Source organism: Rhodospirillales bacterium, from assembly GCA_016712595.1.
In the GTDB taxonomy this organism is placed as follows: Bacteria; Pseudomonadota; Alphaproteobacteria; order Rhodospirillales; family Defluviicoccaceae; genus Defluviicoccus.
Genome location: JADJQT010000002.1, coordinates 346,030 through 461,372 on the forward strand (window position 1 = coordinate 346,030; position 115,343 = coordinate 461,372).

Consider the following 115,343-nt stretch of genomic DNA (forward strand, 5'->3'; position numbering starts at 1 on the left):
CCCTCCTGTCGAACGCGTCACTGGCGCTCCTGCCCGACTTGTCGATCAACATTCCTGCCGCCTCATTCTTTTGGGTCGCGCCGATTCTGCTGCTTGGCCTTTACGTCTACCTGCACCTGCAGATGTTCGGGATCGGCGAGACCTTGGCGTCGCTGCCCGCCGTGTTCCCCGACGGAACGCCGCTCGACAGGCGCGCCTATCCGTGGATCGGAACAAAACTCCTGCGGATGAAAGGTGGCTGGAAGCGCCTGCAGTTCGAGGAAATCCTCACCATCCTGCTCCTCTGGGGCACCGTGCCGGCGACACTTCTGGCGATCTGGATCCGATATCTGCCGCTGCGCGACTGGTTGGTCAGCGGGGTGCACGTCGTGCTCATTACCGGCTGTGCCTCGGCGGCGATGCGCTTTTTCGAGCAGACCGCTTCGACGATGTCATGCGGACGGATGCAGCTGACCAGGCGCCGTCCGTTGTTGTGCATTCTCGCTGCCATGCTCACCGCTGTTACGCTGGGTGTCGGCCTGTTTCCGATCGTCTTCGATGCCAACCCGCGAAAAATCGGCTTTTTCGTCGTCGATATCCGCGCGTCCGAACTCAAGGGTATGGATCTGCGCAAAAAAGATCTTCGCTATGCGACCGCTTCCAAATCCGACGTCTCCGGGTCTGATCTGCGCGATTCAGACCTGCGCCGCGCCGATTTTCAGCGATCGCGGTTCGAGGGCGCCGACCTCGAAAGCGCCCGGCTCGACCGCACCGACCTCGATGGCTCCGATTTTCAAAACGCCTGTTTGCGCAAGGCGGTGCTGATGGACGCTGATCTCGAAGATGCCGATTTCCGCGGCGCCTATCTCGGCCTCGCCGATCTTCGCACGCCGCTGTTGACCCGCGGTAACTTTGCCGACGCCAACTTGCAGGGCGCCAATCTGCGCGGCGCGGTTCTGGCGCAGGCGGACTTTTCCGGGGCCAGCATCGGCTGCTTTGTCGCTCACCGCAAGGAGCCGGACTCGGTCGTCGAATGTCCCGATTTTGCCGGAGCAATTCTTGACGGGGCACGCCTGTCCGGGGCCGACCTTCGCTACGTGCGCGGGTTGACGCCCGAGCAGCTCGCATCAGCCTGTGGCGACGCGCAAACGCAATTACCGCACGGTCTCTTTGTGCCCATGTGTCCAGAGGGCCGAGCGGTGGAACCGAGCGAACCGCGCTCCTCCGCGCAAAACCCCTGCGAGCACGAGATGCGCGATGACCGCTGGCAGCCGTAAGAAGGGCTTGCCCATCAACCGTCGCCATCCTGGCGGAACGCCCACTTGAGGCGGGCTCCATCGCGGCCGGTCTCGCCGGATACGACAATCTGTTGCGTCCGTCGCGGCTGGTCGGCCACACCGAGATAGGCGCTCTCCTCAAGTGAAAGCAACCCACCAACGGCGAGGAAGCGCCATACCGCCGAACTCGGCAGCTTCAATTCGACAGACACTCCATCTGCGGACAGGCTGGCGCGAACGTCCGGGTGAAGATGGAATCTCGCTTCGAAACGCCGCCCGCGCCGCCCGTCGAGGCTATCCTCGCCACGGATCTCGCTGCCGGCGTCAGTGACATAAAGCCGGCGACGATGAACGATGCCGAAGTGGCGATGGTAGCCGTCATGGCTCATATCGAGCCAGACGGCACCGTCGGCGGACTGCCGTTCGCAGCGCGTGTGGATCGGGCGCGTCGTGATCCAGCCGCCGGCGCGGACGCTGGCATTGCCGATGCCAACGGTTGAATGCGCGGCCGTCGATCGCAACGCGGCATGCCATCTCGGGTCATCTCCGGCGAAGGCGCCGCAGTTGACGACGAGGCGCTCACGCCCGATGCTCAATTCAAAGGCGAGCGGCGAGGCATGGCCGTTGGCCGGGGGAGAGCCGGCGTCGACGAGCAAAAGCATCCGTCCCGCCGACACACGCTCGAAGCCTGTCTGAGGCAGACTTGCGACCGCGCTGGTACTGACGCGGCTTGCCGCCAGCAGCGAATCGATCAACGTCCGGTCGGATTCCTTGGCGCCGTGGAAAAGCGCAAGCCTTCCGTCGCCGTGACGGAGGGTACGCAGTGCCGGCGCCATGATCTGAATGGCTGAATTCACCACATCGAGCGGCTGTTGATGCGCCTCATCGAGGGCCGAACGAATCTCCACCAGGGATCGGAAGATCGAGAGTTGCACGGCCGGATTTCGTCCGACGTGGCCACCATCAGCAAGGATGTGATGGGCAATCGCGCTTTCGAGCCGGCCTAACGCCGGCGCAAGCGGTACGGCGTCGAGGCACAACGCCGCGGCAATCTCGCCTTCCGCGGCGTCGAACACGCCCGGCTCCTTGGCGATGCTGTTGGCGATGCGTGCGAGGTGTCGGGCTTGCCTGCCGGCGGATTCAAGGAATCGGACGCGCTCGTCGCCATCGGCCCCGTCGAGAACGAACTCTGCGGCGGCGAGCCACGCGGCGAGACGTCGGCCAAGCACCGCGGGCGACCAGGCAAGCTCCGTCCAACGGCGATTTGCGCTGATCCAATTGGTGACGAGGGCGCGGGCGCGGACACGGGCCTCGCCGGTTCCGATGGCCGCAAGGTCGCCGAGCCAAGCGAACCCATGCAAGGCAGCGGCAAGCGTGCGTCCGGGGGGCAGGACTGAAAACGGCATGACGCCAAACGGCACGCGCCGGCCATAGAACAAGAACTCCTTGCCGACGATCGCGTCCGCCTGCGTGCGGTCGCCGGGCGCGTGGCAGGGAAAGCCTCTCAACAGCTGATTGGGAACCGGACCATCGAGCACGAGGCGACGGTAAAGCGCGGAACGAAAGACGAGATTTGAGCACAGCGCGCGGAGGGAACCGGGAAAGCCGTCTGCAGACATCGCCGTCGAGCCGATCGGGGGCCGCATATCGTCACGATAGGGGATGATGGCCTTTTCAACTGACGCCGATCCCTCTTTCATCGTTTCGCCCGCCCTCGCTGGTCGCGGCCCGACGCCGGGAAGAGAGGGCGCCATCGGCGGTGTTGCCCTCACTCTTCTTACCGACGCATCAGCCGCGCGGCAAAAAATCCGTCCATGCCGCCGACGTCGGCAAGGTAGAAAGGAAGAGTGCGCATATCTCCTTGCGATGTCAAAAACTGGTCGCATCCACCGATTTCAGCGGCATCGATGGGAGCGCGCGTCCATCCATCGGCCATATCGAGGAACGAATCAACCACCCCTTCGCCTTCTTGGACTTGGAGCGAACATGCGCAATAGACCAGGATGCCGCCTGGGGCTACCAGATTGGCTGCAGCCTTCAGCAATCGCGTCTGTAGCGCGGCGAGCTTCTTTACGTCCTCGGCCGATTTCAATCGGGCGACGTCGGGGTGGCGGCGGATCGTCCCGGTCGCCGAACAGGGAGCGTCGAGCAGCACACAGTCCGCCAGCCCCTCCGGTTGCCAGGTTGCGGCATCGGCGACGACCGTCTCGGCGGGCAGCCCAAGACGCCGCAGGTTCTCCTCAAGGCGCGCAAGCCGCTTGGGTGAGCGATCGAGCGCAATCACATGGGCGCCGGCCGCGGCGAGCTGCGCCGATTTTCCACCCGGCGCGGCGCACAGATCGAATACCCGCCGGCCGGCAACGTCTTTGAACAGTCGCGCGGGCAGCGACGCGGCGACGTCCTGGACCCACCACAGGCCCTCATCGTAGCCAGCGATCTCCGCTACGGCGCCGAAAGCGGGGAGGCGCAACGTGCCTGTCGGCAGGCGCCCGACATCGGTGCGGGCGAGAAGTGACGCGACGTTGGCATCGGGTTTGATCGTCAGATCGAGAGGTGGCTCGCCAAGGTGTGCCGTGGCGATGGAGCGCGCCGCTGCCGGCCCGTAAGCGTGCGTCCAGTCTCGCCATAGCCAATCGGGCGTGTTCAGCCGCGCGGCATCCTGGGCGGAAAGGATCTCGGCGCCTTCGGTGGCGAGGCGACGGAGCAGGGAGTTGATCAGCGGTACGTGCCCGTTTTGGCGCATGCTGCGGGCGAGTGTCACGGTGGTATGAACGGCCGCGTATGCTGGCGTGTTCAGGAACAGAAGCTGAGCGGCGCCGAGCCGCAGGAGGTGCTTGACCAACTGACGCCGTTCGGGAAGGGGGCGGGCGAGGCGCCCGTCAACGGCGTCATCAATTTGTCCCAGGCGGCGGAGGACGGTCGAGGCGAGGTTGAACGCGAACGCCCGGTCGCGCGAAGGCAATGGAATCGATTGTACCTGGGCATCGAACGCCTCGTCCAAGGGACGGCGCTGGTCAAGAACCGCCGCGATCGTCGTCAGGGCGGCGTATCGCGCCTGTTGACCGGATTCAACGCCCTCAGCGTCCCGGCTGAGATGCCCGGCGGCGATGCTCACGCGTGCTGTGGATCCGATTGCCGGCCGCAGCCGTTGCGCCGCAGGTCCATGCGCACGTGTTCCTTACCCGCAGGGTCCGTCTCCACGAGGCCCGTCCTCGGCAATGGCGCCTTCGCGGGGACCATCATCCCCAAGGGCCGGAACTCCCGGTGCGGGCGGCCAGCTCGCGCAGGGCGCGGACGCGGTTCTCGGTCGACGGGTGGGTAGAGAACAGATTGTCCATCGAGCGCCCGTGGAGCGGGTTGACGATGAAGAGATGCGCGGTGGCTGGGTTGTGCTCGGCGGCCGGATTGTCGATGCGCCGGGTGCTTGATTCCAGCTTCTGCAAGGCGGACGCGAGCCACATCGGATGTCCGCAGATTTCGGCCCCCATGCGATCGGCGGCGTACTCGCGTGTGCGCGAAATGGCGAACTGCACCAGCATCGCCGCCAACGGAGCCAGGATGGCGGCAAGGATACCGGTGATTGCTCCTGCCTGGTTTTCGCGATTCCCACCGAAGAACAGGCCAAAATTGGCCAGCATGCCAAGCGCGCCGGCGAGAGTCGCGGTTACAGTCATGATCAACGTATCGCGATTGCGCACATGCGCAAGCTCGTGCGCCATGACGCCCGCCAATTCCTGATGGCTGAGGGAACGGATAAGCCCGGTGGTCGCCGCCACCGCAGCATGCTGCGGATCCCGGCCCGTTGCGAAAGCATTGGGTTGCGGTGAATCGATAACGTACACGCGCGGCATCGGCAACTGCGCGCGACCGGCGAGCTGGGCGACGAGGCCATGGAGCTCCGGGGCCGAACGCGCGTCGACCTCTTGCGCATTGTACATGCGCAAAACGACCTTGTCGGCGTTCCAGTAGGCGAACACGTTGGTGCCGATGGCCACTGCCAGCGCCACCAGCATTCCGGTCTGCCCGCCAATCAGCCAGCCAAGGGCCAGAAACAGCGCGGTTAATCCCGCGAGCAGCAAAGACGTTCGCACCAGACTCATGACCGTAGAAATCCCGCTTGCGAGGAACGCCGGACATCGCACACGTTCGATAGTGTTGTAGTGATCGGTCGACCCTGCCACAAGAGATCAACCACGAAAGGATCGCCGCCGTGAACAATGAAACGCAGACATCTTCGGGTTTGGATTCACCAACGATCGCGGTACCGCCCGACGAGCAAGCGCCGATACCGGCCCGATCCGGCGATGCGCAGCTTGAGGGCGCGATACCGGCCGATGTGGGCCCAGGCGACGTGGTAACTGACGAGCTTGGTGGGCCGAAAGGGCTGGAGCCGACGCGCTTCGGCGATTGGGAGCGCAAGGGGCGCTGCATTGATTTTTAGTCGCGGGTCCTGCCCGCCAACCGCCTTGGCCGCTTGATGGCCGATTAGACCAAGCGTCTTTCCGCGCGTACGCCTGCTTTCGCGCGGCGGGAGTGACCGCCGGCAAATGACCGGTCCCGCGGTTATCCCAACAGGCGCATTCCGTTTCGGTGCTGGGCCTTCGTTCGATACATCTCGGTGTCCGCGTGGCGGCACAGCCCCTCGCGATCATAACCATCGTCCGGGTAGACGGCGATGCCGAGGCTGACGCCGATCTCGGCACGGACGTGATCGAGACAAAAGGGGCGCGAAAGCTCAGCCGTGATCTTGGCGGCGATCCGTTCGGCGTCCTGGCGTTCGTGCACATCGGGCAAAACGATCGCGAATTCATCGCCGCCGAAGCGGGATACCGTATCAGTCTGGCGAACGACGGAGCGCAGGCGTTGACCGACCTGGGTGAGCAACTGGTCGCCGGTCGCATGTCCCCAGGTGTCGTTGATCTCCTTGAAACGGTCGAGGTCGAGCACCAGGATGGCGACTTTCCTGGCGTTGCGTTGGGCGTGCAGGATGTCGTGCTCGATCCGGTCGTAGAGCAGGGCACGGTTGGCGAGCCCCGTGAGAAAGTCGTGCTGCGCGAGGTAGCGGATGCGGTCTTCGTGGCTCTTGCGCTCGGTGATGTCGTTGAGCAGGGCGATATAGCGACAGATCGTTCCACGGTCGTCGCGCACGGCAAAGGTTGGCATTTCGACGACGTAAATCTCACCATTCTTTCGGCGGTTGACAACTTCGCCCTTCCATCGTCCCCGGTCGGCAACGGCGGCGGTGATGGTCATAAACAAATCTACTGCCTGCCGGTCGAGGCTGAGCATACGCGCGTCCGAACCGATAAGTTCATCGGAAGAATATCCACTCATCTCGATTAGGGCGCGGTTGACGCTGAGGATAATGCCTTGATCGTCCGTAATCAAAATTCCCTCGGAACAGTTCTCGAACACCTCCGCCGACAGCAGAAGCATCTTTTCCGCTTCTTTCCGCTCGGTGATGTCGGTAATAATACCGACCAGCATGTCATTCCCGGGTTTGTCAAAGATCACTGATTTTTTCGTCAGGATCACGTGCTCCCGGCCGGCCGCATTGGTGATGACTTCTTCATTCAGATTGACCTGCCTGTGAGTAAAGACAAGATTGTCAATCTTGCGGAACACGGCGCACTGCTCTTCAAGGAAACACTCGGTATCGTCCGTGCCGACCAGCCGCTCGCGTGGGTATCCAAAGAAATCGCAGGCGGCATCGTTGACGAAGACCATCCGATGTTGCCGGTCCTTGACGAAAACAGGTTGAGGGATGGCATCGAGGACCTGACGGAAAAAGGCGTGGCTGCGGGCGAGGACTTCTTCAGCCGCCTTGTGTTCGGTAACATCGATGGTGATCGCGATCAGTCCCCGGGCTGCCCCTTCCGCGTCGTTCAACGGCGACTTTACCACCAGCCAGTGACGCAGATTTCCCTCGGCATCATGCCCTGAGGTTTCGTAAATCCGCCTCTCCGGTTTGGCGAAGAAGTCATCGTTCTTAAGACAAAACGCCGCCTCCTCGCTTGGGGAGAAAGCATCCCTGACGGACTTGCCGACGAGTGAAGCCCTTGCCCGGCCGACCAGATCGGCGAACGCTTGATTGCAATCGAGACAGCGGCCGTCGGTGTCGACGAAAAACACCGGCGTCGGCAGGTTTTCCAGCAGGGTCTGGTTGAATACAACGGAATCGCGAAGTGCCCGCTCGGCTTCGGCGAGTTGACTGGTGGCTTGCGAGCGGCGCGCTCCTTCCCGGCCGAGCAGCAGGCAGAGCACGGCCGCAAGAGACAACATCGCTCCGGCGAGCAGCGCCGGCCTGATGAGATGGTCACGCAGCAAACTGATCGGGGTGTCAGGCCGAAAAACCGCGATCGTCCAACCCTCATCCGGATCAAAGGTGCCGTCTGCGGCCGGCTGCGCGAGATCGATCGAGTTTGCGATCGTCCCGCCGGCGAAAGGAAAGGGCAAGGTCGCATAAAGGAAGGTTCCGTCGGTATCGCGATAAAGGCCGCTACCCGTCTGGCGGATTGTCGCCCATGCGTCGGGACGGAGGGCGGCAAAGCTCGTGCCTCGTGGATCGCCGATAACGGATTTAGCCGCGAGGTGTAATTCCACTGCCGAATTCGGTGATTCAATCCAGTTGCCATGGCTGTCGAGCACCATAACACCGCCCACTTCCGGTGCCGCCCGCCGGAGCGCGTCGAGCAAACCGGCAAGGGCGAGATCGACCGTCAGAACACCCTGATCGTTGCCGTGCTCATCCGCCAGCCGTTGAACGATGCGAATGAACGGAACATCCAGCCGGTTCGTGGGGCCGGACGGCACCGCACCGAATTTGACGACGGGCCGATCGTCCGTTCGCTCGACCCGCAGTTCGCGGCCGTCTCGCGCGTCGACCCATCGGAACATCGTATAGTCGTTCTTCGACGACGCGAACGCGAGGAGCGCGTCCGACAGTCGATGTTTCCCATCGATGTTGGAACTGCCGGCGTTGAGGTCGTCGCCGTCGACCCAGTGAGAAATCGTTGCGAGGTCTGCGGCGACACTGCGCAAACTCGCATCGATCATCGCCGATTGCACGTCAATGGCCTGGACCGTGGCGCGATAATCATGATCCTCGAGCGACTTCCAGCGATCGACGACAACGATCGCGAAGCCGACGAGGATGATGACCGCCGCCGGCAAGAAGCGCTCGAGAAAGCGCCGCCACGGTTGTCCTGCCACGCAAGCCGGAGCAAGAGACGCAGTGGCAATGTGAGCTTGGTTGGCACTGCTCAAGACGCAGAAGTTCCCCGGAGTGGACGCCATCGACCGAGCGAAAGCATAAGCGATAATCGTTAGCGAATTCTCAATGCGATATCACGCTGCCAAAGTAAAGGATGATCCGCTTCAGGTTCGGCGACGATGCGGAAACCAGGAGAAACAACCGTTATCGAGCGAGCTGCGCCCGCTATGAAGTCGAGAGCGTCGAAGTGCTTGGTATCATGGCGCGAGCCGCCGTCGGGGATTGCGAATCTCGTGCGAGCATTAATTTCTTCGGATGGGCTCGAGGCATTCGTCTGCTCCGCGCGACCGGCTCGAAACCTGTCGGGAACCACCGGTTTTGTATCGCCTGAATCCGGCTTCAGCTAAGATTTTGCCGCGCTCGCATCGAGCGCAAGCCATAAACAGAATTCGGCAGAGGACGCAATGGCGACAGTAACAGGGACCTCAGGCGACGACGCAATTTATGTGTTCAGTTCATCGGCGGGTGTGACTGGCGTTGCGACCAACGGCGCGGATACCATCACGGCGCTCGCAGGCAACGACAGCATCGAGTCCGGAAGCGGCAACGATACGGTCAACGCGGGTGGGGGTGACGACTATGTTCAAGGCGGCGCCGATAACGACTTGCTGCTGGGCAGCTCTGGCGTGGACTATATCGACGGAGGCGGTGGCAACGATACGGTCAATGGCGGCACGGGCGCCGATTACCTGATCGGCAACTTTGGCAATGATACCTACATCGTTGATAATGTCGGAGACAGTATAACAGAGTATAGCGAGTCAGATGGAATCGATCTTGTCCGTAGCTCCGTGACGTTCACGCTTGGCAATTATCTCGAAAATCTCGTTCTTACCGGCGGTTCGGCAATCAACGGAACGGGAAACGGGCTCGCGAACAGCATAACCGGCAATGGCGCGGCCAATGTTCTGAAAGGTCTCGGCGGCAATGATACCCTGAACGGCGGGGCGGGAGCCGATCGGCTGGAGGGTGGCGGCGGCGGCGACCGCCTGCTGGGCGGGACCGGGAACGACACGCTGATCGGCATCGTCGGCACCGACACGCTGGACGGTGGACCCGGCAACGACAACCTCAGCGGGGGCCTCCTTGCCGATCGGTTTGTGTTTAATACGCTCGCCAACGGCGTCAAAGAAACGGATGTGATCACGGACTACAGCAAGGCCGACGGCGACGTGGTCGACCTGCCGAATGCCGCTGCCAGCATCGCCTCGTTCGTGGCGATCGCGGGCGGGGTCCAGCTTAATCTCGTCGGCGGCGATGTGATCAAGGTCCTCGGAGCGGTCAGTGACGGTGATGCGCAGATCACCGACGATATTCTGATCGCATAGGGGATCGAACTAGAAAGAAAAAAACCGGCAGATGGGGCTTTTCGCCCCATCTGCTCGGAACAATCCGTCGCTTTAGAGCGTTCAGGCGCTGGCGCGGTGCTCAATCAAGTCGTTGACGACGGTGGGATCGGCCAGCGTCGACGTATCACCCAGGGACCCGAAGTCGTTCTCGGCGATCTTGCGCAAGATGCGGCGCATGATCTTGCCGGAGCGGGTCTTCGGCAGGCCCGGCGCCCACTGGATCACATCCGGCGATGCGATGGGGCCGATCTCCTTGCGGACCCAGGCCACGAGCTCCTTGCGGAGATCCTCCGTCGGGTTCTCCCCGGCATTAAGCGTGACGTACGCGTAGATGCCCTGGCCCTTCAGGTCATGGGGGAAACCGACGACGGCGGCTTCCGCGACCTTCGGATGGGCGACGAGCGCGCTTTCGACCTCTGCGGTGCCCATGCGGTGTCCCGAAACGTTGATCACGTCATCGACGCGACCGGTAATCCAATAATAGCCGTCCGCGTCGCGCCGGCAGCCGTCGCCGGTGAAATAGCGGCCGGGGTAGGTCGAGAAGTACGTCTGCTCGAAGCGGTCATGATCCTGATAGACCGTCCGCATCATGCCCGGCCACGCATCGTTGATGCATAGGTTGCCGGATGTTGCGCCTTCGAGAACCACGCCGTCGGCGTCGACTAGGCTGGGCTGAACGCCGAAGAACGGCCGCGTTGCCGATCCCGGCTTCAGCGGCGTGGCACCCGGCAGCGGCGTGATCAGAATTCCGCCCGTCTCTGTCTGCCACCATGTATCGACGATCGGGCACCGGCTGTCACCGACCACCGAGTAATACCACATCCACGCTTCCGGATTGATCGGCTCGCCGACCGACCCCAGGATGCGCAGTGAGGCCCGCGAGGAGGTTTTCACCAGCGCTTCTCCTTCGCGCATGAGCGCGCGGATCGCGGTTGGGGCAGTGTAAAAGATATTAACCTTGTGCTTGTCGACCACCTGCCAGAAGCGCGAGGCGTCGGGATAGTTGGGCACGCCCTCGAACATGATCGTCGTCGCGCCGTTGGCGAGCGGTCCGTAGACGATATAGCTGTGCCCGGTGACCCAGCCGATGTCGGCCGTGCACCAGTAGATGTCGCCGTCGTGATAGTCGAAGACGTATTGATGGGTCATCGACGCATAGACAAGATAGCCACCGGTCGTATGAAGAACGCCCTTGGGCTTGCCCGTCGAGCCGGACGTATAGAGGATAAACAACGGATCCTCGGCGTTCATCTCTTCCGGTGGGCAGTCTGCCGACGCGCCGTCCATCAAGTCGTGCCACCAGACGTCGCGGCCGTCCGTCCAGTCGCAGGCTCCGCCCGTGTGCTTGACGACGACGACCTTGTTGACCGACGGGCAGGTCGCCAGTGCCTGGTCCGCGTTGGACTTCAGCGCCACTTTGCGCCCGCCGCGCAGACCCTCGTCCGAGGTGACGACAACCGTGGAATCGCAATCCTGGACACGGTTAGCCAGGGAGTCCGGCGAGAAGCCGCCAAAGACGATGGAATGGATGGCACCCACGCGGGTACATGCCAGCATCGCCACGGCGAGTTCGGGGATCATCGGCAGGTAAAGGGTGACGCGGTCGCCCTTCTTAACGCCGATCCCTTTCAATACGTTGGCGAACTTACATACCTGCTCGTGCAGCTGCCGATAGGTGATCGCCTTAGAGACCGACGGATCGTCGCCTTCGAACAGAATGGCCGTCTGATCGCCGCGCGTGGCAAGGTGCCTGTCGAGGCAGTTAGCGGACACATTCAGCGTGCCGTCATAGAACCAACGGATATGCACGTTTGGGGCATTAAAGCTCACGTCCTTCACCTTGGTGAAGGGCTTGATCCAATCGATCCGCTTGCCGTGCTCGGCCCAGAACCCTTCGGGGTCCTCGACCGACCGTTTGTACCAGGCAAGATAGGTGTCGTTGTCGATATACGCAGTTTTAGCTATGGATTCAGTAACTGGAAACACGTGCTCTTCGGTCATGCGGGACCACTCCTCCCTCGAGTTTTGATGGCGATTGCGCTTCTTATCATTGGGCGCTCTGAACGCACGCGCCGGTTGTGAACGAGCCACAACGACTAGGACGGATTATCGCCGTTTGGGCTTGGGGTACAAGTCACCGTACGGGTTAACCGCAAATCGAATGATCGTCAATCGACGATCATCACCGAACCATCTTCCACTATTGCCTGAAGCGGAATCAGGGCCGCGCCGCGGCATGGACCGCTGACGCACACGCCATCCTCGACGCGAAATCGCGCTCCATGCGTCGAACATAGCGCGTATTCCCCCCGACGGTCGAGGAAGCGTCCCGGCACAAGATCGAGCGGCGAGCCCCAGTGCGGGCAGGAATTCACGTAGACGTAGACACGCTCGCCGCGTCGAAGCGCCATCACCGGGATCGCCTCGGCCGCGCCCGCGACGACAAAACCTTCCGATCCACGATCGGGAATATCCTGAAACCGGCACAGCGCGTGCCGCATCAGGCCGCAAGTCCGCCCATGGCGCAAAGGATCTGCCATGAGTCATCGTCGACCGGCATCACCGAGAGCCGCGACTGACGCACCAGCGCGAGGTGGGCGAGGCGGGGGTCGGCCTTGATCGCCGCCAGGGCGATCGGCGTCGGCACTTCACCGACGCTGCGGACATCGACCATGCCGAAACGGCCGGACGGGTCTTTAGGATCAAGATGAAATTCGCCGGTTACCTCGACGACGCCGACAATCTCACGCGCAGCGCCGGAGTGGTAGAAGAACGCGCGATCTCCAAGCCGCATCGCTTTCATGTTGTTCGTCGCCTGATGGCTGCGCACGCCATCCCACGATGTCGTACCCGTGGCCACCTGCTGTTGCCACGACCAGGCGCCTGGTTCCGATTTCACCAGCCAGTAAGCCAAGGGCATCTCCTCGTCGCCTTCGCCGCCGGGGGCCTCCTCGCGGCGATGCATCGGCAGGGGGAACGGCGGCATCGCGGGTGCCGCCGTCGTGGCTCAAGACCTCATCGCTCAAGACTTGGGGAACACCTTGCGCCACGGATGAATGCTGACGCTCTCGAACAGGCCGGCGCGGGCATAGGGGTCACCGGCGGCGAACGTCTCAGCCGCGGCCTGGTCCGCGAGTTCGAGGATTAGAAGGCTGCCGATCATCCGTATGCTGTCGCTCCCGTCGGCGAGCAGTGGACCGGCGCATAACAACCGGTCGCGATGCGCCTCGAGATAGTCGAGATGGGCCGACCGGTTGGCGATGCGGATCTGTTCGCTGCCCGGCTTATCCTTGCAATAGAAGACGAAATGCATCTTGACGTTGCTCCTGTCCCTTTGTTGCCGCTGTTTTTGCACGCGCATTCACGCCTGGCGGCTCAGGCGGCGAATACTTCGGCACGCAGTGGGCGGGCGAGTAAATCGGCGATCGTCCGTTCGAGATCGGCGCCGCGATTGAGCACGGCATCGACGGCGGCGCAAATCGGCATGTCGACTCCATCACGGCGAGCAATCTCGGTCACGGAAGCTGCCGTGTAAACACCCTCGACGACGGTGTTCCGCGATTCCAGTATTTCGTTGAGTGGCTTGCCTCTTCCCAGGGCAACGCCGAGCGAGAAATTGCGTGACTGGAACGCCGAGCAGGTCAGGACGAGGTCACCCAGGCCGCTCAGACCGAAGACGGTTTCCGGCCGGGCGCCCATCGACGCGGCGAAGCGGGCCAGTTCCGCGACACCGCGGGTAATCAGGGCCGCCCGCGCGTTATCGCCCAAAGATTTGCCGGCAACGATGCCGCAGGCAATGGCCAGAACGTTCTTGACGGCGCCGCCAAGTTCGGCGCCGACGACATCATCCGAGGAATAAATCCGAAAGGACCGTGAGCCGAGCGCCACCGGCAGCGTCTGGCGCAACCCCGGATCGGCGCAGGCGAAGGTAACCGCCGTGGGCTGCTCGCGCGCCGCCTCGGCGGCAAAGCTGGGGCCGGACAAGACGCAGACGGGCGCGGCAGGAATGACGTCGGCGATCACCTCGCTCATCAGGGCGCACGTCTGCTCCTCGATACCCTTGGCGCAGATCACCGCCGGGAGACCCGGTGGCCAGTCGCACGCGCATCGTTGCAGCACGGCACGCAGCGCCTGCGCCGGCACCGCCAGCAGCACGGCGTCGGCACCGGCGATGGCGTCGCGCGGCGCGCTGACGAGGCGAATGCCATCATCAAGTCTGACGCCGGGCAGGTAGCGGGCGTTCTCTTTTTGTCTTGCGATCGCCGCCGCAGTGGACGGATCGCGCGCCTGCAGGATGACGGCGCGTCCGCTGCGTCGCGCCGCGATGGCGAGCGCCGTGCCCCATGCGCCCGCGCCGAGTATGCCGATGCGTTCGATCATTGCATTGTTATGGCGCGCGTCCGGCTGCGGGACAACTGCGCGTCTATGGTTCGTGGGGCGGGCACGCGCCGCGAATCCCTCGCATCTCGACCTTTTTCGGGGTCGCGTTTCCTTGACGCCCCATTTCCGCTGCCGTACTTTGCCCACGTGGAAAAATGAAATGAGACGCGTTGTCGAGGGGAGGCGCCGAGGCATTGGAGCTTGGCGACACGACTCGAAGACAATCGAGCTAATCGCAAGCAGCGCGGGAATCCCGATGACCAACCAAGAGATCAAGTTCGCCGACGGCTTTTCCATGCCGACCCACGAACAATGGGTTGCCGAGGTGGAAAAGGCACTGAAGGGTGCGCCCTTCGATAAGCGCATGTACACCAAAACCTATGAAGGGGTGACCCTGAAGCCGATCTACACGCGGCAGGACTGGCCCTCGGCGGGCGATCCCTCGGGGTTCCCGGGCGCGGCGCCGTTTACCCGCGGTGCGAAGGCGGCCGGTACCCGGGTCGATAACTGGGATATGCGGCAGACGTATGCCTATCCCGATCCGTCGAAATGTAACGACATCATCTTGAACGAATTATCCCGCGGCGTGACCTCGGTGACGGTGCGCTTCGACGCGGCGGCCTCGGCGGGTCTCGACGTGGACGCCGCCGGCGCGGCAGGGCTCGCCGGCGACGACGGCGTGATGGTCTATACCCTCGACGATCTCGACCGGCTGCTGACCGGGGTTTACCTCGACCTGATCGCGGTCTCACTCGAAGCGGGGGCACAATTCCTTCCCGCCGCGGCAATGCTGCAGGCGCTTTGGACCCGTCGTCGCGTGGCGCCCGAGGCGGCGAAAGGCGCGTTCAACGCCGATCCGCTGGCGACGCTGGCGAAAACCGGCAGCCTGCCGACGGGGCTCGATGCGGCGCTGGCGCAGATGGCCGACCTCGCCCGGCAGACGGCGGCGACGTTGCCCCAGGTCACCGCGGTTGGGGTCGATACGTCGGCGTATCACAGCGCTGGGGCCACGGAGAGCCAGGATCTCGCCGCGTCGATGGCGACCGCCATCGTCTATCTGAAGGCGATGATGGCCGCGGGGCTTGATGTCGACACCGCCTGTCGGCAAATCCTGTTCACCTATTCCGTTCCGTGCGATCAGTTCCTTGCGATCAGCAAGTTGAGGGCGGCGCGCAAGATCTGGGCGCGAATTGCCGAAGCGTGCGGCGCGTCCGAGACGGCCCGCGGCATGAAGCTGAACGCCGTCACCGCCTCCCGGATGATGAGCAAGCGCGATCCATGGGTGAACATGCTGCGGACAACCGTCGCCTGCTTCGCCGCCGCGGTCGCCGGCGCGGACTCGATTACCGTGCAGCCGTTCGGCGCCGCGCTGGGGCTGGCTGATGAGCTTGGCCGCCGCATCGCCCGCAATACCCAGGTGATCCTCGCCGAAGAGTCCAACCTTGCCAAGGTGATCGATCCGGCAGGGGGGTCGTGGTACGTCGAAAGCCGCACCGACGATCTCGCTCAAGCCGCCTGGGCGGAATTTCAGGCGATTGAGAAAGCCGGCGGCATGGCGAGCGTGATCGCGGACGGCAGCTTCGCCGGCAAGATCGCGGCGGCGTTCGCCGAGCGCGAGGTGGCGCTTTCCAAGCGGCGTGATCCACTGACCGGCGTGAGCGAATTTCCCAATATTCTTGAAGCGCCGCTCGACCTCGCGGTTGCCGACGCGGCGACGGCATTGAAGTCCGCCTGCGAGCGGCTGCCGAAGGCGCGCGCTGATGGCGAGGGTGCCGCCAAGGCGCTGGCCGGCGCCAAGCCCGGGGCGATCACGACAGCCGCGGTGCTGGCTGCATCGGCCGGTGCCACGATCGGGCAGATGGCCGAGGCGATGAAGGGTGAGACGACCTCCGTCGATCCCCTGCCGCACCATCGGCTGGCGGAGCGTTTCGAAGCGTTGCGCGATGCCGCCGATGCCTTCAAGCAGAAGACCGGTTCGCTGCCGAAGATTTTCCTCGCCAATCTCGGCAGCGTCGCCCAGCACACCGGTCGGGCGACCTTTGCCAAGAACTTCTTCGAGGTCGCCGGCATCGAGGCGATCGGCAATGCCGGCTTTGGCGACGTCGAAAGCTGCGTTGCCGCGTTCAAGGACAGCGGTGCTACGATCGCCATCCTGTGTTCCGCCGATCCGGTCTACGAAACCATGGCCGTGCCGACCGCCGAAGCGCTTAAGGCGTCCGGCTGCGCGTTTTTGTTCCTCGCCGGGAACCCCGGCGACAAGCGGCAGACCTACGCTGCCGCGGGCGTCGACGATTTCATTTTCATGGGCGGTGATCTTCTAAAAACGACACAATCCGCCCTCGCGTTCTTGGGAGTGATTTGACCATGGCCGGGATCCCCGATTTCACCAACATTCCTCTGCAGCCCGGCAATTTGCCGCCACAGGACGGGGGGCTCGCCGCGTGGTCGAAGCGCTTCGAGGCCGAGACCGGCCGTGCGCCGTCGGCATTCGTCTGGGATACGCCGGAGCACATTCCGGTCAAGCCGCTCTATTCCGCGGCCGACCTCGATGGGGTCGATCACCTTGATACGATGGCGGGAATCCCGCCGTATCTGCGTGGTCCCTACCCGGCGATGTACGTGACCCAGCCGTGGACGATCCGCCAGTATGCCGGCTTTTCGACCGCTAAGGATTCAAACGCGTTCTATCGCCGCAACCTCGCGGCGGGACAAAAGGGCCTTTCCGTCGCTTTCGACCTCGCGACCCACCGCGGCTACGATTCCGATAATCCGCGCGTCGCTGGCGACGTCGGCATGGCCGGCGTGGCGATCGATTCGATCATGGACATGCGCGTGCTGTTCGACAGCATCCCGCTCGACCAGATGACGGTATCGATGACGATGAACGGCGCGGTGCTGCCGATCCTCGCGCTCTACATCGTTGCAGCCGAAGAGCAAGGGGTGAAGCACGAGCAACTCGCCGGGACCATCCAGAACGACATTCTCAAGGAATTCATGGTCCGCAATACCTACATCTATCCGCCAACGCCTTCGATCCGCATCATTTCCGATATCTTCGGCTTCACCTCGCAGAACATGCCGAAGTTCAACTCGATCTCGATTTCCGGCTATCACATGCAGGAAGCGGGCGCGACGGCCGACCTCGAGATGGCGTATACGCTCGCCGACGGTGTCGAGTATGCCCGTTGCGGTCTCAAGGCCGGGCTGACCATCGATAAGTTCGCGCCGCGGCTGTCGTTCTTCTGGGCGATCGGCATGAACTTCTACATGGAAGTGGCCAAGATGCGGGCGGCGCGCCTGTTGTGGGCGAAACTGATCAAGCAGTTCGATCCGAAGAACAACAAGTCGCTGGCACTTCGCACCCATTCGCAGACGTCGGGTTGGAGCCTGACGGCGCAGGACGTCTACAACAACGTCGTGCGCACGTGCATCGAGGCAATGGGGGCGACGCAGGGCCATACCCAGTCGCTGCATACCAATTCGTTCGACGAGGCGCTGGCGCTGCCGACCGATTTTTCCGCCCGCATCGCCCGCAACACCCAGCTCTTCTTGCAGCAGGAAAGCGGCACGACGCAGGTCATCGATCCCTGGGGCGGCTCCTACTACGTCGAGCGCCTCACCCGCGAACTCGCGGAAAAGGCGTGGGGCCACATCCAGGAGGTCGAGCAGTCCGGCGGCATGGCCAAGGCGATCGAGGCCGGCATTCCCAAGCTGCGCATCGAGGAAGCCGCGGCACGGACCCAGGCGCGCATCGATTCCGGCCGGCAGACGGTGGTCGGCGTCAACAAGTATTTGCTCGCCGAGAAAGAGGACGTACCGGTCCTCAAGGTCGACAACGCGCAGGTGCGCGCCCAGCAGATCGCCCAACTCGAGCAGCTTCGCAAGGAGCGCGATCCCAGCGTCGTTGAACAGAAGCTGGCAGCCTTGACCAAGGCGGCGGATACGGGCGAGGGCAACCTTTTGGGTCTGGCCGTCGAGGCGGCGCGCGCGAAGTGCACCGTGGGCGAAATCTCGTCCGCGCTCGAGAAGGTCTATGGCCGCCACAAGGCCGAGATCAAGGCGATCTCCGGCGTCTACAGCGGCGAGGTCGGGGAGAAATCGGACGTGGTCAAGACGGTTCATAAGATGGTCGAGACGTTCGAGGTGAATGACGGTCGCCGCCCGCGTATCCTCATCGCCAAGATGGGCCAGGATGGCCACGACCGTGGCCAGAAGGTGATCGCCTCGGCGTTCGCCGATCTCGGCTTCGATGTCGACATCGGCCCGCTGTTCCAGACACCGGCGGAAGTCGCGCGGCAGGCGGTCGAGAACGACGTGCACGTCGTCGGCGCGAGTTCGCTGGCCGCCGGGCACCTGACCTTGGTCCCTGAGCTGAAAAAGGAGCTGAAGGCGCTGGGTCGCGAGGACATCCTCATCGTCGTCGGCGGGGTCATCCCGCCGCAGGATTACGAGGCCCTGTACGCAGCAGGAGCCGAGGCGATCTACCCGCCGGGCACCGTGATCAGCCAGGCGGCGATCAGTTTGCTCGGTGCTCTGAACACCCGCCTTGGCTACACCAGCGAAGCCGCCTAAGGCCTACACCGATCGGTGGCGGCGGCGGAAGTTCTTCCGCCGCCGCCTTCGTTCTGAGCGGTCCGCGTGTGCTCCCGCGATGCGGGCTGGAGGCGGACGCTTTTAAGTCCCCGGCGATCACGTCCGGGGTTCGCAGCCGACAAGGACCGTGCCAGGTGCAGCCGTTTTTCGCCGTTACCGAGGAGCCGGGAGCGGTATCCGTTCCGAAGCCTCCCGCTGCCGTTCCCTCCCGCGCCCGTCCAAGCGTCGATGACATGGTCGCGGGGGTGCTGGCGGGCGACCGGGCGATGCTCGGCCGCGCGATCACCTTCATCGAAAGCCGGAACCCCAACCATCAACGTCTGGCGGCCGAGATCAGCCTGAGGTTGCTGCCTCATTCGGGCAACGCCTTTCGGATTGGTATCACCGGCGTTCCGGGCGTCGGCAAGAGTACCTTCGTCGAGGCGTTCGGCTGTAACCTGTGTCGCGAGGGGCGCAAGGTCGCCGTTCTTGCCGTCGATCCGACGAGCCCGCTGAGCGGTGGCAGCATACTCGGCGACAAAACGCGCATGGCCAATCTCAGCGTCGAGGACAACGCGTTCATTCGGCCCTCGCCATCGGGCGGCACCCTGGGCGGGGTTACCCGCACGACCCGGCAGACGATGGTGGTCTGCGAGGCCGCCGGCTTCGACGTCATCCTGATCGAGACGGTCGGCGCCGGTCAGTCCGAGGTCGCCGTCGCCGATATGACCGATTTCTTTCTGGTCCTGATGCTGCCGGGCGCCGGCGACGAATTGCAGGGGATCAAGAAGGGCGTGCTTGAGATCGCCGATATGATCGTCGTCAACAAGGCGGACGCCGACAATGAAATCAAGGCGAAACAGGCGGTCATCCACTACCGGAACGCGCTGCACATCATGCAGCAGCGCAGTCCCAACTGGCTGCCGCCGGTGACGATGTGCAGCGCGCTGAAAAATATCGGGCTGGACGACGTCTGGGCCAAGCTACAGCTTTACCGGGAAAAGCTCACCATCAGCGGGGAGTTTCGTGAAAAGCGGCAGAGCCAGCGGTGGAAGGCGATGTGGAGCATGCTCCAGGACCGGCTGATGAACGACGTCAAGACGCACCCGAAGGTCATCGAGGCGCTTCCCCGTATCCACGCGGAACTTCACAACGAAAAACTGACCGTCACCCTCGCAATGGAGCAGATCCTGCGTCTGGCGCGCGACGCCTGATCCAATCGGACCCGGCCCTGTCGCCGGGCGCCGGCAGGGGGGTCACAAGTCTCTTTCGCCGGAAAAACCGCGGTGCGCTTGGAATGCGGCGGCACACTTACGGCGCGCGAGGAGGAGTTCCGACGCGCCTGCCATCCACCGGTCCCTATGGCTGGCGGTCACCGTTGATTTGCTGGTGTTCGGAATGCCAGCGCAAGATGCTCTTGCGAAGGCTCTCGAAGCGCTGTCCGACATGCTCGCCGAACAAGGGGTCGTCGGGCGTCGTCATCTGCGCTTCCAGGTCTTCCCAATCAGCGGCGGAGAGCTTTTCCAGCGCTGTCGGAAAGAACTCCGTCTCCTCCATTTGCATGTGGGCTTCCTGCAGGTCGATGAAGCTTCGCGCCCAACGGACGAACGCCTCGCGCGGGACGTGCGCTTCTTCGAGGACGGCGCTCAGTCCAGCCGACAACTCACGCGTTCGCGCGCCGAGGCTCTCGTGCTCGCTCCGCAGGTCGCCGATGCGCTTGGTGTCGTCCGGCGCCCGCTCCGCCAGCTTGCCGAACACGATATCTTCCTTGGGATGATGGTAGAGATCGGGGAAACTCAGAAAGTAGTCGACAACGCTACGAATGACGTCGTAATCGGGCGTACGCCCAGCCTCAAACTCGCTTATCTGCCACTCGAGAGTCTTGATCAGTGCCGCCATGTTGGCATGTTCCCGTCGCAACACCCGCATCACTTCCGTCATGAAACCTGCCCTCATTGAAGCATCGCCACCGTTCCCGCGGATGGCAACGGATGCGCTAACGTCTCTTCCGCCTAGCATACGTCGGGCGAGGACGCCACGCCTTTTGCCGCGTGCCTGCTTTGCACGAACGCCGTATTGCACGCCGTCTGTGGGCTTCATCTGCGGTCCGCGGCGGTGATTGTGCGATCACGCCGGAGCGAAAAGCCGTGGTCGCGCGCCAATGTCTTGTTTGTGCGATGGCTCGTCGCCTGGGTTCGTTTTTGCTGCCAGAACCGGGTCGCGGTTGTCGCCTTTGCGATCGTCACGGCCGTGTTCTCCGCCTACTGGGCAGCAACAAACGTCAGCATCAACACCTCGACGACCGACATGCTGGCGGACGATCTGCCCTTTCAGCAGCAGTTCGTCGCGCTGGATAAGGCTTTCCCGCAGGACTACCGGACGATTGTCGTCGTTGTCGACGGGACGACGCCAGAGCAGACGAACGATGCGGCAGCCCGCCTCGCCGACCGGCTTCGCCAACATCCCGATCTCATTCGCAGCGTCTTCTATCCACAAGGTGATCCGTTCTTCCAACGCAATGGCCTGTTGTTTCTCAACGTCGATGAACTCCAGAACCTTGGAAGTGCGCTCGCGGGCGCTCAGCCGCTCCTCTCCGCCCTGGCGGCCGATCCGAGCCTGCGCGGGTTGTCTTCGGTCCTTACCCTGGCACTCGACAACATCGAGCAGGCGGGAGGGGGCGGCGGTCTTCCGCAGGAATTCGAAACGGCATTGAACGCGATCGCCGGAGCGATCGACGGCACAGGCACCGGCACAGTGGAGCCATTCTCCTGGCAAGGAGCCGTCGGTGGCGGTGGTGATGCGCCACTCGCCACGCGGCGCCAACTCCTCCTGCTCGAGCCTGTGTTCGATTTTTCCTCTCTGCAGCCGGCCGCGCGCGCGGTCGATCTGATCCGCACGACGGTCCGCGACTTGGGCCTTGGCCCGGAGACCGGCGTGAACGTTCGCCTGACCGGTGAGCCGGTGCTCGTCGAAGAAGAACTCGGAACGGTCGAGGCAAGTGTCGGCATCGCCAATGTCCTATCGCTGATTGTCGTCGTCAGCGTGCTCGTCGTTGGCATGCGATCCCGGCGACTGGTCGAGGCGACGACGTTCTCACTGCTGGTCGGGCTCGCCTGGACGGCGTGTTTCGCGGTTGTCGCGGTCGGCGAGCTCAACTTGATCTCGGTGGCGTTCGCCGTCCTGTTTATCGGCTTTGGCGTCGATTTCGGCATCCACTTCTGCTTGCGCGCCAAGGAGTATCTCGATGTCGGGATCGCGCGCGGCCTTGCGCTCGAGGAAGCAGCCGTCGGTGTCGCCCCGGGCCTGACCTTGACGACGATCTCCGCATCCATCGGCTTCCTGTCGTTTTTACCGACGGCCTATCAGGGGCTGGTGGAACTCGGCATCATCTCGTCGGCGGGAATGGTCGTCGCCCTTCTCACCACCCTCAGCGTCCTTCCCGCATACTTGGCCCTGCGCGCTCCCCAAGGAGCACCTGGTCCGGCGGCCCGCCGCAACGGCGAGGCGATCGAGCGAACCCTTCAGCGTCGTGCCCGTCCCGTCCTTTATATCGCCCTGGGACTCGCGATCGTCTCAGCCATCGCCGTGCCATTCGCGCGGTTCGATGACTCCCCGCTGAATTTGCGCGATCCCCACGGCGCGGCGATGCGCACGCTGAACGATCTGCTGAAGGACAAGCAGTTCGATCCGTTCCGCGCGGCGGTGATGGCCAAGGACGCAAACGAGGCGGAGGAGATCGCAGCACGGCTGCGGCGTCTGCCCGAGGTGCGGCGCGTCGAGACGGCGAACGATCTCGTTCCGGCTCAGCAGGACGAGAAGCTGGCGATGCTGGGCGATCTCGCCTTGATGCTGGCGCCGGTTCTGGAGCCTTCCGGGCAGCCTGAGCCCGTGGGGGCGCAGGAGACGCGCGCGGCGCTGGCGCGATTGCAGGCGGCCGCCTCGGCGCGCGCGGAGCAAAGCGCCGGCGCGCGGCGGCTTGCCGACGCCCTTGCCCACTTCGATCCCAGCGAGGCCAATCTCGCTGCGCTGCAGACGGCGCTCCTCGCCAATTTTCCACAATTGATTTCCGAACTTCGCGAGAGCCTTGAAGCCCAACCCGTCAAGCTTGCCGATATTCCGAAGCCCCTGTTGGCGCGTCGACAGACAGACGACGGGCGAATTCTCGTCGAGGCATTTCCAGCTGAGGATCTGCGCGACGAGACCAATCGACGGCGCTTCGCTACCGCGGTCCAATCTGCGGTTCCGCAGGCGAGCGGCGAGGCCATTGCCGTGACCGAGGCCGGACGAGCGGTCGTCCGCTCCTTCTTCGAGTCCGGTGCAGTGACCTTTGCCTTGATCGGCCTGCTGTTGCTCGTCGTGCTGCGCAGCCTCAGGGACTCCCTGATCGTGATGGCGCCACTGGTCCTTGCCGGCCTGCTCACCGTCGCTACGACAGTGGCGATCGACGTGCCGTTCAATTTCGCCAACGTCATCGTGCTGCCGTTGCTGTTCGGCCTCGGAGTCTCCAGCGGCATCAATATGGTGGTTCGCGGGCGTCAGCAGGCTGGGCGTTCGTTGCTGGCGACGTCGACGCCACGCGCCGTGCTGTTCAGCGCGCTGACGACAATCAGCGCCTTCGGCGCGCTGGCGATCTCGCCGCACCCTGGCATGGCGAGCATGGGGCTCTTGCTGGGCGTCGCCTTGACTTATTCGACGGTTTGCACGCTGACGGTTCTTCCGGCGCTCCGCGTCGTCTTCTCCTCGGCGGAGGCGCCCGGCGCGCGGCGATCACCCCGGCGGCCGGTAGGCGGGCGGTGAACGCAAGCGGCGGTTATCCCGGCAGCGAAGAGATCAACGCCGGCGCGCGGCCGATTGCCGTCACCATCTTCGTCCTCGGGTTCGTCACCGCCGCCGTTTTGCTTCTGTTGCCCGGGAACGACCTGCCGACCACGAACGTCTGGGACAAGCTTGAACATGGGCTTGTCTTCGCCTTTTTGATGACCATCGGTTGCGTCGCGTTCCCCAGCATCCGCGGCGTTCGCCGCGTCGCGATCACGCTGATCGCGCTCGGCACGATCTGTGAGGTGCTGCAGTTGGTTATTCCGGGCCGGAGTGCAACGGCGGCGGACGCTGTCGCCAACGTCATCGGCATCGCCGCTGCGATCATCGGTGCTTGGGCTCTGCGTTGCCGATCCAGACGGCGTGTCCACGCTCGAGGCTGAGAGAGCGACAATCAGCGGCAGTCAAGCGTGAAATCGGCCCCGCCGCTGCGAGCGGGGCCGGACGGGTCTGTGTGCTCGCGCCCGCGCCGCGTGTACGGCGGCGCGAGCGCATCCGAACGCCGTTAGGCAGCGTCCCGGGCGATTCCCCCGCGGATGAGCTTTTCGACGCTCTTCCAGTATGCGAAACCGCCGACGTCAAGATTGGTGAAGTGTTCGTCGGCGTGATCCGCAGCGAGCCCGGCCGAATACGGACCATGGTCCTGGACGAGTTCGTGCGCGGTCCTAAGCGTACCACCATGCGCTCTATGGGTCATCTTAACCTCCGTGTCGATAGCATGCCCGATCAGGGTTCGAGTGCAGTGCTTGCCGCGCTCGGCTTCACGACGCGGGCGTCCTGGGCATTCGGCCATGAGGCGTTCAGCGTTCAGGCATCCAGTCGTGGCTGCGCGTTTATTGACCACTCGGCCGCGTGCCCGCGACCAGCGGCTCATCGGGTTCGGCGTCAGAAGCTCCAGCGGTCGTGCGGCGAAAGGATCGGCTGGTCGAACATGTCGTCCGACCCATTGCCCTTGACGTTGTTTGACCTGAGCGTCGGACGCTGACCCAATTCGCGAGTCATGAACGAATCAGGGACCACCGCGAAAAATACGGGATCGACAGTTTCTCGCTCGATGCTGTAGATAAGGTTTGCCAAGTTAAAAAACTCCACAGGTTTCACGTTGGGATACGGAGCGGGACGGGGTGCTGCCACACCCCGCCCTACGCCAGCCCATCTGGCCATAGCGGCCTTCGAAGTCAACTGGGGTTCTTTGCGCAAGCAAATTCGCTCGCCAGCGCAAGCCATCTCGTATGGATATTGCGAAAAGCAACAAATCGTATTTGCTTCAGAGGCTTGCCGCCAATTTCGTGGAGATGCGGCGCGCGGCGCCACGGCAATGCACAATGGCGTTTCGATGCGGGGGGCTGTTTCAAACGTGCAACATATTCGACGACCGCCGAGACCTCTCGGCGCGTGAGTCCACAGGGCGATCCGCGTTCACTCCGCCGCGATCGATTGCTATTGCGTTGATTTTCGCGCCAACGTCGACCCATGTTACCATCTGAAGTAGTATTATTAGCTTTCAATCGCGATGGCGCAGTTCGGGTCGGCGATACCGAGGTGACACGTCATCCACGAGGCGGGAACGGCGGGATTGGAGGGTGCCATGACAATCGGCGTGCGACTTGAGGACCGGACCCTGCTGCATGACCAGGCCTATGTCGACGGCGGCTGGCTGGCGGCGAAGGACGGCGGGTGCTTCACTGTGACCGATCCCGCGAGCGGCGCTGAGATCGCCCGAGTGGCGGATCTCGGCGCGGCAGAAACACAAGGCGCGATCGAAGCGGCGGGGCGAGCCTTCCCCCTCTGGCAAAGCAAGACGGCGAAGGAGCGGGCGGCGATCTTGCGCCGGTGGTACGAGCTGATCCTGCATCACCAAGAGGATCTCGCGGTGCTGATGACGACGGAGCAGGGGAAGCCGTTGTCCGAAAGCCGGGGTGAGGTCGTCTATGGCGCCGGGTTCGTCGAATGGTTCGCCGAAGAGGGTAAGCGCGTTTACGGCGACATTATTCCGACGCACGCCGCCGGCAAGCGCATCGTCGTGTTGAAGCAGCCGATCGGTGTGACGGCGGCGATCACGCCTTGGAACTTTCCGATCGCCATGATCACGCGCAAGGTGGCCCCGGCCATTGCCGCCGGCTGCACCGCGGTGATCAAGCCGGCGAAGCTGACACCCCTCTCCGCCCTGGCGCTGGCCGAGCTGGGCGAGCGCGCCGGACTGCCGAAAGGCGTTCTCAACGTGGTGACGTCGGCGCGCGCCGCCGAGGTCGGGCGGGAACTATGCACCCACCCGCTGGTCCGCAAGGTTTCGGTGACCGGATCGACCGAGATCGGCAAACTGGTCATGCAGATGAGCGCGGCGACGGTGAAGAAGGTTTCCCTCGAGCTTGGCGGCAACGCGCCGTTCATCGTCTTTGACGACGCCGATCTCGACGCCGCCGTGCTGGGCGCTATGGCATCGAAGTATCGTAATGCCGGTCAGACCTGTGTCTGCGCCAACCGCATCCTCGTCCATGCGCCGGTTTATGATGCGTTCGCCGATAAGCTGGCGAGCGCGGTCTCGAAGCTGACGGTTGGATCGGGGCTCGATGCCGGGGTGCAGCAGGGGCCGCTGATCGACGCAGCGGCTGTTGCCAAGGTCGAGGAGCACATCGCCGACGCTGTGGCCAAGGGCGCGCGGATCGTCGTCGGCGGCAAGCGCCACGCGCTCGGCGGCACCTTTTTCGAGCCGACCTTGCTAGCCGACGTCAATACGCAGATGAAAATCACCCGTGAAGAGACATTCGGGCCGGTGGCGCCCCTGTTTCGCTTCACCGACGAGGCGGAGGCCATCGCCATGGCCAACGATACCGAGTTCGGCCTCGCGTCATACTTTTACGCGCGTGACATCGGGCGCGTCTGGCGGGTTGCCGAGGCGTTGGAATACGGTATCGTCGGCGTCAACGAAGGGATCATATCCACGGAGGTCGCTCCCTTCGGCGGGGTCAAGGAATCCGGTATTGGCCGGGAAGGCTCAAAGTACGGTATCGAAGAATACTGCGAGATCAAGTATTTGTGCGTCGGCGGACTCTGAAAACGGCAAGGCCCCTGCATCTTCGCCGCGCCCTGGCGCGATCGCTGCACCAGGCGGGGGTCATGTCTTTAGCAGACGTGCGCACGGTACAGGCCCTGGCGTCGACCCCTCAGCCGGCCGGCTGGCACCGCTGGCATCACTGTTGCTGATTTTGCGACCGACGGACGCGCCGCGAGCCCACAGATCGCGCTTTCACTGTGCATGATTTCGATGCGAGATTGCCCCAGGCGGCCCCAGTTGGGCGCTCATCGATCACAGCTCCGGCTGGCCAGGACGCGGGCAGGGTGGGGCCTTGGATCGCCAGTCCGAAGATGCGGACGAGGGAGAGGTCGACAATGCGGGGCGATTGCACGTCGTGCGGCCTGAGCGGCCGCCTGATCAATGGCATACTTCTCGCGGCGCTCGCCGTCGCAATCGGATTGGGCGTTATCGGATTGGGCTCGCCAGCTGCCTGGGCGACCTCAAGCGAGCCTTTGGCGGCGTTCGATGCGCGTCCGGCCAATCCGACTTGCGTTGCCGGCGCGGCGCCATCGCTCGAGGGCACCGTCGCGTTCGAGCCGGCATTTAGCGAAATCGCCGCGCGCCGGCCCTTTGATGTCCGCGTCTCGCCAACCGATACGCAAAGTTACTATTTCATCAGTCGCGACGGGCGAATGTTCGCCTATACGCCGGGCAAGACGCCGGTATTGGCCCTGAACATAACCGACCGCATCGGCATCAATAGTGCCGCCAACGCCTATAGCGAGGGTGGGTCCGAGCAGTGGGGCCTCGTCAGTCTCGCCTTTCACCCCAAGTTCGCGTCCGATCCGGCGCGCCGATGGGTCTTCGTGATTTATAATGGCCGCCAGCAGGCAGAGAGCACGACAACCTCCTATCTCTCTCGATTTACCTTGAATGCGGATGGCGTGACGTTCGACCCCGATTCCGAACTCGTGGTGCTCAAGCTCACCCAGAAGACCGACTGGCTTCATCATTTCGGCAACGTCGCCTTCGGGCCGGATGGCTATCTCTACCTCGGCAGCGGCGACGGCACGCTGAACGGATATCCCTGGTTCCGTGATGTGCCCTCCCAGTTCCGCGATGACCTGCGCGGCAAGCTCCTTCGCCTTGACGTCGACGCCGGCACACCGGCTCAGCCCTACCGCATTCCGCCGGACAATCCGTGGGTTGGGGATGCCGGCTCGCGGCCGGAAATCTATGCCGACGGCCTGCGCAACCCCTGGCGGTTTTCCTTCGACACTCTGACCGGCGAGCTTTGGCTTGGGGATGTCGGCGACGCCCGTTTCGAGGAGATAGACCGTATAGAGGCTGGCGCGAATTATGGATGGCCGGTTTATGATGGAACGCTTTGCCGTCAGTCGAAGTACTGCACGAAACCAGGGCTGACCGCGCCCCTATGGACCATGGATCATAACGGACAATCGATTGCGATCATCGGCGGTATCGTCTATCGAGGAACCGCAATCCCGGCGCTTGCCGGGCGGTTTGTCTTCCAGATTTATGGCAAACGCGAACTCTACGCCCTCAAACGCGACAACGGAAGCTACGTCGCCGAGCGTCTGCTCGGCACGTCGCCCAACATCAGCGCGTTTTTCGCCGACGCCGAAGGTGAACTCTACGGCGTCGAGCGCACGGGGCAGATCTATAAGCTGGTCCCGTCGACGACGAGGGCCGGGACGGCAATCCCGCGCCTGTTGTCGCACACTGGCTGCGTGCGCAGGACCAATCCGCACATCGCCGCGCAAGGACTAATCCCCTACACGGTGAATACGGAACTGTGGTCGGACGGCGCGGCGAAGCGCCGATGGGTGGCGCTGCCCGACGGTGCGAGCATCGGCATAAAGGCTGACGGCGACTTTGACTTTCCCGTCGGCACGGTCCTGATGAAGATGTTCTCGTTAGGCGGTAACGCCGTCGAGACCCGGCTGCTCAAACATCACGACGACGGGTCGTGGGCCGGGTACACGTATCAGTGGCTAAGCGACGGCAGCGACGCGGTTCTCGTGCCGAGCGCCGGGCGCACCATCTATGTCGAAACCAGCCCCGGCAAGTTCTTGCGCTGGCGCCTGCCCAGTCGCGGTGAATGCCTGATCTGCCATACCTCGGCAGCGAACTATGCGCTGGGGCCGGAAGTGGCGCAGCTCAACGGCTTTTACCGTTATCCGAATGTTGGGCGAACGGGCCATCAACTGGTGACCTGGGACCACATCGGGCTGTTCTCCGCCGGATTACCCGGGCCAGTCGCCGATTTGCCGGCGCTGGCTGCGCCATTTCAGATCGGGGCATCGCCGGTTCAGCGCGCACGCAGCTACCTGCACGCCAATTGTTCCATTTGCCATCGCCCCGGAGTCGACACCCGGGCGGCGATGGACCTGCGGTTCGCCACTGGCACGATCGCGATGAAGGTCTGCAATGTCGCGCCGCGGATCGACGATCTCGATATCGCGGGGGCGAAGCTGCTCGCGCCGACGGACCCGGCGGCGTCGATCCTCGCCGTCCGCATGTCGCGCCGCGGCGCGGGCCAGATGCCGCCGCTGGCAACGAATCTCGTCGACAACGCCCACCTGATGATCGAGAACTGGATCGCCCTTCACGACGTTTGCAATCCTGACGTCGACAACGACGCGGACGGGGTGCCGAATCGCGCCGACAACTGCACGAACGTGGCCAACGCCGGGCAATGGGATGGCGATCACGATGGTTTCGGCGATCGCTGCGACGGCGATTTCAACAATGACGGTATCGCCGATGACACCGACAGAGCCATGCTTCTCGCTGCGCGTGGCGCTGTCTTCGGCAATCCGGATTACAGGTCGATGCTGGACTTCAATCTCGATGGCCGCATCGACGCCGAGGATGTCGACTACTTCGACGCCAACCTCATGGGCAAGCCGCCCGGGTTGTCGTTCCTGCGTGTAAAGCACTGACGCAAATCCCCGCCGGCCGATTACAGCGGGTTTCGCTTGACGGATCGACGCTGAACCCTCACATAGAGGAGAGCCTTCGAGGTCGAATTCGGCCTCGGCGCATCGCGATCAAGGCTCGTACAAACGAGCCGCCGATGTTTTCGTGCGACACTCCGATCCTGACGGCAACGCGCACAAGCGCGGATGCTGTGCTGGCATGGTAAGCGTGGCTATCGCGCTTCGCCGAGTGATTCGCCAATTCGTTCCTCAATTGAAAGTCATGGTTCCTTGACGACCTTCGCCGACCTCGGCCTTGGCGCGCCCCTCCTTGAGATGCTGGCCGCCGAAAACTATACCCAGCCCACGCCCATCCAGGCGCAGGCGATCCCCCATGTCCTTGCTTCCCGTGACCTGATCGGCATTGCCCAGACGGGCACCGGTAAAACCGCGGCGTTCGCCCTTCCGATGCTGCAGCGCCTGTCGGCGCAGAATCGCCGGCCACCACGGCGCGGGTGCCGCGCCCTCGTGCTCGCGCCGACACGCGAACTGGCCAGTCAGATCAACAATAGCTTTCGCGTCTACGGCCGCCATCTGAGGCTGACGTCTACCGTCGTCTTCGGCGGCGTGAGTGCCGTGCCGCAGATCCGTGCGCTTGCCGCTGGCGTTGACATTGTTGTCGCCACGCCGGGTCGCCTGCTCGACCATCTCGACCAGCGCAATATCCTGCTCGATCAGATCGAGGTTCTCGTTCTCGACGAGGTCGATCGGATGCTGGATATGGGCTTCATTCAACCAGTCCGCCGGATTGGCCGCGCCTCTGCGCCCGACCGGCAAACGCTGTTATTCTCCGCGACCATGCCGGACGAGATCCGCAAGCTGGCGGCGGAGTTCCTCAACGATCCCGTCGAGATCGCGGTGGCCCCGGTGGCGAGTACCGCCGAGCGCGTCGAGCAGCGGGTCATCCACGTCGACGCGCGCAGCAAGCCGGCGCTGCTTGCGAACCTGCTGACCTGCGATCGCTCGATCGAGCGTGCCCTCGTTTTCACCCGCACCAAGCGCGGGGCCGATCGCGTCAGCCGGCATCTTGCCGCCTCTGGCGTCGTTGCCGCGGCGATCCACGGAAACAAGTCGCAAGGACAGCGGGAGCAGGCGCTGTCTGCCTTCCGCTCCGGCCGCGCCCGCGTGCTTGTCGCCACCGACATCGCCGCCCGCGGCATTGATGTCGATGGCGTAACTCACGTGATCAACTTCGAGCTTCCCAACATTCCGGAAAGCTACGTGCATCGAATTGGCCGGACAGCACGGGCCGGGGCCGCCGGCATGGCGATTTCGTTTTGCGACGCCGAAGAGCGGGCGCACTTGCGCGGCATCGAAACCCTGATCCGCCAGCGTCTCGCGCCGCATGATCATAGCGGCGCACCGGTCGCGTTCACACCATCGATCGAGACACAGGAATCGCGGCGGCCTGCCAGTCCTGTTCGCACCCCCCGACAATCCATCGGCAAGGGAGCGGGCGAGCGTAACGCATCCGTGGGGCGCAGCGGCACGCAGGGGAAGGTTGCTAAACCGGCCGGTCCCCGCTCGACGGGCCGGCCAGCCGCGGGCGCGCCGGCAAAGACGCGAGCAGACGCGGCACCGACGGATCTGTCCAACGTTCGTTTCCTCGCTGCACCAAAATCGCCGCGTGTTTCAAACGGCCCCCGCCCGGCGGAGGGCGGCCAGACCGGCCGGTCGGGTGAGGTGGGTCGTTCTCATCCTAAGCGGCGGCAACGTGCCGGCGGTCGCTGACGCCGCGTTCCCACGACCCTGACAAAAGAGCGACGGCGCGTCCATGCGACGACGCGTCGTTTCTCGTGGGCGACCGGATGAAGCGCTGGCCGGGCGCGAGCGGCACGCGCATGCCGCCTCTGCGGTAAAGCGGTGCTTGCCTGACGCCCCTGCGGTTCCGATCTCCTTGAGTCGGAGCAGAAGGGGAACTGGTGTGCACGTACCGCAGCGCGCCGTCCGGCGAGCGTCGCTCTTGCTCGCGGCCATCATCCTTACAATGCTCTGCGCATCCTGGGCGCGCGCGGCGTCGTTCGACGGCCTCGTTGTTTTCGGTGACAGCCTTTCGGATACGGGCAACGTCGGGCGATTTTCCGACGGCCCTTTATGGGTCGAATTTATCGCCGATCGTCTCGGGGTGGACCTGCGGCCGTCTCGCCTTGGCGGTACGAATTACGCGACGGCCGGAGCGCACACCCACGGCGGTCCGGCGGACGTTCGCGCGCAGGTTCATGCTTTCCTTGCGGCCCAAGGCGAGGGTGGGGGCGTGCCTGCAAGTGCGCTTTACATCGTCTACGCCGGCGCCAACAACCTGCTCGCCGGAGGTTGCGGCGCCGGGCGCGATGCAGCGGCACGGACGGCCGCCGCAGCCTTGCACGCCAGCATCGAAGACTTGGCCACTGCCGGCGCCCGCTACGTCGTTGTTCCCAATTTGCCCGACCTCGGACTTACGCCGGTCGCCCGCGAGCGGGGAGCGGCGTGCGCCAGAGAGTTCCACCGGCTGACCATGCTCTTCAACGCCGCGCTCGAGGAAGGACTCGAGTCACTCGAAGCCGGCCACCCGCTGACGGTCATGAGGCTCAACGTCTTCGCCTTGTCGCGATCCCTGGTGGCAGGCGATCGGTCGGGCCAGCCCACAGCGTTCGATAACGTCACCCGCCCGTGTCTGGACGATCAACTGGCCGATGGTCGCAACGAAGAGAGGGAGCGGGCCTGCGCCGGTTCTCTGTTCTGGGATCATCTGCATCCGAGTTCCGCGGCGCATCGCCTTTTGGCAGAGGCGACGCTCGCCATCCTGGGGTTGCCCGATGCGCCGTTGGGCTTTTCCCCGCAATAATGTTTCTATTATGTTCTTTTTTGGCTTATCGGGTGTGACGGCCATCACAGGCAGGCGGTGAGAAGAGACGTTTGGGGACCATCTTGGGGCGTCCCGGCTCGCGGGACGAGCAAGGAACCTCTCGTTGAAAGCAACGTTTGTCTCACACCGCTTCAACTGAAAGGCAGATTTGAGATGTCGATGAATCAGACGGAAGGCTATGGTCAACAGGAAAGCTTCGACGTGATCGCGGCGGACAAAGTCGAAGGAACCAGCGTCTATAATATGTCCGGCGATAAGGTTGGATCGATCAAGAACGTGATGATCGACAAGACTTCAGGACGGGTCGTATACGCAACGATGTCCTATGGCGGTGTCCTTGGCGTCGGTGCCAAGTACCATGCGCTTCCTTGGGGTATCTTGAATTACAACGCTGACCTTGGCGGCTACCAGATCGACATCGATCGTGACAAGCTTGAGCACGGTCCGGTGACGACGGAAGAAGAGCTCGCCTCGAACGCGCAAAACCGTGACTGGGGCCGTAGGGTCTACGATTACTACGGTTCCTCCTGGACGGCTTAGGCCGTCTCGCGCGCGGGGAGTGGTGACTCACGCACCTCCCCGTGCGCTCGATTCTCCCGCTCCGAAGCATTGCGGCGACGAACGCGCTTCCCCCCGATAAAACGGCTCACGCCTCCGACGGCATGGCACCTGGCGTGCCGGACAATCGCCCGACGATCTCCGCGGCTAGGCGGCATTTTCACAAAATCATGATAAGGTGGCGTCACACCACCTGCTTGCACTGAACTGACAAAGCAGGTCTAGACGATAATACGAGGGTCCGCGGCGAAACGCGGAGCGCACACTCGTTGCTTGGGGAGTGGGGAAGATGCTCCTGGGATACTGCATCGACAATCAGTTTGCGGACGGTCTCGTCTGCACAAGGCAAGATCTCTGTGCTCGACGTGGGCTCACGACTGCGAACGGCGAGGGGGGGAGTTCATGCGCCTAGCTATCGCGCGTCCGAAACTCTCGCTCGGACAGTTCAACAGCTATCGGTTTTTTAGTCTGCTGATGGCATTACTGCTGCTGCTGATCAGCTCGACGTTCGTTGGAAGCGAGATAGGCGATCGGTTCGTTCTCGGGGTGCTGTTCGCGATCGTGTTGTTCGCGGCGTGCGGCGCGGCCAGCACGCGGCGACGTGAACGATGGCTGGCGGGGGCCCTGGCGCTGGCAAGCAGCATTGTCATCTTGTCCGGCCTTCTGCTCCAAATGCGCGTGATCTATGTTCCGGCCTTGGCGCTGTTCACCGTGTATCTGGCCTACACGATCCACGTGGTTCTTCGGCGCATGATCACCACCACCCAGATCGACGCGGATATTCTTTGCGGCGCCGCAGCGATTTACCTTCTTCTGGGGGTCGCGTGGGCAGTAACATACTGGATAATTTATGAAATAGATAAGGGCAGTTTTACGGCGATTTCGGCGCTCGGCCGGCCGCCGTTTACATTTAATGATTTTAATTATTACAGCTTAAGCTGCCTAACCAGTCTCGGTATGGGTGATATTTCGCCAATCAACCGTTTTGCCAGAATATGGACGACGCTTGAGACGATTACCGGTAACCTTTACATCGCTGTTCTTGTCGCGAGACTGGTCAGTCTTTACCGTTAAGCGCCCGGATCTCGTCCGCGTCTAACCCGCGAGGCCCGGCAGCATGCCCTTCAAGCCGCTGGCCAGCATCCCCATGGCAATCGCGGCCAGAACCATGCCCATCACCCGCGTGACAACCCCCATTCCTGATTCTCCCAATTTCTTCGACAGCGGGCCACCGAAGTGGAACATCAGGCCGCTTAACGCTGCCAGCGCCAGAATGACGACGGAAATCTCCACTTTGCTGAGCGCCGCCGGGTGCTGCTGGGTGGCGACGAGCACCGCCGCCATCGCCCCTGGCCCGGCGACGATCGGGATCGCCATCGGCACAACCGCGATGGAGGCCTTCTGTTTCGCATCCTCCAGTTCGGTTTCGGAATGCTTGTGCTCAGAACTGTTTGAAAGCATGTGAAGGCCAATCAGGAGCACGATGATTCCGCCGGCGGCGAGCAGAGAATCAACGGTGATGCCGAAGAATTCGAGAAACAGTGAGCCGCCCCAGGTGACGATAAGTAGGGTGATCGCGACCGCGATGGCGCACGTCCAGGCGATCCGCTTCGCCTCGGCGGGCGGCCGGTCCGATGTCATTCCCGCAAAGACTCCGACATTGCCAATGGGGTTCATCATCGAGAAAAGAGCTGCGATGAAGCTGGTCAGTTCGGCTTCTGGCAACATGGACATGCCTCCGTTGGAACTGATTGCGAGTGTTTCGGTTGTATAAGTGGACAGCGTAACTTAGCCCAAAGCGATCATCCGGTTGGCGATCGTGATTCTATTGGAGTGCCTTATGGAAACCCGACGAGCCACGACGAGCAGTTCACGTGCGCAGGCCAATCGGGTCCCCGGTTCATTCAGCGCAAGTGAGCCGGATCATTGGTTCCTTCGCGCGCTGTTCATCCCGGCTGTGGCGCGGGCGTTCCAGCGACTGCAAGCCGCGATCGAATCTCTCGGACGTAACCCCTTTCCCCCTGCGTCTTCGGCCGCTCCGCCGGCCCGCCCGCCCGAGGACGGTCGTCATTTGGAGCCGATGCCCTCCGACACGCTCCCTCAACCCGTCGGCAAGTCGCCGGCAGGACCGATCGAGGCCGCGTCACGGGCAAAGAGCGGTGGGCGCTGCATATAGAGCGCGAGCAGTTGGGCCAGCGCCTCGATCGAATCAACGTGCGTGCGCTCATAGCCGTGAGAGGAATCGAGCGCGAAACACAAGAGCGCCGTGCGGATATCGTTGCCGGCTTCGACCGCCGCCGCGGCATCGCTCCGGTACCAACGGAACACGTCACGGCTGAAGGGGACATCGTGCGTCTGACAGAGCTCGATCAGGCTGCGGGTAAGGTGCCAGTCGAACGGGCCGCTCGAATCCTGCATGGCGATGGTCACGCCGTACTCGCACGTGTTCTGACCGGGGGCGATGGTCCCGTTGTCAATGGAGACGAGCTCGGCGACGTCGCCGTGAAGGACGTGGGAGGCCCCCACACCCACCTCCTCGGAGATGGTGAACAGGAGATGGCAGTCCATCAGCAAGCTAATTCCGCCATCGCGGATCGATTTTGCCGCGGCGAGCACTGCCGCCACGCCGGCCTTGTCATCAAGATGGCGCGAATTGATGAAGCCGTTGTCATTGAACTCCGGCTGCGGGTCGACGGCGATGGTATCGCCGATCTCGATGCCAGCGGCGGCGACGCCGGCGGGATCGCTCACGCGCTCATCCAAGCGGAATTCGAGGTTGGTCCACGAGATCGGCTGCGTATCGACGTCATCGTGGAAGACGTGGCCCGAGGCTTTCAGCGGCAGGAACGTGCCGCGAATGCGCCGATTATCGGACGCGAAGACGGTCGCGCGCGCGCCTTCGGCAAATCGCGCCGACCAGGTGCCAATTGGCACCACTTCGAGACGGCCGTTTGGCAGAACACCCTTGACCATCGCACCCAGGGTATCGAGGTGAGAGACGATCGCCCGGTCCGGACTGTATTGGACACCACGCATGTCGGCGCGAATAGCGCCACGACGCGTCAGCTTATAAGGAATGTCGAGGGCGTCCAGTTGCGAGCAGACGAACCTCACCGCGGCATCGGTCATGCCCGTCGGGCTCGGAATCTGCAAAAGGGACGACAAGGTTTCGAGCAGGTAGGCGCGTTCGATTTGGGGGGTGAGCAGCTCTGTCATGGTGCCGTTTCGTGTCAATGGCGCCGTGCGCCGCGCGTTTGCGGAAAGAGAAGGTCAATGAACCGCTCGGCGGTCGGCTGGGGCTCGTGGTTGGCGAGGCCCGGCCTCTCGTTGGCCTCAATGATGACGTAGTCCGCGCCACCGACATCGGGAACGAGAAAATCGAAGCCGACGACGGGAATGTCAAGCACGGCCGCCGCCTTTTCCGCGGCCTGGCGCAATTCCGGATGGAGGTTGGCGGTCTCGTCGTGAATGGTCCCGCCAGTGTGGAGGTTCGCCGTCTTGCGAACTGCGAGGCCCTCGCCCGCCGGCAGGATATCTCCCATCTCGTACCCGCGGGCGCGCACGCAGCGTTCGGTCTCGGCGTCGAGCGGAATGCGGCTTTCGCCTCGGGTTGCGGCGGCGCGGCGGCGGCTCTGGCTGCCGATCAGATCGGCGATCGTCCTTATGCCGTCGCCTACGATCATCGCCGGCTTGCGAACCGCGCCGGCGACGACCGCGCCATCGATGACGATGATCCTAAGATCCTCGCCGGCGACGAATTGCTCGATCAGGACCTTGTCGCACAGCTTGCGGGCGGCCTTGATTGACTCGCGAACTTCGGTGAGCGAGCGCAGGTCGACCTGTACGCCGCGGCCCTGCTCCCCCTGCGCCGGTTTGACGACGACGCGCCCGTATTTGCCAAAGAAATTGCGGACGTCCTCATCGCTGGTGACCACAAGTTGGTCCGCAACCCTCAGTCCTGCGGCGGATAGGAGGCGGCGGGTCAATGCCTTGTCGTCGCAGCGCGACAAGGCGACGGCGCTGGTCAGATCGCTCAATGATTCCCGGCAGGCGATCGAGCGTCCGCCGAGCACAAGCCTGAAGATCCCGGCGGCGGCGTCCTCGATTTCGACGGCGATTCCCCGCCGGCGCGCTTCATCGACGATGATTTGCGCATAGATATTCAACTGATCTTCCGGCGTTTCGCCGACGAATAGCTTCTCATTGATCGGGTTTTTCTTTTTCATGCAGAACACGGGCACCTGAACGAAGCCCAGCTTGCGGTAAAGCGTGATCGCCTCTTCATTGTCGCAGAGCACCGAGAGGTCCATGAAGGAGCGGCCGCGCGCCTGAAATTCGGCGGCCAGCGCCACGGTAAGCTGTTGGCCGAGGCACGGCGCTTGGGCTTGCGGATCGACGGCGAGTGCCCACAGGCTCGAGCCGTTCTTCGGATCACCGAAGGCGGCGACGTGATCGATCCCCATGACCACGCCGCAGATGTGCTCGTTCACCGCATCGATCGCGACGAGGAGCGTGACCGCCGTGCCAGAAAGACCGGCCAAAAAGCCGTCGTGGAGCGGGACCATGCCGCGGGCGGCGTAAATGCGGTTGATCTCCGCCTCGTCGTTGCTGTCGGCGCACGCTGGGCGGATCTGGTCGAAGGCCGCTGGTGAGGCGAAGGCATCGAGCGTAAGGCGCAGCGTGTGTGACGGGTCGAGAAACAGCGTCAACGGAGCCCGCGCGAGGACCACGTGCGGTTCGGTCACGTAGAAGGCCACGTCGCGCCGGCCCTCTTCTTCGTGCTCCAGCGTGCGCGCAAGGTCGCGGGCATTGGCGAACGTCGATGCGAAAATAAGCCGGCCCCAGCCACAGTCGAGCGCGACGTTGTGCCGCGATCCGCTTGCGGCGGACGGGGGGGCCGGCGGTCGGTCGGTGCGATTACGCTCGGTGTTGGCGTCGTGTTTCAAGGTCACGCTCGGAACTCCTCGCTCATGGGTGGCGATCGATCAGACGTGATGGGATTGCAGCCACATCTCCAAAAGCGCGATCTGCCAGAGCTTGGAGCCGCGCAGCCGCGTGATATGGGCTTTCGGATCGGCGAGCAGTGTGGCGACGTATCCAGGCTTGAAGAGGCCGCGCTCGCGTGCTGGGCGGCTGGCGAAGACGTCAGCGATCATCTCGAGGGTCGGGCCCTCAATGTACTTCAGCGCCGGCACTGGAAAATACCCCTTCGGCCGGTCGATCACCTCTGCGGGAATGATCCGGCGGCCAACGTCCTTGAGAATTCCCTTGCCGTCCTGGGCAAGCTTGAGTTCGGCGGGAACGCGAGCCGCCAATTCCACCAGTTCATGGTCGAGAAACGGCACGCGTGCCTCGAGGCCCCAGGCCATCGTCATATTGTCGACGCGCTTGACCGGATCGTCGATCAGCATCACCGTCGCGTCCAGGCGCAGCGCCTTGTCGATCGGCCGGTCGGCGCCGGGTCTCGCGAACGCGTCGGCGACGAAATTCCGGCTCCAGTCCGCTCCGACGTGTCCGGGCTCGATGACCTCGGCGAATTCGTCGTGATCGCGATCGAAAAAGGCGAGGGCGTAGTCCTCGACGGCGTTGTTGCTTCGCATCATCGGCGGGTACCAGTGATAGCCCGCAAATGTTTCATCAGCGCCCTGTCCGCTTTGCACCACCTTGACGTGTTTCGCCACCGCCTGGGACAGCAGGAAAAAGCCGACGTTATCGTAGCTGACCATCGGCTCGGACATGGCGGAGATGACCGCCGGCAGCGCGCCGAGAAGCTCCTGCGAGGCGATCATGTTCTTTTCGTGAATGGTGCCGAACCGTTCCGCGATCAAATCGGAATACTGGAACTCGTCGCCCTTCTCGCCGCCGGCTTCCTCGAAACCGATGGAAAACGTCCTCAGGCCGGTCTGCCCTTCCTCGGCGAGGAGGCCGACGATCAGGCTCGAATCGAGGCCGCCGGACAACAGGACCCCGACGGGAACGTCGGCGATCATGCGCCGCCGGACCGCCAGGCGGAGCGTTTCCAGGACCCGCTCCTGCCAGTCCTCGGCCGAGAGCGCAGCTTCTTCGGCGCGCGGCGTGAAGTTCAGGTCCCAATACGTCGTATCGGTCCGGCGCCCGTCAGCCTCGAACGTCGCCACCGTCGCCGGTGGTAGCTTGCGCACGCCCTGAAGGATGGTGAGCGGCGAGGGCACCACCGCGTGGAACGTCATGTACGCATGAAGGGCTGCGTCATCGATCGACGTATCGACATCGCCCGCGGCGAGCAGCGCCGGTAATGACGATGCGAAGCGCAGGCGTTGTCCATCGCGGCTCTGCGCCAGATAGAGTGGCTTGATGCCGAGGCGGTCGCGGGCCAGTACGAGCCGGCCGGTGTCCCGTTCGGCGATGGCGAAGGCGAACATGCCCTGCAGGCGCTTGACGGCCTTCGTGCCCCACGCGTGGTAGGCTTTGAGCAGAACCTCCGTATCCCCATCGGAGAAGAAACGGTAGCCCTTGCCTTCAAGCTCGGCACGAAGGTCCTTGTAGTTGTAAATGCAGCCGTTGAAGGCAATCGACAGGCCGAGTTCCGGATCGGTCATCGGCTGCTGCGCTTTTTCGCTGAGATCGATGATCTTCAGCCGGCGATGGCCGAATGCAACGCGACCTTGGGCGAGAACGCCGCTGCCGTCGGGTCCGCGCGGCTGCATCTGCGCGGCCATGCGAATGACCGCTTCGACCGAGGCGGGAGCCCCGTGAAATGTTACTTCGCCGCAGAGGCCACACATGCGGGCGGGTCCTTTCGGATCAATTCAAGGAAAGCGACTCAAGCAAATCTCGCGAGCCGCGCTGGCCGTGCCAGGGTAAGGCGCAAATAGGATCTGTCAAACCCTAATGATCCCGAGCAACGTCTCGATTTGATTGCCCGTCAAATCCACCCGATTTCAGCGACATACGGACATTTATCGGCGACGAGGCGGGTTATCCGGGCGCACTGCCACGCCTGATCTTCGGCACGATGAGTGGATACGGGCGTTTAAACCACGGTCGCGTGGATCGCTGGTGTCCATACCGCCTCAGTCCAGCCCCAAGGGGGCGCCGATGACTGAACGTCGCGGCGGAGGATTGGTGCCGGAACACCGCGGCATCGGTGCGGATAAGGCGAGGAAGGGATGAAAGGTGGTGCCGCAGGAGGGATTTGAACCCCCGACCCGCGCATTACGAATGCGCTGCTCTACCCCTGAGCTACTGCGGCACGAAATGCGACGCCGATCGCGGCGTCGACGGTTGGCTGCTTCATTTACCGTCGCACGACGAGGGCGTCAACCGTCCCCGGGTCCGGCGCCTCGTTCCATTGCGCGCGCAAGGCATTCCCGGTTCCAAGATCCAGCACGCGCGACCGCGCCGTCGTCAGTTCTGCGTGGGCAGGGGCTCGCTGATAGGATCGACGGTTGCCGTCAACTGCTGCACCCGCGCCATGGACGATGAGGGTGGATTTGCGATGTCCGCGCCGTTCGCGGTCGCGCGCATCAACCAATGGCGCGCCTGCGCCAGATCACCGTGCTCGGCTTCCTCGAGTTCGGCCATGAGACGGCAAATCCGTGGCGATGCGGTCTCGCCGGCGATCGTTTCCAGGTTAGAGCGCGCTTCGCCCCACAGTCGGGCCTCAAGCGCGGCGACAGCTATGGCGATACGGCTTTCCGGATGATCCGGATTAAACGTCGACAACCGCTGCGCCGCCTTCACCTTGGCGATTGCATCGTGGCTTTGCCGTGCCTCCCAGTAAAGCTGGGCGAGATCCGCGTCGGGGCTGAGGCGCCACGTCTGCTCGATCACTTCCGCGGCACGTCCATACCGTCCCGACGCGATCAGCAGCCGAGCGTAGCGCACGGCGCCGGGCGCATAGCTGGAATCGGCCTGAAAGGCTTTCTTGGCAAAGGAGAGAGACGACTCTCCTGCTCCCTCCTCGCTCTGTTTGAGCAGGATTTCGGCGCGTTCACGCGGCGCGTCGCCGGGCGGCAGCAGGTTGAGCGCCAGACGGCGCTTCAGCGTTTCTTCGGCGTCGGCCCAGCGACCGGAGCGCTTTTGCAGGTCGAACAGCATCGCCGTGACCCAGTCATTCTTCGGATTGAGCTGATAGGCCCGCTCCGCCAGACGCAATGCGCCCTCCCAGTCCTCGCGCCGGACTGCCTGCGCCAACAAGCCGCGAACGCCGAGGAACTCGGTGGACGGCTGATTGCGCATGGTGGTGAAGAACCGCTCGGCCGCCTGATCGTCGCCTTGCAATTGAGCGGCCTGCGCCGACAGCAACATGGTCAGCGGTTCGTCATCGAGCAAGGTGACGGCTCGCCGGGCTTGCGTTCCGGCCGCCTCCGCGTCGCCCGCGGCGACGGCGACGAGGCCGCGACTGAGTGCTTCGAAGCCGCGCCGCTGCCGGCGGTTCTTCCGGCCGCGGTCGAGGATGGCGGGTGTGCGTCGCACCGACCACCACAGCCGGTAGAGAAGCGCCACGATGCCGGCAAAGACTAGCAGGGCACCGGCGAAGACCCCGAGGGAGGTCTCGATGCGCCAGCCTTGCCACGTTACCGCCACGTCGCCCGGAACTTCCGCGAACATCGCCGCGATGTACGCGATGATGCCAAGACCGACGACAAGAAATATCCAGCGCAGCATCGTCTTAGCCTTTCGCCGAGGTCAGGCGTGCGATCGCCCGCTGCTGGATGACCGATAGCGCCTCGTTCGCCTGTAAGCGGGTATTCGCTGCCTGCAGCCAGTCTTCGAACGCCGCTGCCGGTGCTCCCTCGAGTTGGTCCAAGGCGTTCACCGCCGTCAGCAGATCGCCATCGCTCAGCGCCGTCTGTGCCTGCGCCAGAATTCCGTCGACACCGCCGGAAGCAACCGCGTTGTCTCCGATGCGACGGACGGTCACGAGCGAGGCCAGCCGACTGACCACCTGTTCGCTCCAGCCATCGCCCTCGACCACCGGTGCGGCCCGTGCCGCGTCGTCCGCCACCGCGGCGAAGCGGTTGCGCAACGCCGCCATCGTCGGAACGCCGTGAGCGGCAATGGGTTCGAGACTCGCTGCCGCCGTGGCGATCGTCGTGTCGTCGCCGCCAAAGGCACGCACCGCCGCGAGTTCGCGTACGAACGGCGTCCCGCTGGCCATGGTGTCGGCCAATTGCCCGACGGCAAGGACGGTGGTTGCCAGCTTCGAGGCGGTTTCGCGCGCGGCGGTCGTGCTCGCCTCCAACGCGCGCAATTGCTGGCCGACGTTGACGGCCATCGCCGCCTGACTTTCGAGCCGGGCGACGCGTTCGCCGATATCCTGGATCATCTCGGGGCTGGTGATCTGGTCGCGCGCCGCGAGCCGGTCGACGGCCTTTTTCACCGCCGATACGCCCTGCTCAAGCGAATCGATGCGCGAGGCCAATGCCTCCAGCGTCTGGCTCAGCTGCTCCTGGCGGGTTGCGACGTCTTCGATCGTCGGACCCATGACCTCGGGCGCTTCATCGTCGTCGTGCTGTAGCCCGGCGATGTATGGCTGCAATAATCCGCGATCATAGGCGTAGTAACCGCCGCCCGCGACCATGGCGAGGATGACGACGAGGATCAGCCAGCCGATGCCGCCTTTCTTGCCGCTCTTGCCGCGCGCCGGTGCTGCCTCGGCCGCGGGTGAAGCTCCGGCCGTGGGGCCGGCGCTGACCGGCCTCGCCGGGGTTCCGCCCTGCGCAGGGGCCGGTGTGCCGGCCGTCTCGGATGGCTGATCGGTATTCATATCGCTGCTTGGCCCCCGTTCCCGGCTCGTCCGTCGTTTTCCGACTTGACCTTAACACTAGCGGTGGAATACCCGGTTTTGGAGAACGAATCCATCAACGAGACGCGTCCTTGCGGTTTTTAGCCGCGCCCGGCAGTCTGGATCGCGGCGATGAGTGCTGCTTGCGTCGGCCGATCAGCGGTTACGACGGCGCGCCAGGGGAGCTCCGCGACCGCGCCTTCGACCGCCGCGCTGAGGCAGAAACAGACGAGATGCCGGGCGTTCGCAGCCGCGTCGTGCGCCTTGAACAAGGTGACGAGGGTCCTTGCCGTGCGGGGGGAGAACACGGCGACACCATCTAGCGTTCGCCGCGCGAGCGCGTCTTGAACGCTCGTCGGCAGGATCGTGGCCACGCGCGCCGTGTAGAGGACATCCCGGCGGTAGCGATAGCCGTGTTTCACCAGTTCGGACTCAAGATCTCCTGCCACGTCCGTCGCGGCTACGTGCAGAAGTCCACCGGCCGTAGGCATGAGCCGGCGCAGAACCAGGTCGGCCAGTGCTGAAACATCGCCGGACGCGCTCTCGACATGGGCGAAACCGGCTTGTCGCGCCGTGCGCGCGGTCGCATCACCGACGGCAAGCAGCGCTACGTTTCGCTCGGTGGTCCGGTGGGCGAGGGCGCGTACACCGTTGGCACTGGTCGCCAGCACCGCCTGAATTCCGCCAAGATCGACGGGTGGGCCATCGATGAAATCGATGCACAGCAGCGGCTCGATCAAGGCATCGATGCCCGCGGCGTGCAAGGCGGCCGCCAGCACCTCGGCGTCCTGCCTGGGACGGGTCACCCAAAGCCTCGGTGCACGGATCATGCGGTGAAAAATCCGGGACCGGCGCGTCCGCGCAATTCTTGTCCGAGATCATCGCCCATCGCTACCGCATCCCGCGCCACGCCACGCCGTTCGCCACGCATCAGCTCTGAGCCGTCCGGCCGCACGACCAGTCCACGCAGATCGAAACCTCCGCTTGAACCGCAGCGGCCGAGGCCGCCGATCGGCGTGCGGCACGAGCCGTCGAGGGCGGCGAGCATGGCGCGTTCCGCCGTCACCTCGATCCGGGCGTGATCGTCGCCGATAGCGGCGAGCCAGTCGACGACCATGGGATCGTCGTCGCGGCAGGTCACGCCGATTGCCCCCTGGCCGACCGCCGGCAGCAATTCGCTTTCGTCGATCGGTGTGCCCGTTCCGCCGAGGCCCAGACGATTGAGGCCGGCGCGGGCGAGCAAGGTTGCCGCGACGGTGCCGTCGGCCACCTTGCGAAGCCGGGTATGCACGTTCCCCCGCAGCGGCGCGATGCGCAGATCGGGACGGCGGGCGAGGAGCTGCGCCTGGCGGCGCGGAGAAGACGTGCCGATTAGCGCGCCGGTGGGCAGGAGGGCTATTCGCCCGACCGATGCGATCAAGACATCTCGCGGGTCCTCGCGGGGCAGCACCGCCGCCAGCACGATGCCGTCGGGAAGAAAGGTCGGCAGATCCTTGACCGAATGCACCGCGAGATCGATGCGCCCGTCCAGCATCGCTTCATCGATTTCCTTGCTGAACAGACCCTTGCCGCCGATTTCGGCGAGAGGTCGGTCGAGCACCTTGTCACCGGTGGTGCGGATGATCATCGTCTCGAACGCATCCGGTGCGCCAAGCGCCGGCACGTGCGCGGCGAGCAGCGCACGGACGGTCTCGGTTTGCGCCAGCGCCAGCGGGCTGCCGCGCGTGCCGATCCGCAGGCGAGCGCCGGTCATCGAATGCGCCGCGCCGGGTCGGCGTCGCGCGCGCCAGACCGGGCCGAGAAGGGTAGGGCGGCGCGTGTGAAGGTGGGCATGGGGAGCGGTGGCTTCGTGTCGCAGTGGTGGTTGGGTCGTGCCGACGGTACTGTGCCGCGAGCGGTGAGGAAAAGGACTTTGCGGTGATCGTCCTCGGCATTGAGACCAGTTGCGATGAAACGGCGGCGGCAGTGGTCCGCGACGACCGTTGCATTCTCAGCGAACTCGTTTACTCGCAGTTGAGCGAGCATCGGCCGTGGGGCGGTGTCGTTCCGGAAGTGGCGGCGCGCGCCCATCTGCAGCGCCTGGATGGGCTGATCGCCCGGGCCGTCGGCGAGGCCGGAATCGGGTTCGCCGATCTCGACGGCGTGGCGGTCACCGGCGGGCCGGGATTGATCGGCGGCGTCATCGTCGGCGTCATGACCGCCAAGGCGATTGCCGCGGTTCATCGGCTGCCCTTCCTCGCCGTCAACCATCTGGAGGGTCACGCGCTGTCGGCGCGGCTGTGCGAGCCGCTGGCGTTTCCCTACCTGCTGCTGCTCGTCTCTGGCGGGCATTGCCAGCTGCTTATCGTCGAGGACGTGGCGCGCTACCGGCGTCTCGGTACCACGGTCGACGACGCGCTGGGCGAGGCGTTCGACAAGGTGGCGAAGATGCTTGGCCTTGGGTATCCGGGTGGTCCGTTGGTCGAGCAGGCGGCGCGCACGGGCGATCCGGCACGCTTTTCCCTGCCGCGACCGATGTACGGCCGGCCCGGCTGCCACTTCTCGTTTTCCGGCCTGAAGACCGCGGTCCGTCACGCGATCGACGGTTTGCCCAGCGGGCCGCGCCGGCCCCAGGACGTGGCCGACCTTTGCGCGGCATTCCAGGTCGTGGCCGCGGATTGCCTCGCCGATCGCGCGCGCAATGCGCTCACCCAGTTCCGCGGCGCGCACGCCGGCGCGCCGGTGCTCGTCGTCGCTGGGGGGGTCGCCGCCAACACCTACCTGCGGACCCGGCTTGCGGACCTGGCCGCCGAACAGGGCGCTCGCCTTATCGCGCCACCGCAGCGGCTGTGCACCGACAATGCCGCGATGATCGCCTGGGCTGGCCTCGAGCGTCTGCAGCGCGGTCTGTGTGACGGCCTCGATTTCGCGCCACGGCCGCGCTGGCCCCTCGATCCTTCGGCGCCGCCCGTCGGGTATGCTGGCGTCAAGGCGTAAACGGCGGACCAATGCGAGCGTCTTAAGCGGTCGCGAGGAAGTCGTCGCGGGTAAAAAGGGCGGAAAAAGCCAGCTTCCGAGCGGCGAAGGCCGCCGCCGCGCCCTCGAGCCGGTCGACGATGGTGATCACCCTCACCACGGCTGCCCCGGCTGCGCTAACCGCATCCGCCGCCATCAGCGCCGAGCCGCCGGTGGTGGTGACGTCCTCGAGAATGACCACGCGCGCGCCAGGCGACAGGTTGCCGTCGATCTGCCGCGCGGTGCCGTGATCCTTCGCCTCCTTGCGCACGAAAAAGCCTTGCAGCGGACGGCGGTCATAGCTTTTGGCACAGACCACGGCGACGATGGGCACCGCGCCCATGACCAGGCCGCCGACGGCCTCGATTGGGTCGTCTCCAATCGATGCCAGCACTGCCTCGGCGATGAGATGGGCGCCCTCGGGATCGAACATCGTGCGCTTCATATCGAAGAACACGCTGCTCTCCCGCCCCGAGGCGAGCGTGAAGGCGCCGCCGGTGAGCAAGGAGCGCTGGCGAATGATCGCCTGCAGGCGCGAACGGACATCGGTCGAAGCGGTCATGAGCGAACCCTGATGGAATTGAACCCGGATGGAACCGATGCGGACCAAGAAGGCAATGCCAGATGGCCTGCACTCGCAAGCCTATCCTGCGCTTTTTTCGCACGCTACTAAAAGCAACCGGCCTCGCTACCCCGGCACGGGGTTGACTCCTCGAGGCAGGTCAACGATGTAGAAACGGGCAAGACATCGGTCCGGGCAGAAGCGCGACGGGATTGGAGGGCGGGCTGAACTTCGATCCGGTAGCCGCTAAGGGAGTCCGTCGGACTATGCGTGTAACAAATCCTTTAACTTCCGTGGACATGGGCGCGACCCCGGCGGGGAATACGGTGCGGATCGGGCTCGACTGGTTCCTCAATCCTGATCATCTGGCGTTCATCGCTGCTCGCGATTGGCCCGATCTTGCCGCTGAACCGCTGACGATTGTGCTCGACGAGCCGAACCAGCACGGCGACGGCTTCGCTGCCCTGGCGGGGGGCGTGTTCGATCTTATCGTGACCGAGCCCTTGACGCTTCTGGAGCCGATGGCAAGCGCGTGCGAGCCGCTTGGCTGCGTCTTTGAGACGTCTGGCGGAATTCTCATCCGCGAAGACCGGTTGAAGAAACTGCGCGCGGGCGAAATCATGCGCATTGCCTCGCCGATGTCCGGTCGCCTGACCGACGGGTTGTGCCGGCGTATCCTTCAGCGGTGGGCCGGGAATCAGGGCGTGGCGATCGCCGAGACGCAGATCGCCGTCGAACAAGCCGACTTTCGCCATGTCGAGAACCTCGAGGCAGGTTTCGATGCGTGCTGGCTTGCGTTTGCCAATATCGAGGCGGTTCAGGCGCGCCAGCGTGGCCTTTCCGTCCGGCTGTTGACTGCGGAGGACGTCGGGCTCCCCGGATTCTCCGCACTCGAACTCGTCGCTCGCAAGGGCCGCTCCGCCGAGGAGATCGCGTTGCATGAGCGGTTTATCGCCGCTCTCGAAGCGGCGGCGCTGAGGTTGCGCGCGGACGAGCAGGCCGCGGTTTCGCTGTGGCAGTCGGCAAGCGGTGAGGGCGGCAGCGATGCGCGCGAGATCGTGATCGCGACGCTCGCATGCCTGAAGGCTCCCGTCGATCGGACGCCCACGCGCTGGCATAGTCTGGAAAGCCTGCTGCTTGAAGCATAAGCGACGATTCGAATTTCACTCTCCTGCGTTGACGAAATGGTATGGCGGGTGCTAGCTGCGCTCGGAAATTCGAATCGGGAACCAATGTGCCGTCATCGTTCACAGTTGCGCGCCGGAGGACTGGCGATCCTGGTGTCCGCGGGGTTGCTTGGCGCCGTTGTCGTCACCGCGTCTGAACCAATTGTCCCGGCCCCGCCCGCCGGTAAACGGCCGGCGGCTGAGCCGGCTGTTCCGGCGTCCGCCGTGGTCGAAGCGATTGCCCGATCGTGCAATGAGAAGCGCTACTCCGACGTGGGCGATGATCTGCACTCGTCATTGCGGCACATCTGGATCGATATCGGCTACCGCGTTGCGGACTTTTGTGAGGCTCTGACCAAGGCATACACGCTGAAAAGCGTGCATATCGATAGGCAGGAACGCACCGGCAATTACGCGATCGTATTCGCGACATATCTTTATTCTGATGGCAGCGAAACCATCGACCGGGCGGCGTTGCTTGCGGAAAAGGGCGCCTGGAAGCTCGCCAACTGACCCCGTGTTCGTGCGAAATCCACAACCGCGATGCGTGCGTGGGTCGGCGCTCGAGGAGGCCCAATGCCAAGCATGAAGACGCTGCGCGATCGTCTGGATCAGTTCGGGGCCGCCGCCGTCGTCCGGCCGGACGTCGACGAGCTCTTGCAGGTCGCCTGCCAGGAGATCGCCGATGCGCTTAATGTGAGCCATGTCAAGGCGTTGGAGTATCTCCCTGGGGAGAAATCGCTGCTCATCCGCGCCGGCGTTGGCTGGTCCGATCACGTTGTCGGAGAGGTGCGACTGGCGGCGGGATTTGAGTGTGCCGCCGGCTTCACCTTGCAGACGGGCAAGCCGACGATTTCGGAAGACCTGCTGAGCGAACAGCGGTTTCACGTCCCGCAACTGCTGTTCGATCACGGCGTGCGGTCGGTGGTCAACGTCCTGATAAAATTCGACGACCTCGTCTTCGGCGTGCTCGAGGCGGACAGCGACCAGGCGCGCCATTTCGGCGACGAAGACATCCAGACACTCCAAGGGTTCGCCAACGTCCTTGCCCTCGTCATCGCCCAGGCGCGAACGGCGAAGGCCAACTATGAGCTGTCGGTCAAGCTGGAGACGCTCCTGCGCGAACTCGCCCATCGCACGCGCAATAACAACCAGCTGCTCATGTCGATGGTCTCGCTGCAAAAGGCCAAGGCGACGATCATGGAGGTCGTGCATGCGCTCGACGACGTTCTTGCCCGGATCACCGTCCTGAATGCGATCGACGAGCTGCTGTCATTCGTCGACGATACCGAGTTCGTCGACGTTCCGTCCTACATCAATTCGCTGTCCGGCAAAATTTTCTCGTCTCTCTCCGATTCGTCGCAAGGTATCCGTCTGGTCACCGACCTCGAAGATGGGGTGCTGACCCGGTCGGTGGCGCAAAGTGTCGCGGTTATCGTCAACGAATTCATTACCAACAGCTTCAAGTATGCGTTCAAGGACGGTGGTGTGCTCTCGATCCGCATGCAGATCGATAAGGAGATGGCGGTGTTCGAGTTAGCCGACGACGGGCCCGGAATCCCGGCGTCAGCGCAGCCCGGCCTGGGTTCTCAAATCATGGATGCGATGGCGGCGCAGATCGACGCCAAGCTCGACTGGCTGCCGGGACCGGGCGCCAAGCTGCGCCTGTTGATTCCTCGGGCGACACCTCCGTCCTGTGACGAGACCGCCTGACCGAGGTCCGCGCGACGCTGGTGGTTTGGATTAGCGCTGCCCATTGTGAATTGGCCGATTGTTTCCAAGTCCGTCGTGTCCGGGTGATGTCGGGCCCGCGCCCCAGACGTCGCGCGCCTCCTGGCGCGCATCGAACAGGTAGCTGATCGGCGGCATCGGCCGGATCGCCGCAGCGACGAGCAGTGCGCACAGGAGTACAACGATGACTGGCTCGATCCGGAATGTGGAGCGCTGTGCAGGCGTGCTTGCCATTTGGGACGCGGCGGCTTGGATCGTTGCCCGGCGCGCGGCGATCCGTTGTTGCAGGTAGTGGGCAAGAGGCTTGCGATTCAACCAGATGTGCGCGACCGCCGCGCACAGGAAAAACAGGCCGAAGGCCGTGTGCAGGTTCTGCCATTCCCACTTGTCGAGGAACATCACGTGCCAATCGAGCGCGCGGGCGGTTCGCCCGCTCGGCGTGAAATAAAGCACGATTCCACTGGTGACGAGGACGGCAAAGGTCGCCAGCATGAAAAGCGCGGTCAATGGCCGGGATCGCGTGGGTGCGTTGTGCATCGGTTCCTCCCTTCGCGCATCCGCCGGCTGGCTCGCCGCGGGAGTGACGATGCGCGAGCTTTCTCACGTCGCGGACGGCCGCTCCGCTCTCGCCGCGCCGGCTCAGGCGCCGACCGACCGCGTCCGTTCCGCCGCCGTCTCGCCGCTTTGATGCGCCGGGCTGGTGGGCTGCGGTAAAGCCTCGCCGGCCGGCATGCCCAGAAGCGGCGCGAGCCGTTCGGGTGATTGCACCAGATCGGCCAGCGTGTAGCCGTCCAGCACCGCGAAGAAGGCAGCGAGTGCCTCGCCAAGGGCATGGCGTAGCTTGCACTCGGGTCGCAGCGGGCAGGTGCTGGTCAGCGGATCGAAACATTCGACCAGTGTCATTTCGCCTTCGGTATGCCGGATGACGTCACCGATTCGGATTGCCTCGGGCGGCATGGCCAGCCGCACGCCCCCATTCCGTCCGCGCACAGTCTCAAGATAACCGCGGCGCGACAACTCGCCGGCGGCCTTCTTCAAATGATCGTACGAGATGCCGTAGGCGCGCGCGATTTCCGGAACACCGCTGGGTGGATCGCCGCGCAGCGCCGCGTACATCAAGATGCGGATCGCAAAGTTGGAAAACTGGGTCAATCTCACCGGCGTGCGCCTCACCTCAATAAACAGGTATATACTATACCATAATTTGCAGTGGGTGTATAATAGGGAGTTTTCCGATGGAAGGTGCGGGATGCCTGGGCCTGCGAGGCAAGGTGGCACACCGCGCCGAGAGGAGGGCGCGATGAATATCATGACTTGGAAACGGAACCTGATCGAGGAGATCGAAGCGGCGGCGGAGCGGCGGACCCAGGAGATTTTCGCCGATGCCGGGGAGGAGCGGCGAGCGATTCAGAGCCAGGAGACGCTGCTCGGCCTTGCCGCGGCACTCCGGGCCATGCCGGACGATGAAGCGCACTTGGCGGCGCTGTTCACCGAGGAGGCGGAGATGGCGGCTGTCGACGGCGGTGCTCCGGGTGAAGCCGAACACCGGTTCCATGAGGCCAAGGAGGATCTGCTGCGTCTGATCGGCTTCGAGCAGGAACCGTTCGCGACGGCGGACGCTTTCCTTGACGCCGTGCGTGGCCGTGCCGACGAAATCATCGCCGAATATCGGCTCGTGGCGGCCGTTCCGGCCTGACCGTCCTTTAACGGCGACGCGTGGGATCGGTTCACCCGGCTACACGCGTCGTCGATTCGTCGCACCTGTCGGGATCACAACGGCATGGCGAACCGCTACGGCCCGAGCGGCGGTCTCGCACAAAATACCGTCCGCGTGCCCCATGAACGGCGCGAAGGCGGCCCACGGAAGCACGCGGCAACGGTATAAGGTTTCTCGTACCTTCCCTCTCGGGGAGAGTATGGCAAATTATCCACAAAAGCTATCGGGAATTATCTGACCCGGCAGTAAGCCAATGCGGCTGGACAGCGACTGCGCGAGCAAGGCGCAATCAACTGCGGGTCGGCACCATGATCAAGGCTTCACCGTCGATCACTTTCTTGTCGCCGACGGTGCAAATCGTCTCGCACTCGACGAATTTCTTCTCTGGAACCAGTTTTTTGATCGTAACCCGTGCCATGAGCGTATCGCCGATTTTCACCGGGGCTTTGAACTTCAAGGTTTGACTGACGTAGATGCAGCCCGGTCCGGGAAGTTTCGTGCCGAGGACGGCGGAAATGAACGATGCGCCGATCATGCCGTGAGCGATGCGCGATTTGAACATCGTCGTCTTGGCGAATTCCTCGTTGATGTGCACGGGGTTGTTGTCGCCGGAAACGCCCGCAAATGTATAGATGTCGGCCTCGGTGATCGTCTTGCCGAACACCGCGGTCATACCTTCCTTTAGGTCTTCGAAATAGTAGCCGTGCAAATCGTCCATCGTTCCCTCCCTCATTGCCGGCTCTGTGCCCGTTGGCGCGCCGCCGGTTCAACCGTCCGGCGATCCTAGTCGCCGTCCGCGTCGCCGGCAAGGCGCTCCCGTCCGCGGCGTCGGCGAACGCCATCGCCCACGGCGGACGTCGCGCAATGCGGCGGGGCTGTCGCGGATGCAGTCTGTGGGCAGGAAGCGCGGCAAATCGAACAAAAGAGACTTATTTATCGAACAATAGGCGACCACCGCTCGCTCCACGACTTCGACTATACCCCAAAATAGGCATTAATTATGGCAATGATTCGCACGTCGCCAATGACGGCGCGCCAGTCGCTCAGGCAACAGTGGCGCTGATGAACGTGGCGGCGAGGTAAAGAATCCCGGCAAGCCAGACGAGGAGCGGAGCGTCGCTTGCTCGGAGAGGTCTGCGGCTATGCCCGGCGGCGTCGGCGATCCTTGACGATGCCACTTGGCCCGCCGGATGCCGTCAGGCGCCATTCGCGCCATCATTGCCGGTGATGGAGCTATTGAAACTAGCGAATGTAATTAACCAAGCTGAGTTGATTGATTTGGGCTGTCATCGAATAGGTCGCTTCAAGCTGGGTCCGCAAAAGCGACAACTGGCTCGCCGCCTGCGCAACGTCTGTCTGTTCGATGTCGTTGATCTGCGACTGAAGCATCGCCAGCGTCGTCTCGTGATGCGTGGTCGTGCTGTCGACCAGCGCCTGGTTCGTTCCGTTCGCTGAAATCAGTGCATTCGCCTGGCCGACACCACTGGTCAATAACGCCGCGGCATTGCGGATGACCGTGGTGTACTGGGCATCGGTCGTATCGACGCCGTTGGGCTCAGGCGTGAGCGCCATCGTCGCCAAGCCCTGTAAAATGTTTTGGAAACTTTGGTCAGAAGCTAGAATGCCATAGTCTATTTTCTGGTATTGGTCAATAGGTGTCGGAGGAATGGCGTTTCCGCCTTGGTAAAAATTACTCGATGTCGCGTAAAATGTCTGTATTTCTGTCTCTACAGCGGAGGCATCAAGCGGATTTGCAAGACCAGATATGTTGGCCTGTACATCAGTATACTGTGTTGAAACCATAGGAGATGTGCTTGTGGCGTCTCCTGAAAATAACGCGCGCCCACCGACCGCTGTCTGCAACGCATTCAACACAGAATTAAATGCGCTCTTGGCGGTATTTATGAGAGCATTACGCTCCGTATCCGTCGATGTCATCGCGTAGGCTTGATTTTTGACAGCCTCGGCGGCATCGCGAATCGTCGTCATGGCTTGATCCATTGCCGATAGGCGCACGGCATGAATCTTATTATTTTCCATGTAGGTATTGATCGTATTCGCCTCATTGTGAAGGGCGATGTTGATGCCGGCCTGCGTTCCAAGATCAGAAAACGAGTTGGCCTTCTGGCCCGTTGCCACCTGTTGCTCGAGCCGTTGAATATCCGCATTCATCGTGGTCATGCGGGAGGACAAAAACGTGTTCATCGCGAGCGTCGAGAGAACCTGCATGACCGTTCCTTCTTGTGGCAGCCGAAAAGAAAATGGATGCCTTCCTCGAAATTACCCATTTTCCGATTAACGGATCGTTAATCGTCCATTGACGGTGCGGCGATCGGTTCGTGGCCGGCGCCTCGATGGCGGCGCAACGCTCGCGCCCTGCCTGGCGACTTGAATCCATCGAGCACGCGTGCGAGGTGATGGCCACAATAGAGGCCACTTAACGCCGCACCGATTCCTTCCCACCGCAAACTGATCGGCGCCCAATTATGGATCTGCAGAGCATTGCCCTTCTCGTCGGCGCCGGCATTCTCGGAGGCGGCATTAACGCCATCGCCGGCGGCGCGACCTTTTTTACCTTCCCGGCGATGATGGCCGCCGGGCTGGGCGCGGTAGCGGCGAACGCTTCGAACACCGTGGCCTTGGCGCCGTCCAGCTTTGCCGCTTTCATCGCCATGCGCCGGCACCTGCCGGCCGCCCGCCACCTGATGGTGTCCTTTCTCATTCTTGGCGTCGTCGGCGGCGCTCTTGGCGCCTGGCTGGTGCTGTGGCTCGGCGACGCGCGCTTTCGCGCCTGCGTGCCATGGCTGCTGCTCATGGCGACGGTGCTGTTCGCCGCGGGGCCGTGGCTGGTGCGGACGATGAAGCGGGCGGACCTGCATCACGAGCGCCCGTCCGTGCGTGTCGCCGGTCTCGTGCTGCAGGCCGGCATCGGCATTTATGGCGGATTCTTCGGCGCCGGAATGGGCATGGTCACCCTGGCAGGGCTCAATCTGCTCGGCCTCGACGATATCCGGGTGATGAACGCGTTAAAGAACCTATTCACGTCGATGTGCAACGGTATTGCCATCGTCGTCTTCGTCCTTGCCGGGGTGGTGAGCTGGCCGCACGCCTTCGTGATGATGGCGGGCGGCCTCGTCGGCGGCTATCTCGGCGGTCATCTCGGCAACCGCCTGCCGGCGGCATACGCGCGGATCGTCGTCACCCTCGTCGGCACTGTCCTGACCATTGCCTACTTCATCGAAAGTTAGCCCCACTTCGCCCTGTCGCATCTGACCGCATGCCCTGTGCGGGGGAGGGGGCGATTTGATCGGGCCGGCGCGACGCGCGATAAGCCCGGCAGATAAGAAGGCGTTGCGGTCGCAAAGGCATATTGGTTGCAAGATGGAAGACCGTCTGATCGAAACAGACTCTGTGCCAAGCGCATCGAGAAGACGCATTCGTGGGGTCAGCGTGGTCGCAAGCTTGTTTTGAGAGCGATCGGAACCGGATAGCCGGTATCGGGTGGAAAAGCGCGTCGCCCTTAGCGTGGGACAAACAGGGAAAGCGGGCGCCTCCAGCAGGGTCCGTGGCGCCCAAATGGGCAGCAGGAGGCTCGCGTATGCGCATCGACACGGGTATACAGCGAGCGTGAACCGCGTTCGATCGGCTGGTGTCATCAACGGGTGGCCGCAACGGTAAAAGCGAGAGGCAAGCCGCATGTGGGAGAATAATAGTCGTGTCTGGTGAAACCGTATCGATCGCGATCACCGGTGCCGGTGGCGCCGGAGTGATGACGGCATCGCAGATGCTCCTCGACGCTGTCGCAAAGGAGGGCCTTTATGGTCTGATGGGTCGTTCGTCGGGTCCGCAGATCCGCGGCGGCGAGGTGGCGGCATTTTTGCGCCTCGGCACGCGTACCGTCGAGTGCCTCGATGACCGTTTCGACATCATGGTCGCGCTCGACTGGCTGAACGTCGAGCGGTTTTCGGCGGAGATCCCGCTCGATGCCAAGAGTCTGGTGCTCTGCGACGCCGATGCCGGCGAGCCACCGGCGCGGATTGTCGCCAGTGGAGCGCGCCTCGTGGCACTGCCGCTGCAGGAAACGGTCAATTCGTTGCCTGGCGGGCGAATGAACATGGTCGGCCTCGGGCTGGTCTCGGCGCTTCTCGGCGTCGGCGCAGATACGATCGTCGCCGTCGTTACCAAGTCCCTCGGCAAACGCGGCCAGGCGGTGCTCGATGCCGGCATCGCCGGCGTCAATGCCGGCGCCGCCCTGATCGACGGCATCGATACGTCGGTCTACCGGCTGGAAGCGCGGGCGATCGCAACCGAGCGCTGGAACATCAGCGGCAACGAGGCGGCCGGCCTTGGCGCGGTGCGCGGTGGCGTGCGCTTCGTCGCCGCCTACCCGATCACACCGGCCACGGAAATCCTCGAGTGGCTGGCGCCCAACCTCGAGAAGGTCGGCGGTGTTCTGGTGCAGGCCGAGGACGAACTCGCCTCGATCAACATGATCATCGGCGGCTCGTTCGGCGGCACGCCGTCGCTGACCGCGACCTCCGGGCCGGGTCTCGCGCTGATGACCGAAGCGATCGGGCTTGCGGTCGCCTCCGAAACGCCGATCGTCGTCATCGACGTGATGCGCGGCGGTCCCTCGACCGGCATTCCGACCAAGTCCGAGCAGAGCGATCTGAATATCGCCCTTTACGGTCTCCACGGCGACGCGCCGCACATCGTTACCGCGGCGAACTCGATCTCCGACTGCCTGTTTACGGCACAGTGGTCGGTGCACCTCGCCGAGCAGCTTCAGGTCCCGGCGATCGTGCTCACGGACCAGTTGCTCGGTCAGTCGCGGGCGATCGTCGACCGTCCCGCGGACATCGCCTTCCTTGGCAAGCGCGAGATGGCCTCCGGCGCGCTCGACACCTATCAGCGCTACGCGGTGACCACCTCGGGTGTCTCGCCGATGGCGATTCCCGGCACGCCCGGTGGCGAGTACGTCGCCGACGGCCTCGAGCATGCCGTCTCCGGGCGGCCCTCTTCCGGCGCTGAGGATCACACGACGCAGCTCGACAAACGGGCGCGCAAGATCGAAGAGTTCGATTACGGCCAGCACTGGGCGGAAATCGCCGGCGACGGTCCGCTCGCCGTTCTGACCTGGGGCTCGTGCGCCGGTCCGGTACGCGAGGCCTGCGCGCGGGCCGAAGCAATGGGACTCCGTATCCGGCTCATCTGCTTGCGGCTGCTGGCCCCGGCGCAGGTCGACGCCCTGGAGGCGGCGCTGGAAGGAGTCGAACGCGTGCTGGTGGTCGAGCAGAGCCACTCCAAGCAGTTTTACCGCTATCTGCGTGCCCACTACGATTTGCCGCGCGACGTGCGCGTGCTCAGCCGGCCCGGACCGCTGCCCATCCGTGCCGGCGAAGTCCTCGAACACCTGCAGTCCTGGAGCTGATTGATGACGGCACACTCCGAACAGTCCGCACCGCCTTCCCCCGGAGACTACAAGTCCGACTATCGGCCGGTCTGGTGTCCCGGTTGCGGCCATTACTCCGTGCTGTCCTCGGTCACCAAGGCCCTCGCGGAGCTCGCGCCCAAGCGCGAGGACGTCGCCGTCATCTCCGGTATCGGCTGCTCGTCGCGCATTCCCGCCTATACGAGCGTCTATGGCTTCCATTCGATCCACGGCCGCTCGCTGCCGGTGGCGACGGGGCTGAAGGTGGCGCGGCCCGACCTGATGGTGATCGTCTGCGGCGGCGATGGCGACGGCTACTCGATCGGCGGCAACCACTTCATCCATGCCTGCCGGCGCAATGTCGATCTCACCTACGTGGTGATGGACAACCAGGTCTATGGCATGACCAAGGGCCAGGCCTCGCCGACGACGCCGGCGGACTGGAAAAAAAGCAAGCTGACCCCGCACGGCACCGGCGTCAGCCCGTTCCATCCCCTGGCGGTTGCGCTCGCCGCCGGCGCCAACTTCATCGCCCGCTGCTATGCCGGCGATCCCAACGGCACGGCGCGCGTGATCACCGAGGCGGTGCGTCATCCGGGCTTCTCGATGGTTCAGGTGTTGAGCCAGTGCGTGACCTACCAGCCCGGACAGAAAGAGTGGAAGACGACGGTGCGCAAGTCCGACCTGACCGCGACCTCCTCGGTCGCCGAGGCGGCGAAATGGATGATGACCGACGACGGGCTCAGCACCGGCGTCCTTTACATCGGCAACCGGCCTGTCTACCGCCCGGCGCTGCAGGAAAGCGCCACCATTGACGACATCGAAACGTCGTTTGCCGTTTGAGGCGGCCGAACGCCGCGGCGCCCCCACCCGGGCACCGGGGCAGGGGATGCGCGGTGGGGGATCGCGAGATAAGACTGCAGAAGGAAGAAGGCCGTGTCGGAAGATATGAAGCTCTCGGGAGAAATCCATACCGTCGAGGAGTTCCTCGCGCACGCGCTGACCCTGGAAAACGAGGCCGCCGCCGGTTACCAGGAGATCGGCGACAGCATGGCGGTGCACAATAATCCCAAGGTCGCCGAACTGTTCTACAAGTTCGCCAAGTATGGGCGAATGCATGCCGATGAGGTCAGATCGCTCGCCGAGGGGCTGTCGCTGCCGCATATCGCGCCATGGGATTTCATCTGGGAGGACGGGGAGAGCCCGGAGGCGCCGGCGGCGGAAGATGTTCACTATATGATGACGCCGACGCAGGCACTGCAGCTCGCCCTGCAGGCCGAACGGCACGCCCACAACTTCTATGCCGCCGTCGCAAAGGCCTCGCAGGACGAGAAGATCCGCGGCCTGGCCTCGGAATTCGCCGCCGAGGAGGCCGAGCACGTCCGCCTGCTCACCGAATGGATCAAGCATTACCCGACGACGGTCGACGCCAACTGGGACTTCGACCCCGACCCGCCGTCGATGCCGGAATAAGCATCGGCGGCGAAGATCAAGCGCGGGCGCTGTCATTAAAATCGATCGCGCGCGATCGGATGACCCCTGTCCATCGCACGGTGCCTTCGGTTAGGCTGTCGTGCGTCGGCCCGGACGGCCACGGAAGAGACGGGAGGGGGTTTTTGATGACGCAATGGAACGTCTGGCGCGCCGCGTGCGGCGCTCTGATCGCGATCACCGGGCTTGGCTGCGGCGCAGCGGTTGCCGCCGGGGCCGATCCGCAATGGATCGCGCAACTGGGATCACCCGGATACGACTCCGCAAGCGGCATCGCCACTGACGCGGACGGCAACGTTTTTGTCGTCGGTTATACGAATGGCTATTTGGGCGGTTCCAAGAAGGGAAGCAACGATGCCTGGGTGACCAAGCTCGATGCGAGCGGCGAGGTGGTTTGGAAGCGCCAGCCGGGGACCACTTTTTCGGACCGGGCATGGAGCGTCGCCGTCGACGGCGACGGCAACGCCGTGGTCAGGGGAAATACCACTGATACCACCGGTGGCAGGACCAACTATGGTTGGGTCACCAAGTTCTCTGCGGATGGACCGGTGCTGTGGAGGCGGCGGGCGGAGCAGGCCGAGGGCATCGCCGTTGATGGCATCGGCAATGTCTATGTTCCAGGATCATCGATCACCAAATTCGATCCTGACGGAACCGTTGTGTGGAGGCGCCGGCTGCAAACCAACGACGGCAGCTCCCCCTATTCAAAAGCTGCGGCGACGGACGCGGAGGGCAACGTCTACGCGGTTGGCTGGATCGTCGGCTCGCTCTACGGTGCTCATAAGGGTGATTTCGACGGCTGGGTGGTCAAGTATGATGCCGACGGGCACCTTTTGTGGAAGCGTCAACCGGGAACGGCGGAGGAAGACCTTGCCACCGGTGTCGCCACGGATGTCAATGGCAACGTCTTCGTTGCCGGCCGCACGACGGGCGCGCTGGGTGGATCGCATAAGAGCGGCCCGGACGCCTGGGTGATCAAATACGACCCGGACGGGCGGCTGCTATGGAAGCGCCAGCCCGGCGCTACCGAGGATGCGACCGGTATCGCCACCGATGCGGCCGGCAACGCCTATGTCGTCGGCTACGATTACTCGAGTACCAACCGCGGAGAGATCTGGGTTCTGGCGCTCGATGCGGACGGGCGCTGGCTATGGCAGAGCCACTTCGGAACCGCCAACGAAGACCTCGCGTGGGGCGTCGCCACCGACCCCGCGGGCAACGTCTTCGTTGGCGGCGATACGTTCGGCTCGCTCGGCGGTACTAATTTGGGAACCTCCGATGCCTTTGTCGCGAAGTTCGCGGCGGCCGGCACGCCGTAATCACCACGGGCGAGCAATCGTTGCGCGGAGCGGAGAGCATGAAGAGTTGCGCACTCTCCTTCGCCGACCTCCGCTCCATGCCGATGGGCAGGCTCTCGACGCCCACGCCGGACTGACCCTGCGGGCCGGCAGGATCATGTTGGGTACGGCGCGGGTGGGGCGAGACTCGGCCGGACCGGCGGGGACTTGCGAAGGGCCGTCCCGGACGTCGGCGGTGGCCAATCCTCCATTATTTACCCTATGCCAACATGCGTGCGCGATGCCCGATCGGGTTGATCGATCGCGATGGAGATCCGGTGCGTTGCCGGTGCGGTCCGTGGCATCGTCCGCCGCGTTTACAAACAAAACGCAGCAAAATCGTTGAACAAAGCTGCTTTCTGGCTGATTCTAGTGACGTTCGGGATAGTCGGGTGGTGGCGATGTCAGATTTGGTTCGATCGACGCTGGCTGGGATCAGGACGGTCGATGACATGGTGCGAGCGTTCAGCGACGAGGAGCGCCGCCGCCGCCTGATGGAAAGCATGATCTGGCCGACCGGGCGGGTCTGTCCGGCGTGGATACCGACGTTCGATCGCGCTCGCCGGGCGGGATATGGGGAATTGGCGGGCGAGACCCGGTCTCTACCAGTGCTCGAACGGCAGTTGCCGGTTCCAGTTCACGGTGACGACACGAACGCCGCTGCACTCTACCAAGCTGCCGCTCGCCACTTGGTTGAAGGCGCTGTGGCTGACCCTGCAATCCGATAAGGGCTGTCGTCGGTGCGCCTGGCCGAGGCCCTCGGCGTGAGCCAACCCACGGCTTGGCGCATGGGGCACGCCCTCGGCTGATGATGGCGCGCGAGACCCAGCTGGAGGGAACGGTCGAGATCGACGAATTTTATCTTGGCGGCCGTCCGCGCAAACAGCGGGACACACCGCCGGTCGGCCGTGGCCGGAAAGGCCAGAAGCGGACGACCAAGGCGTGCGTCCTCGCGGTGGTCGAACGACCGCGTGACGCGGAGATCGGACGGTCCGGGTGGCGCACGGGCCTCGGTGGTGGTCGACCTCTCTGCCGTCGAGACCGAACGAGTCCTCGAGAAGGAGGTCGACGTGGCCGCGACCCATCTGATGAGCGATGCGTGGAGCACCTTTGCCGCCGTCGGCCAGAGCTTCGCAGCGCACGATACGGTTCAGCATGCCAAGCGCGAATATGCGCGCGGCACGGTCCACGCCAATTCCGTCGAGGGGTTCAATTCCCGCGTCCGCCGTACCGTCGCCGGCGTGTTCCATCATATCAGTCCGGAGCACGCCGACCTCTACTCCACGAGATGGGCTTCCGGTGGTCACAGGCGTCGTCGCGGGCCAGACCACCCGCCGGTCACCCCGTGGCCGGGAGCACGTTCGAACCCTCTGGGACCGCATCCCGCCTGCTATGCAACTCGTTGCGGTCCTCAGAACCGCCGTCGGCCGCCAACTCCGCCGAACCCGCAACGGCAGCATCTCGATCAAATCGCCAATCGCTGCGTTTTGCTTATAAACGCGTCGTCCGCTTCAGAGGTGTAGGTTCCCGTAAAGGTTCTGGTTCTGTCTGTGGGTGCTGGGGGCTCGGCGGCGACAAATTGCGCCGCCCGCGCAGGCGAAAAGTCGGCGAGCGGCTCTGGATCGTCTGTCTTCTTGCTGTAACTCTTGCCATTGCGCGTAACACTTTGGTGCCCTGCCGCGAAGGATTATGTGACGCGTGAGTGTTCCGGCGCGGGAAAAGGAATGGGCTCTATGGATGCGTTCGGCAATTTCCGGCGATGCGCTTGCGTATCGCCGCTTTCTCGTCGCCGTGACGCCGTTCCTGCGGGCGATGGCCTATCGGAACTTCCAGCGCGCCGGCGTCGGCAACGCCGATGCCGAGGACGTTGTTCAGGACGTGCTGCTCGCCATTCATCTCAAGCGACATACCTGGGATCAGGCGCGACCGATCGGGCCATGGGTTTCAGCGATCGCACGCAACAAGCTCATCGATGCCTTGCGCCGCCGTGGACGGCGGATTGAGGTGCCGATCGAAACGGTGATCGAAAACCTGAAGGCGGAGGAGGCGGATGACCATCTCAGCCGGCATGACATCGAACGCATGCTCGCCTCGCTCAAGGATCGGCAGCGTGACATCGTGCGTGCCCTTTCAGTCGACGGGTCGTCAGTGCGCCAGACGGCCGAGCGCTTAAACATGAGCGAAGGAGCGGTTCGCGTCGCGTTGCACCGGGCGCTGAAATCCCTCGCCGCGCTCTATCGGGACGATGCGTCGTGAGGACGGACGACCTGATCACTGCGGTTGTCCATGACGAGATCGTCGAACCTTGGACCATGAAACGGTCCTTCGCGCTGGCAATCGCGCTGGGGGTAGCGGTCGCCGGCACCACCTTTTTCCTCGCGATCGGCTTTCGTTCGGATATCGCTCAGGCCAGCGAGACGATCCGGTTTCTGTTCAAGTTCGTCATCACGCTGGGCCTGACGGCCACCGCGTCGGGCCTCGTGGTCCGTCTCGCCCGGCCGGGAGTACCGACTGCCGCCTGGGGGTGGGCGATCGCCTGCGTGCCGCTGGTGCTGGTGGGTGGCGTTATCGTCGAACTCGCGTTGATGCCCGTCTCCTCGTGGGGACCGCGGCTCGTCGGCACCAACGCGCGGTTTTGCCTGTCGCTGATCCCGCTTCTGGCGATCGGCCCCCTCGGCTGCTTTCTGCTCGCGTTGCGTCATGGCGCGCCGACGCGGCCACGGCTCGCTGGCGCGGTCGCGGGCCTTGCGGCGAGCGGCATCGCCGCGACGTTCTACGCGGCGAACTGCACCGACGACAGCCCCCTGTTCGTCGCCACCTGGTATCCGCTCGCAACCGGGATCGTCGTGCTGATCGGCTGCGGATTGGCAGGAAGGATGTTGCGCTGGTGATCGGCGCGGCGGCAAAGCGCGTTGCGCGCTTGATGGCAAAAAAGCGCGTTGCGCGCTTGATGGCAAAAAAGCGCGTTGCGCGCTTGACAGCAAAAAAGCCCGTTGCGCGCTGGCGCTGCGGTGCGTTCGCCTACGATCCGTCGACAGGCTAGGTTGCCTCGGCCGGGCGACGGCGTCGGGCGAAACGCCGGGCGAGGGCGCTCAATCGGCGCTGGGCAAAGCTTATTCCGTCCTGCATGGCGGCCGGCGACGATTTCACTGCGGCGCGAATGACACCGCGGGCCCCGTGTCGCGCCGACCACATGTCCGGGTGAACGTGGTTCGCCAATTCCGGTATGGTAATCAGGTCGGGAAAATTTACGGACCAGGAATAGAAAAGAGTGTTTTACCGATAGTACGTCGGGATATATTTCGTGGTTCAGATCAGGGGGCGTACGAAATAAAAACAGTAAAAACCCTCATGTTGAAACTTTGAAATCCAGTATGAATGGAACTGTTCATTGATATGTCCTTCGCCTCCCCGGTATGGGAGCGCGGCACTAAACAGGATATTGTCCGACATACCTGCGAGATCTTCAACGAATGTATCCGCGCGTCCCTCGTCGAGGTGCTCGCCGACCTCAAGGCTGACGACAAGATCCGTCTTGTCGGGAAGGGACAGGCGCGACGCCTGAAGATCCATCGCTTGAAACTCTTCGCGTTCGATGAGCAGCTTGGCGGGATCGACGTAGCTGCCGTCAAACCCGATAACCGTCTCGACGCCCAGTTGCTTGCTTGCGTGCAGCCACGTGCCGATTCCACGTCCGACGTCGCACACGCTTTTCGGTTGAATGAACTTGAACACGTGCTTCAGGACGGCCTCGGCCGCCCGCAGCGATCCAACGGATTGGCGATCGTAGGACGTATGATCGTAGTTGATGGTGCGCATTGGCCCCCCCTCTGCCCACAGACTCCTTCCCCACCACAAACTATGTGCGGACGAGGCTGCCATCGTCAATCGACGGCTGAGAGTCCCGCGGCTCGGCTGCCAAATGCGGGCCGCCCGGACCCCACGTCCCGCGGCACGAGGTCAGTGGTGTGACCCGCGGGCGTGACGTGGCCGGGCGTGCGCCGTTAAATCAGGCGTTTTCGCGGACGGCGTCCTTGGCTCCGCCCACCGTGCTTTCGACCTTGCCCTTCAGCTTGTCGGTCTCGCCTTCGGCCTTCAGCTTCTCGTCGCCGGTCAATTCGCCCACGCCTTTTTTGATATTCCCTTTGGCTTTATCCATCGCGCCGTCGATGCGGTCCTTATCCATGATCGAATTCCATTCCAGTTGCAGGAAACCGGCGCCTTGCCGGTGCACCCACGAATAACGGCGCAGGAAAGGAAAAGTTGCCCGCGGACATGCACAAACCGGCTACCGGGAACGGTGCCGCTTCGGCGCTCAATCGTGGGGGATGGGGCAGATGACGAGATTGGGTCCGCTGGGACCAGGGCGACCATTCATCGGCGATGATTGCGATCGCCTATGGCGATGATTGCGATCGCCTGTGGCGAGGATCGTGAAATTGCGCCGATCAGGCGAGATGCGGCTGCAGGTCGCGGTCGAACTGGTGTTGGGTCATGTGCTTGTGATCGGAGCGTTCGACCGCCAGGCGATGGTCGGTGTCGGCGTCGAGCAGGCAATCAAGTTGCCGCACCACGCCGAGTTCTTCCTTCTCCAGGTGCGCCATCATCTCGGCGATCAATTCGCCGCTGACGGCGCAGCATTCGGACCACAACCCGTTGCCCGGTCCGCGCGCGAGGATGGCACGAACGACGCTTTGGAGGCGGGCGACGATCGGCTCGATCGCGATATGCTCGTCGGTGAGCAGCATCGTCAGTTCGCTGCCGCCGCGGTCGCGGACAAGGGGAAACAGGACCGTTTCCTCAAAGGCGTGATGGACGAGGACCTGATCGAGGCCCAGGATCAAGGTTTCGAGCTGCCGCTTGTCGTCCGGGCAATTGGGATCGAGAGGCTGGAGGGCGGCTGTTCCCGTCGTCCGATTCTGCAGATCGCAGATCCAGACAACGATATGGAAATGCTCCTCGTGCAGGATCGCGCCCAACTCGGTGAGACTCGCCATCGCCTCCCAACCTCTTTCCGATCGATCCCTTGGGGATCTTGATCATTCGCTATTGCAGCACGTCAATCGCTGCAGTGCAATATCTTATGCGGTGATTCGCTGGCGGCGCTATGAAAGATCCGCGCTGCAGCAATGTTGTGGACGAGCTCTCGATCGGTTCAAGCCGCTGTCGGCGGGACAGCCAGGGGCGCGGGCGGGTGTTCACCGGCGCGCGTTGAGGCTGACGGCGCCAGCGCCTACACTCGCCGCAGTCGCCATCGCCAGGAAGGAGTGGTCATGCTGCTGGCGCTGCAAGGACTGTTGGCGTCGGGTGAAGTCGCGGAACTCGACCGCATCGCCGGTGAGGGGACGTTCGTCGACGGCGCCGTCAGCTCCCCCGGACTCGCCGCCCAGGGAATCAAGCGCAACGAGCAGCTCGCGCTGTCCTCGACGCATCAGGCGCGCGTCGATCAGATCGTGCTGGGAGCGCTCGATCGAAACGAGACGTTCCGCATTGCTGCCGTTCCCAAGCTGATCCGCCCGCCGGTGCTGTCGCGCTATCGCCCCGGAATGGCCTACGGCACGCATATTGACAATCCGGTGATGCGCAAGCCGACGCCGATGCGTCTCGATCTGTCGATCACCATCTTTCTGCGCGATCCGCGGAGTTACGACGGCGGCGAGCTCGTCGTCGAGACGCCCTACGGCGAGAAGCAGGTGAAGCTGCCCGCGGGCGATGCCGTCGTCTACCCGACAACGATGCTGCATCGCGTGGCTGAGATTACCCGCGGCGAACGGCTGGCGGCGGTAACCTGGATTCAGAGCATGGTCGCTGACCAGGCCAAGCGTTCCCTCCTCTACGAGCTGGCGCTGGTTAATCACTGGGTTCAGACGGCAGCGCCGCAGAGTCCACAACACCACCGGCTGAGCAACGTGCGCGCCAACCTCGTTCGCATGTGGGCGACGGACTGAGGCGTCGCCGCGCCGCTTCGCTCCAGAGCTTGTCGATGAACGCGGCGCTGGGCGAGGCGGCCTAAGCGCGGAACGGGCCGAGCCGGTGCCTCAGTCCATCGCGTCCACATCGGGCAGTGGCGGATCAACGACATAGACCGTAACCGGGCGAGTGCGGCCCCGCACCGTCAGCGTATCGATCCGCCGGCAGTGAAAGCCGGGGCCGGCAAGGGTGACGGTCTGCTCACTGGCAAGCACGTAGGTGCCGAACGTCTTGTTCAACTGCTCGAGCCGCGCCGCGATGTTCACTTCGTCACCATAGACGGTGAATAGGAGACGGTCATGGGTGCCGACGGCGCCGGCGATCAACCGTCCGGAATTGATGCCGCAGCGGGTGCGCAGCACCAGGTCATCATCGCCGAAGCGGCGTGAGGTGACTTCCCGCTGAATTCCAAGTGCCGTCGCGAGCGCGTGGCGCGCGTGGCGGGGATCTTCGTGGGCGGTATTGAAACCGATCAGCATCGCATCGCCCTGGTAGGCGATGATCGCTCCGCAATAACGGGCGGCGACGGCGGCGACGGCGGCGAAATAGGCGTTGAGCGCCTGCATTAATTGCGCGGGCGACAGCCGTTCCGAGATGCTCGAAAAACCTTCGATATCACAGAACAGTACCGTGGCGTCGAGCACGCGCCCGTCGCCTGGCTCGACCGGTCGCTCGGATGCCGCGATGTGGCTGACCACCTCGGGGGAGACGAAGCGGATAAGTTCGTCGCGTTCGGTCTCGTCGGCGAGGGCGCGCATCAAAAGGCGCCGGGCGCGCACCAAAGCCACGGTGATCACGGCGGTGACCAGCAGGATGCAAAGGATCTTTTCGACCTCGGCGCCAATCAGGATGTGGTTGGAGGTCAGGTAGACGACGTAATCGCGGGTGATCAGTGGCACGTTCGACGGCTCGGTGATCGCGTACCAGACGAGCAGGACCCAGCCGCCGGCGGCGGTCAGGCCGGCGGCGACGACATAGGTCGGCTCGAAGCGGAGCGCGCGCAAGGCGATGAGCAAAAAGACAAAGATCAGTGTCGACGACTTGAGGTAGAACGCCGCCGGTTGCGCGTACTGGATATGAAAACTCCAGATCAACAAAAGCAGCAGACTGACGTCGATGATCACCGAGCCGAGAAGAAACCATGGGGCGATAATCTGCCGGAGGGCGAGGAAAAGGCGGGCGATGGTGAACACCAGGTAGGTGCCGAGCACCCATGGCAACGGGCGGAACGATGTCTCGGCGGTCGTCTGGGGAGCAATCGTATAAAGGGCCCAGAAAAACACCACCAGGGCGAGCTGAACCCAGCCTGTGAGGATCTCCGCCTGGACCTGCTGGCGGGCAATCGCCTCACGGATGCGCTCCGGTATCTTTCCGATGACCGGACGCCCGAACACGAAGGCGAGGAAATCCGTCCACATTGTGTGGCATCCAAATCGTGGGGGGAGCGTGGCGCGGACGGGACCGGCCAGCCCGTGTATCCGCGCGCAGGACTGGCACGCGCGTATCTACGCGCAAGACTGGCAGAAGTCGCACGCTGGCGCAAAACGCCTCGATGTGATGAGGAGAAGGACGGCTAAGGGCGGCGCATCGGAGAAGTACGCGGGGCGGGCGTGACGAATCGCCGCCGCTTCACCTGCTCAGACGTCGAGGTCGAGCAGGCTGCGGGCGAAGGCACGGGCCTCGAAGGCGCGCATGTCGTCCAGTCCTTCGCCGACGCCGATGGCGTAGACCGGCAGGGCGAAGCGTTCGGCCAAGGCGACGACGACACCGCCTTTCGCCGAGCCGTCGAGCTTGGTGACGGCAAGACCGGAGACGTTCACCATCTCGCGGAACGCTTGGACCTGATTGTGGGCGTTCTGGCCGACCGTGGCGTCGAGGACGAGCAGGCAGTCGTGCGGCGCCCGCTCGTCGAGCTTCTTCAGCACCCGGCAGATCTTCTGCAACTCCTCCATCAGGCCGACCTTGTTGTGAAGCCGCCCGGCGGTATCGATGAGCAGGACGTGAGCCCCTTGCGCTTTCGCTTCCTCGTAGGCGGAGAAGGCGAGACTTGCGGCGTCGGCGCCGGTCGATCGGGCGATGACCCGGCAGCCGGTCCGCGCGCCCCAAATCTGCAATTGCTCGACCGCGGCGGCGCGGAAGGTATCGGCGGCGGCGAGCATGACGTCGAAGCCGACGGATTTGAACAGGTGGGCGAGCTTGGCGATCGTCGTCGTCTTGCCGCTGCCGTTGACGCCGCAGACGAGGATGACGTGCGGGCGAAAGGCGTCGTGGATGGCGATGGTCCGCGCGACAGGCTCGAGTATCTGGGCGATCTCGTCGGCCAGGGCGGCGCGGATTTCCGCGCCGTCGAGTTGTTGGTTGAACCGCGTCTTGGCGAGCGAGCGGGTGATCTTGCGTGCGGTCTCGACGCCGAGGTCGGCGGTGATCAGCAGGTCCTCGAGTTCCTCCAGCGCCTCGTCGTCGAGGCGTCGGCGATGGAACAGATCGCCGATCCCGCCGGCGAGCTTCGATGACGAGCGGCCGAGCCCACGCCGCAGGCGGCCCAGCCAGCGGTCGGGATCGTCTCGACGCTGAGCCGCGTCCGGCGCCGGGCTGTGCATCATTTGCAAAATTTCGGGTTGCGGTGGCGTGGGCGCCGGCATTTCGGGACCAGGCGCGCCGGGAACGGGAAGCTCGGGAATCGCGGGGCCGGGAGCCGGCATCTCCGGGCCGGGTGTTGCCGGCGGCGGGATAATATCAGGCCCGGGCGTGGGGATGATATCCGGGCCCGGTGGGGGGACTTGCGGGCCGGGCGACGGGGGGAGATCCGATCCCGGCTCAGGCAGGATCGGAGGCGGTTCGGGCGGCTGCGCCGATCCGGCGGCGGGCGTCCGGGTGAACAGGCGCCTGGTCCAGGTGCGCTTTTCCGCCGTGGCGGGCAGCTCGAGGTCATCGGTCACGATGCAATCTCCGCGTAGAGCCGCTCCTCATCGGCGGCACTGACGTGAACCGGCACGATCGTGCCCGGTTCCGCGGCGAAGCCGAGGCCGACGGGGGCGTACCACGGGCAACGCCCGCTTCCCGGCTTTTCCACCAGAACCTCGGTGCTGGTGCCGACGCGCCCGGCAAGATAGCGGTGGCGTGCCGCGAGGCCGGTTGCCCGCAGACGGGCGGCGCGCTCCTGGCGAAGCGGCGATGCCACCTGCGGCATCCGTGCGGCGGGCGTGCCCGGCCGCGGCGAATAGGGGAACACATGCAACCACGTCAGGTCCGCGTCCGCGATCGCCGCCAGGGTGTTGGCGAACATCGCATCGCTTTCCGTCGGAAACCCTGCGATCAGGTCAGCGCCGAATACGACGTCAGGCCGGACGCGGCGAACCCGGCGGACGAGCGCCAGGACATCGTCCCGGCTGTGCCGGCGCTTCATCCGCTTCAGCACCAGATCGTCCATCGCCTGCAGGCTGAGGTGGAGATGCGGCATCAGCCGGGCCTCGGTGGCGAAAAGATCGATCAGCGCCGCGTCGATTGCCGCTGGATCGAGCGTGGAAAGACGCAGGCGGCGCAATTCCGGAACGCTGGCGAGGACGGTTGCCACGAGCGCGCCGAGGCGGGGCTTGCCTGGCAGGTCGGCGCCCCAGGAGCAAATGTCGACCCCGGTCAGGACGACCTCGCCGTAGCCGTTGCCGGCGAGATGGCGGACATGCTCGCAGACGACCTCGGCGGCGATGCTGCGGCTCGGCCCGCGGGCGAAGGGGACAATGCAGAAGGTGCAGCGGTGATCACAGCCCTGCTGGATCTGGACAAACGCCCGCGCCCGGCCCTCGATGCCGTCGACGAGGTGGGGCGCCGTCTGCCGCGCCGCCATGATATCGGAGACGTCGATCGCCGCGCCGCCCTCGGCGAGCCGCGCCGCCTCGAGCTTCTCGACATTGCCGAGAACGCGGTCGACCTCGGGCATGCGGGCGAAGGCTTCAGGATCGAGCTGCGCGGCGCAGCCGGTCACGATGATCGACTGGTCCGGATGACTGCGACGGAGCCGACGGATGGTTTGGCGCGACTGACGAACGGCCTCGCTGGTGACGGCGCAGGTATTGACAATCACCGCGTCAACGCCGGCGGCATCGGCCTCGCGGCGGATGATCTCGGATTCGACGCTGTTGAGCCGGCAGCCGAGCGTGACGACATGCGCACCGCTCATCGCTGTCTCAAACCCACGCGGAGAGATCGATGTGGCCGGTGAACACCGTGGCGACGGGACCGGTCATCAGGACGTGGTCGTCGCGCAGCCATTCGATGTGCAGGCTGCCGCCATCGAGAACCACGGTGGCGGCGCGTCCGGTCAGGCCACGCCGGCTTGCGGCGACAACCGTGGCGCAGGCCCCGGTGCCGCACGCCCGGGTCAGGCCGGCGCCGCGTTCCCAGACGCGCAGGCGGATACGATCGGCTGCAAGCACCTGAGCCGCCTCGACGTTGGTCCGCTCGGGGAATAGAGGATGGGTTTCGATCATCGGCCCGAACACGTCGAGCGCGACGCCCTCGGCGTCGTCGACGAAGAACACCGCATGCGGATTGCCGATGCTGACCGCGGCAGGATCGCGCAGCGGTCCGGCGGAGATGCCGAGATGCAGCGTGTTCGCCGCCTCGGCAAGTGGGATATCGCGCCAGTCGAGGCCGATCCGGCCCATATCGATACTGATCATGCCGTTCGCCGCCGCTTCGGCGTCGAGCAGGCCGGCGGCGGTCTCGATGATCGCGTGCGGAGCCGCCTTCTCGCGCATCAGCAGGCTGGCAACGCAGCGGGTTGCGTTGCCGCAGGCGGCCACCTCGCTGCCATCGGCGTTGCGGATGCGCATGAAGGCATCGGCGAGCGCGTTCGATGCCGGCTCGATGACGATAAGCTGATCGCAACCGACACCGGTCCGGCGGTCGGCGAGGGCGCGCACCTGCGCTCCCGCCGGCGAAAATGCCTGCGAACGCGCGTCGACGACGACGAAGTCGTTGCCGAGGCCGTGCATCTTGACGAACGGAATCGGACTCATCACGCCGTTAATATGGTCGTCGGCGTCCGCTGTCCACAACAGACGCTCGCAGGCTGATTACATGCGAGGTCGGGTTGCCGGCGGTGCCATGAAGTCCGGCGATATCGGCTCGGTGATGCAGCGCTTGAGGATCGCGTCGATCTCCGCCTTGCCCGCCGCGTCGATGTGCCAGCCCTCGACCTCGCCGATCGGATCGAGATGCTCGGGTCGGCGGGCGCCCCACAGAGCGATGGTCGGACCCTGATCGAGCACCCAGCGAAGGGCAAGCGCCAGAACGGATTTCCCGTAGCGCTCCCGTGCCAGTCGCGCAAGTTCCGCAACCGCGGCAAGATAATCGTGAAAGCGCGCGCCACGGAATTTCGGATCGACTTGGCGCAGATCGTCGCCGTCGAATGTCGTCTCAGCGGTCATTCTCCCGCTGAGAAGGCCGCGGCACAGAGCGCCGTAGCTGAGCACGGTAAGGCCGGTGCGCGCCGCGTAGGGGAGCACGTCCGCCTCGATCTCGCGCTCGAACAGGTTATAAGGTGGCTGTACCGCGTCGAGCATCGCCACCGCGCGAAAGGCTTCCATCTGCGCCGGTGAATAATTGCTGACGCCGATCGCGCGAATTTTGCCCTGGCGACGCAGGTCCTCGAGCGTGCGGGCGGTCTCCTCGATCGGGGTCTCGACGTCCGGCCAATGCACCTGATAGAGGTCGATGACGTCCGTCTGAAGCCGCCTTAAGGAGTCCTCGATCTCCTGGTGGATGCGTGGCGGTCGCGAATCGCGGAATACCTTGCCATCGCGCCAGGTGAGGCCGACCTTGGTGGCGATCTGCACCTTATCGCGCAGACCGCCCACGGCGAGGGCCTTGCCGACAATCTCTTCGGAGCGCCCGAAGCCGTAGACCGGGGCGGTGTCGATCAGTGTCACGCCGCGTTCGACGGCGGAGCGGATCGTTGCGATCGACTGGGCCTCGTCCGTGCCACCCCACATCCAGCCGCCGATCGCCCAGGTGCCGAGGCCGATGCGCGACGTGCTCTGCGCGGTGCGGCCGATTTCGATCTGTTCCATGCGTCACCGTTGCCGAGAAGATGAAAACAACGCAGCGGCCGTGTGCGAGCCGTCGCGCTCAGTCATCGGCTACGCCAGCATCCCGGGATGCCAGTTGGCCGATCGCCGACCAGTCGAGCGTTTCGCCGCCGTGGGCGAGCAAGGTCAAGTAGCGGTCACGCAGCAGACTGGCCAAAGGCATCGGCACAAGCAGATCATCGGCGGCGGCGAGCGCCAGGCGGATGTCCTTGTAGCCGAGAGGAGCGGCGAAGCCGGCCGGCTCGAAGGTGCGATCGGCGACCAGGCCGCCATACGTGGCGTAAACCGGCGCGCCGAACAGGGTTGAGGTCAGAATGTCGAGGTAGGCTCGCCGGTCGATGCCGGCTTTTCCCACCAGCGCCATGGCTTCGCCCAGGGATTCCATGACCGAGGCGATCAGGAAATTGCCGCTGAGCTTGATGAGATTGGCGATGTGCGGCGTCGCGGAGACGACGAAGGTCTTCTGCCCGATGGCCGCGAGCAGTGGCGCGGCGATGTCGAGCGCCGCCGTCTCGCCGGCGGCGATGACGAAGAGCTGGCCCGCGGCCGCCAGGTTCGGCCGGCCGAACACCGGTGCGGCGACGAAGCGCTGGCCGGCCTCGGCGTGCGCCGACGCCAGGCGCTTGACGATGGCGACGCTGATCGTGCTCGATGACACATGCAGTGCGCCCGCCGGAAGACTAGCGAGAATGCCATCGTCGGCAAAGACCACCCGCTCCACCGCCTCATCGTTGGCCAGCATGGTGACGACGGCCTCGCCCCGGCAGGCATCGGCGATGCCAGCGGCGACGTTCGCACCCTCGGCGACGAGTGCCTCCGCCTTGGCGGGCGAGCGATTGTAAACCGTCACCTCATGGCCGGCCTTCAGCAGGTTCGTCGCCATTCCGGCGCCCATGCGCCCCAGCCCGATCATCCCAACCTTCATCGAAGTTCTCCTTATCTGATCCGCGTTCAAGAGGCCGATCGCCCGACGCCCGGTCAAAGCGGCGTCAACGCCGCGCCGCCAACGCGGCATCGAGGGAACGCGGGGCGTTGCGAGCCAATTTTTTCGCCGGCGCCAAAGATCTTAGGCGGACCATGCGAGGCTCATCATATAGTGTAGTTGCGACTGATTTCAGCGCGCAGCGTCGCATCCGCGAGCCGCGCGGGCCCCGCCGGGAGAGCGACGACGAACGTGCCGAGGAAGCCCACGCTGACGGAGCGCGCGGCCGGGTTGATCGCCCCGGGCGATCCCTTGCCGTTCGAACTGATCAATCCGCAGGCGGTCAGGCCCATCTTGCTCGTCTGTGATCACGCCAGCCGCGCCATTCCGCGCCGGCTCGACCACCTCGGCCTCGATGACAAGGCCCTCGCCCGGCACATCGCCTGGGACCTCGGCGCCGCGGCGCTGACCCGCCGGCTCGCCGATCGCCTCGGCGCACCGGCCGTGCTCGCCGGCTACTCGCGCCTCGTCATCGATCTCAACCGACAGCCGGGAGATCCGCAGTCAATCGTCGCCAGCAGCGATGGCGTCTTCGTGCCGGGCAACGCCGGCCTTTCGCCCGAGGATCAAGAAGCACGGGCGGAGGCGTTTCACTGGCCCTACCACCACGCGGTCGATCAGGCGTTCGCGCGGTTACGCCGCGCCGGCCCGGAGCCGGTGTTGTTCTCGGTGCACACCTTCACACCGACGCTGGGCGGCGAAGACCGGCATTGGGATGTCGGCATCTTATGGAACCGCGATCCGCGCCTCGCGGTTCCGCTGATCGAAATCCTGCGCGGCACGCCCGGACTTCGCATCGGCGACAACGAGCCTTATTCGGGACGGGATATCGCCTATACGCTCAACCTGCATGCCGGGGCCGCCGGGCTCGCCCACTGCGCCGTCGAGGTCCGCCAGGATCACTGCGAGACGCCAGAAGGCATTGATCATTATGCCGATCTGCTTGCCGAAGCCCTCGCGCGCGCGTTAACGTCGCCGAACGTGCATCGCATCGAAATCGGCTAAATGGCCGCTCGCGGATGATCGAGTCCACGCCATCACTGACCATCGGCATTGAAGAGGAATACCTGCTTGTCGATCGCCAGACGCGCAGGGTCATCACCGACCCGCCGGCAAGCCTGTTTGGCCGCTTCCGCGACAAGATCGCCCACCTCGTCCGCCCCGAATTCCTAACATCGCAAGTTGAAATCGGCACGCCGGTGTGCCGTGGCGTCCGCGAGGCTCGCGGCGAACTCGCCCGGCTCCGCACCGGTGTCGCCGAGGTTGCCGGCGAATACGGACTCGCGCCGATCGCGTCTTCGACTCATCCGTTCTCCGACTGGACGCAACAAAAGCACACTGACATGGATCGCTATCACGGGCTCGCCCGCGACATGCAGGCGGTTGCGCGCCGTCTGGTGATCTGCGGCATGCACGTGCACGTCGGTGTCGAGGACGACGGGCTGCGCCTCGATCTGATGAACCAGGTCAGCTACTTTCTGCCTCACCTGCTGGCGCTCTCGACGTCCTCGCCGTTCTGGCGGGGAGCCGATACGGGTCTTAAGTCCTATCGGGTGAGTGTGTTCGACGAACTTCCACGCACCGGCCTGCCGTCACGTTTCCAGTCGTGGGGCGAATATCGGCGCCATGTCGACATCCTCGTCAACGCCGGGCTGATCAGGGACGCTTCGATGATCTGGTGGGATATCCGCCCGTCGTCGCGCTTCCCGACGCTGGAGATGCGCATTACCGACGTTTGCACGTCGATCGACGACGCGGTGGCCATTGCTGCCCTCTATCAATGCATTTTGCGCATGCTGTGCCGGCTCCGCCGGACCAATCAGCGCTGGCGGATCTATGATCGGATGCTGATCGAAGAGAACCGCTGGCGAGCCAAGCGCTACGGCGTCGACGAAGGGCTCGTCGATTTTGGCAAAGGCGAGGTCGTCTCGTGCGCGGACCTGCTCGACGAACTGATCGAACTCACGCGCGAAGACGCATCGGCTCTTGATTGTGCTGCGGAAATCCTGCATTGCCGAACGATTATAGAGAGAGGAACGAGCGCCCATCGGCAGCTTGCGATCTATGCCGCCTCGCTCGACGCCGGACTGTCTGGCGAAGGAGCCTTGTGTCGCGTGGTCGACGGGCTGATCGACGAGACGGTGCGCAACCTATAATAATCGCGTGATCCGCGGAGAGTCTTCGCGACCGGTCATGGTGACCCATCGTCGCGTCTGGGAGGTCTGAATGTTTGTTGGCAATATTCTGAAGGGCAAGGGTGGTTCGATCATTTCCGTCTCCGCCGGGCAACCGATTGGCGACGCGTTGGCGCTCATGGCTCAGCACCGCATCGGCGCTGTCCTCGTCTGCGACGAGGCAGGAGGAATCGGCGGGATTCTTTCCGAACGCGACCTCGTCCGGGCGATGAACAAGTTCGGCAAGGGTGTGTTCGACAAGACCGTGAGCGATCTTATGACGACGCCGGTCGTCACCTGTTCGCCAAAGGATCCGGTTGCGGCGATCGAAGGGATGATGACGTCGCAGCGCTTTCGCCACGTCCCGGTGGTGGAGGACGGAGCACTCGTCGGCATGATCTCGATCGGCGACGTCGTCAAGTGTCGCATCGAGGAGGCCGAGGCCGAGGTCGACGCGCTGCGCCGTTATATCGCGCTTTGAGCTGTTCTCGTGCCGGGCAGTGCGCCCCGCCGCGCGCGGCGGGGCCCCGGGAAAGTTGGCCCCGGAAAGTTGGCCTTGGGAAGTCCGCCCCGGTTGCGTGAGGGATTATCGCGGCAGGCAGAGCCAGCCCGGCTCGGCGAGAACGATCACAAGTCCATAGCGCCACCACAAGGCGAGGGCCGCCGCGATCATCAGCAACGCGGCAAGTATCGCCAGCTTGCCGGAGCGGTCGATCATGCCGGCACCTCGGCGACGCGGACGACCGGTCGATCCTTGATCGGCAGGTGAACGACGGCGGCGAACAGCGCGAGCGCGATCGAGGCGAGCCAGATGGCGTCGTAGGAGCCGAGCGCATCGTAGGCCCAGCCCCCGCCCCAGGCGCCGAGGAACGCGCCAAGCTGGTGCGACGCGAAGACGACCCCGTAGAGCATCGAGAGGTAGCGCACGCCGAACACGCGGGCGACGAGACCACTGGTCAGCGGCACCGTGCCGAGCCAGAGAAATCCGATGGCCGCGCCGAAGGCAACCGCGCTTGGCCCGGATAGGGGCAGTGCGAGGAACAGGGCGATCACGGCGGCGCGCGCGAGATAAATCGCTGAAAGGACCCACTTCTGGCGAAAGCGGCCACCGAGCGCGCCAAACACATAGCTGCCGAAGATGTTGAACAGGCCGATCATGGCCAAAGACCAGGCACTTACCGACGGCGCCAGGCCATTGTCGGCGAGGTACGCCGGCAGGTGCGTGGCGACAAAGGCGACGTGAAAGCCGCAAACGAAGAAGCCGGCGTTCAGCAACCAGTAGCCTGAATGGCGGCGGGCCTCCCGGATCGCCGCGGCCATCGATTGCCCGGCTGTCTGTCGCCCGATCGTCCGGTCGCTGGCGGTAAACCCGAACGCGCACGGGATCAACACGCTGACGATAATGGCAAGAATTGTGAAGGCGTCACGCCAGCCGAACGCATCGATCAGCGCCTGTGCGCCGGGCACGACCGCGAACATGCCGAACGAGCCGGCCGCGGTACAGATACCGAAGGCCAGGCTGCGGCGCTCCGCGGGGACCATGCGGCCGACGGCACCCAGCACCGTTCCGTAGGTGGTTCCAGCGAGGGCAAACCCGACCAGGACGCCCAGAGTGAGGTTCAAGTGCAGCGGATCGCTCGCCGTCGCCGCCAGCGCGAGGCCGATGACGTAAAGAACGCCGCCGCCAACTCCGACCCGCATCGCGCCGAAGCGGTCGGCTAGCGCGCCAGTGAACGGTTGCGCCAGCCCCCACAACAGGTTCTGCACCGCGATCGCGAGACTGAACGCCTGCCGCCCGACCCCGAGATCGATGGCGATCGGTGAAAGAAAGATGCCGAAGGACTGCCGAATGCCCATCGCCAGGATCAGGGAGACGATGCCTGCAACGAGGACGAGCTTGGCGGTGCGAGACATGGCTTCCCAGTGTTTGACCAAACGGCATTGCCGATGCCGCGCGAGGTCGCATTGCCTATGCGACGCGTTATGGATATGCCCGATTACATCATGATACAAATCAATAAATATCAACTTTAATATGCGTATCTGTTATGAATATGCGCGATCTGGAAACGTTCCTAGCCGTTGCCGCGGCGGGCTCGGTCGGCGGGGCCGCCCGGGTGCTTCATCTGACCCAACCCGCGGTGACGCGGCGGGTGCAGAACCTCGAGCGCGAGCTCGGAACGCTGCTGCTATGCCGTGAAACCAAGCCGCTCCGGCCGACTGCCGATGGCGAGACGGTTATCGCCGCGGGGCGTCGCATCGTCGAGGCGGTCGAGGACATGCGGGCGAGCGTCGCGGCCAATGGCGAGCCGACCGGTCAGCTTCGTCTCGGCATGGCGCAGGCGGTCGGTGATCTCGGGCTTGGCAAACCGCTCGGACGGCTGCGCCAGAGCTATCCCCGGCTGGCGCTGCGCCTGGAGAGCGGCTGGACCGGTGAATTGCTGGGCAAGGTTGCGAACGGCACGCTCGACGCGGCGGCGGTTCTGCTGCGGGCGGGAGATGAGCTGCCGTTCGGGGTCGCGGGCGAGGGGCTTGCAACCGAGGAGGTGGTGGTTGTTGCGGCGGCAGCGGCGCCGACGCCGATGTCGCCGGCAACCCTTGATGATCTCGCCCCCTTCGCCTGGGTGCTTAACCCGGAAGGCTGCGGATACCGCAGAACCATTCGCCGGGCATTGGAGCGCCGGCACAAGTCGCTGACCGTCGCGGTTGATATCATCGGTCCGGATACGCAACTCTCCGCCGTCGCCGAGGGGGTCGGGCTCGGATTGGTCCCGCGCCGGGTTCTCGAGGCGAGTCGGTTCCGCCCACGGCTGCGGGCCGTCGCGCTGACCGACTTCACCTTCTCGGTGACGATCTGGGTCGTTGCCGCGCGCGCGCTGGGCCGTCTCACCGCCCCGGTTTCAATCTTCCGCAAGGCGTTGGCCGATGTCCTCGCCACAGATCACTGCGCCCCGCTTTCATCGGCGCCCGGGGATTGAGCGTTTGTCGGTCGGGGGGGGGCGGTGCCGCCGTTGCCGGGATCCCCGTGGCCCGGGTCGGCGTTTGCAATCGAAACCGCCCGGGCACACCGGGTCACGACAGTCGAGGCGCCCGTGGTTGCCTCATCGGCCCTTGATCGGTGCCGCCTTATGACAGAAGCTATCTAATCAACCAGAATACTGCAGAACCAATCAACCAATCTAGCACCGGGTGAGCTGAACATGCCGCGCGTCGAGGAGATTCATCGCAAAGATCTTATCGACCACGTTTGCAGATGCGCTAACTGGCGTCTGGGCGACGAGTTTGCCAGCGTGATCGGAGATTTTATCCGCCGCTACTACGCGCGGTTGCCGAGCGGCGACATTGAGCATCGGACGCCCGATACGCTGTTTGGCGCGGCGTTCAATCATTGGCGGTTGGCGGAGCGGCGCGCTTCGGGAGAACCGCTGGTCCGAGTTTACAATCCGACCCTCGACGTGGATGGCTGGAATTCGGAGCACACTGCCGTCGACGTTGTCACCGACGACATGCCGTTCTTGCTGGATTCGATCACGGCGGAACTCTCACGCCGCGATCTGGCCGTGCGGCTGGTCGTCCATCCGATCCTCGACGTCGAGCGCGACGCTCACGGTCAGTTGGTGGCCGTGCCGCCATCGAATTCCTCGCCATCGAATTCCCCGGGCACGAACGTTGGCGCGGAATCGTTCATCCATGTGGAAGTCTCGCGACAGCTCGAACCTGCGCTGCCCGAAATTGCCCAGGGCGTGCGGTCGGTTCTGGACGACGTGCGCGCGGCGGTCGAGGACTGGCAGGCAATCCGCAGCGCGCTGGGCGCGGTCATCGATGGGCTGCCGGCGCTCGCTCAGTTTGTCTCCGCCGATGAAATTGAGGAGACGCGGGCTTCTCTGGAGTGGATCCGCGAGAACAATTTTACCTTCCTCGGCTACCGGGCCTACGCGTTCGACGCTGTCGGCGGCAGCCGGTCGACGCGTATCGAGCCGGGAGGACTGGGGCTTCTGCGCGAGGCCAGCGTCGTTGTTCTCGACGACTTACAAGCCGGGGCGGAGGTGCCGCCGGCTGTCGCCGGGTTCCTCGATCGCAGCGAACTGCTGGCCGTAACCAAGGCCCACCGGAGATCGACGGTCCACCGGACGGTTTTCATGGACACTGTTATCGTCAAGCGGCTGTCCCCCGAAGGGCAGACAGTGGGCGAGCATGTGTTTGTCGGGCTCTTCTCTGCTTCCGTGTACAATCGAAGCGCGCGCAACATTCCCTTGCTACGGCGTAAGCTCGATCGTGTTCTCGAACACGCCGGGTTCGATCCGCGCAGCCACGACGGCCGGGCGCTCGCCAACATCGTCGAGACGTTTCCGCGTGATGAGCTGTTCCTGGTGACCGATGAGCAACTGCTGGAGACCGCCCTCGGCATTCTCGATCTGCAGCTCCGCCCGAAGGTGGCCCTGTTCGTTCGCCGCGACGATTTTGATCGCTACGTGAGCTGCCTCGTCTTCGTGCCGCGCGAACGCTATCAGACGGACCTGCGCATCGCCATCCACGGCATCCTCGAGCGCACCTTCGCCGGCAAGGTCGGCGCTCAGTACATGCAGATCGGTGATGCGCCGCTCGCGCGGTTGCACATCATCGTCAAGACCACGCCGGGCCAGCTTCCCCGGTTCGACGTCGACGAAGTCAACGCAGAGATCACCGCCGCCGCGTGTTCTTGGTCGGACCGGCTGCTGACCGCGTTGGAGATCGCGCGTGGCGAGGAAGAAGCGCCGCGCCTGCACCGGCGCTACGGCCGCGCGTTTCCACCCGGATACCGCGAGCGGTTCAGTGCCGAACAGGCGATCGTCGACATTGTCGCCATCGAGCAGGCGCTTGCCGATAGCAGTATTGGCATGGCTCTCTATCGGCCGTTCGCGTCCCCGGAGTGCCAATTCCGCTTCAAGGTCTATCAACCGGGACAACCGCTGGTGCTATCGCAGGTGCTGCCGATCCTCGAGCACCTGGGCCTTCGCGTGATCGACGAGGTTCCGCACGCCGTCCGCGTCCACGTCGAGCGGCCGCATACCGTGATGATCCACGACTTCGGGCTCGAATCGCAAAATGGCGATGCGATCGCGTTGGCCGAGGTCAACCAGCGATTTCGCGATGCCTTTCTCGCCACATGGCAAGGCCGCGTCGAGAGCGACCGCCTCAACGCGCTGGTGATCTCCGCCGGGCTTGCCGTTAACGAGGTGCGAATCCTGCGCGCGTACGTCCGCTATCTGCGCCAGGTCGGAATCCCCTTTACCCAGGCCTACATCGAGGGTGTGTTGACGGCGCATCCGGACATATCGCGCGCCACCGTCCGGCTGTTTCTGACCCTGTTCGATCCGGACCTGCCGGGCGATCCGGAAGACCGTGCCGCCCCTCTGCGCGCGGGAATCGCGCTCGCGCTCGATGCTGTCACCAGCGCCGAGGATGATCGCATTCTCCGCCGGTTTCTCAATCTCATCGAAGCGACGGTGCGAACGAATTTTTTCCAGCAAGGCAAGGACGGCGAGCAAAAATCGTACCTGTCCTTGAAGCTGGACAGCCGGCGCGTCGACGATCTGCCGTTGCCGCGCCCGATGGTCGAGGTTTTCGTCTACAGCCCACAAATGGAGGGAATTCACCTCCGCGGCGGCAAGGTCGCCCGCGGCGGCATTCGTTGGTCGGACCGCCGCGAGGACTTCCGCACCGAAGTCCTGGGGCTGATGAAGGCGCAAACGGTGAAGAACGCCGTGATCGTTCCGGTCGGCGCCAAAGGCGGATTCGTTGTCAAGCGACCGGTCGATCCGGCGGACCGCGAGGCATGGCAGGCGGAGGGGATCGCCTGTTATCGCTTGCTGATTCGCGGCCTCCTCGACGTTACCGACAACCTCGACGCGGGGCGCGTGGTTCCGCCGCCTCAGGTGGTGCGGCGCGACGGCGATGACTCATACCTCGTGGTCGCCGCCGACAAGGGAACGGCGACGTTCTCCGATATCGCCAACGGCATCGCCGCCGACTATGCGTTCTGGCTGGGGGATGCCTTCGCGTCCGGCGGCAGCCGCGGATACGACCACAAGGTGATGGGTATCACCGCCCGCGGCGCGTGGGAGAGTGTCAAGCGACACTTCCGCGAGATGGGGCACGATATTCAGCGGCAGGATTTCACCGTCATCGGTGTCGGCGACATGTCAGGCGACGTGTTCGGAAACGGCATGTTGCTCTCGCGGCACATCAAGCTGCTCGCCGCCTTCGATCATCGCCACATCTTCGTCGACCCCGATCCCGATCCCGCGAGCAGCTTTGACGAGCGCCAGCGGATGTTCGCCCTGCCGCGTTCTTCCTGGCAGGACTACGATGTGGCGAAGCTTTCCCAGGGGGGGGCGATCTACGAGCGGCGGGCGAAACGTCTGGCGCTGAGCCCGGAAATTCGCGCCCGCTTCAAGATCGCCGAGGAGCGCCCGACACCGGCGGAGTTCATCCGCGATCTGTTGCGCAGCGAGACGGATTTGCTGTGGTTCGGCGGTATCGGCACCTTCATCAAGGCGGAGGACGAAACCCATTCAGAAGTTGGCGATCGCGCCAATGATGGGCTGCGCGTCGACGGTCGCGAGCTGCGCTGCAAGGTCGTCGGCGAGGGAGCCAATCTCGGCCTTACCCAGCTCGGACGAAACGAGTACGCGCGGGCGGGCGGGCGCATCAATACCGATTTCATCGACAACTCGGCGGGAGTCGACTGCTCCGACCACGAGGTTAACATCAAGATCCTGCTGGATGCCATTGTCGCCGAGGGCGACCTGACGACCAAACACCGCAATCAGCTCCTTGCCGACATGGCCGAAGACGTTTCCAGCCTCGTCTTGCGCGACAACTATCTGCAGACGCAGGCGATTTCGCTGATTGAGGCCGACGGATACGATGGTCTCGATGCGTTTGCCCGCCTCGCCCGGATGTTGGAACGCCAGGGGCAACTCAATCGCGTTGTCGAATTCCTGCCGGACGACGAGGCGCTCGCGGAGCGCGCGGCGCAGCGTCAGGGCCTCAGCCGTCCGGAAATCGCCGTGCTGTTTTCGTATTGCAAGATCTGGCTGGGGGACGAAATCGCCCAATCCGACCTGCCGGACGATCCCTATCTGTCGGGGGAACTCGTCCGCTATTTCCCCGCCCCGATTGGCGAGCGTTTCGCGGCCAAGGCTGCGGATCACCGCCTTAAGCGCGAATTGATCACGACCTCGACGACCAACAGCCTGATCAACCGCATGGGTGGAACCTTCGTCTCTGATATCAGCGAGAAGACCGGCAGAATGGCTGCCGAGATTGCGCGCGCCTACATTATTGCGCGCGACGTGTTCGGCGTGCGCAGCCTCTGGGATGCCATCGAGGCCCTCGATATTGTCGTCTCGACGTCAACGCAGGTTCAAATGCAGCGAGATGTCCGGCAGTTGATCGAACGTTGCACGCTTTGGTTCCTGCGCAACGGCGGCAGTCCTCTGGACATTTCGGCGAATGTCCGCGCCTTCGAAGACCCCATCCGGACGTTGGCCGCCGAATTGTTCGATGTTCTTCCCGAGAGCCTGCAACTCGGGTGCACCAGCCGAGCGCAGGTTTGGCGAAACGCCGGCGTACCGGACCCGTTGGCGCGCGTTCTTGCCGAGACGGTTGTCCTTTCCTCCGGTTGCGATATCGTCCGCATCGCCTCTGTGTCCGGCGCGGAGGCGTCGTCCGTGGCGAAGCTCTATTTCGTCGTCGGCGAGGAATTCGGCCTGGAATGGCTGCGCGAGCGCGCCCAACGGCTACCGGTCTCGAGTTACTGGCAGCGCCTGGCGGTGTCCGCCGTGATCGAGGAACTCTATAACCATCAGCGCGACATCACCCGCAAAGTGCAGGCGGCGTCGGGCGAAGCGGACGAGGCGGGGTTGGCGACCTGGCTATCCGGGCGGTCCGCCGTGGTCGAGCGCACCCGCGCGCTGGTCAACGAACTCTCGGCGGCAGCGGAGGTCGACGTTGCGATGCTCGCCGTTGCCAGCCGGCAATTGCGCGCGGTTGCGGAGAGCTGAGTGAGCGCGCAGGCGCAACCGCCCCACTGTCCGCTCCCGGTCGGGCACCCGTTTTTGCAAAAGAACTCAAGATAGCCGACGCTTGCGGGCGTCGCGCGGGCATTCAGGGGAGCGGGCATGGGCGCAGACGTCAAGCAACGCGGTCCGGTCTTGGCGACGAGGCGGCTCGGCCAGTTCGCCTGGTGCTCCTACGACTGGGCGAACTCGGCCTTTCCCACGGTGATCGTCACCTTTGTTTTCGCCGCCTATTTCACTAAGGGCGTTGCCGCGGACGAGGTCGTGGGAACCAGTCAATGGTCGTACGCCGTCAGCCTTTCGATGCTGGCCACCGCTGTGCTCGGCCCGTTCCTCGGCGCGATTGCCGATCATGGCGGACGCCGAAAGCCCTGGGTGTTGGCGTTTACCCTGGTTATGGCGGGCTCGACTGCGGCGTTGTGGTTTGCCACACCGAAGATCGGTGACGTCTGGTGGGTTTTGCTGTGCTTCGCGCTCGCCAACTTCGCGTTCGAGACCGGCACGATCTTCTACAACGCCATGCTGCCGTCGATCTCGCCGCCGGCGATGATCGGCCGGCTGTCCGGTTGGGGGTGGGGCCTCGGCTATGGAGGGGGGCTCGTCTGTCTGGTCGTCACGCTTTTCGTGCTTATCCGGCCCGATCCGCCGCTGTTTGGGCTTGAAGCTGCTCTGGCCCAACCGGTGCGGGCGAGCGCCCTGCTCGTCGCCGGATGGCTCCTGGCGTTTTCACTGCCGTTTTTTTTGCTGACGCCGGATGCGGTGAGTAACAACCTGAGGCCCGGGGAAGCCATGCGTCGAGGGGCCTCGAGCCTTGTCTCAACATTTCGCCATCTGCGCCGCTACAGGAACGTTGGCCTGTTCTTAATTTCTCACATGGTATACACGGATGGACTGAACACGTTATTTTCCGTCGGCGGTATCTATGCTGCAGTAACGTTCGGGATGGACTTGCAGGAATTGCTGCTGTTCGGTATCGCGCTCAACGTAACGGCGGGGCTCGGCGCCTTTGCCTTCGGCTGGGTGGATGACCGCATCGGCCCAAAACCGACAATTCTCATTGCCCTTGGCGCGATAATCGTCCTCGGTGCGGGAATTCTTCTGGTTGAAACGAAGCCGCTGTTTTGGGCGTTTGCCCTGCCGATCGGCATCTTTCTCGGGCCGGCCCAGTCAGCCAGCCGATCGATGATGGCGCGGATCTCACCGCCGGACGTTGCCACAGAAATGTTCGGCTTGTTCGCGTTTTCCGGTAAGGCGACCGCATTCATGGGGCCGGCAATCTTCGGCTGGATGACGTGGCTTTCCGGTAGCCAGCGCATTGGATTATCATCGATTCTGCTGTTCTTACTGGCGGGGGCGGCGCTGCTGGGTCCCGTCCGGCAGGTTCAAGCGCCGGAGGGGGGTGAGTGCCAGCCGTGATCTGACGGGGCGAAACGCGCAAGCGGGCCGGGCCTTTCTGCGATGGCGAGCCACGGGGGCAGGACGCCGCCGGTCGCATCACCCGCGATCAGTCGCGTATCCGTTCGATGTCGGCACCACAGCCGGCCAGCTTCGCCTCCAGTCGCTCGTAGCCGCGGTCGAGGTGGTAGACGCGGCTGATCACGGTTTCGCCCGCCGCCGCGAGTCCAGCGAGCACGAGACTGACTGAAGCCCGCAGATCGGTTGCCATGACCGGCGCTCCGCAGAGTTGCGATACGCCGCGAACGATCGCCGACGAGCCATGGACGTTGATGTTGGCGCCCATCCGACAAAGTTCGGGGACGTGCATGAAACGATTCTCGAACACCGTCTCGGTAATCATCGATGCGCCACCGGCAACTGTCATCAGCGCCATGACCTGCGCCTGCATATCGGTCGGAAACCCCGGAAAGGGCTCGGTCATGATGTCGATGCCGACGACGGGGCCGTTGCGCCGGGCGACGCTGAGCGCGCCGTCGTGCTCGTTCAACTCGACGCCGGCGGACGACAGGACATCCGCCACCGATTGAATCAGCGCCAGGGACGTTCCTTGCAAATCAATTTTGCCGCCGGTGATCGCGGCGGCCACCGCATACGTGCCCGTCTCGATCCGATCGGGCAAAACCCGATGGTGAGCGCCGTGCAGCGCATCGACCCCGTCGATGCGCAGCGTATCGCTGCCGATACCCTCGATGCGCGCGCCCATGGCGACGAGGCATTCGGCGAGGTCGGCGACCTCGGGTTCACGCGCGGCGTTGCGCAAGATGGTCTCGCCACGGGCGAGGACGGCGGCCATCAGGACGTTTTCAGTACCAGTCACGGTGACGAGGGGAAAGGTGATCTCCGCTCCGGTCAGGCCCCGGGTGGCACGGGCATCGACGTAGCCCTGCGCCAGTTCGATATCGGCTCCGAGTTGCGCCAGCGCTTTCAAGTGCAGGTCGATCGGCCGGGTGCCGATGGCGCAGCCTCCCGGCAGTGAGACCCGCGCGTGGCCGGTGCGGGTCAGCAAGGGGCCGAGAACGAGCACGGACGCACGCATCTTGCGGACGAGCTCATAAGGCGCGGTGATGTCCTTCAGGCCCGCCGCCGAGAGTTGTAGGGTCTTGCCGTAACTGCTGGCGGACGCGCATTCGACGATATCGGCGCCAAGCTCGGCGAGAAGATTGCCCATGCTGGCGATGTCCACCACCCGGGGGACGTTCTCCAGTACGAGCGTCTCGTCGCTCAGAAGGCTCGCGGCCATGAGCGGCAGCGCGGCATTCTTGGCGCCGGAAACCGGCAGCGTTCCGTTGAGTGGCCGGCCGCCGCGGATGACGATCTTGTCCATGTTGAGTGGGTCCTGATCCTCGTTGACCGATGCGACGGATCACTCCGGTTCCTGCATCGCAAGCAACGAAGGTCTGTCGGCGTGACATGGACGACGGCGTACCCTTCGGCGGTTGTTCATCGGAACCGCGCGCGCCGAACTCCCTCAATCGCTTCTTAAGACAAGAACCGGGCGACGACAAGATAAGGGCTATCGCTTTCGCCGGCGCGGCGCTTGGCGGTGGGCAGCGACCCGGCCCGGACCATTATCCGCGCCAGTATCCGCTCGCGGCGCAAGGCAGGAAGACGACCTTGCGAGCACGCAGATGATCTCCGCCCGATCTTGCTGCCGCATTGCAAACGGGGGTCGCGAGTGAGAAAGTAGAACTTAATAAAAACGGTCAGTCTGTTAGCGCCGACGCGGGGAGGGGTGCGCCGATGGCGATCATCGAGCAGAAGGTGGCGGATTTCTATCGCGTGCCCAAGGCGGCTGGCGCGTCGGATTTCGGGCGCGATTTCACCGGCTTGGCGATCCCCAACGTCAAGGCGATCGGCCATACCTTCCGGAAGATTTCCGGGGACCCCGCGGCGATGCGGCTGGCCGGTGACCTGATCCCCGAGCGCATTGTCAGCCAGCCGAATTTCGTGCCCGCGGCGTTTCTGGTCATTGGCGCGCGTTGCGCGCGAAGTGTGTGCAAGATCGAAACCCACGGCCGGGACTTTCAGAATATTGAGGGCCGGTGGTTCGGCACGGGGTTTCTCGTCGCCGCCGATGTGCTGTTGACCAACCACCACGTGCTGCACTCGATCGAGGCGGCGCGCGAGGCCTGGTGCATTTTCAATTACGAGGTCGACGGCGAGGGCAAGCCGCTCGAGACGGTGGCGGTGAGGCTTGAGCCCGAACGGCTGTTCGTTACCAGTCCGGTCGTGGACGGCCTCGATTATACCTTCGTGGCCATCGACAAGGCAGTGGGGGCGCAGTTCGGCTCAATCCCGCTGGTTCGCAGCGCATTCACCGTGCATCCCGGCGACGCCGCCAACATCATCCAGCATCCCGAGGGACGCCACAAGGAAGTCACCTTGCAGCAAAATCAGGTGCTTCAGGATACCGGCGTCGTGCTGCATTACGCGTCCGACACGCTCGGCGGGAGCTCGGGCAGCCCGGTGTTCAATAACCGCTGGGAATTGATCGCGCTTCATCACGCCAGCAAGAAGATCGAACCGGGCACAAGCTTCGGCGACGGCGTGCCCGTTCCGGAATATGTCAACGAGGGCATCAAGATTTCGGCGATCGCGGCTGACCTCGAGGCACGGGCGGAATCCGGTGGTGGCGCCGCTTCGCGTCAAGCCCTGACCGCCTTCGCCGGCGTCGATACGCTGATGGGGTTTTTCGGCGGCCTCGGCCGTCACGCGGTGGCGGCGTCGCCCGCGGGTGGGGTCGAGCGCATTATTGATACGTACGGACATGAAGGTCAGGACGTCGATGTCGCCTTCTGGAACGTCGATTGGTTTTCGCCCTGCTGGCAGGCGAAGCTGGATTCGCTGGCGGAGGTGATCGCCGACCTCAACTTCGATGTCTGGTCGCTGATCGATTGCACGGCGGAATCCGTCCACGACCTTATCGAGCGCATCCACCGCGATTACGACATCGACTTCGGTTGCGCGTTCTCCGAGCCGGATGCCGCCGCCGACACGCCGCAGACGGTCGTCCTGTGGAACATGACCTCGACCGTCGTCGAGCCCGTGGCGTGGCCGGACGAGGTGCAGGAATGGTTGCGCGTCGACAGCCAGCAGTTCGATGATCTTCGCGCCCAGGCTGTTTTCGGGCGGGTATTCGAGCGATTCCCCGGCCTTTTTCATGTCCGAGCAGCTAACCGACAGCCCGAGGTCGACATCTTCTCGTTCCACATGGTGCCGCTCCAATTGCGGCCGACGCGAGAGCATTCGACGCGAACCCGCATGGCGGCGAAAATTCTCGCCGCGGCCATTCCGCGCGCCTCGGCACAGCTGGGCTGCCGCGATTGGATGTTCGGGGGCGATTTCGCCGCGGATGTTGCCACCCAGGAGTTCCGCTCGCTCATCCAGACGGGGATCGCACCGCTCTCGGCAGCGGAAGACGGTTACGGCGCGATCAGTTACATCAAGTCCCCGTCGTCGCTGATCGATACGATTTTCTTGTCCTCCAATCTGAAGCGCTCGTTCGGCGCTGATGACTTCTTCATTACCGTGGAACGAAGCATTCCGACGTACATCACCCGCCTGTCGGTCCGCCCGCCTCTTTTGGTGCGCCTGAGCCTTGCCGACAGACTGCCCAAGGCGTCCAAGCTTCCGCCGTCGCTGGCATCGGCGCTGGGTCTGGGCTGACGATCGGCCGAATGCGTCGCGATGCCGGCTACCGGCTCTGCCGGAGCGCTTTCCGCGACTTGCGCGTCTTCCGCGGCGCGCCATATTTACAGTCAGGTAACCGTACAATCGACGCGACGGCCGTCATGCCTCTTTGAGGGTGGGCTATCGCGGTCTGGCTTAAGGAATGCGGGCTGATGAATTTCGAGAAATATACCGAGCGCTCCCAGGGGTTTGTTCAGGCGGCTCAGGCACTGGCGCTGCGCCGCAATCACCAGCAGCTCACCCCGCTGCACGTCTTGCAGGTCTTGCTCGACGACAAGGAGGGCCTTGCTGCCAATCTCATCCAGGCGGCTGGTGGTGACGCGGCCAGGGCGAAGTTGAGTTGCGAATCCGAGCTCGCCAAACTGCCGAAGGTCGAGGGCGGCAGCGGGCAGGTGTTCCTGGCGCCGGAAACGGCGCGGCTGTTCGAGCAGGCGGAGCAGATTGCCGAGAAGGCCGGCGATCAGTTCGTGACCGTCGAGCGTATCCTGCTGGCATTGGCCCTCGCTTCCGGAACCCCGCCGGCACGGGTGCTGGCGGACGCGGGCGTTTCGGCTCAGGGACTGAACCGGGCGATCGAGGACGTGCGCAAGGGGCGTACCGCGACCTCGGCCAGTGCGGAGGACAGCTACGATGCCCTGAAGAAGTACGCCCGCGATCTGACGGCCGCCGCCGCCGAGGGCAAGCTCGATCCGGTCATCGGCCGCGACGAGGAAATTCGTCGTACCGTGCAGGTGCTTTCCCGGCGAACAAAGAACAACCCGGTGTTGATCGGCGAAGCCGGTGTCGGCAAGACGGCCATCGTCGAAGGACTGGCGCAGCGCATCGTCAAGGGCGACGTGCCGGAGACGCTGAAGGACAAGCGGTTGATGGTGCTTGACCTTGGCGCGCTCGTCGCCGGCGCCAAATATCGCGGCGAATTCGAAGAGCGCCTCAAGGCGGTTCTCGCCGAAGTCACCGCCGCCGCGGGGGAAATGATCCTTTTCATCGACGAGTTGCATACGCTGGTCGGCGCCGGGCGGGCGGAAGGCTCGATGGATGCGTCAAACCTATTGAAGCCGGCGCTGGCGCGCGGGGAGATGCATTGTATCGGCGCGACGACGCTCGACGAGTACCGCAAGCACATCGAGAAGGACGCGGCTCTGGCGCGACGTTTTCAGCCGGTGTTCGTCTCCCAGCCAAGCGTCGAGGACACGATTTCGATTCTGCGCGGTCTGAAAGAGAAATACGAGCTGCATCATGGCGTGCGGATTACCGACGGCGCCATCGTCTCGGCGGCGACGCTTTCGGATCGCTATATCACCGACCGCTTTCTCCCCGACAAGGCGATCGATCTGATCGACGAGGCGGCGAGCCGGCTGCGCATGCAGATCGATTCCAAGCCGGAGGCGATCGATGAGATCGACCGCCGCATCGTCCAGTTCAAGATCGAGCGTGAAGCCTTGAAGAAGGAACACGACAAGGCTTCGAGCGACCGGCTCGGCAAGCTCGAAAAGGAACTGGCCGACCTTGAGCAGCGCTCCGGCGAGTTGACCGCGCAGTGGCGATCCGAAAAGGATCTGCTGGCGTCGGCGACGAAGCTGAAGGAGGAACTAGACCAGGCCCGCCTTTCCGTCGAGCGTGCCTTGCGTGAAGGCAAGTACGAGGAAGCCGGCCGCCTGCAGTATTCGGCGATCCCCGAACTCGAGCGAAAGTTGAAAGCGGCGGAAGAGGCGGGTCAGCACCGCATACTGGAAGAGGCGGTGACCTCCGAGCACGTCGCCGGCGTTGTCTCGCGGTGGACCGGCGTGCCGGTCGACAAGATGCTCGAAGGCGAGCGGGAGAAGCTGCTGGCGATGGAAGACGTGCTCCGGTCCCGCGTCGTCGGTCAGGAGGAGGCGCTCGTCGCCGTGGCCAACGCCGTGCGCCGGGCGCGGGCCGGCTTGCAGGATCCCAACCGGCCGACCGGCTCGTTTCTCTTCCTTGGTCCCACGGGCGTCGGCAAGACCGAGCTGTGCAAGGCGCTGGCGTCGTTTCTGTTCGATGACGAGCAGGCGATGGTGCGCATCGATATGTCTGAATACATGGAAAAGCACGCGGTCGCCCGGCTGATCGGTGCGCCTCCCGGCTACGTCGGCTACGAGGAGGGGGGCGCTTTGACCGAGGCCGTCCGCCGCCGCCCCTATCAGCTCATTCTCTTCGACGAGGTGGAAAAGGCCCATCCTGACGTCTTCAATGTCCTGCTTCAGGTGCTCGACGACGGCAGGCTCACCGATGGGCAGGGCCGCACCGTCGACTTTCGTAATACCCTGATCGTTCTGACCTCCAACCTCGGCGGCGAGATATTGGCGGGACAGGCCGAGGGGCACGATTCGAGCGAGGTGCGCGAGCAGGTGATGGCGATCGTCCGGGCGGCGTTCCGGCCGGAGTTCCTCAACCGTCTGGACGAGATCATCTTGTTCCACCGGTTGTTCCCGGAACAGATGGGGGCGATCGTCGAAATCCAGCTCGACCGGCTGCGCCGACTTCTCGAAGGACGCAAGATCACCCTCGATCTCGACAAGGCGGCGATCGCATGGCTGGGCAAGTCGGGGTACGATCCGGTCTATGGCGCCCGGCCACTGAAGCGGATGATCCAGCGCGAGCTGCAGAACCCGTTGGCCAGCCTGATTCTCGAAGGACAGATCAAGGAGGGCGATCGCGTCCACATCACCGCCGGCGATAATCGACTGGTCATCGAGGCGGTAACGGCGGAGGCGGCCTGAGGGGCGGTCCGGACGGAGAGGGCTAACGGAGAGCGGTTCGGGAGTCGTCCTGTGCCCTCCAAGCCTTCCCTAACCGGCGCGAGGCGGCCTCAGTCGCGCCTGGTTCGGCTCTCACCTGGAAACGACGAACCAGGCTCCCCGGCGAGGCCGCTGCGGCCTGCGGGGCCCGCAGGAAGCGGGCACCCGCAGACGACGGCGCGGCGCGACCGCGACGGAAGGAAGCGGCGCTCTGAGGCTATGACGCTACGAGGCTATGAAGTCGCAAGATAACGATAGCTTTGGTACCGGTACGCCCGCAGGAACAATCTCGAGAACTTCGACGTAATCGCGAATGTTCAAGTCAATCGAAGTTGGATTTGATCGGGTTTTAACCGGGGTATCGCGCGACCAGAGGTAGTTCGACGTCGGATCGGCAGGTAGATAGTGCCTGACAAGCTGGATGTTCGTATTGAACTTCAATGTCGCCGCCTGCGGGGCGTTGACGATCTGGCCGGATTTTTCGAAACCTTGCCGTTCCTGCCAGAGGACAAGGTAAAAAGCGCCATTTGATTTTTGTAACAACACCGTCCGTACGTCCGCCAGATCTCCAGTCAGGGTATAATTGAGCGACTTTGTCGAGAAGGTCCACGTACTATCACATAGCACGTGCATAAGATTACGAACGGCGTAAAAGCGTCCCTTGCGCTCGAGGCCGTAACTCATCAGCCCGAAATGCGCCCCTGTAATTGTTTTCGCCGGATTATCGGATGGGTCGAGAAGCTGATAGATAAACATCCGTGCGATTTGCGGGTTTGTGAAGGATGACAACATCGTTCGCGGCAGGTACTTGATCGCTGTTGCCTCGTCGACGTACTGAGCACCGGAGTTGCTCGCCGTGTGATACCCCGTCTCGGTGACGACGAACCGGGTTCCGGGAATAGACGGTGCTGCCGCCGGCAAAGCCCAATCCGCTTTTTCTTCGAATCCCAAGTAGTTTGGATAGATGTGTATTCCGCCGATGTCGGCGATCGAGGAATAATTTCCGATCATTGAATAATAGTAGTCGATATTGGGCCCTGCCATTGTTGGCCCAATAACGGGAATATTATTCAGTTTTGGATCGGATCTCACCCTGGAGTAGAGGTTTCCCTGAAATGAACGCAGGGCCGTAGGCCAGTCCTTTATGCCATAATCTCGTTCGAGAATATTGTATTCGTTCGGTCCCTCAAGCGCGACAACCGCCTGCGTGCCAAGCATCGACTTGATCCGGTCAAGTTCAGGCTGGATTCCGCTGGGGTCGAGCCGGCTGTTTCGCCCGCTGCCCGTGCGGGTATCGACGACTCCGGTCAACTTGACTCCCAAGGTCTGATACAGGTCTTTGAACGTCTGCATCGCGGCGGTGTTGCCAACGTCGTCGCGGATGTGGTGAATGCCGAGTTCGTCGAGGGCTGCCTTCACCTTGCCATATTGCGTCCGGTAGACCGAGTTGCCCCAGGCGAAATGCGAGGCGACGCCGATCGAATTGACAAATTGCTTGGCTGGCTTCGCGGCCACGGCCGCAGCGTACGCGTCGGTCGGTGACGATGCGTAGAACGACGCAAGCGCGAACATAACGATAGGTAAAGCCCACCCCCGGGGCCTCAAGGTCCAGTCGTTCATAGAGATCTCCAAGTCTTTGAGCACTTTGGTTAGTTTTCTAAGTTTCGCCACGCGTTTGATGATAAAAATGTGGCCAGTTTATGGTTGCTGTCCCTCGAACGCTGCAAAGCAACCGACCTTGTGTCAACACAGAGATCATGACAATTTTGTTTATCGTGGTTTTATTACTTTCTTTCTACCAATAATCGAAAATCATCATTGATTACATCAATAAGCTGCGACCACGTCGCAAAAAATGGATCTCGCGATCGCAAAAGCATGAATTTGTTTTTGTGAAAATTGCGTGGCGACTCGGCGCCGCAGGAATTTTACGTGATGATGACATCCATTCCTTGAACAGGCATGAGTGAAAGACTCGAAATATGGGGCAATCGCACTTTTTCGCCATAATTTTGCCTGAAAGCTTCTGCAGCGCGGACGAAAGCGGTGGCAGCTCTCATTCGCCGACCTCGCCCGCGTGCCGCCGCACAGACGCGCGAAACCGCCACGCGGGAGCCGACAGGCAACGCTTGTGCCGCGCTCATCAACCGTGCATAAACGGCCCACAAAATGACCAACGACAAATGCGGGGGAATCCCACATGAAAATTGCCGTTCCTAGGGAGCGCTTTCCCGGCGAGACGCGGGTTGCGACATCGCCTGACGTGGTCAAGAAGTTCGCGGGATTGGGACTGGACGTCATCATCGAAACCGGCGCGGGAGAAGACTCCGCGATCACGGACGACGAGTTCCGGGGAGCTGGCGCGACGATCGCCAGCGACGAGGCCGCGGCGTTGCAGGACGCCGATGTCGTCCTCAAGGTCCAGCGGCCCTTGATCGAAGGTGCCCTTAATGAGGTCTCGCTCATCAAGCCGGGTGCCGTTCTCATCGCGTATCTCGCGGCGCTCACCCATCCCGATGAAGTCGCGGCTTACGCAAAGGCAGGGCTGACCACTTTTGCCTTGGAATTGATGCCCCGCATCTCGCGCGCCCAGTCGATGGACGTGCTGTCGTCGCAGAACAACCTCGCCGGGTACAAGGCGGTGATCGACGGCGCCACGGAGTTCGGAAGCGCCTTTCCGATGATGATGACCGCGGCCGGTACGGTGCCACCAGCCAAGGTGTTCATCATGGGCGTGGGCGTTGCCGGGTTGCAGGCGATCGCTACGGCCAAGCGCCTCGGCGCCGTGGTCACGGCGACCGACGTGCGCTCCGCGACCAAGGAGCAGGTGGAGAGCCTCGGCGGCAAGTTCATCATGGTCGATGAAGCGTCGATGAAGGACGCGGAGACGTCCGGCGGGTATGCCAAAGAGATGTCCGAAGACTTCAAGAAGCGGCAGGCTCAGGTTGTCGCCGATCACATCAAGAAGCAGGACGTGGTCATCACCACGGCGTTGATCCCCGGCAAGCGTGCGCCGATCCTCGTGACCGAGGAGATGCTTAACAGCATGAAGCCGGGTTCGGTGATCGTCGATCTGGCCGCGGACGCCGGCGGGAATTGCGCGCTCACTGAACCGGGGACGGTCGTGGTGAAGAACGGCGTCAAGATCGTCGGTCACACGAACGTGCCGGCGCGCCTGCCGAAGGACGCAACGGCACTCTTCGCTCGCAACATCTTCAATTTCCTCGCGCCCCACGTCGACAAGGACTCAAAGTCGCTGAACTTCAAGTGGGATGACGAAACCGTGCAAGGGACACTCGTGACCCGTGATGGGCAGGTGGTGAACCCGATGCTGGCAGGGGAGGCCAAGTGAACATGGAGCATTCAACCATTGTCGATCAGGCCGTGAACCTCGCCAACGAGGCGGCCCGGTTGGCGGAGCAGGCGGGGCAACTCGCCGTTGCCGCCACGCAGATGGCGGCCCCGGAAGCGGCGGCCAGTGGCGGCGGCCATTTTCTCGCCCTGTTCACCGTGTTCGTGCTGGCGGTGTTCGTCGGCTTCTATGTCGTCTGGAGCGTCACACCGGCGCTGCACTCGCCGCTGATGAGCGTCACCAACGCCATTTCCTCGGTCATCATCGTCGGCGGTCTGCTCGCCGCCGGGCCGGCAACCTTCGATTTCTCGAAGGTGATGGGATTCTTCGCCGTGATCCTCGCCTCGGTCAACATCTTCGGCGGCTTCATCGTCACCCAGCGAATGCTGGCGATGTTCAAGAAAAAAGTCCGGAAATAGGGGGTCGGGACAATGACAGAAAATCTGACCGGCTTTCTCTATCTCATTGCGGCGGTTCTGTTCATCCTCGCTTTGCGTGGTCTGAGCAATCCCGAGACGTCGCGTCAAGGCAACATCTTCGGTATTGCCGGCATGGTCATCGCCGTCGGCACGACGCTGTTCAGCGCCGGTGTCGTCAGCTACTGGATGATCCTGCTCGGCCTGCTCATCGGCGGTGGCATCGGTGCCGTTGTCGCGTTGCGCATCCAGATGACGGCGCTGCCGCAGCTGGTCGCGGCGTTCCACAGCCTCGTTGGTCTGGCGGCGGTGTGCGTCGCAACCGCGGCGCTCTACCATCCCGAAGCCTACGGCATCGGCTCCGCCGGCAACATCCATGCCGGCAGCCTCGTCGAGATGTCGCTCGGCGTGGCGGTGGGTGCGATCACCTTTTCGGGCTCGATCATTGCCTTCCTCAAGCTGCAGGGCTTGATGAGCGGCAACCCGATCACCTTTAAGTTCCAGCACCCGCTGAACGCGGTTATCGGCGCGGTCATCGTGCTGTCGATCATCTGGTTCTGCGTCAGTGAGGCGTACGCGGCTTACTGGCTGCTGGTGTTCCTCGCCTTCGCCATCGGCTTTTTGATCATCATCCCCATCGGTGGCGCCGACATGCCGGTGGTGGTCTCGATGCTCAACTCGTACTCGGGCTGGGCGGCGGCCGGTATCGGCTTCACCCTCGGCAACCCGGCTCTGGTGATCACCGGTGCTCTCGTCGGTTCGTCGGGCGCCATCCTCAGCTACATCATGTGCAAGGGGATGAACCGCTCGATCTTCAACGTGCTTCTCGGCGGCTTCGGCGGCGAGGGTGCGGTACCGGGGGCGGCGGCTGGCGGTGGTCGCGATCGCTCGGTGAAGTCGGGCTCGGCCGACGATGCGGCGTTCATCATGAAGAACGCCTCGAAGGTGATCGTCGTCCCCGGCTATGGCATGGCGGTGGCCCAGGCCCAGCATGCCCTGCGCGAGATGGCCGACAAGCTCAAGGCCGAGGGCGTCGAGGTCAAGTACGCCATTCACCCGGTGGCGGGACGTATGCCGGGCCACATGAACGTGCTCCTTGCCGAGGCCAACGTGCCGTACGAGGACGTCTTCGAGCTCGAGGAAATCAACCACGAGTTCTCAACCTGCGACGTCGCCTACGTCATCGGCGCCAACGACACCACCAACCCCTCGGCGCGCACTGACAAGTCGTCGCCGATCTATGGGATGCCCATCCTCGACGTCGACAAGGCCGGCACGACCCTGTTCGTCAAGCGCTCGATGGCCTCGGGTTACGCCGGCGTCGATAACCCGCTGTTCTTCGCCGACAAGACGATGATGCTGTTCGGCGATGCCAAGAAGATGACCGAAGAGATCGTCCAGGCACTCGGCTGATCGCGGCAGGTTCTGCTGCATCATCTCCAAGGGGGGCCTTATGGCCCCCCTTTCTTATGCGCCGAGCCGCAGGCGATGGTGAACGCTGTCCACCTCGTCTGAGGGTCCGCCGGCCGCGACCAGCCGCGCGGCGGTGCGGATCAGGCCGCCTGAACGCTGGCGACGAAACTGTCGACGGCATCGTGCAGACGGTCCGCCTGCTCGCCGAGGCTGCGGGCGACGCGAAGCGTCTGGCTTGCCGCCACGCCCGAGGTCTCGGCACTAGCGCTGACCCCGGCGATGCTGCGGGAGACCTCCTGGGTGCCGCCGGCCGCTTCGCGCACGCTGCGGGCGATTTCCGAGGTCGTCGTCCGCTGCTGCTCAGTGGCGCTGGCGATCGTTCCCGAGATGGTGTCGAGTTCCTCGATGATCCGCCCAATCGAGCGAATGGCGTCGACCGCGTGGCGGGTTGCCTCTTGCATCGCCGCGATCTGGGTCTCGATGTCCTTGGTGGCGCTGGCCGTCTGGTTGGCGAGGGTCTTGACCTCGCTTGCCACCACCGCAAAGCCCTTGCCGGCCTCGCCGGCGCGCGCAGCCTCGATGGTGGCGTTGAGCGCCAGGAGGTTGGTCTGGGCGGCGATGTCGTTGATGAGGTTGACGACGGCGCCGATCTTCTCGCCGGCCGCCGCCAGCGCCTGGACGGTCTCGTCGGTTCGCCGTACCGCCCCGGCCGCGTCGCGGGCGATCGCCGCCGATTTGGTCATCTGCTCGACGACGTTGCTGATCGAGGCGGAAAGCTCCTCGGCGGCCCCGGCCACCGTCTGCACGTTGGCGGTTGCCTGCTCCGAGGCCAAGGAGACACTCACTGCCTGCTGGCCGGTCTCTTCGACCGCACCGGCGACGGTGTTGGCCTCCGCCTCGACCGCGGAAGCTCCCTCGGAGACGGTGCGCATCACCTCGGCAATCTGGCGCTCGAAGCCGGCGATCAGATTGTCGAGACGGTGGGCGCGCGCCGCCTTGGCCTCCTCGGCATTGCGCAGCGCTGCGGCCGCAGCCGCGGCTTCGCCCATCCGGCTCTTCAGCAAGGCGACGGCTCGCGCCATGTCGCCGACCTCGTCATGCCGGTCGGTGTGAAGAACCGGCGCATCGAGGTTGTTGTCCGCGAGCGCCAGCAGCGAGGTGCGCAGGCAGCTCATCGGCCGGGTGATGCCGCGGGTCAGCGGCACAGCCAACAGAGCGAGCAGCGCCGCTAGCCCCGCAGCCCAGATGCCGGCGGAGATCAGGCGATCGACGAAGATCTCATCGACGTCGTCAATGTAGACGCCCGAGCCGATCATCCATTGCCAGGGCTCGAATCCGGCCGCGTAGGCAAGCTTCGGGGACGGCGTATCCTTGCCGATGCGCGGGTTCAGAAAGTTCACGAAACCGCCGCCGCCCTTCGCCGCCGCGATCAGCGCGACGTTGAACTCGACGCCGTTGGGGTCTTTGAGATGGAGGAGATTCTTGCCCTCGTTATCCGGCTTGCGGCCGTGGACCTGGTTGACGCCGTCGTAGCGGTAGACGAAGAAGTAGTCCTCGTTGCCGTAGCGCATCGTCCGTAGCAGCGCTTTCGCCTGGTCCTGCGCCTGAGCCTCGGTTATCCGCCCCGCCGCCGCCTCGTCGGCCAGCGCCTTGACGGCGGAAAGCGCGGTTTCGACCTCGCCTCGCAGCGCCGTCTGCCGCTCGGCCATGAGCGTGCCGCGCAACGCCCAGAGCTGCACGCCGAAGACGCAGATACAACAAACGGCCGACAGCCCGAGCAGGGCGAACAGCCGCCGGGAGATGGTCAATTTGATGGCCATGGGCCACTCCTAAAGGAATTGGGGACGGGCGGGCCTGAAGCCGGCCCCGTGCGGGCGAGTATCGCGGCAAATCGTTAAGGCCCGATCAACGCGCTCTGCCCTCCGCGCATGGCAGACTTGCGCCGGCGGCGCTGCCGACTAGCCCGTGGCCGTGTTGACAAAGGCCATAAAATATTTATGGTCAATTGCGCGAATAATAATGACTCGTAATTGGAGAACTAGACATGAACACACTCGACGACGTGCGCGCCGCAGCGATCCGCGCGTACAGCAGCCTGCGGTTCCGTGGCCATTCGGATTGCCGCGCGTTCGAAGCGGCGGTCGGGTTGTTTCGCGTGCGCTGCCCGCGTGTCGACCGGCGCGAGGCACACTTCGTCGTCGCCACGTGGATCTGTGATGCGCTGGAACCCGAAGTCGGCGACTGACGGGACCGCACCCGCCGACGTTTTGGCATCTCCGCGCGAGGATCTTGGCGGCATAACGCGCCGCCGTACTTGCCAAGGACAGGGCACGCCACGATCGCGACGCTGCGCCGCGGCGAGCGCCACCGACACTCGCCGCGGCGCGGGCGTCAGGACATGGACAGGCGTAGCGGGCGAAGCGGAAAGGTCGGCTTAGAAGCCTTCGCGCTCGAGGCGCTTGCGCTCCAGCTTGCGGGCGCGGCGGACGGCTTCCGCCTTTTCACGGGCGCGGCGCTCGGATGGTTTCTCGTAGGCCCGCCTCAGTTTCATTTCCCGGAAGATACCCTCGCGCTGCATCTTTTTCTTCAGCGCTTTCAGGGCTTGGTCGACATTGTTGTCGCGGACGATCACTTGCACGGTGGCGTTGCTCTCTTTCCAGTTTTCGGCCGGGTTTCACTTCGAGCCAGAGCGACTCGCAAGGACGGTGTGTGTAACATATTGGTTGCGCGCTGTGAAGGCTTGTCGCGGCGTTCCCGGCGCGCGACATTGGTGCAGGAGGTTTCGAGGATTGGTGAGGCAATGGCTTTATTGAAGATTGCGCGCATGGGACATCCGGTTCTGCGCCGTCCGGCGGAGCCGGTCGCTGATGTTACCGCGCCGGCGCTGCGACGGCTGTTTTCGGACATGGTGGAGACGATGGCCGACGCCGGCGGTGTCGGCCTCGCCGCGCCACAAGTCCACGTGCCACTGCGGATCGTGGTGTTTTGTGTCCCCCCGTCCCGTGCCGATGATCCGCAGGCGGCGGAGAACAGCCCCACGGGACCCGTGGGGTTGACGATGATCATCAATCCGGTGATCGAGCCGCTGTCCGATGAGAGGGAGGAGGCATGGGAAGCCTGCCTGTCCCTGCCCGGTCTGAGCGGGAAGGTTCCGCGCTACCGGCGCATCCGCTATCATGGCCTGAACGCCGACGGCGCGCCGATCGATCGCCTCGCCGAGGGATTCCACGCCCGAGTGCTGCAGCACGAATGCGATCACCTCGACGGCGTGCTCTATCCGCAACGCATGGACGACCTTGGCACCTTCGGCTTTGCCGAGGAGATCCGACGGGCGGCGACTGCACCAGACGCCGCGGTGGACTGAAAGGACGATGACGCCGATGAACTCCGACGAGGCAATCCGCGATCAGATCGTGTTGGCGACCTTGCCGCACGTCGCCTTCGAAGGGTGGAGCGAGCGCGCTTTGCGGGCGGGCGCGGCCGACGCCGGCTGGCCCTTCGACGAGTTGCCGATCGTCTTCCCCGGCGGCGCCCGGGAGATGATCACCCATTGGTACCGCTACGCCGACCGCCGGATGCTCGACGCCCTGGAACAGGCGGACACGGCGGGAATGAGCACGCACGAACGGGTCGCGGCGGCGATCCGGTTTCGCATCGAGGTCAACATTCCCTACCGGGAGGCGGTCCGGCGCACGCTTTCGTTTCTGGCCTTGCCGCATAACGTCAAGCTTGGCCTGTCATCGACCTACGCCGCTGTCGACGCCATCTGGTATGCGTGTGGAGATACGACGACGGATTTTCGCTTTTACACCAAGCGGGCGACGCTCGCCGGCGTCTATGTGGCAACCATCCTCTACTGGATTGACGATTCATCGGAGGATTTCGTCGAAACCTGGGCCTTTCTCGATCGCCGGCTTGCGGGCGCGTCGTTTTTTCCGCGTATGGGAGGGCGGTTGCGGGGCATGGTCGATGGGCTGCCGCGCCCGTTCCGTGTGTTCGGCGCCCGCGGTGCGTGATCGCGGTATCCCATAGTCTGTGCCGAGCGTGCCCCGCTGGCGGCACGGCTCGGAAAAACAGGCTGGTGCGATGAGGCGGGAATGTGGCGTGACCTCCTGCGGGGACGAAAGAGGGTGGCGACGCGCTCGACTCGGCTGATCAGCGTTCTGCTGTCGGGCCTCGTCGCCGGCGTGCTGACGCCGCTGTTGCTGCTGGCGCTCGCCTACGGGATCTGGAGCCTGCATATCCAGCAGCGGGACGTCGACGAAGACCTGATCGACGCAGCGCACTCTCTTTCGCTCGCCGTCGATCGCGACGCGCAGACGATCGAGGCCATTTTGCACGTTCTCGCTACTTCCCCCTATATCGAGGCCGGCGCGTTCGATGCGTTTCACGCGCAGGCGCAAGACATTGCCCGTCCATATGGCGGCTGGTTCGTACTCACCGATCCGACGACTCAAATGCGGATGAATACCTTGCAGGCAGCGCGCGATCCGCTGCCGAAGTCGGGCGATCCGGACGGAATCCGGCGGGTGCTGGCGACCGGCGCGCCTTTTGCCAGTGATATTTTCATGGGCGCGGTGGCCAAGCGGCCGGTGATCGCCATCTTCGTTCCGGTCGTGCGCGATGGCGAGGTGGTCTTCGTCCTCGACATGGCGTTTGATCCGGAGCGGCTGAGCCGTCTGTTGGAGGCGGAACGGCGGTTGCCGCGAGGCTGGACGGTGTTTCTCGCCGACCGCAACGGCGCGCAGATCGCCACCTCTCCCGCCGACGCCGGTCCAGAATCGCCGCCACAGGTCGGACGCTCGCTGCGCGAACTGCTCGATGCGCAGGCGGAGGACGACGCGACCCCGCGTCTGCGCCATACCACGTGGAACGACGCGCAGGTCCGCATCGCCGTCGCCCGGTCGGAGGTGACCGATTGGAACGTGATCGTCGTCGCTCCCACCGAGGCCCTGCAGCGGCCGACGCGGCAGGCGGCATGGGGATTCGCGCTCGCCGCCCTGCTGTCCCTGGCGACGGCACTGAGCGCCGCGGTCATCATCGGGCGGCGGATCGCCATGCCGTTGCAGGCGATGGCGCGCGACGCCGACGCCGTCATCCGCGGTACCCCGATGGCGGTGCCCGAAACCCGCATCGCCGAGATCGACGACGTTCGCAAGGCACTCGGCCGGGCGGCGGTGGCCGTGCGCCAGCAGATCGAGGCGGAGTACCGCCTGTCGGGGGAACGGCGCGCACGCGCTGCGGCCGAACTCGCCCACGAGGAGATCCGCAAGCGGGAAGCGGCGTTGCGCGAGAGCGAGGAGCGCTACCGGGGACTGACCGAGGCGACGGCGGCAGTGGTGTGGCGGACGGACGCCGTGGGTCTGGTCGGGGACATCCCGCAATGGCGCGCCCTCACCGGCCAGACGGTCGCGGAGTGTACCGGCTGGGGGTGGCTCGCCGCCCTGCATCCGGACGATCGCGCCGAAACGTATGAAGCGTGGAAGCGCGCGCAGGATTCCGGTGTGCCCTATGACGTCGAGTACCGCGTCCGCCACGCCGATGGACAGTATCGCTGGTATAATGCCCGCGGTGTGGCGATCGCCAACGCCGATGGCTCGATCCGGGAATGGATCGGCGTGTGTATCGACATCGAGGATCGCAAGCAGGCGCACCACCGGCAATCGCTGCTCACCGCGGAACTCGATCATCGCGTGCGCAACATCCTGGCATCGGTTCAGGCGATGATCTCGCTCACCGCCCAGAACGCGTCGAGCGTCGACGACTTCGGCCGGCGTCTCCAGGGGCGGGTCGCGGCGATGGCGCGGGCGCATGGCCTTTTGACCCGGCAAAAGTGGAAAGGGGCGAGTCTGGCGCAGATTATTCGTGACGAAATCCTGCCGTTTGCCTCATCCGAGGAGGCGGTACACCTTAATGGCTGGCCGGATTGCATCCTCGTGCCGCGCGACGCGCTCGATTTCGCCCTCGTCATTCACGAACTGGCGACCAACGCGGCAAAATACGGCGCCTTGTCGGTGCCGGCCGGTCGCGTCGACATCGACTGGCGCCTGGAGGGCGGCGCGGACGACCGGCGCCTGAAATTCGAATGGCGAGAGAGCGGCGGGCCGGTGGTGAAACGGCCGACACGTCGCGGTTTCGGCTCGCGGCTGCTGACATCCGCGCTCGGTAGTGGGCCGGATGCGACTGTCGTGCTCGATTTTCCGCCCGAGGGCGCGCGCTGCCACATCGATTGGCGATTGAGCCGGGGTCGTGATGTGCGGGCGCTCGCATCGCCGCCCGAGCCGCAATTTTCAGCCGTATCTACGCCAGATGCGCTTCCTCCGGCTACGACGCTAGCTTCATTACCGCCAACTTTGGCGGTGGCGCCCGCCGCCGGCGCTTCAGGCAGCACGCCGTCGGACATGGCTTGCAGCGCGCCCGAACCGCTCGTTCTCGTCGCCGAGGACGAGCCGCTCGCCGCGCTCGAGCTGGCGGCGATTCTCACCGATGCGGGCATGCGGGTGGTTGGCCCCGCCCCGAGCCTTGCCGACGCCATCGCGCTCGCCGAGCATCCCGGCCTCGCCGTCGCCGTGCTCGACGTTAATCTGCGCGGGGAACGGGTCTTCCCGCTCGTCGACCTCCTCACCGGGCGCGGCATCGCCGTCGTTCTGGTCACCGGCTATGAGGTCGATGCGGCATTACCGGAAGCGTATCGCTCCATCGCATCGCTACAAAAGCCGGTCGACCGCCACCAGTTGATCGAGATTGTCCGTCAGATCCTTGCCGCTTTGGCGGCGACGGACTCACCACCATCCGTTTCGCCGGCCGGGCGGCGGCGTGGCGATCACGACGACTGATTGCCCAACGGGGTTGCACGAGGCGAGGGGTTAGCCCTTTTGGTCCGGCGGCGTTTTTCGCGCGCCAGGAGGGGCGCGGCGGTCAGCGACGAAGCGGCGCGCCGCTGCCGTCATCGTTCGCGTCTTCGCCGACGAGCCGATCGCGGAAGGCGCACAGCCAGTCGAGCCGGCTGGTAAGCACGCCGATGTGATGGCCGAGCCATTCCGGCATGAAGCCGGCGGCGCCCGAGGGATGATCACGCAGGTCCTGCAGCCGGGCGAGTTCGCGCTCGACGGCGGCGATGAGCAGCTCGGCCTGGGCGCACTGGTCGTCCGCCGGCAGCAGGTGCAGGAAGCGGAACTTGAGCGCGGTGATCAGCGAGTTCAGCTCGGTGTTCGACGGCCGGACGTTGGCGGTCAGCAGCGCGCGCATCTCGTGCCGCCCGTCGTCGGTCACGCGCAAGATCGCGCTGTCGCCGCTGCCGGAGAGGGTCTCGACCAGCCCCTCATACTTCAGCAGTTCGATCGAGTGGCCCACGATCTCCGGCGTCGGGCCGATCACGCGGCTGATGAAATGGCGGATCGAATTGGCGAGATCGCCGTAGCGCATCGGCTCGACGGCAAGCGAGCCAAGGGCGCACAGCCGGATGGCCTCTTTCGGAGTCAGCGTGTTGTCCGTGTACATCTCGACACTCCTTGTCACGCTTCCCTTAAGATAGTGCCGAATTCCCCCGGACAAGTCCACCATCGCCCGATTCTGCCGTCCCGCTGCTCGGCCACCCTGGCAGCGTCGAGCCGGTGCGCTTCATCCCGCGCTGTGTAATAGCTCGCAAAAACGCCGATACTAACGAACGTTGCGGGTGAGATCTCGTCTTGATGCCGCCCGACGCCGTCCGCTTGCATCGGACAGCGGAGCCGCGAGGAAAGCTCTGCTTTCGTCGCTCCGGGGAAAACAGGATCGGTGACCGTGGCGGCGTATCGCTTGGCGGATTCGCCAGCTTGACGGTTTGGGCGGATACCGGGAGCATGACGCCTAGCCCGGCGACGGGCCGGTAACTCCAGCGGGACCTAATGAACATGCTCATGGCGAGGAGAACGAAACCGATGCGGATCGCAAGCAGCGTGGTAGTGGCGGCGGCGCTTGCCCTGGTCTCGGCGACGACGGGGGCGATGGCGAAACCGCACGTCGCCGTCGTCGCCACCGGCGGCACCATTGCCGGCGCCCAGACCGCACCGCAAGGCGGCGGCTACACCTCAGGCGTGTTCAGCGTCGAGACGCTGATCGCGGGAGTGCCGCAGCTCAAGGAGATCGCCGAGATCTCCGGCGAGCAACTGGTCAAGATCGGCAGCCAGGATATGAGCGACGCCGTCTGGCTGAAGCTTGCCAAGCGAGTCAACGAGCTGCTGGCATCAAACGACGTGGATGCGGTGGTTATCACCCACGGCACCGATACGATGGAGGAGACCGCCTACTTTCTCGACCTGGTGGTCAAGAGCGACAAGCCAGTGGTGCTCGTCGGCTCGATGCGCCCGGCGACGGCGGTCAGCGCCGATGGCCCGGGCAACCTCTACGATGCGGTCACCGTCGCCGCCGATCCGCAGGCGAAGGGTCGTGGCGTGATGGTCGTGCTCAATGATCAGGTGTTTGCCGCCCGCGACGTCTACAAGACCAACACCACACAGGTCGACACCTTCAAGTCGCCCGACCGTGGGCCGATCGGCAGCGTCGAAGCGGGGACCGTCGTCCTGTTCGAGGTGCCGGACGGCCGGCATACGACCGAGAGCGAGTTCAGCGTCGACGATATCGCGGCGATGCCGAAGGTCGATATTGTTTACGCCTACGCCAACATGGGCCGGGAGCTGATCGACGCCGCGGTCAAGGCCGGCGCCAAGGGGATCGTCGTCGCCGGTGTCGGCAACGGCAACATGACGGCGGAGGCGCTGCAGGCGCTTTCCGACGCGCACAAGAAGGGAGTGGTAATCGTCCGCAGCACCCGGCTGCCGAGCGGCTTCGTGACTCGCAACGCCGAGGTTGACGACGACGCTCTCGGCTTTGTCGCATCCGAGGAGCTGAAACCGTCGAAGGCGCGCGTTCTGCTCAAGCTGGCGCTGATGAAGACGACCGATCCCTTGCAGATCCAGGAGATGTTTCGCGTCTACTGAGCCAGTCGCGCGCGCCGCCCGTTCGGCGCGCGCCAAACGGGTGGCGCCGCGGTTCGAGCGACGCGCCCAGGCTGCGACGCTTCAGGCTGTGACACATCGGGCCGCCGCGGGTCAGGCGGCGACAGGTCAGGCGGCGGCGCGCAGGCCGAGGCGGGACCAGACGTCCTGCATCGCGGCGACGAGGTGGTCGATCTCGGCATCGGTATGCAGTGGCGACGGGGTAAAGCGCAGCCGTTCGGTGCCGCGCTCGACCGTGGGAAAATTGATCGGCTGAACGTAGACGCCGTGGCGGTCCATCAGCGCGTCGCTCGCCTGCTTGCACAGCTTGGGGTCACCGACCAGCACCGGGACGATGTGGCTCACCGATGGCAGCACCGGCAGGCCGATGTCGCGGAAGCGCCGCTTCAGCGTCGCCGCCCGTTCCTGGTGGCGGGTACGCAGGTCGGGATGGGCCTTGAGATGGCGCACCGAGGCGAGCGCGCCGGCGGCGACCGACGGCGGCAGCGAGGTCGAGAAAATGAAGCCCGAGCCGTATGAGCGCACCATGTCGCACATCGCCGCCGATCCGGCGATGTAACCGCCAATTACCCCCACCGCCTTGGCCAGGGTGCCCTGGATGATGCTCAGGCGGCTCATCACGCCGTCGCGCTCGGCGACACCGCCCCCGCGCGCGCCGTACATGCCGACCGCGTGCACCTCGTCGAGGAACGTCATCGCCCCATGGGCGTCGGCAACGTCGCACAGTTCGGCGATCGGCGCGATGTCACCATCCATCGAGTAGACGCTCTCGAACGCCACGAGCTTGGCGCGTTCGCGCGGGTAGAGCGCCAGCTTGCGCGCCAGGTCAGCGACGTCGTTGTGGGCAAAGATATGCTTCTCCGCCTTGGAGTGCACGATTCCCTCAATCATCGAGTTGTGGTTCTTCTCATCCGAGAACACCACGCAGTCGGGCAGCAGCCGGCAGATGGTCGACAGTGTCGTCATGTTGGCGATCCAGCCGGAGCCGAATAGCAGCGCCGCCTCGCAGCCGTGCCAGTCCGCGAGCTCGCGCTCGAGCAGGACGTGGGTATGATTGGTGCCGGAGATGTTGCGCGTCCCGCCGGCGCCGGCGCCGCAGCGGTCGATGGCACCGTGCATGGCTTGCAGGACCTGCGGATGCTGGCCCATGCCGAGGTAGTCGTTCGAGCACCACACGGTGATCTCGCGCACGTCGCCGTTGCCGTAATGGTGCAGCGCCCGCGGGAACCGCCCGGCTTGCCGCTCCAGCTCGGCGAATACGCGATAGCGCCCCTCGCTCCGCAGCTCAGCGATGCGATCTTGAAAAAATGCCTCGTAGTCCATGCCGTGCCCTCTCTTCGCCCGGGTTGCGCCGGTCAGCCATGCCCCGCGTTACGCAGCCGCGCCTGTGTTTCGTCGAGCGCGCGGGCAACGCGCGCCAACATGTCGTCGATTTCGGCGGCCTCGATGATCAGCGGCGGCGAGAACGCCAGAACGTCGCCGCCGAGTGCGCGGATGATCACCCCGTTCGCCTCGGCTCGTTTCGCCGCGAGGGCGGCGACGCCGAGCGTCGGCGTAAACGGCTCCTTCGTTGCCTTGTCGGCAACGAGCTCGAGCGCGCCGACAAGGCCCACTCCACGGGCCTCGCCGACCAGCGGGTGATCGGCGAGCTGGCGCAGGCCGTCCTGCAGGGCCGGAGCGACCGCGCGGACGTGGCCGACGATGTCGCGCTCGGCGTAGATCGCCAGCGTCTCGAGCGCGACCTCGGCCGCGACCGGATGGCCGGAGTAGGTGAAGCCGTGGCCGAAGACGCCGATCTTCTCGCTCTCGGCGACCATCGCCTGCCAGATCGGCTCGGAGATCATCAGCGCCGAGATCGGGATATAGCCCGACGACAGCGCCTTGGCGCAGGTGATCATGTCGGGGCGGATGGCGTAGGTCTCGCAGCCCCACAGGTTGCCGGTGCGCCCGAAGCCACAGATCACCTCGTCGGCGACGAGAAGGATGTCGTAACGGGCAAGGACCGCCTGGATCTTGGCGAAGTAGGTGGCGGGCGGAACGATGACACCACCGGCGCCCATCACCGGCTCGGCAAACATCGCGGCGATCGTCTCTGGTCCCTCGCGCACGATGAGCTGCTCGAGGCTGTCGGCGAGACGGGTGGCGAAGTCTTCCTCGCTCTCGCCCGGCTTTGCATGGCGCCAGTGGTGGGGGCACTCGGCGTGGAGCATCCGCTCGAGCGGCAGGTCGAAGTCGCGGTGGTTGGCAGGAAGCCCGGTCAGGCTCGCCGAGGCGACGGTCACGCCATGATAAGCACGCTGGCGCGAGAGGATCTTCTTCTTCTGGGGCCGGCCGAGGGCGTTGTTGTAGTACCAGATCAGCTTGATCGCCGTATCGTTGGCTTCCGAGCCGGAATTGGCGAACAGCACCTTCGACATCGGCGCCGGGGCAAGGCCGATCAGCCGCTCGGCGAGGTCGATGGTCGGCGCCGGCGACTTGCCGCCGAACGAATGATAGAAGGGCAGGCGGCTCAATCCGCGGGCGGCCGCCGCGACGAGGCGTGGCTCGCTGAATCCCAGCGACGTGCACCACAGTCCGGCCAGGCCCTCGATATAAGCGTTGCCGTCCTCGTCCCAGACGCGGATGCCCTCGCCACGGGTCACCACCATCGGCCCGGAGTGCTGATGCGCCATCAAGTTGGTGTAGGGATGGGCGCAAAAAGCGCGATCACGCGCCGATGCGGAATGTTGGGCCGGTGCGTCCGACGTGGGAATGTCCATCACGCATCTCCAGGTACGGAGCGTCGAGCGAGACCCGGCGTCATCGTCATGATGCAAATAAAAGGGCGCAACGCGCCCGCTGCATGGCGAACGATCCGCTCTTCTGTCCAGACCTTAACACGGTTCATCATCGCCTGCCGAGAGCAAGTCGCAGATTTGTCATCGATTTTTCCGGTAAAATACGTCTTCAGGTTGCCCAAGCCCGAATGCGTGGCACATCGCCCAGGATCATCTCGACGATGCGGTGATGATTGGTATCGGCGACGAGAATCCGATCCGGGCCATCGACGGCAATACCGGACGGATCACCCCCATTCAGCCCGATGTCGGTTTTGGCGGCGATCGGGTCCGCAAGGAGATCGCTGACACAGCGGGTGCGCGGATCGACGATGCGCAAGGCGCCGTTGTAACTGTCGGCGACGACGAGCCGATCTCCTTGACAGGCAATGCCGCGACAGTGTTGCAGCCGCGCTTCGGCGAACGGTCCGTTGCGCCGCCCGTATTCGAACAGGCCGGCGCCGACGAGGGTCTCGATGCGGTTGCCGCCGTCCGGGTGCATGGCCCGCACCGCGGAGGTTTCGCTGTCGACGAAGTAAATGACGCCCGTTGTCCGATCGATCGCAAGGCCGGTCGGCTGCGCCAGTTGAGCCTCGGCGGGGCATCCGTCCCTCAGCCCTTCCTGTCCGTCACCGGCCAACGGCGAAACCAGCCCGTTTGCGAGATCGAGCCGGCCGAGCTGATGCGTGCCGGCATTGGCGAAGATCAGGGCGCCGGCAGCGCATTCGATGTCCCAGACGGACGCGAGCGCGGTGTCCGCGCTGTCGCGAGTCCGGCAAAGAATGCCCCCACGCTCGCCGGTGCCGGCCAGCGTCATGACGGCGCCGGTGGCAAGGTCAATGCGGCGGATGGCGTGATTTCCGGCATCGGCTACAAAGATATGGGCGCCGTCGCAGGCGAGGCCCTGCGGATGGCAAAAGGCACTGGCGGCACCGGGAAGATCGAGAAAGCCGGGTTTGCCGCTGCCGAAGCGACGGATTTCCCGGCCGTCGTCATCACAAACCACGATCTGGTGATGGCCGCTGTCGGCGATCGCCCAGCAGGGCTTTCCGTCAGGGCCGCGCAACGGTTTGATCCCGGCCGGAAAGCGAAAGCGCCCGGTCTGCGACGTCTCGCGCCGCAGCGGCAACGGCGGCGGCGCCGGGAAGCGGGGTCCACAGCAGTGCCGGCGGAGAACCTCACCGAGGCCGGCGATCAGGCGCTCGGCCGCCGGCTCTCCCGGCAGGTCGCCGAGAATGCCGCCGCACGGATCGACGAACACCAGGGTTGGCCATGCGCTGATGCCGTAGTCCGCCCATAGCTGCAGCTCGGGATCGTGCACGATCGGATGGCGGATGTCGTGCCGTAAGATGGCGTTGCGTACGCTTGCAACCGCGCGCTCGGCGGGGTACTTCGGACAGTGGACGCCGATGACGACGAGCTTGTCGGCGAAGGTATCCTCAAGACGCCGCAAAGTCGGCAGCACGTGCAGACAGTTCACGCAACTCGCCGTCCAGAAGTCGAGCACGACAAAACGACCCTTGAGATCACTGAGGTGAAGCGGACGAGAAACGTTGAACCAAGGCAATTCGGCCTTGAATAGCTCAGGCGCGGGCGAAAGACCCAACATGCCGGACGCAATCCCTCTACGCAGGCCGATCGGTTTGATGCACCCTGCATTTAAGGATTCGTTAGCCGCTTTCCAGTTATATCGCTGCCGATGCGCCAAGCTTGACGGCGAAGACTTGGCGAGTCCATGGCGCCTTCATACAATCATCGCGCCGTTGGCGCGGCGCCGCGGCGGAGATCGGTGGATCCGATCCCCGCACCACGCCCGCCGGCGGCCGCCGCGCCCGCCGTGCAATGCAGATCAAAGGAAACCAGGTCATGGCTCTTAAGGATATTCTGGTTCACATCGACAACGGGCGCCATTGCACGGCGCGGCTGGACGCGGCGCTGGCGTTGGCGGCCGCCCACGACGCGCATCTGACCGGCCTTTATGTCATCACCCATCCGCGCATTCCCGGCTACGTGCGGGCACAGTTGCCGGACGACCTGATCGCCCAGCAGGAACGGGCGACCGTCGCGGCGGCGGCGCGCGCCGAGCGGACGTTCACCGATCACCTGCAGCGCGCGGGCATCAACGGTGAGTGGCGCTGCGTCGAAGGGGCGCAGGCGCCGATGCTAAGTATGCATGGCCGTTACGCCGACGTGGTCGTCGCCGGGCAACGCGACACATCGGGCGACGAGGGGGTTGATGATCCCGCCATGCCTGATCAGCTCATCCTCGGGCTCGGCCGACCGGTTCTGGTCATTCCCTACGGCGGCGAATTTCCGGCGATCGGCAATCGCGTTCTCGTCGCCTGGGACGCGAGCCGGCTTGCCACCCGCGCGATCAACGACGCCATGCCGTTCCTGGAGACGGCAAAAGAGGTGATCGTGCTCGCCGTCAATCCCAAGCGCGAGGATGGCGAGGGCGGGCACGGCGAGATTCCCAGCGCCGATATCTGCCTGCACCTTGCACGGCATCGCATCCGCACCGAAGCGCAGCATCTTTATGCCGATGATCTGAGCGCCGGAGAGGTTCTGCTATCGCGGGCGGTCGACGAGGGGATTGACCTGATCGTCTGTGGCGCTTACGGGCACGCGCGCTGGCGGGAACTGGTTCTCGGCGGCGTCACTCGTCATCTGCTCGAGCACATGACGATTCCGGTTCTGATGAGCCACTGACCGGCGCGTCCCCGGCGAGCAGGTCGATCATCGCCGAGACCGCGGCGATCTGCGGCCCGCTGCGGCGCGCGTAGTCGTCGCCGGTAAAGCCCCACCAGTCCCAGCAGCCCTGCGGGTTGGGCCAGGGAATGGTGGCGCCGGCGAATGTCCGGGTCAGCGCCGCCGCCTGCGGGTAGAGCACGACGATGTCGTTCGCCTCGGCCCATTCGTTGTAGCCGGCGTGGCGGTAGAAGACATCGCCGATGGTCTCAGCGTTCTGCCGGCAGCCGTGAAATACGACGTGCAGGCGGCAGCCACCGTCGGCGCAGCGCTTGGGGACGTAGGCGAAGCCGTCGTCGGCGAGGCCGGCGGGGCGTGTGGGGTCGGTGAACTCGCCCTGGAAAAAGGTGATCATGCGCCCGTCGGCGCGAACCGGCGCCGCTAGCGGCCCATAGATGTGCTGCAAGGTTGTGCCGGCGAGGTCGAAGCCGCAGTTGGAGATGAAGGGATCGGCAAGCGCATCGCAGGCATTGCCGTACCCGGCGGTGACCATCGCATGCTGCGCCTTGATATCGGTGATGAAGCGGATGCTCTGCGCGTCGACGAAATGCTCATAAAAGGTCGCCAGCGATTGCATCACCGAGGTGGGGACGAGCGTATCGAGCCGGCCGGAAAAAAGCAGGACCCGGTCGGCATGCAAGGTGGCCGTCGGATCGATCAACCCCGCCTGTGCCGCGTCGTCTGCGGCGGTGATCGCCCGCTTGGGATCGGGGGGGCCGAAGAAGGGCAGCGGCGAGAGGACGTCCGAGCACACGTCCAGCGAGCGGAGCATGGTTAATGGAAATCCGCCGGCGGCGCAGGCGTAGGGACCGGCGGCGAAGATGCCGGCGCCCATGATGCGGGCCGAGTTGGCGACGTGAAACTGCTGCGCCATATAGCCGCCGGAGGAGATGCCGGAGACCGAGATCGCGCTTTCATCGATGCACAGGGATGGCAGGCGATCGGCGGCCGATGCCGGTGCGGCGCAGGCGATCAGTGCCGCGGCGACGTGCAACACCAAGCCGGCGATGCCGCCTGCTCGCGGCCGATCGACGCCAATGGGTGCGATGGATGGAAGTTTGGTCGGCACAGGGGTTGGCTTATCGGTTTGCGCGGCGTGGATCAAGCGCCTCGCGCAGTCCGTCGCCGAGCACGTTGAGCGCGATCACGGTAATGAAGATCGCAAGGCCGGGCCAGATGGCGAGGCCGGGCGCGGACCAGACGAGTTCCTGGGCGTTGCTCAACAGGTTGCCCCAGCTCGGCGTCGGCGGCTGGACGCCAAGACCAAGGAAACTGAGAACGGATTCGAGCAAGACAACGTTGCCGCTCGCCAGCGTCGTGGCGACGATGATCGGCGAGGCGAGATTCGGCAGAATATGCACGCGCATGATGCGCATCGGCCCGGCGCCTTGGGCACGCGCCGCCAACACGAACGTCGCCTCCCGCAGGTGCAGGGCATAGGCTCGCACCAGCCGCGCCACGGTGGCCCAGCCGACAAGGGCGACGATCCCCACGATCTTTACCAGGCCGAAGGCGTTTGACGTGGCGAGACCGTTGGGCAGTCCGAGCTTCGCCGGATCGATAGCGGCGAGAACGATCAGCAGGGGTAGCAGCGGCAAGGCCAGCAGGCCGTCGGTCAGGCGCATCAAGAGCGCATCGACTCGTCCCCCGAGGTAGCCGGCGGCAAGGCCGATCGGCGTGCCGATGAGGGTCGACGCGAGCGCTGCGGCGAGCCCGACGAAGAGCGAGGCGCGGCCCGCCTCGAGTAGGCGGACGAGAACGTCGCGGCCAAGCTCGTCGGTGCCGAGGGGATGCGCCGCCGAAGGCGCAGCGAAGCGGTCGAGCAGGTTGACATCGACGCCGTTGCTGCCGATCGCCGCCGCCAGCCATGGCGCGGCCGCGCTGGCAAGCGCGAGGACACCCAGGACCGCGAGCGCCACGACGGCAAGCGGTGGCAGGCGACGCAACCGCCATGCCTTCGCTGGCCGCGGGGTCCGGGTGCCGCGCGTCACCGATCGGCCCGGTCGAGGGCGATCCGCGGGTCGAGCAGCACCAGCGCCAGATCGGCGAGCAGGCTCCCCGCCAGGGTGAATGCCGTCGCCAGCAGCAGTGCCGCCAGGGCCAGGTTGTAGTCGTTGCCAAGTATCGCATCGTAAATCAGTCGGCCCATGCCCGGATAGGCGAAAACGGTCTCGGTGACGAGGGCGCCGGATACCAACGCCCCGAAATCGATGCCGAGCACCGTGACGACGGGGACGAGCGCGATGCGCAGCGCGTGGCCCAGCACCACCTGGCGGTCGCTCAGGCCCTTGGCCCGGGCGGTGCGGATCCAGTCGCTGCCCAGCGCGTCGATGGTCGCCGCGCGCACATAGCGCACGTAGCCGCCGACGCTGGCGAGCGCGAGGCAGAGGACGGGCAGGACGAGGTGCCGGGCGCCGGCGAACGGCCTGCCGTCACCCGCGCCCGATCCACCGGCGGGCAGGATCCCGAGCAGGACGGCGAAGACGATGATCAGCACCAGCGCTGTCCAGAACGGCGGCGTCGAGATGCCGGCGAACGATACGAGGCTGATCAGGCGATCGATCCAGCGCTCGCGGCGAGTGGCGGCGAGCAACCCGAGCGGCAGGGCAAGGGACAAGGAAAGGACAAGGGCGAGGCCGGCCAGGCGCGCGGTGGCCTCCAGGGCGGGCCTCAGGACCTCCGCAACCGGGCGCGCCTGAAGCCGGGAATAGCCGAGATCGCCGGTAAGCGCGGCCTGCGCCCAGGCGGCATAGCGCTCGATCAGCGGCCGGTCGAGACCGTAGATCTGCTTCAGGCGCAGCGCGTCCTCGGCGCCGAGGCGCGGATCGCTGCTGATCATCAGGTCGATCGGATCGCCCGGCATCAAACCGATCAGCCCGTAGACGACGAACGACATCACCGCGAGCACGGCCAGGGCCTGGCCGAGACGCCGGGCAAGGAAGCCGGTCATCGACGTCGTCCAACGCTGCTCATATACCCCTCTATGGGGTATAAACGTCGTATCGTCACACGGTCCGTCGGCGCAACCTGCATCGTCGGCGAACGATAGGCGAGGTGGCTGGCACCGGGCAACTGCGTTGGCATCGATGTTGCTGTTCGGCTTGCAGCGCGCGAGCGCCGTGCTCTGTGCTCCGGGTGTCGCGCCGCCGGGATTCGACGGTCCACATGATGCTCGCAACCGCTATATCCATCGATATATAACGGATGCGCTGCCGTGATATCGAAAGTGACCGTAAAGGAGGTGGTTATGAGTCGCCCAAAGCTTCGTGCTTATGTTGTCGGCATCTGCCTGTTGATTGCTCCTCTTGTCGTTCCGATCGCCGGCCGGGCGGCGGATCCCGAGGTCATCACCGTGTTCGCCGCGGCGAGCCTGACCGACGCGCTGAGCCAGGCGGCGAAGGCGTATCGAAACGAGGGCGGGCCCGAGGTCCGTTTCTCCTTCGCTGCGTCGTCGGCCCTCGCCCGCCAGATCGAGGCCGGCGCCCCCGCGGATATCTACGCCTCGGCGAACGAGGAGTGGATGGATTACCTCGCTGGCAAGAACGCGATCGAGGCATCGAGCAGGGTGAGCCCCCTCGGCAATTCGCTGGTGATGATCGCGCCCGCGGACAGCACGCTCGATCATGTGACCATCGCGCCCGATTTCGATATCACCGGCCTGATCGGCAAGGACAACAAGCTGGTGACGGGCGATCCCGACAGCGTGCCCGTCGGCATCTATGCCAAGAAGGCGCTCGAGCATCTGGGTGTCTGGGACAAGGCCGAGCCGATGGTGGCGCGCGCCGAGAGCGTTCGCGCCGCCCTTGCGCTTGTCGAGCGCGGCGAGGCCCCGCTCGGCATCGTCTACGGCACCGACGCGATGGCGAGTGACAAGGTCAAGGTGGTCGGCACCTTCCCGCCGGACAGTTACCCGGCGATCAGCTATCCGTTCGCCATCGTCGCCGGCAAGGACACGCCCGAGGTCCGCAAGCTGTTCGATTACCTGACCGGCGGTGCCGCCGCCAGCGTCTATCAGCGTGACGGCTTCACCTGGCGGGGCCCCACGGGCTAGGCGGCGGGGCGGACTCGCGCGGGCCGCGCGGCAAGGGGCGAGCCGATGCTGTCGGCGGACGAGACCGAAGCCCTGTTGCTGACCTTGCGCATCTCCGCGGTCGCCGTGACCTGCGCCTTTCCGCTGGCGTTGGCATCGGCGCTGTTGCTGGCCCGCGCCCGGTTTCCAGGCAAGGTGGTGATCGATGGGCTGGTGCATCTGCCGCTGGTCCTGCCGCCAGTGGTCATGGGTTACCTGCTGCTGATCACCTTCGGCACCCGCGCGCCGGTCGGCGGCTGGCTGTTCGAGACGCTGGGTATCCGCCTGGTGTTCCACTGGACCGGCGCGGCGCTCGCCGCCGGCGTCGTCACCTTTCCCTTCCAGGTTCGGGCCATGCGTTTGGCACTGGAGGCGGTCGATCCCAAGCTGGAAGCCGCGGCGCGCTCGCTGGGCGCCAGCCGTCTCGACGTATTCGGCTCGGTCACGCTGCCGCTGATGCTGCCGGGTATCGTCGCCGGCGCGATAACCGCGTTTGCCGCCAGCCTCGGCGAGTTCGGCGCGATCATCACCTTCGTGTCCAACGTTCCGGGCGAGACCCGGACGTTGCCGCTCGCCATCTATACCGCGATCCAATCGCCCGGCAACGAAGCCGCCGCCGCGCGTCTCGCCGGTCTGTCGATCGCGCTGGCCTGCGGCGGGCTGTTGCTCGCCGAAGTCGCCGGCCGCAAGGCCCAGCGGATGATCGGGCGCTGATGCTCGATGTCCGGATTCGTCGCGCGCTGGGCGACTTTACCCTCGACGTCGCCTTCACTGGGCCGTCGTCCGGCATCACCGCGCTCTTCGGGCCGTCCGGTTCAGGGAAATCCACGGTCATCAACGCCATCGCCGGCCTCCTGCGCCCCGACATCGGTCACGTCCGGCTTGGCGAGGCGACCTTTGTCGATACCGAGGCCGGCATCGACGTTCCGCTCCGTCGCCGCCGAGTCGGTTATGTCTTTCAGGAGGCGCGGCTTTTCCCGCACATGCGGGTGCGCGACAACCTCCTCTACGGGCTGCGGCGAGCTCCGAAACCCGATCCCCGATCCGGTCGCTCGATCACGTTCGCGCACATCGTCGATCT

The 115,343-nt window shown here is 64.3% G+C and carries 94 protein-coding genes, 1 tRNA gene and 1 pseudogene (2 of these 96 only partly in view); 49 read left to right on the forward strand and 47 right to left on the reverse strand.

All coding sequences use genetic code 11. The features are described 5' to 3' along the window. A protein-coding gene (locus IPK66_13525; GenBank protein MBK8176235.1) for a pentapeptide repeat-containing protein crosses the window boundary here: on the forward strand, window positions 1-1,256 show its 3' portion. It extends 541 nt beyond the left edge of the window; 1,256 of the gene's 1,797 nt are visible here — the last part of the coding sequence; the start codon falls outside the window, past its left edge; the stop codon is at window positions 1,254-1,256. Window positions 1,257-1,270: 14 nt separating this feature from the next. Here IPK66_13525 and IPK66_13530 read toward each other — a convergent pair whose 3' ends face one another. The 3 genes from IPK66_13530 to htpX form a co-directional block, all read right to left on the reverse strand. Next, window positions 1,271-2,956, reverse strand: a complete 1,686-nt coding sequence (locus IPK66_13530; GenBank protein MBK8176236.1) for a heparinase II/III family protein — start codon at window positions 2,954-2,956, stop codon at window positions 1,271-1,273. A gap of 77 nt (window positions 2,957-3,033) precedes the next feature. After that, window positions 3,034-4,365 carry an MFS transporter gene (locus tag IPK66_13535; GenBank protein ID MBK8176237.1) on the reverse strand — a complete coding sequence of 444 codons (1,332 nt, stop codon included), beginning with the start codon at window positions 4,363-4,365 and terminating at the stop codon, window positions 3,034-3,036. A gap of 130 nt (window positions 4,366-4,495) precedes the next feature. Continuing rightward, window positions 4,496-5,356, reverse strand: a complete 861-nt coding sequence (gene htpX, locus IPK66_13540; protein MBK8176238.1) for a zinc metalloprotease HtpX — start codon at window positions 5,354-5,356, stop codon at window positions 4,496-4,498. A 185-nt stretch (window positions 5,357-5,541) separates the two neighbouring features. On the opposite strand from htpX, the gene IPK66_13545 reads away from it, so the two are divergent. Further along, entirely contained in the window at window positions 5,542-5,697 is a 156-nt protein-coding gene (locus IPK66_13545) for a DUF1674 domain-containing protein (GenBank protein MBK8176239.1), read from the forward strand. A 122-nt stretch (window positions 5,698-5,819) separates the two neighbouring features. Here the strand turns inward: IPK66_13545 and IPK66_13550 are convergent, their stop codons facing one another. Then, window positions 5,820-8,468: a PAS domain S-box protein gene (locus IPK66_13550; GenBank protein ID MBK8176240.1), complete on the reverse strand. Its 2,649-nt coding sequence runs from the start codon at window positions 8,466-8,468 to the stop codon at window positions 5,820-5,822. 465 nt (window positions 8,469-8,933) lie between these two features. Here IPK66_13550 and IPK66_13555 point away from each other — a divergent pair, with 465 nt between their 5' ends. Beyond that, entirely contained in the window at window positions 8,934-9,857 is a 924-nt protein-coding gene (locus IPK66_13555; GenBank protein ID MBK8176241.1) for a hypothetical protein, read from the forward strand. Between the two features lie 81 nt (window positions 9,858-9,938). Here IPK66_13555 and acs read toward each other — a convergent pair whose 3' ends face one another. From acs to IPK66_13580, 5 genes are all read right to left on the reverse strand, one after another. Further along, window positions 9,939-11,879, reverse strand: coding sequence for an acetate--CoA ligase (gene acs, locus IPK66_13560; protein MBK8176242.1), 1,941 nt, complete (start codon window positions 11,877-11,879; stop codon window positions 9,939-9,941). A 167-nt stretch (window positions 11,880-12,046) separates the two neighbouring features. Continuing rightward, the gene (locus IPK66_13565; GenBank protein ID MBK8176243.1) at window positions 12,047-12,379 is read right to left on the reverse strand and encodes a Rieske 2Fe-2S domain-containing protein; all 333 of its coding nucleotides are present in this window, start codon (window positions 12,377-12,379) and stop codon (window positions 12,047-12,049) included. Continuing rightward, entirely contained in the window at window positions 12,379-12,792 is a 414-nt protein-coding gene (locus tag IPK66_13570; GenBank protein ID MBK8176244.1) for an EVE domain-containing protein, read from the reverse strand. Before IPK66_13570 ends, IPK66_13565 begins: the two co-directional genes overlap by 1 nt. A 108-nt stretch (window positions 12,793-12,900) precedes the next feature. After that, complete coding sequence (locus IPK66_13575; GenBank protein ID MBK8176245.1) at window positions 12,901-13,191, reverse strand: YciI family protein; 291 nt, start codon at window positions 13,189-13,191, stop codon at window positions 12,901-12,903. Window positions 13,192-13,253: 62 nt separating this feature from the next. Further along, window positions 13,254-14,258, reverse strand: coding sequence for an NAD(P)-dependent glycerol-3-phosphate dehydrogenase (locus tag IPK66_13580; protein ID MBK8176246.1), 1,005 nt, complete (start codon window positions 14,256-14,258; stop codon window positions 13,254-13,256). Window positions 14,259-14,514: 256 nt separating this feature from the next. Here IPK66_13580 and IPK66_13585 point away from each other — a divergent pair, with 256 nt between their 5' ends. From IPK66_13585 to meaB, 3 genes are all read left to right on the forward strand, one after another. Further along, window positions 14,515-16,620: a methylmalonyl-CoA mutase small subunit gene (locus tag IPK66_13585; protein ID MBK8176247.1), complete on the forward strand. Its 2,106-nt coding sequence runs from the start codon at window positions 14,515-14,517 to the stop codon at window positions 16,618-16,620. 2 nt (window positions 16,621-16,622) lie between these two features. Continuing rightward, the gene (scpA, locus tag IPK66_13590) at window positions 16,623-18,830 is read left to right on the forward strand and encodes a methylmalonyl-CoA mutase (protein ID MBK8176248.1); all 2,208 of its coding nucleotides are present in this window, start codon (window positions 16,623-16,625) and stop codon (window positions 18,828-18,830) included. A gap of 254 nt (window positions 18,831-19,084) precedes the next feature. After that, a complete protein-coding gene (meaB, locus tag IPK66_13595; GenBank protein MBK8176249.1) occupies window positions 19,085-20,044 on the forward strand; it encodes a methylmalonyl Co-A mutase-associated GTPase MeaB in 960 nt (319 codons plus the stop codon). Between the two features lie 145 nt (window positions 20,045-20,189). Here meaB and IPK66_13600 read toward each other — a convergent pair whose 3' ends face one another. Continuing rightward, window positions 20,190-20,786, reverse strand: coding sequence for a hemerythrin domain-containing protein (locus IPK66_13600; GenBank protein MBK8176250.1), 597 nt, complete (start codon window positions 20,784-20,786; stop codon window positions 20,190-20,192). Between the two features lie 159 nt (window positions 20,787-20,945). On the opposite strand from IPK66_13600, the gene IPK66_13605 reads away from it, so the two are divergent. After that, on the forward strand, window positions 20,946-23,627 hold the full coding sequence (locus tag IPK66_13605) for an MMPL family transporter (GenBank protein MBK8176251.1): 2,682 nt from the start codon (window positions 20,946-20,948) through the stop codon (window positions 23,625-23,627). Next, window positions 23,624-24,031, forward strand: a complete 408-nt coding sequence (vanZ, locus tag IPK66_13610) for a VanZ family protein (GenBank protein MBK8176252.1) — start codon at window positions 23,624-23,626, stop codon at window positions 24,029-24,031. Before IPK66_13605 ends, vanZ begins: the two co-directional genes overlap by 4 nt. Window positions 24,032-24,153: 122 nt before the next feature. Here the strand turns inward: vanZ and IPK66_13615 are convergent, their stop codons facing one another. Both IPK66_13615 and IPK66_13620 read right to left on the reverse strand, forming a co-directional pair. Then, window positions 24,154-24,345, reverse strand: a complete 192-nt coding sequence (locus IPK66_13615) for a hypothetical protein (protein ID MBK8176253.1) — start codon at window positions 24,343-24,345, stop codon at window positions 24,154-24,156. Window positions 24,346-24,533: 188 nt separating this feature from the next. Further along, complete coding sequence (locus IPK66_13620; protein MBK8176254.1) at window positions 24,534-24,740, reverse strand: hypothetical protein; 207 nt, start codon at window positions 24,738-24,740, stop codon at window positions 24,534-24,536. Window positions 24,741-25,248: 508 nt separating this feature from the next. Here IPK66_13620 and IPK66_13625 point away from each other — a divergent pair. The 6 genes from IPK66_13625 (at window position 25,249) to IPK66_13650 (ending at window position 34,143) form a co-directional block, all read left to right on the forward strand. Next, window positions 25,249-26,703, forward strand: coding sequence for an NAD-dependent succinate-semialdehyde dehydrogenase (locus tag IPK66_13625; GenBank protein ID MBK8176255.1), 1,455 nt, complete (start codon window positions 25,249-25,251; stop codon window positions 26,701-26,703). 335 nt (window positions 26,704-27,038) lie between these two features. Continuing rightward, window positions 27,039-29,630, forward strand: coding sequence for a PQQ-dependent sugar dehydrogenase (locus IPK66_13630; protein ID MBK8176256.1), 2,592 nt, complete (start codon window positions 27,039-27,041; stop codon window positions 29,628-29,630). A gap of 267 nt (window positions 29,631-29,897) precedes the next feature. Then, window positions 29,898-31,397, forward strand: a complete 1,500-nt coding sequence (locus tag IPK66_13635) for a DEAD/DEAH box helicase (GenBank protein MBK8176257.1) — start codon at window positions 29,898-29,900, stop codon at window positions 31,395-31,397. A gap of 193 nt (window positions 31,398-31,590) precedes the next feature. Further along, window positions 31,591-32,490, forward strand: a complete 900-nt coding sequence (locus tag IPK66_13640; GenBank protein MBK8176258.1) for an SGNH/GDSL hydrolase family protein — start codon at window positions 31,591-31,593, stop codon at window positions 32,488-32,490. 174 nt (window positions 32,491-32,664) lie between these two features. Continuing rightward, window positions 32,665-33,051, forward strand: a complete 387-nt coding sequence (locus IPK66_13645) for a PRC-barrel domain-containing protein (protein ID MBK8176259.1) — start codon at window positions 32,665-32,667, stop codon at window positions 33,049-33,051. 420 nt (window positions 33,052-33,471) lie between these two features. Then, a complete protein-coding gene (locus IPK66_13650; protein ID MBK8176260.1) occupies window positions 33,472-34,143 on the forward strand; it encodes a hypothetical protein in 672 nt (223 codons plus the stop codon). A 21-nt stretch (window positions 34,144-34,164) separates the two neighbouring features. On the opposite strand, the gene IPK66_13655 is transcribed toward IPK66_13650, so the two are convergent. The 9 genes from IPK66_13655 to hemC form a co-directional block, all read right to left on the reverse strand. Beyond that, window positions 34,165-34,803, reverse strand: coding sequence for an NAAT family transporter (locus IPK66_13655; GenBank protein ID MBK8176261.1), 639 nt, complete (start codon window positions 34,801-34,803; stop codon window positions 34,165-34,167). Between the two features lie 366 nt (window positions 34,804-35,169). After that, window positions 35,170-36,285 carry an osmoprotectant NAGGN system M42 family peptidase gene (locus tag IPK66_13660; protein ID MBK8176262.1) on the reverse strand — a complete coding sequence of 372 codons (1,116 nt, stop codon included), beginning with the start codon at window positions 36,283-36,285 and terminating at the stop codon, window positions 35,170-35,172. A 14-nt stretch (window positions 36,286-36,299) separates the two neighbouring features. After that, on the reverse strand, window positions 36,300-38,021 hold the full coding sequence (gene ngg, locus IPK66_13665) for an N-acetylglutaminylglutamine synthetase (GenBank protein ID MBK8176263.1): 1,722 nt from the start codon (window positions 38,019-38,021) through the stop codon (window positions 36,300-36,302). Window positions 38,022-38,054: 33 nt separating this feature from the next. After that, window positions 38,055-39,833, reverse strand: a complete 1,779-nt coding sequence (locus IPK66_13670; protein ID MBK8176264.1) for an N-acetylglutaminylglutamine amidotransferase — start codon at window positions 39,831-39,833, stop codon at window positions 38,055-38,057. A 392-nt stretch (window positions 39,834-40,225) separates the two neighbouring features. Continuing rightward, window positions 40,226-40,300: transfer RNA gene (locus IPK66_13675), tRNA-Thr, on the reverse strand. A 155-nt stretch (window positions 40,301-40,455) separates the two neighbouring features. After that, window positions 40,456-41,718, reverse strand: a complete 1,263-nt coding sequence (locus IPK66_13680; GenBank protein MBK8176265.1) for a tetratricopeptide repeat protein — start codon at window positions 41,716-41,718, stop codon at window positions 40,456-40,458. Between the two features lie 4 nt (window positions 41,719-41,722). Next, on the reverse strand, window positions 41,723-42,820 hold the full coding sequence (locus IPK66_13685) for a hypothetical protein (protein ID MBK8176266.1): 1,098 nt from the start codon (window positions 42,818-42,820) through the stop codon (window positions 41,723-41,725). A gap of 119 nt (window positions 42,821-42,939) precedes the next feature. After that, window positions 42,940-43,668, reverse strand: coding sequence for a uroporphyrinogen-III synthase (locus IPK66_13690; protein ID MBK8176267.1), 729 nt, complete (start codon window positions 43,666-43,668; stop codon window positions 42,940-42,942). After that, entirely contained in the window at window positions 43,665-44,591 is a 927-nt protein-coding gene (hemC, locus tag IPK66_13695) for a hydroxymethylbilane synthase (GenBank protein ID MBK8176268.1), read from the reverse strand. The genes IPK66_13690 and hemC overlap by 4 nt, the downstream gene beginning before the upstream one ends. A gap of 164 nt (window positions 44,592-44,755) precedes the next feature. Here hemC and tsaD point away from each other — a divergent pair, with 164 nt between their 5' ends. Further along, complete coding sequence (gene tsaD, locus IPK66_13700) at window positions 44,756-45,814, forward strand: tRNA (adenosine(37)-N6)-threonylcarbamoyltransferase complex transferase subunit TsaD (protein ID MBK8176269.1); 1,059 nt, start codon at window positions 44,756-44,758, stop codon at window positions 45,812-45,814. Window positions 45,815-45,836: 22 nt separating this feature from the next. Here the strand turns inward: tsaD and pyrE are convergent, their stop codons facing one another. Then, window positions 45,837-46,394, reverse strand: coding sequence for an orotate phosphoribosyltransferase (gene pyrE, locus IPK66_13705; GenBank protein ID MBK8176270.1), 558 nt, complete (start codon window positions 46,392-46,394; stop codon window positions 45,837-45,839). Between the two features lie 299 nt (window positions 46,395-46,693). On the opposite strand from pyrE, the gene IPK66_13710 reads away from it, so the two are divergent. From IPK66_13710 to IPK66_13720, 3 genes are all read left to right on the forward strand, one after another. Further along, window positions 46,694-47,542 carry an ABC transporter substrate-binding protein gene (locus IPK66_13710; GenBank protein ID MBK8176271.1) on the forward strand — a complete coding sequence of 283 codons (849 nt, stop codon included), beginning with the start codon at window positions 46,694-46,696 and terminating at the stop codon, window positions 47,540-47,542. A gap of 84 nt (window positions 47,543-47,626) precedes the next feature. Continuing rightward, complete coding sequence (locus IPK66_13715) at window positions 47,627-48,073, forward strand: hypothetical protein (protein ID MBK8176272.1); 447 nt, start codon at window positions 47,627-47,629, stop codon at window positions 48,071-48,073. 63 nt (window positions 48,074-48,136) lie between these two features. Then, entirely contained in the window at window positions 48,137-49,273 is a 1,137-nt protein-coding gene (locus IPK66_13720) for a GAF domain-containing protein (GenBank protein ID MBK8176273.1), read from the forward strand. Between the two features lie 30 nt (window positions 49,274-49,303). On the opposite strand, the gene IPK66_13725 is transcribed toward IPK66_13720, so the two are convergent. Together IPK66_13725 and IPK66_13730 are read right to left on the reverse strand one after the other, a co-directional pair. Next, complete coding sequence (locus IPK66_13725; protein ID MBK8176274.1) at window positions 49,304-49,828, reverse strand: DUF4405 domain-containing protein; 525 nt, start codon at window positions 49,826-49,828, stop codon at window positions 49,304-49,306. Between the two features lie 102 nt (window positions 49,829-49,930). Continuing rightward, window positions 49,931-50,449, reverse strand: coding sequence for an Rrf2 family transcriptional regulator (locus IPK66_13730; GenBank protein ID MBK8176275.1), 519 nt, complete (start codon window positions 50,447-50,449; stop codon window positions 49,931-49,933). A 142-nt stretch (window positions 50,450-50,591) separates the two neighbouring features. Here IPK66_13730 and IPK66_13735 point away from each other — a divergent pair, with 142 nt between their 5' ends. Continuing rightward, window positions 50,592-50,987 carry a hypothetical protein gene (locus IPK66_13735; protein MBK8176276.1) on the forward strand — a complete coding sequence of 132 codons (396 nt, stop codon included), beginning with the start codon at window positions 50,592-50,594 and terminating at the stop codon, window positions 50,985-50,987. Window positions 50,988-51,297: 310 nt separating this feature from the next. On the opposite strand, the gene IPK66_13740 is transcribed toward IPK66_13735, so the two are convergent. Beyond that, window positions 51,298-51,726 carry a MaoC family dehydratase gene (locus IPK66_13740; GenBank protein MBK8176277.1) on the reverse strand — a complete coding sequence of 143 codons (429 nt, stop codon included), beginning with the start codon at window positions 51,724-51,726 and terminating at the stop codon, window positions 51,298-51,300. A 524-nt stretch (window positions 51,727-52,250) separates the two neighbouring features. After that, complete coding sequence (locus IPK66_13745; protein MBK8176278.1) at window positions 52,251-53,237, reverse strand: hypothetical protein; 987 nt, start codon at window positions 53,235-53,237, stop codon at window positions 52,251-52,253. Between the two features lie 257 nt (window positions 53,238-53,494). Here IPK66_13745 and IPK66_13750 point away from each other — a divergent pair, with 257 nt between their 5' ends. From IPK66_13750 to IPK66_13790, 9 genes and pseudogenes are all read left to right on the forward strand, one after another. Next, window positions 53,495-54,256: a sulfite exporter TauE/SafE family protein gene (locus IPK66_13750; GenBank protein MBK8176279.1), complete on the forward strand. Its 762-nt coding sequence runs from the start codon at window positions 53,495-53,497 to the stop codon at window positions 54,254-54,256. A 467-nt stretch (window positions 54,257-54,723) separates the two neighbouring features. Then, window positions 54,724-56,439, forward strand: coding sequence for a 2-oxoacid:acceptor oxidoreductase subunit alpha (locus IPK66_13755; protein ID MBK8176280.1), 1,716 nt, complete (start codon window positions 54,724-54,726; stop codon window positions 56,437-56,439). 3 nt (window positions 56,440-56,442) lie between these two features. Continuing rightward, on the forward strand, window positions 56,443-57,282 hold the full coding sequence (locus tag IPK66_13760; protein MBK8176281.1) for a 2-oxoacid:ferredoxin oxidoreductase subunit beta: 840 nt from the start codon (window positions 56,443-56,445) through the stop codon (window positions 57,280-57,282). A gap of 93 nt (window positions 57,283-57,375) precedes the next feature. After that, a complete protein-coding gene (locus IPK66_13765) occupies window positions 57,376-57,912 on the forward strand; it encodes a ferritin family protein (protein MBK8176282.1) in 537 nt (178 codons plus the stop codon). A 146-nt stretch (window positions 57,913-58,058) separates the two neighbouring features. Further along, window positions 58,059-59,249, forward strand: coding sequence for an SBBP repeat-containing protein (locus tag IPK66_13770; GenBank protein MBK8176283.1), 1,191 nt, complete (start codon window positions 58,059-58,061; stop codon window positions 59,247-59,249). 419 nt (window positions 59,250-59,668) lie between these two features. After that, window positions 59,669-60,764, forward strand: a pseudogene (locus tag IPK66_13775) (IS1595 family transposase). A gap of 201 nt (window positions 60,765-60,965) precedes the next feature. Next, complete coding sequence (locus tag IPK66_13780) at window positions 60,966-61,523, forward strand: sigma-70 family RNA polymerase sigma factor (protein ID MBK8176284.1); 558 nt, start codon at window positions 60,966-60,968, stop codon at window positions 61,521-61,523. Then, on the forward strand, window positions 61,520-62,158 hold the full coding sequence (locus tag IPK66_13785) for a DUF1109 family protein (GenBank protein MBK8176285.1): 639 nt from the start codon (window positions 61,520-61,522) through the stop codon (window positions 62,156-62,158). Before IPK66_13780 ends, IPK66_13785 begins: the two co-directional genes overlap by 4 nt. Beyond that, entirely contained in the window at window positions 62,155-62,310 is a 156-nt protein-coding gene (locus tag IPK66_13790; GenBank protein ID MBK8176286.1) for a hypothetical protein, read from the forward strand. Before IPK66_13785 ends, IPK66_13790 begins: the two co-directional genes overlap by 4 nt. 266 nt (window positions 62,311-62,576) lie before the next feature. Here IPK66_13790 and IPK66_13795 read toward each other — a convergent pair whose 3' ends face one another. The 3 genes from IPK66_13795 to IPK66_13805 all read right to left on the reverse strand — a co-directional run bounded on the left by IPK66_13795 (window position 62,577) and on the right by IPK66_13805 (window position 64,264). Then, window positions 62,577-63,086, reverse strand: coding sequence for a methyltransferase domain-containing protein (locus IPK66_13795; GenBank protein MBK8176287.1), 510 nt, complete (start codon window positions 63,084-63,086; stop codon window positions 62,577-62,579). Between the two features lie 190 nt (window positions 63,087-63,276). Further along, window positions 63,277-63,453, reverse strand: coding sequence for a CsbD family protein (locus IPK66_13800; protein ID MBK8176288.1), 177 nt, complete (start codon window positions 63,451-63,453; stop codon window positions 63,277-63,279). 262 nt (window positions 63,454-63,715) lie between these two features. Beyond that, window positions 63,716-64,264, reverse strand: a complete 549-nt coding sequence (locus IPK66_13805; GenBank protein ID MBK8176289.1) for a hemerythrin domain-containing protein — start codon at window positions 64,262-64,264, stop codon at window positions 63,716-63,718. 276 nt (window positions 64,265-64,540) lie between these two features. Between IPK66_13805 and IPK66_13810 the strand changes: the two genes are divergently transcribed. Next, window positions 64,541-65,215, forward strand: coding sequence for a Fe2+-dependent dioxygenase (locus tag IPK66_13810; GenBank protein MBK8176290.1), 675 nt, complete (start codon window positions 64,541-64,543; stop codon window positions 65,213-65,215). A 90-nt stretch (window positions 65,216-65,305) separates the two neighbouring features. Here IPK66_13810 and IPK66_13815 read toward each other — a convergent pair whose 3' ends face one another. From IPK66_13815 to IPK66_13840, 6 genes are all read right to left on the reverse strand, one after another. Further along, window positions 65,306-66,655 (reverse strand): adenylate/guanylate cyclase domain-containing protein, encoded by a 1,350-nt coding sequence (locus tag IPK66_13815; protein ID MBK8176291.1) that lies wholly within the window; start codon window positions 66,653-66,655, stop codon window positions 65,306-65,308. Window positions 66,656-66,874: 219 nt separating this feature from the next. Beyond that, the gene (gene ftsY / locus IPK66_13820) at window positions 66,875-67,939 is read right to left on the reverse strand and encodes a signal recognition particle-docking protein FtsY (GenBank protein MBK8176292.1); all 1,065 of its coding nucleotides are present in this window, start codon (window positions 67,937-67,939) and stop codon (window positions 66,875-66,877) included. Between the two features lie 233 nt (window positions 67,940-68,172). After that, window positions 68,173-69,414 carry a tRNA (N(6)-L-threonylcarbamoyladenosine(37)-C(2))-methylthiotransferase MtaB gene (gene mtaB / locus IPK66_13825; GenBank protein MBK8176293.1) on the reverse strand — a complete coding sequence of 414 codons (1,242 nt, stop codon included), beginning with the start codon at window positions 69,412-69,414 and terminating at the stop codon, window positions 68,173-68,175. Window positions 69,415-69,421: 7 nt separating this feature from the next. Next, window positions 69,422-70,255 (reverse strand): diaminopimelate epimerase, encoded by an 834-nt coding sequence (locus tag IPK66_13830; protein ID MBK8176294.1) that lies wholly within the window; start codon window positions 70,253-70,255, stop codon window positions 69,422-69,424. 57 nt (window positions 70,256-70,312) lie between these two features. Further along, a complete protein-coding gene (locus tag IPK66_13835) occupies window positions 70,313-71,308 on the reverse strand; it encodes an aldo/keto reductase (protein ID MBK8176295.1) in 996 nt (331 codons plus the stop codon). A gap of 58 nt (window positions 71,309-71,366) precedes the next feature. Then, complete coding sequence (locus tag IPK66_13840) at window positions 71,367-72,251, reverse strand: NAD(P)-dependent oxidoreductase (protein MBK8176296.1); 885 nt, start codon at window positions 72,249-72,251, stop codon at window positions 71,367-71,369. 249 nt (window positions 72,252-72,500) lie between these two features. Between IPK66_13840 and IPK66_13845 the strand changes: the two genes are divergently transcribed. The 3 genes from IPK66_13845 to IPK66_13855 all read left to right on the forward strand — a co-directional run bounded on the left by IPK66_13845 (window position 72,501) and on the right by IPK66_13855 (window position 74,963). After that, window positions 72,501-73,313, forward strand: a complete 813-nt coding sequence (locus IPK66_13845) for an N-formylglutamate amidohydrolase (GenBank protein ID MBK8176297.1) — start codon at window positions 72,501-72,503, stop codon at window positions 73,311-73,313. Window positions 73,314-73,327: 14 nt separating this feature from the next. Then, entirely contained in the window at window positions 73,328-74,464 is a 1,137-nt protein-coding gene (locus IPK66_13850) for a carboxylate-amine ligase (GenBank protein MBK8176298.1), read from the forward strand. Between the two features lie 70 nt (window positions 74,465-74,534). Then, window positions 74,535-74,963, forward strand: coding sequence for a CBS domain-containing protein (locus IPK66_13855; protein ID MBK8176299.1), 429 nt, complete (start codon window positions 74,535-74,537; stop codon window positions 74,961-74,963). Window positions 74,964-75,196: 233 nt separating this feature from the next. Here the strand turns inward: IPK66_13855 and IPK66_13860 are convergent, their stop codons facing one another. Continuing rightward, complete coding sequence (locus tag IPK66_13860) at window positions 75,197-76,396, reverse strand: MFS transporter (protein ID MBK8176300.1); 1,200 nt, start codon at window positions 76,394-76,396, stop codon at window positions 75,197-75,199. A 134-nt stretch (window positions 76,397-76,530) separates the two neighbouring features. Between IPK66_13860 and IPK66_13865 the strand changes: the two genes are divergently transcribed. The 3 genes from IPK66_13865 to IPK66_13875 all read left to right on the forward strand — a co-directional run bounded on the left by IPK66_13865 (window position 76,531) and on the right by IPK66_13875 (window position 83,961). Next, window positions 76,531-77,460, forward strand: coding sequence for a LysR family transcriptional regulator (locus tag IPK66_13865; protein ID MBK8176301.1), 930 nt, complete (start codon window positions 76,531-76,533; stop codon window positions 77,458-77,460). A 222-nt stretch (window positions 77,461-77,682) separates the two neighbouring features. Then, window positions 77,683-82,530 (forward strand): NAD-glutamate dehydrogenase, encoded by a 4,848-nt coding sequence (locus tag IPK66_13870; GenBank protein MBK8176302.1) that lies wholly within the window; start codon window positions 77,683-77,685, stop codon window positions 82,528-82,530. Between the two features lie 117 nt (window positions 82,531-82,647). Further along, on the forward strand, window positions 82,648-83,961 hold the full coding sequence (locus tag IPK66_13875) for an MFS transporter (GenBank protein MBK8176303.1): 1,314 nt from the start codon (window positions 82,648-82,650) through the stop codon (window positions 83,959-83,961). A gap of 88 nt (window positions 83,962-84,049) precedes the next feature. On the opposite strand, the gene murA is transcribed toward IPK66_13875, so the two are convergent. Next, window positions 84,050-85,327, reverse strand: coding sequence for a UDP-N-acetylglucosamine 1-carboxyvinyltransferase (gene murA / locus IPK66_13880; GenBank protein MBK8176304.1), 1,278 nt, complete (start codon window positions 85,325-85,327; stop codon window positions 84,050-84,052). A gap of 416 nt (window positions 85,328-85,743) precedes the next feature. Between murA and IPK66_13885 the strand changes: the two genes are divergently transcribed. Then, entirely contained in the window at window positions 85,744-87,669 is a 1,926-nt protein-coding gene (locus IPK66_13885) for a trypsin-like peptidase domain-containing protein (GenBank protein MBK8176305.1), read from the forward strand. Between the two features lie 176 nt (window positions 87,670-87,845). Further along, window positions 87,846-90,434, forward strand: a complete 2,589-nt coding sequence (gene clpB / locus IPK66_13890; GenBank protein ID MBK8176306.1) for an ATP-dependent chaperone ClpB — start codon at window positions 87,846-87,848, stop codon at window positions 90,432-90,434. A gap of 243 nt (window positions 90,435-90,677) precedes the next feature. On the opposite strand, the gene IPK66_13895 is transcribed toward clpB, so the two are convergent. Further along, complete coding sequence (locus IPK66_13895; GenBank protein ID MBK8176307.1) at window positions 90,678-92,072, reverse strand: hypothetical protein; 1,395 nt, start codon at window positions 92,070-92,072, stop codon at window positions 90,678-90,680. Between the two features lie 580 nt (window positions 92,073-92,652). On the opposite strand from IPK66_13895, the gene IPK66_13900 reads away from it, so the two are divergent. The 3 genes from IPK66_13900 to IPK66_13910 are packed head-to-tail and all read left to right on the forward strand — an operon-like array spanning window position 92,653 to window position 95,633. Next, on the forward strand, window positions 92,653-93,804 hold the full coding sequence (locus IPK66_13900) for a Re/Si-specific NAD(P)(+) transhydrogenase subunit alpha (GenBank protein ID MBK8176308.1): 1,152 nt from the start codon (window positions 92,653-92,655) through the stop codon (window positions 93,802-93,804). 2 nt (window positions 93,805-93,806) lie between these two features. Next, window positions 93,807-94,223, forward strand: a complete 417-nt coding sequence (locus IPK66_13905) for an NAD(P) transhydrogenase subunit alpha (GenBank protein MBK8176309.1) — start codon at window positions 93,807-93,809, stop codon at window positions 94,221-94,223. Window positions 94,224-94,235: 12 nt separating this feature from the next. Then, window positions 94,236-95,633: an NAD(P)(+) transhydrogenase (Re/Si-specific) subunit beta gene (locus tag IPK66_13910; protein ID MBK8176310.1), complete on the forward strand. Its 1,398-nt coding sequence runs from the start codon at window positions 94,236-94,238 to the stop codon at window positions 95,631-95,633. Window positions 95,634-95,773: 140 nt separating this feature from the next. Here the strand turns inward: IPK66_13910 and IPK66_13915 are convergent, their stop codons facing one another. Next, on the reverse strand, window positions 95,774-97,453 hold the full coding sequence (locus IPK66_13915) for a cache domain-containing protein (GenBank protein MBK8176311.1): 1,680 nt from the start codon (window positions 97,451-97,453) through the stop codon (window positions 95,774-95,776). 224 nt (window positions 97,454-97,677) lie between these two features. Between IPK66_13915 and IPK66_13920 the strand changes: the two genes are divergently transcribed. Beyond that, a complete protein-coding gene (locus IPK66_13920) occupies window positions 97,678-97,878 on the forward strand; it encodes a hypothetical protein (protein ID MBK8176312.1) in 201 nt (66 codons plus the stop codon). A 189-nt stretch (window positions 97,879-98,067) separates the two neighbouring features. On the opposite strand, the gene IPK66_13925 is transcribed toward IPK66_13920, so the two are convergent. Continuing rightward, on the reverse strand, window positions 98,068-98,271 hold the full coding sequence (locus tag IPK66_13925; GenBank protein MBK8176313.1) for a 30S ribosomal protein S21: 204 nt from the start codon (window positions 98,269-98,271) through the stop codon (window positions 98,068-98,070). 162 nt (window positions 98,272-98,433) lie between these two features. Here IPK66_13925 and IPK66_13930 point away from each other — a divergent pair, with 162 nt between their 5' ends. The 3 genes from IPK66_13930 (at window position 98,434) to IPK66_13940 (ending at window position 102,469) form a co-directional block, all read left to right on the forward strand. Next, a complete protein-coding gene (locus IPK66_13930) occupies window positions 98,434-98,997 on the forward strand; it encodes a peptide deformylase (protein ID MBK8176314.1) in 564 nt (187 codons plus the stop codon). Window positions 98,998-99,013: 16 nt separating this feature from the next. After that, complete coding sequence (locus IPK66_13935; GenBank protein ID MBK8176315.1) at window positions 99,014-99,649, forward strand: COQ9 family protein; 636 nt, start codon at window positions 99,014-99,016, stop codon at window positions 99,647-99,649. Between the two features lie 114 nt (window positions 99,650-99,763). After that, on the forward strand, window positions 99,764-102,469 hold the full coding sequence (locus IPK66_13940) for a PAS domain-containing protein (protein MBK8176316.1): 2,706 nt from the start codon (window positions 99,764-99,766) through the stop codon (window positions 102,467-102,469). Window positions 102,470-102,551: 82 nt separating this feature from the next. Here IPK66_13940 and IPK66_13945 read toward each other — a convergent pair whose 3' ends face one another. After that, window positions 102,552-103,133, reverse strand: coding sequence for a hypothetical protein (locus IPK66_13945; GenBank protein ID MBK8176317.1), 582 nt, complete (start codon window positions 103,131-103,133; stop codon window positions 102,552-102,554). A gap of 419 nt (window positions 103,134-103,552) precedes the next feature. Between IPK66_13945 and IPK66_13950 the strand changes: the two genes are divergently transcribed. Further along, on the forward strand, window positions 103,553-104,611 hold the full coding sequence (locus tag IPK66_13950; GenBank protein MBK8176318.1) for a type II asparaginase: 1,059 nt from the start codon (window positions 103,553-103,555) through the stop codon (window positions 104,609-104,611). Between the two features lie 126 nt (window positions 104,612-104,737). Here the strand turns inward: IPK66_13950 and hemA are convergent, their stop codons facing one another. The 3 genes from hemA to IPK66_13965 all read right to left on the reverse strand — a co-directional run bounded on the left by hemA (window position 104,738) and on the right by IPK66_13965 (window position 109,054). Beyond that, window positions 104,738-105,952 carry a 5-aminolevulinate synthase gene (hemA, locus tag IPK66_13955; protein MBK8176319.1) on the reverse strand — a complete coding sequence of 405 codons (1,215 nt, stop codon included), beginning with the start codon at window positions 105,950-105,952 and terminating at the stop codon, window positions 104,738-104,740. A gap of 32 nt (window positions 105,953-105,984) precedes the next feature. Continuing rightward, entirely contained in the window at window positions 105,985-107,388 is a 1,404-nt protein-coding gene (locus IPK66_13960) for an aspartate aminotransferase family protein (protein ID MBK8176320.1), read from the reverse strand. Window positions 107,389-107,575: 187 nt separating this feature from the next. Then, complete coding sequence (locus IPK66_13965) at window positions 107,576-109,054, reverse strand: redoxin domain-containing protein (protein MBK8176321.1); 1,479 nt, start codon at window positions 109,052-109,054, stop codon at window positions 107,576-107,578. A gap of 257 nt (window positions 109,055-109,311) precedes the next feature. On the opposite strand from IPK66_13965, the gene IPK66_13970 reads away from it, so the two are divergent. Beyond that, window positions 109,312-110,154 carry a universal stress protein gene (locus tag IPK66_13970; protein MBK8176322.1) on the forward strand — a complete coding sequence of 281 codons (843 nt, stop codon included), beginning with the start codon at window positions 109,312-109,314 and terminating at the stop codon, window positions 110,152-110,154. On the opposite strand, the gene IPK66_13975 is transcribed toward IPK66_13970, so the two are convergent. The 3 genes from IPK66_13975 to IPK66_13985 all read right to left on the reverse strand — a co-directional run bounded on the left by IPK66_13975 (window position 110,102) and on the right by IPK66_13985 (window position 113,143). Beyond that, a complete protein-coding gene (locus IPK66_13975; GenBank protein ID MBK8176323.1) occupies window positions 110,102-111,067 on the reverse strand; it encodes a hypothetical protein in 966 nt (321 codons plus the stop codon). The two genes, IPK66_13970 and IPK66_13975, sit on opposite strands and share 53 nt — an antisense overlap. A 205-nt stretch (window positions 111,068-111,272) precedes the next feature. Further along, on the reverse strand, window positions 111,273-112,139 hold the full coding sequence (locus IPK66_13980) for an ABC transporter permease (protein MBK8176324.1): 867 nt from the start codon (window positions 112,137-112,139) through the stop codon (window positions 111,273-111,275). Window positions 112,140-112,180: 41 nt separating this feature from the next. Next, window positions 112,181-113,143 carry an ABC transporter permease gene (locus IPK66_13985; GenBank protein MBK8176325.1) on the reverse strand — a complete coding sequence of 321 codons (963 nt, stop codon included), beginning with the start codon at window positions 113,141-113,143 and terminating at the stop codon, window positions 112,181-112,183. Between the two features lie 297 nt (window positions 113,144-113,440). Between IPK66_13985 and modA the strand changes: the two genes are divergently transcribed. The 3 genes in view from modA to modC are tightly spaced (at most 45 nt apart) and all read left to right on the forward strand, a layout consistent with a single transcriptional unit that may run on beyond the window. After that, a complete protein-coding gene (gene modA / locus IPK66_13990; GenBank protein ID MBK8176326.1) occupies window positions 113,441-114,244 on the forward strand; it encodes a molybdate ABC transporter substrate-binding protein in 804 nt (267 codons plus the stop codon). Between the two features lie 45 nt (window positions 114,245-114,289). Beyond that, on the forward strand, window positions 114,290-114,976 hold the full coding sequence (modB, locus tag IPK66_13995) for a molybdate ABC transporter permease subunit (GenBank protein ID MBK8176327.1): 687 nt from the start codon (window positions 114,290-114,292) through the stop codon (window positions 114,974-114,976). Next, on the forward strand, window positions 114,976-115,343 hold the 5' portion of the coding sequence (gene modC, locus IPK66_14000; protein ID MBK8176328.1) for a molybdenum ABC transporter ATP-binding protein. The gene runs 748 nt beyond the window's last position; 368 of the gene's 1,116 nt are visible here — the first part of the coding sequence; it begins with the start codon at window positions 114,976-114,978; its stop codon lies beyond the right edge, outside the window. The genes modB and modC overlap by 1 nt, the downstream gene beginning before the upstream one ends.

Bases quoted from the DNA above. Each gene is read 5' to 3' on its own strand.
- IPK66_13530 (MBK8176236.1), bottom strand. From the start codon at position 2,956: ATGAAAGAGGGATCGGCGTCAGTTGAAAAGGCCATCATCCCCTATCGT.
- htpX (MBK8176238.1), bottom strand. From the start codon at position 5,356: ATGAGTCTGGTGCGAACGTCTTTGCTGCTCGCGGGATTAACCGCGCTG.
- IPK66_13555 (MBK8176241.1), top strand. From the start codon at position 8,934: ATGGCGACAGTAACAGGGACCTCAGGCGACGACGCAATTTATGTGTTC.
- acs (MBK8176242.1), bottom strand. From the start codon at position 11,879: ATGACCGAAGAGCACGTGTTTCCAGTTACTGAATCCATAGCTAAAACT.
- IPK66_13565 (MBK8176243.1), bottom strand. From the start codon at position 12,379: ATGCGGCACGCGCTGTGCCGGTTTCAGGATATTCCCGATCGTGGATCG.
- IPK66_13575 (MBK8176245.1), bottom strand. From the start codon at position 13,191: ATGCATTTCGTCTTCTATTGCAAGGATAAGCCGGGCAGCGAACAGATC.
- IPK66_13580 (MBK8176246.1), bottom strand. From the start codon at position 14,258: ATGATCGAACGCATCGGCATACTCGGCGCGGGCGCATGGGGCACGGCG.
- IPK66_13585 (MBK8176247.1), top strand. From the start codon at position 14,515: ATGACCAACCAAGAGATCAAGTTCGCCGACGGCTTTTCCATGCCGACC.
- scpA (MBK8176248.1), top strand. From the start codon at position 16,623: ATGGCCGGGATCCCCGATTTCACCAACATTCCTCTGCAGCCCGGCAAT.
- meaB (MBK8176249.1), top strand. From the start codon at position 19,085: ATGGTCGCGGGGGTGCTGGCGGGCGACCGGGCGATGCTCGGCCGCGCG.
- IPK66_13600 (MBK8176250.1), bottom strand. From the start codon at position 20,786: ATGAGGGCAGGTTTCATGACGGAAGTGATGCGGGTGTTGCGACGGGAA.
- IPK66_13615 (MBK8176253.1), bottom strand. From the start codon at position 24,345: ATGACCCATAGAGCGCATGGTGGTACGCTTAGGACCGCGCACGAACTC.
- IPK66_13630 (MBK8176256.1), top strand. From the start codon at position 27,039: ATGCGGGGCGATTGCACGTCGTGCGGCCTGAGCGGCCGCCTGATCAAT.
- IPK66_13645 (MBK8176259.1), top strand. From the start codon at position 32,665: ATGTCGATGAATCAGACGGAAGGCTATGGTCAACAGGAAAGCTTCGAC.
- IPK66_13650 (MBK8176260.1), top strand. From the start codon at position 33,472: ATGCGCCTAGCTATCGCGCGTCCGAAACTCTCGCTCGGACAGTTCAAC.
- IPK66_13655 (MBK8176261.1), bottom strand. From the start codon at position 34,803: ATGTCCATGTTGCCAGAAGCCGAACTGACCAGCTTCATCGCAGCTCTT.
- IPK66_13660 (MBK8176262.1), bottom strand. From the start codon at position 36,285: ATGACAGAGCTGCTCACCCCCCAAATCGAACGCGCCTACCTGCTCGAA.
- IPK66_13670 (MBK8176264.1), bottom strand. From the start codon at position 39,833: ATGTGTGGCCTCTGCGGCGAAGTAACATTTCACGGGGCTCCCGCCTCG.
- IPK66_13680 (MBK8176265.1), bottom strand. From the start codon at position 41,718: ATGCTGCGCTGGATATTTCTTGTCGTCGGTCTTGGCATCATCGCGTAC.
- IPK66_13685 (MBK8176266.1), bottom strand. From the start codon at position 42,820: ATGAATACCGATCAGCCATCCGAGACGGCCGGCACACCGGCCCCTGCG.
- IPK66_13690 (MBK8176267.1), bottom strand. From the start codon at position 43,668: ATGATCCGTGCACCGAGGCTTTGGGTGACCCGTCCCAGGCAGGACGCC.
- hemC (MBK8176268.1), bottom strand. From the start codon at position 44,591: ATGACCGGCGCTCGCCTGCGGATCGGCACGCGCGGCAGCCCGCTGGCG.
- pyrE (MBK8176270.1), bottom strand. From the start codon at position 46,394: ATGACCGCTTCGACCGATGTCCGTTCGCGCCTGCAGGCGATCATTCGC.
- IPK66_13710 (MBK8176271.1), top strand. From the start codon at position 46,694: ATGGGCGCGACCCCGGCGGGGAATACGGTGCGGATCGGGCTCGACTGG.
- IPK66_13715 (MBK8176272.1), top strand. From the start codon at position 47,627: ATGTGCCGTCATCGTTCACAGTTGCGCGCCGGAGGACTGGCGATCCTG.
- IPK66_13720 (MBK8176273.1), top strand. From the start codon at position 48,137: ATGCCAAGCATGAAGACGCTGCGCGATCGTCTGGATCAGTTCGGGGCC.
- IPK66_13725 (MBK8176274.1), bottom strand. From the start codon at position 49,828: ATGCACAACGCACCCACGCGATCCCGGCCATTGACCGCGCTTTTCATG.
- IPK66_13735 (MBK8176276.1), top strand. From the start codon at position 50,592: ATGAATATCATGACTTGGAAACGGAACCTGATCGAGGAGATCGAAGCG.
- IPK66_13740 (MBK8176277.1), bottom strand. From the start codon at position 51,726: ATGGACGATTTGCACGGCTACTATTTCGAAGACCTAAAGGAAGGTATG.
- IPK66_13745 (MBK8176278.1), bottom strand. From the start codon at position 53,237: ATGCAGGTTCTCTCGACGCTCGCGATGAACACGTTTTTGTCCTCCCGC.
- IPK66_13750 (MBK8176279.1), top strand. From the start codon at position 53,495: ATGGATCTGCAGAGCATTGCCCTTCTCGTCGGCGCCGGCATTCTCGGA.
- IPK66_13760 (MBK8176281.1), top strand. From the start codon at position 56,443: ATGACGGCACACTCCGAACAGTCCGCACCGCCTTCCCCCGGAGACTAC.
- IPK66_13770 (MBK8176283.1), top strand. From the start codon at position 58,059: ATGACGCAATGGAACGTCTGGCGCGCCGCGTGCGGCGCTCTGATCGCG.
- IPK66_13795 (MBK8176287.1), bottom strand. From the start codon at position 63,086: ATGCGCACCATCAACTACGATCATACGTCCTACGATCGCCAATCCGTT.
- IPK66_13800 (MBK8176288.1), bottom strand. From the start codon at position 63,453: ATGGATAAGGACCGCATCGACGGCGCGATGGATAAAGCCAAAGGGAAT.
- IPK66_13805 (MBK8176289.1), bottom strand. From the start codon at position 64,264: ATGGCGAGTCTCACCGAGTTGGGCGCGATCCTGCACGAGGAGCATTTC.
- IPK66_13810 (MBK8176290.1), top strand. From the start codon at position 64,541: ATGCTGCTGGCGCTGCAAGGACTGTTGGCGTCGGGTGAAGTCGCGGAA.
- IPK66_13815 (MBK8176291.1), bottom strand. From the start codon at position 66,655: ATGTGGACGGATTTCCTCGCCTTCGTGTTCGGGCGTCCGGTCATCGGA.
- ftsY (MBK8176292.1), bottom strand. From the start codon at position 67,939: ATGCCGGCTCCCGGCCCCGCGATTCCCGAGCTTCCCGTTCCCGGCGCG.
- mtaB (MBK8176293.1), bottom strand. From the start codon at position 69,414: ATGAGCGGTGCGCATGTCGTCACGCTCGGCTGCCGGCTCAACAGCGTC.
- IPK66_13830 (MBK8176294.1), bottom strand. From the start codon at position 70,255: ATGAGTCCGATTCCGTTCGTCAAGATGCACGGCCTCGGCAACGACTTC.
- IPK66_13835 (MBK8176295.1), bottom strand. From the start codon at position 71,308: ATGGAACAGATCGAAATCGGCCGCACCGCGCAGAGCACGTCGCGCATC.
- IPK66_13840 (MBK8176296.1), bottom strand. From the start codon at position 72,251: ATGAAGGTTGGGATGATCGGGCTGGGGCGCATGGGCGCCGGAATGGCG.
- IPK66_13850 (MBK8176298.1), top strand. From the start codon at position 73,328: ATGATCGAGTCCACGCCATCACTGACCATCGGCATTGAAGAGGAATAC.
- IPK66_13855 (MBK8176299.1), top strand. From the start codon at position 74,535: ATGTTTGTTGGCAATATTCTGAAGGGCAAGGGTGGTTCGATCATTTCC.
- IPK66_13860 (MBK8176300.1), bottom strand. From the start codon at position 76,396: ATGTCTCGCACCGCCAAGCTCGTCCTCGTTGCAGGCATCGTCTCCCTG.
- IPK66_13865 (MBK8176301.1), top strand. From the start codon at position 76,531: ATGAATATGCGCGATCTGGAAACGTTCCTAGCCGTTGCCGCGGCGGGC.
- IPK66_13870 (MBK8176302.1), top strand. From the start codon at position 77,683: ATGCCGCGCGTCGAGGAGATTCATCGCAAAGATCTTATCGACCACGTT.
- IPK66_13875 (MBK8176303.1), top strand. From the start codon at position 82,648: ATGGGCGCAGACGTCAAGCAACGCGGTCCGGTCTTGGCGACGAGGCGG.
- murA (MBK8176304.1), bottom strand. From the start codon at position 85,327: ATGGACAAGATCGTCATCCGCGGCGGCCGGCCACTCAACGGAACGCTG.
- IPK66_13885 (MBK8176305.1), top strand. From the start codon at position 85,744: ATGGCGATCATCGAGCAGAAGGTGGCGGATTTCTATCGCGTGCCCAAG.
- clpB (MBK8176306.1), top strand. From the start codon at position 87,846: ATGAATTTCGAGAAATATACCGAGCGCTCCCAGGGGTTTGTTCAGGCG.
- IPK66_13895 (MBK8176307.1), bottom strand. From the start codon at position 92,072: ATGAACGACTGGACCTTGAGGCCCCGGGGGTGGGCTTTACCTATCGTT.
- IPK66_13900 (MBK8176308.1), top strand. From the start codon at position 92,653: ATGAAAATTGCCGTTCCTAGGGAGCGCTTTCCCGGCGAGACGCGGGTT.
- IPK66_13905 (MBK8176309.1), top strand. From the start codon at position 93,807: ATGGAGCATTCAACCATTGTCGATCAGGCCGTGAACCTCGCCAACGAG.
- IPK66_13910 (MBK8176310.1), top strand. From the start codon at position 94,236: ATGACAGAAAATCTGACCGGCTTTCTCTATCTCATTGCGGCGGTTCTG.
- IPK66_13915 (MBK8176311.1), bottom strand. From the start codon at position 97,453: ATGGCCATCAAATTGACCATCTCCCGGCGGCTGTTCGCCCTGCTCGGG.
- IPK66_13920 (MBK8176312.1), top strand. From the start codon at position 97,678: ATGAACACACTCGACGACGTGCGCGCCGCAGCGATCCGCGCGTACAGC.
- IPK66_13930 (MBK8176314.1), top strand. From the start codon at position 98,434: ATGGCTTTATTGAAGATTGCGCGCATGGGACATCCGGTTCTGCGCCGT.
- IPK66_13935 (MBK8176315.1), top strand. From the start codon at position 99,014: ATGAACTCCGACGAGGCAATCCGCGATCAGATCGTGTTGGCGACCTTG.
- IPK66_13945 (MBK8176317.1), bottom strand. From the start codon at position 103,133: ATGTACACGGACAACACGCTGACTCCGAAAGAGGCCATCCGGCTGTGC.
- IPK66_13950 (MBK8176318.1), top strand. From the start codon at position 103,553: ATGCGGATCGCAAGCAGCGTGGTAGTGGCGGCGGCGCTTGCCCTGGTC.
- hemA (MBK8176319.1), bottom strand. From the start codon at position 105,952: ATGGACTACGAGGCATTTTTTCAAGATCGCATCGCTGAGCTGCGGAGC.
- IPK66_13960 (MBK8176320.1), bottom strand. From the start codon at position 107,388: ATGGACATTCCCACGTCGGACGCACCGGCCCAACATTCCGCATCGGCG.
- IPK66_13965 (MBK8176321.1), bottom strand. From the start codon at position 109,054: ATGTTGGGTCTTTCGCCCGCGCCTGAGCTATTCAAGGCCGAATTGCCT.
- IPK66_13970 (MBK8176322.1), top strand. From the start codon at position 109,312: ATGGCTCTTAAGGATATTCTGGTTCACATCGACAACGGGCGCCATTGC.
- IPK66_13975 (MBK8176323.1), bottom strand. From the start codon at position 111,067: ATGGCGCAGCAGTTTCACGTCGCCAACTCGGCCCGCATCATGGGCGCC.
- IPK66_13985 (MBK8176325.1), bottom strand. From the start codon at position 113,143: ATGACCGGCTTCCTTGCCCGGCGTCTCGGCCAGGCCCTGGCCGTGCTC.
- modA (MBK8176326.1), top strand. From the start codon at position 113,441: ATGAGTCGCCCAAAGCTTCGTGCTTATGTTGTCGGCATCTGCCTGTTG.
- modB (MBK8176327.1), top strand. From the start codon at position 114,290: ATGCTGTCGGCGGACGAGACCGAAGCCCTGTTGCTGACCTTGCGCATC.